Here is a 114247-nt window from a genome sequence, read left to right on the forward strand (position 1 = left end):
CGCGGGATCTGTTCGAGGGAACTCCTCGCGGCCACTGATGATGTTGCGGCGGGCCCAACCGCCCTTGATCGGCTCGGTATGAGCACCGTCGACCGGCGAAAACCGGGCCGTGTCATGCCAATTGAGGACACCGAGTGCGGTCGAGAGAATCCCGGCCTCGTTCGGTCCGAGTAGCTGGGCGCCCCGCCGGGGATCGTCCTTCGGACCGTCGATGACGTCGAACCGCATCGCCCACATGTCGTGACCTTCTTCGGGATGCAGTCCGAGGAACACCGCTTCCGGCGGCGGTTCGTCGCCGACGTCGAGCGCCATGATCCAGCCGAGACCGTCCTCCCCCACCGGATAGCGCCCCGAGGGGTCGATCTGCAGCAGAAGTGCCCGCGCCCACCCGTCCTTCAGTCGCTGATGGTCCTCGCGGATCTCGTCGGCGCGGTTGTATACCGCCCGCGACAACATCGGGGGCTGTTCGAACTCAAAGCGCCGCACTGGTTTCCCTTCTCGAATCCCACTGTTCGATCCTCACCGCGCCAACCAGGGTGACCAGCGACGCGGCGGACCGTTCGGCACCGGTCGCCGGTGAGGACCACCCCCACCCTAAGCCTGGATCCGGCTTCTTGAGTGGCACCACTGGCGAACGGCGACTGCGGTGCATATTCGATGACCGGCTGAACCCGCCGCGCCGACTCCTCGTCGCCGATGCCGGCACCGCCGACTGCCAGGAAGACTCCGGTTGTGAACCGACCCGTCCCGGTGTCCATCGTCACCGGCAGCGAGGTCCCGTCAGCGAGCAGCACGGCGCCGACCACCGGAAAGATCTGGCATCGGCACGCAGTGGATCAGGAGCTCAGCCGGTTTCCCCTGCGCCAGACGGCGCGGGTGTTGAGCGTGTCGCTGATGGTGATGGTGGGATCGCCGTCGACCAGCAACAGGTCGGCTCGCAGACCTTCGGCAATACGGCCACGGTCGGTGAGGCCAAATCGCTTGGCGGTGGTCGCGGTGGCGGCGGTGAGCGCCTGCGCCGGGGTGAGGCCGGCGCGCACCAGGTACTGGAGCTCGTGATGAACGCTGGCGCCATGCGCAAGTCCGCCCAGAAACGGCAGTGGGACAGACACATCCGTGCCGGCCAGGATATCGACGCCGGCATCGTGCAGTACTTTGACCGAGGTCAGGACATCGTCGATATTGCCTTGGGGGTAGGTGTTGAAACTCGATCGCAGCGTGGCGTCCCATGCTGCATCGAGACGCGAGCCCACCCGTGGGTCGTCGGCGAGTTCCTGTCCGGTGATACCGATCAGCGAGGCGTTCAGGACAACGCAGGGGACGACAAACGCGCCGCTGTCCTTGATCGCGCTGATGATCTCGTCGGTGTGGGGCCGGTCCATGAACAGATGCGCAAACCCGTCGATGCCGGCGTCGATGGCCATCCGGGTGGCGTCGATGGTGAGGGCGTGAGCGATGGTGAGCATGCCATGTTCGTGTGCCGCCGCGACACCGGCGTTCAGTGTTTCCTGATCGAGCATCGGGATGCCCGGGTGTCCTTCCACGGACCCGTCATCGACCATGAATTTGATGTAGTCCGAACCGTCGGCGATTAGTTCGGGGATGACCGCTCGCGCTTCCTCTGGGGTGCTGACGTTGGCCGGTACCGGCCGTGGACCGCTCGGCGCCGGCGCCCCGGGAGGCGGACCATGGTGGAAGTCCTCGGGGAACAGCTCGTCGGGGTGGCCGCCGGGAGGGGTGAGCGCAAATCCGGACGAGCGGACGTCGGCCACCGAGTCGTCGTCGGAGATCTCGGCGCGGCGAGCGGCGGTATTGGCGCCCTGCATCTCGAGTTCGGTGGTGACCCCGAATTGCAACGCCAACCCGAGCGCCTCCCTGCTGGTGTGTACGTGGGCGTCGATGAGGCCGGGTATCAGTGTCGCTCCGTCGCCGGGTACGACATCTGCTCCGGCCGGGACGTCGATGCCGATACCGATGGCCGTGATCAGGCCGTCTTCGATCAGCACTGTGCGGGCACCGAGTGTCTGTTCCCCATCGAAGATCTTCGCGTTGGTAATTGCCGTGACAGTCATGGTCTGGGTTCCTCGCGCTGGAAGTCGGGTGTTCGTCGGTTCCCCGGAAAGGCATCGACGAACATGTTCGTCAGCGACTGTAGCCGATCACGAACACGTTCGCTACGAATGCGTTCGTTCGTACCTGTCTGCTCGCAAGCGGGGCACGAACGTGTTCGTTACTGTTGTCTGTCATGAGCAACCCGCCCCGTAGTCGTAGGGAACGCCCCGCCAAGCCGCCGTTGTCCAAGGCGGCCATTGTCACCGCGACCATCGCGATCATTCGCGATGAGGGACTGGAGAAGGCGACGATGCGTCGGGTGGCGCAGGCCCTGGATACCGGACCGGCGTCGCTGTACGTCTATGTGGCCAACACGGCTGAATTGCGTTCGGTGGTGTTGGACGAACTCACCGGAACGCTGCCCGAGGATCAACCCGGTCGGTGGGATGAACGTCTGGAAGCGCTTTTGCAGGCATATGGCGAGGTGCTATTCAGCTATCCCGGCCTGGCACGTTCCGCGATGGTGTTGCGCCCGATGGGCAGCAACACCATCGCGTTGGTGGATCGGTTGTTGGGGCTGTTGCTCGAAGGTGGAATCGCTGTGGAACGGGCCGCCTGGGGAGTTGACCTGTTGATGCAACTGGTCACTGCCGCCGCTGCCGAACACACTCCACCCAGCGCTGATGACATCGATTCGCGCTCCAGCGCGGAGAAGCTGGTGGCGTTGGAATCCCGTCTGCGGGAGGCTGATCCGCGCGAGGCACCTCACGTCGCAGCGAATGTCGATGCCTTGATGTCGGGGACTCCGGCGGGCCGGATGGCCTGGGCGATCCGGGCTCTCGTCGCCGGTATCGCGGTGACTCCTACCACCGCGATGCCGTCCTGATGTCCGGCCCCCGGCGCCCCAGGTTGCCGACATAGCACTTTGGACGAGATGTTCTCGCCGGCGAGGACGTCGACGACCTATCGCGGGACCAGGAACTAGTCCGAATTACCCTGCCGGACATACAGCAATCTGTCGCCCGGTTCGATCGCATCGACCTTGCTGTCGTCGACGCGATGCAGTTTTCCGCCACGCACGACACCGAGCACGATCTGCGGCAGGTGTCGCGGTGAACCACCGTATTCGTCTGGTTCCACATCGCGCTCGGCGATGGCAAATCCCTGGTCGGGTGTGAGCAGATCTTCGATCACCTCCACGACGGTCGGGGTGATCGTCGCCAGCCCCAGCAGGCGGCCCGCGGTCTCCGAACTCACCACCACCGAATCGGCGCCCGACTGCTTCATCAGGTGGGTGTTCTCCGCTTCCCTGATGGAGGCGACGATCTTCGCCTTCGGGGCCAGTTCTCGTGCGGTCAACGTCGCCAGTACCGCGGTGTCATCGCGGTTCGTGGCGACAATGATCGCCGACGCATGCTGGGCGCCGGCCAGTCGGAGGACATCCGATCGGGTGGCATCACCGCGCACGGTGACCAGCCCCTTGGCCGCGGCGTTGTCGAGCACGGCCTGATCGCCATCGACAACGACGATCTCGGCGGGCTTCTGTCCGTCCGCGATCATCGCCTTCACAGCGGTCTTGCCCTTGGTTCCGTAGCCGATGACCACGGTATGGTTCCGCACCTTGTTCCTCCATCGCTGGATCTTGAGCGCCTGCCGCGACCGTTCGGTCAAGACCTCGAGGGTGGTACCGACCAACACGATCAGGAACATCACCCGCAGCGGCGTGATGACGAGCACGTTGATCAGCCTGGCCGACGGTGTGTACGGCGTGATGTCACCGTATCCCGTCGTGGACAGGGACACCGTCGCGTAATAGAGGCAGTCCAGGAACGACAGTGGGCTGTCCTGCACGTCCCGGTAGCCGTCCCGGTCGAGATACACGATGAACACCGCGGCAAACAACGCGGTCAGAGCAAAGACGACTCGGCGACTGATCGCCCGGCCCGGGCTCGACTGCATCTCCGGGATGCGGACCACACCGACCAGGGCGTGGTCGGGCATATCTGTCAGCTCATCGTCCTTGAACCTCCGGCGTAGCCGACCCGCAGCCATCTATCCGACCCCTGTCTCGCCGCGACCTACCGGTTGCAGAGTTTGCGTACGCACAAAGTGGGACTGTAGTCCTATCGGCCGCCGGGCAGTCACAGCGACGGACACGACGGGACATCATCGGGCCGTCGCCCTGCGACATCATGAGGCATGGTGGAGGGATGACAGCAACCAAACAGAGCTTGCCGCAGTTGGCGTTTCCGGACGAGCAGAAGCTGGCCACTCGCATGGGCCTCGGACTGCTGGGTATGGGGACTCTGCATTTCGTCGCCCCGAAGCCCTTCGACCAGCTGATTCCCGCCGAGTTGCCGGGCAGCGCACGCGCTTACACGTACGGCTCCGGGGTGGTCGAGCTCGCGGTGGGTGCGGCACTGCTCGCCCCCAAGACGCGCCGATACGGCGGCCTGGCAGCCGTGGCGCTGTTCGTCGGCGTGTATCCGGGCAACATCAACATGGTCCGCCTGTACAAGCACAAGCCGTTGCCGCAACGCGCCGTCGCGTGGGGCCGGTTGCCCCTTCAGCTTCCGATGATCTGGGCCGGGTGGCGGGTCTGGAAGTCCGCGCCGAAACGTTGAGCAGATCCGCGCGCGGCCTTCGCTCTGCGGAGCTGTCCGACTCAGGAGGCACCCTTCTCGCGACGGATCAGCGCGGCGAGGCGGGCCCGGTCCGGTAGGTCGCGCGGCCGCAGGGTGGAGTTCGACCGCACATAGTGGAACGCCGCCCGAACTTTTTCGAGGTCGGTGCCGGTGAGCTCTGCCCACGCCACCCGGTAGGCGGCAAGCTGCACAAAGACCGAGTGCTCTTGCGCCTGCGTCGGTTTCGCACCGGTCTTCCAGTCGACCACCGTGTACCCGCCGTCGGGTTCGGAAAAGACCGCATCGATACGTCCACGAATGATGGTGTCGGCGATGACGGTCTCGAACGGCACCTCGACCTCGATCGGGTTGCGGGCCGCCCAATCCGATCGCAGGAACGCCTCTCGCAAGACCTCGAGGTCGGCATCGGAGCCGCCTTCGGCGTCGGCTGCGCCCGGTAGCTCGTCGATGTCGAGGAGCCGGGTGGCACCGTATCGGCGTTCCACCCAGGCGTGGAATGCCGTACCCCGGCGCGCCAGCGGGTTCGGCTTGAACGGCAGCGGGCGGCGAAGGCGGCGGGCGAACGCATCTTCGTCCTTGTCGAGTTCGACCAATTGGCTCACCGAAAGGTGCTGCGGCATGATCACTTCGATGTCGGAGCCCAGGCCTTCCGATCGCTCGGTCAGGAGCACCGCCAGATCGTTGGCCCACTCCCGGATCTGCGGATCGCCGTCATCGACCTCTGACCCGGATTCGGCGTCGATCTCCTCCCCCAAGTCGAACAACGCAGGTTCACCGCGCGCACGCAACGCCGCCCGGACGAGGTCGGCGCCGCGCTCGGTTCCGGGTCGCCGCGACCCCAGCGGATCGGCAGGCCAAGACGCCCCGGCGGCCAGCATCGCCAGCGGATTCTCGGCCCCCTCTTCGGGTTCGGCGGCCCACTGCGCGATGGTCAACCCCGGTGCGCCGTCCGGCGAGGTCTCGATCAATTCCTGTGCGATCTCGTGGAGTTCGGTCAGGAACACCGACGGACCCTTGGGTTTGTCACCGGCGGCCGACCAATGGTGCCCACTGATGATCAGCGCACGTTTGGTTCTGGTCAGCGCCACGTACAGGAGCCGGCGGTCTTCTTCGAGCTTGCGTCCCCGCAGCGCTTCCTGGTGCGCTTCGATCGACTCTTCGAGCTCTTTGCGGTTCTCCAGGCCATCGAGCACCAATGGCGGAAAGCCTTCGCCTTCAGCCGAGTCCGCGAGGTCGCCGCGCAATTCCGCAGGCAATTCCCGGGCACTCTTGAGCCACGTGCCCTCGGCCTTGCCGCCAGGGAAGATGTTGGTGCACAGGTGCGCGATCACCACGACATCCCATTCGAGCCCCTTGGCCGCGTGCACCGTCAGGATCTGCACCCGGTCTTCGGCGATCTCGACCTTGCCGGGCTCGAGCCCCTTCTCGATGTCAGCGGCCGATGCGAGGAACGCCAGCAGCCCGGGCAGGGTGGCCGCGGAACGCTCCGCATAGTTCGCAACATATTCGGCGAAGGCGTCGAGATGTTCGCGCCCGGTGATGTTGCCGCGCAGTCCACGTGCCCGGATCTGAGCCTCGACATCAACCCCGGTGACACGCTCGACCTCGGCCACCAGTTCGGGCAGCGGCCCACCCATACGCGCCCGCAGCACCGACAGCTGGTGCCCGAGCAACTTGATCCGGCGGTAGCCGTCCGGCGAATACCGGGCTGCCGGACCGGGATCGGCGAGTGCATCGCCCAGCCCCGCCTGATCCACCGTCTCCGAGGGCACCGCCGAATCGAGTGCGCTGTCGAGTTCTTCGAGACTGGTCATGGTGCCCGAGACGGCGTTGGCACCTGCCGCCAGATCTCGCGCCCGCGCCCACAGCGCGGCGAGATCCCTGGCTCCGATCCGCCAGCGGGGGCCGGTGAGCAACCGGACCGCAGCGGTCCCGGCCATCGGGTCCGACATCAGCCGCAACATCGCGACGACGTCCTGGACCTCGGGCACGCCGAGCAACCCACCGATACCGACGACCTCGGCAGCGATCCCACGATCGGCGAGCTGCGCGGCCAGCGGCGCCGAATCCTGGTTGCGCCGCACCAGGATCGCCACGGTGGGCGGTTTGCCGTCGGCCTGGTTGTATTCACGCTCGATCTGATCGACGATCCACGTGCGTTCATCGGCCACCGTGTCGGTGAGCGCCATGTCGATGGTGCCGCGAGGGGCGTCGTCACGAGGTCGCAGGATGCTCACCGGAACACCCCGGCGGCGTAGTTCGTCGGAGGCGGCGTTGGCCATGTCGAGGGCATAGCGCGCGTTGCGCCAGCTGGTGAGCAGTTCGAGCCGTGGCGCCTGGGTGCCGTCGCTGCACCGGAAGTCGGAGGTGAACCGCGGCAGGTTCGCCGCCGATGCACCACGCCAACCGTAGATGGACTGGATCGGGTCACCGACGGCGGTGACCGCGATCCCGGCGCCCGCCAGGACACCGGGTGGCGTCCCGAACAGTTGTGAGAGCAACACCCGCTGCGAATGTCCGGTGTCCTGGTACTCGTCGAGAAGAACCGCGCCGATGGCGGCCCGTTCGGCCTGCGCCACTTCCGGGTGCGCGGTGACAAGCTTTGCCGCCAGCGACATCTGGCTGCCGAAATCGAGCACGTTCGCGTCCATCATCGCCTGACCGAGCGCCGCCACCAGCGGTACCAGCGCACGACGTTCATCGATCGCGGCCTGGATATCCCGCAGCTTCGCAGGCGGCGTCGGTTTCTGCCGCCCGACCGGGGGCAGTGTGTCGATCAGCCGGTAGATGTCGTCGCCTGCTGCGGCGAGTTGCTCGAGGCTCACCAGATGTTCGGCCAACTCTCCGTACAGCTTGAGAACCGATTCCGTCACGCCCCCTGGCGTTTTGGGGGTGTCGAGATCCTCGGACCAGCCGCCGACCACCGAGAACGCGAGCTGCCATAGTTCGGTTTCGCTGAGCAATCTCGCCGACGGTTCCACCGGCAGGAGCAATCCGTAGTCGGCGATCAACCGGCCCGCATAGGCGTGGTAGGTGCTGACCTGCGGATCTGCCGAGCGCAGCTTGACGCGCAGCTCGCCGTCGGGATCCCAGCGCGACATCGCCGACGAACCGGCCAGCATCGACAGTCGCCGCCGGATCCGCGCGGCCAATTCTTGTGCGGCTTTTCGGGTGAAGGTCAGACCGAGGACCGCGTCGGGTTCGACCAGTCGGTTGGCGACCAGCCAAACCACGCGGGAAGCCATCGTCTCGGTCTTGCCCGCACCGGCTCCCGCCACCACCAGCACCGGTTCCAACGGCGCCTCGATGACCTCGACCTGCTCATCGGTCGGCGGCGGCTGATCCAGCGCGCCGGCCAGCACCCGCGCGGAAATCCTTGTCTGAACCGCAGATTCAGCCATCGGTGACCATCCGTCCGTCGAGTTGGGCGGGGCAGCTAGATGTCAGCGGACAATGCCCACAGCCGTCGTTGATCGTCGCCTCGAACGTCGGCCCGATACTGCGGTAGGCCGCCGACCGGACCACGGCGAGCCACGTCTCGACCTGCTCTTCGGTGAGCGGATCCTGATTGCGTTGGGCCGCACCGGTCTTGCCGTTGGCGTTGTTGACGTACACCAGCGATCCGCCGCCCGGTTCGACGTTGCCGAGCTCCGGCACCCCACCCAGGGTCAGCGCCAGCTGATAGGTGGCGAGCTGGGCGTGGTCTTGTCCGGCGGCCACCGAGATCGTGGTCTTGCCGGTTTTGACGTCGACAACCACCGGCCGACCCTTGCTGTCGGATTCGAGCCGGTCGATGCGTCCGCGCAGCCGTACCTCGGGGATGTCGAGCACCTCGCCGTCGGCGTCGGTCATCTGCGCCGGTTCCACCCGGGCGTTGACATCTATCTCGACTGCGACCTCGGTCAATCCCTCGCGAGACATCTTGAGCCACTGCCGGAAGTTGGTCAGCATCTCCTCGGTGCGCTCGAGTTCACGGCGCGAGAACCAGGGTGCGCCGACATCGACCTGATCCCAGACCCGGCGAAGTGACGCCGTGACGTCCTCCGGCGGGATCTTGCCTGCAACGGCCTGCACAAGGGTGTGTACGAGCGTTCCGGCAACGGCCGGACGCGAGTCCCCGTCCCGGCCGCCGTAACGTTCCAGCATCCAGCGCAACGAGCAGGTGCCCAGCGATTCGACACTCGACGGCGACAAGGTCAACGGGCCCGACGCCTCGGACCAGAGCGGCTCGGTGGTGCTCGGCCCGGCCAGCCCGTACCACTCGTCGGGGTGCGCTCCGGGCACTCCGGCATCGGCCAGTTCGGCCAGCATGTCGGCGGCGGCCCGCGTCCGCGGATCGTCCTGACCGGTGCTGTCGGAGACCTGGGCCCGGAGTTCGGCAACCAGTGACGACAGCGAGAGCACCCGGCGCAGACCGGGTTCGACGGGCAACTCCAGTTCGGGTTCACCCTCCTCCTCGGCACCGGAAACCACTGCTGCCAGTTCACCGACGAACCGGGATGGCGCAGCGTCGCCACTGCCGTCGTCCACCGCGCTAATCATCAACCGCAGACGGGCCCGGCTGCAGGCGACCAGAAGCAGTCGCCGCTCTTCGGCGAGCGCGACCGCGGTCCGCGAGATCGTGTCGATGGCGTCGGCCGACACACCGTCGAGCAGGTCGACGAGCTGACCGGTACCGAGGATGCTGCCGCGACTGCGCAGACTGGGCCACAGCCCGTCCTGCACCCCGGCGACGGCGACCACATCCCATTCGCGACCTGCCGCGGCGTGCGCCGAGAGCACCGTCACCGAATCGGACGAGGTCTGGGCCATCCTCGATTCGGTGGGGATCTGCAGTGCACTGAGATAGTCGATGAATCCGCCAAGGGTGGCCGCGGGCAGGCTGTCGGCGAAGTTGGCTGCGGCGTCGAACAGCGCCACCATCGCGTCGAGGTCTCTATCGGCCTGCGCACCGCCCGGACCGTGGTCGCGGCGCATCACCTGATTGGACCATCGCGGCCCCAATCCGCTTGCCTGCCATGCCTCCCACAGGATCTCCTCGATACTGCGACGGCTCGCCGCGGCAGTGCGTGCCGCCCGGATGACCGTCAACACTCGAACCAGAGGCTGCTTTTCGGCGTCGGTCAGCCCGCTGAGGTAGTGCTCGACGTCGATGGCGGGCTCGCTGTCATCAGGTGCCTTACCTTCCGGCGCGGGCCTGGCACTGACCAGTTCGGCGATCACGGTGGCCGAATCGCGGTCGCGGGACGACTCGGTCTCGATCCGTCGCACGCCGCGCCGCAGGCGCCGCAACGCAGCCGGATCGGCGCCGCCGATCGGACCGGACAACAACTCCAGCGCCGAATCCGGATCCAGCGGCATCTCCACCGCACGCAACGCCAGCAACATCGCGGACACCGAACGCGCCAGCGCCAGCGGTATCTCGCTGGCCGGGGTCATGACCGGGACACCGGCCGACCGCAGAGCGCGGCGCAGCGGTGCCATTGCCCTGGGGACCGACCTGACGATCACCGCCATCTGCGACCACGGCACGTCGTCGTAGAGGTGGGCGCGACGCATCATGTCCGCGATCGCGGTGGCCTCTTTCGCGGACGAGCCGTAGATGCGGACCACCGGGGCCGGGGCGCCGGGATGATCGGCCCGCTCGGGCACCGGGGACAGCTTGTGCCGGCGACGGCCGGGTAGCCGGGCCGCGATGGAACCGCCGAGATTGCTGATCGGCACGGTTGACCGAAAGTTGTTGTCCAGCAGTATATCTTGCTCAGGATCGTCGAGTTCATCGAGGAACCGCGCACTGGCACCACGAAAACCGTAGATCGACTGATCGCCGTCACCGGCGACCACGGCCTGCCGCGTCCCGGCGCCCACGAGCTCGATCAGCGTGGCGGCCTGCGGATCGAGGTGCTGGGCGTCGTCGACCAACAGATACCGCACCCGGGCGCGCTCGCTGCGCAGCAGTTCCGGATCGGTGGCAAAAGCGGTCAGGGCCGAGCCGACCAGCTCGGCCGCATCCACCGCCGGGGCCGTGGCCTGCGGAGCCTCCAGCCCGACCGCGCCGCGCAGCAGGCCGCTCTGCTCGTACTGGCGGTAGGCCTTGCCCGCTGCCTGCCATTCCGGGCGACGATGGGTGCGGCCGAGCGCGATCAGGTCTTCGGGACCGACGCCGCGTTCGGCGGCGCGCATCATCATGTCGCGCAGGGCCTGGGCAAAACCGTTGGTACCCAGGGCCGGTCGCAGTCGCTCCGGCCAGTAGTCGGCACCGTCTTCGATGTCGCCTGCCAGTAGTTCACGCAGCACGGCATCCTGTTCGGCACCGGTGATAAGCCGTGGCGGCGGGTTGTCGTGGGCCGCGGCCTGCAGACGCAGGACCGCAAACGCGTAGGAATGCAGTGTCCGGACGATCGGCTCCCGCGTGGCCCGCGGCGTACGCGCCGGGCCAGCCCCCGTCGAGAGCAGACGGGAGGTGATCTGTTCACGCAGTTCGGTGGCTGCCCGACGACTCGAGGCGAGCACCAGGATCGATTCCGGGTCGGTGTCCGGATCGGACAGTCGCGCGACCGCGATGTCGACAACCAGGGAAGTCTTCCCGGTACCCGGTCCACCATGAACCCGGTAGGGGCGAAACCGCCCGGGCGCGGTGAAGTCACCGTCGATGAGTGCCTGTACGTGTGCAGGCCAGGTGCGTGGATGCGCTGCGGCGATCGGCGCGGATACCAATCGCGTGGTCAATGCGGGCACGCACAAGTCCTTTCTCTCGACTGGCTTTGATGGTGTCATGTGCATCCGACAGGCCCGGACCGGTGCACCCCCCGCCACCGAGTTCACACCCCACAACGTCGTAGTCCACCCCGAACCTCACTTCTACGCGGGCAGAACATCGGGGCGTCGGGCAAGATTGCGACCATGTCTGCACTGAACGTGGAACTGTTCGGACCCGTCGACGGTCCGCCGGTTCTGGCCCTGCACGGCCTGACCGGACACGGCAAGCGCTGGGCCGATCTCGCCGATGCCCTGCCCCATGCCCGGATCGTGGCACCCGACCTGTTGGGCCACGGTTTCTCACCGTGGACACCGCCGTGGTCGATCGAGGCACAGACCGCGGCGCTGCGCGAGGTCGCCGACGAGTACATCGACGGACCGATGGTGGTGGTCGCCCATTCCTACGGCGGAGCCCTGGCGCTGCATCTGTCGCAGTCGCTCGGTGAGCGCATCCGGTCACTGGTGTTGCTCGATCCGGCAATCGGGCTCGATCCGCAGTGGCTCGAGGAGGTGGCCGCAAGCTATATGTCGCACTACGACTACCCCGACGAGGCCGCGGCCCGCGAGGAAAAGCTCGGCGGATCGTGGTCCGAACTCGCACCCGAGATCCTGGACCGGGAGATCGGCGATCACCTGGTCCCGGTCGGCGGCCGGGTGAACTGGCGCATCAATCCTGCGATGGTCGTGACCACCTGGGGTGAGCTGAGTCTCCCATGGGTGCTCCCTCCCAGCGGTATACCCGTCGATCTGGTGCAGGCGATGCGCGTGCAGCCGCCCTATGTCACCGACGAATTCCGCTCCGCGCTCGGTGAGCAGCTGGGCGATCTGCTGACAGTGTTCGAAGAAGACTGCGATCACATGGTTCCGTTTGCCAGAGCCGAACTGACGGCCACCCTGGTCGCGAAAGCGCTGGCCCGCAACTGATATGGCGCCGGTGACGGAAGACCAGGTCGAACGGGTCCGCGAGATCGTCGCAGCGATACCGGCAGGCAAGGTGACCACATACGGCGATGTGGCCGCGGCGGCCGGATTGTCGAGCGCCCGGATCGTGGGCTGGATCATGCGCACCGATTCGGCCGACCTGCCGTGGCATCGCGTCATCGCGGTCAGCGGCAGGCCTGCGCCCCATCTACGGACCAGTCAGCTCGAACGCCTTCAGGCCGAAGGCGTCCCGGTCTTCGACGGCCGCGTCGACCTGAAAACCGCCCGCCTAACGCTCCCCTAGCCCGAAGATGTGCCCTTTTGGCGGACCTCACCTGGGCTTTTGCTCGCCAAAAGACCACATCATCGGGGGGCTAGGGGCGACAGGGACGCGGACCGAGCGCATCCGGCGGACCACCAGGTCGACGACGCGGGGGTCGGCGCCGAGCGGCGCGCTCACACCATCGGCCCCGGCCTCGAACAGTCGATCGTGAAAAAGACCATGTGCCAACAGATATGACGCGATGAAGACGCGGCGTCCGGTCTTGGCCCGGACGTGGGCGACAACTTCGGCGATCGGCGGCTGCGCAGTGGCGACGTAACCCACCGGTATCCGCTCACCGAGCATCGAACCGAGCAGGTTGGCCTCTCGACGCACCTGGCCCAGCGCATAGGCGTCCGACGATCCCGCGGCGGCGAGCACCACCGAATCCCCACGCTTCCAGCCACATTCGGTCAGTCGCTGGGCCAGCACCCGGGCGAGTTCGGGATCGGGACCCAATGCCCGCGAGACCGAGGTGGCCCGATGACCGCTGGCCACAATGTGTTCGGGAAGATCCTGACGAACGTGATAGCCCTGCGCAAGGAACGCCGGGACGACCACTGCCGGTCCGTCGACGCCGGACAGCACTTCCGATGGCGACGGTCCGAGGACATCGACAAATGCGACCCGTGTTCGTCCGATCAGCGCCGAGACCTTGTCGGCCAGATCCGCGATCATCGCCACACCATGTTCGGAACGTGTCCCATGGGCAACCAGGATGGGCTGCGCACCAAGATGATTGATCGTCATGCGTTCTCGCCCTCCTCGTACTCGAGATCGATCGACAGTCGGTATCCGCGTTTGACCACTGTCTGGATCATGCGCGAGTCGCCCAGGCCGGCCCGCAGCCTGGCCATCGCGGTCTCGACCGCATGCGTGTCCCCACCCCCGCCGGGCAACTGGGCCAGCAGCGACTGCCGCGACACCACGCGGCCCGGATTCTGCGCCAGCGCCTTGAGCAATGTCAGCCCGGCAGGCGATAGTGGCCGTAACTCACCGTCGACCATCACCGCACGACTGCGAATGCTCATGTCGTGCCCGGCGACCCGCATGGTCGGAACCCTGCGCGGCATTTCTTCGGCGATGTGGCGGGCCAACGCGCCCAACCGGAATCGACCCGGCCGTGACGTCGGAACCTTCAGTGCAGCAAGCGGTCCCGCCGTGACGGGTCCGACGCACATCACCGCGACATCGGTCCGAAACGCCTCGAGCAGCCCATCGAGACGGCCGGTGTCGTGTGCCCGGCCGAGCATCGAGGCGACCGCGGGCGCACTGGTGAACGAGACGGCATCGATGTCGAAGTTGATGATCTGCGAGATCATCTGGTCCAACTCCGTCGGGTCGTGCGGTGGCAGCCACCGATACACCGGAATCGGCAGCACCAGCGCCCCCGCCTCCCTGAGCACCTCGCAGAAGTCTGGCAACGGCTCCCACTCGGTCGTCGCGCCATGCAGTTGAACACCCACCCGGACTCCGTCGACACCTTCGGCGAGCAGGTGCTCGAGCACCTCGCTCGACGATTCACTCGGGGGCGACCATTCCTCGCGCAGGCCACCGGCCCGGATCGCGCCCTTGGCCTTCGGACCACGGGCCAGGACCCGAGACCGCCCCAATGCCTCGACCAGCGACTCGGCCATCCCCCAGTCCTCCGCGGCCTCCAACCAGCCACGAAACCCGATACCTGTTGTGGCAACGACGATCTCAGGTGGATCGGCGACGACATTCTCCGTCGCCCTCCGCAATTCCGCATCGTCGGCGAGTGGGATGATCTGAATGGCCGGTGCCCGCTCGGTCACCGCGCCACGCCGCTCCAGCAAAGCCGCGAACTCATCGGCCCGGCGTGCCGCCGTGATCCCGATGGTGAAGCCGGTCAACGGGCCTGATTCACCCTGCGTGCGACCACCCGAACTCACTACGCCTCCATGTGTCACGCTATCGCGGCCGAACCTGTACCAGGCCGGCTCGTTGCCGTACTTCGTAGACGGGCAACCATACATTCTCATCACTGAGGCAGCGTCCGTCCACCAGGGAAAACACCTGCTTGAGCAGGGGTGATGCGACGGTTGGTTCACCGTCGCGGTCACCGACCAGTCCGCGCGACATGACTGCCGCATTGCCGAACGGGTCGATGTTGCCCACGGCGTAGAGCGTGCCGTCGATCATCCGGAACAGTGCCACTTGCGCACCTCCCGAAAGGAGGACCGCGACCCCGAAACCCGGGACCAGCCGGTCAAAGGGGCAGGCTGCGGTCCAGGTCGCGTTGAGTGCTTCAACGCGGGTGTCATCGACGAGACTCATCGTGCGTTTCCTCCGTTCCCCGGCGCGCTGCACCGGGCTGCGGTGTCCCCAAGAGTACCGGCACCTTGCGTCCGCCACTCTCCGAGAAATCAATGGTGGGATCGGGTTGTTCGGGCGCATTCACAAAGGACACGAAGCGGGCGAGTTTGTCCTCGTCCTCGAGCACACCTGCCCATTCGTCCTTGTATCCGGCGACATGGGCGCTCATCGCCGTCTCCAGCTCGGCGGCGATGCCGAGACTGTCCTCACACACAACATCTTTCAGATGCTCGAGACCACCTTCGAGCGACGCGAGCCACGGCGCGGTTCGTTGCAGCCGGTCGGCGGTACGGATGTAGAACATCAGGTATCGATCGATGTACTTGACGAGCGTCTCGTCGTCGATGCCCGAGGCCAGCAACTGCGCATGCACCGGACTCTGCCCGCCGTTGCCGCCGACATAGAGGTTCCAGCCGTGCTCGGTGGCGATGATGCCGACGTCTTTACCGCGGGCTTCGGCGCACTCCCGGGCACAGCCGGAGACACCGAACTTCAGTTTGTGCGGCGATCGCAGTCCCCGATAACGATTTTCGAGGTCGACGGCCATCCCCACCGAATCCTGCACACCGTATCGGCACCAGCTGGTTCCGACACAACTCTTCACCGTCCGCAGGCTCTTCCCGTACGCATGCCCGGATTCCATGCCGGCATCGACCAGCCGCTTCCAGATGAGTGGCAGCTGCTCGACCCGGGCGCCGAACAAATCGATCCGCTGCCCGCCGGTTACCTTGGTGTAGAGATCGAAGTCCTTGGCGACCTGGCCGATCACGATCAGCTGATCGGCGGTCACCTCGCCGCCGGGCATCCGCGGGACCACCGAGTAGGTGCCGTTCTTCTGCATGTTCGCCAGGAACCGGTCGTTGGTATCCTGCAGTGCCACTTGCTGATCCGAGAGGATGTGATCACTCGAGGTCGATGCCAGAATCGATGCGACCGTGGGCTTGCAGATCTCACAACCCAGACCGGTTCCGTGCTTGGCGACGAGTTCGCTGAATGTGCGGATGCCGGTCGCCTGCACGATCTCGAAGAGTTCTGCACGGGAATGCGTGAAATGTGCGCACAGCGACTTCGAGATCGCGACGCCCGATTCGGCCAGCAATCGGGTGATCGACGGGACACAGCCACCACAGGTCGTGCCCGCCTTGGTGCAGGCCTTGACCGCTTCGACGTCTTGCGCCCCATGGGCGATCGCACCGCAGATGGTTCCCTTGTCGACACCGTTGCACGAGCAGATCTCGGCGCTGTCCGGCAAGGCGGACAGCCCCACACCTTCGCCGGCGGCCGGAGCGATCAGCGCCGCGGGATCGCCCGGAACCGGACCACCGACCATCGGTTTGAGCAAGGCGTACTGGGTTGCATCACCGACGAGCACACCACCTAGCAGGGTCTTCGCATCATCGCTGACAACAACTTTGGAGTAAGTTCCGGCCACCGGATCGTTGAAGACGACCTCGAGGCAACCCGGTGTGGCGCCCATCGCGTCACCGAAGCTGGCGACGTCGACCCCGAGCAGCTTGAGCTTTGTCGACAGGTCCGCACCGGCGAACTCCGACCGGCCACCGAGCAGCCGATCTGCGACCACCTCGGCCGTGCTGTAGCCCGGAGCCACGAGCCCGTAGCAGCGACCGTCCACCGCGGCGACCTCACCGATCGCGTAGATGTCCGGATCGTGGGTGCGGCAACTGCTGTCGACGAGGACACCGCCACGCTCCCCGACCGCGAGATCGGCGTCCCTGGCGAGCTGATCGCGCGGCCGCACTCCGGCGGAAAAGACAAGCAGCGCAGCATCATCGATCGTGCTCTCATCGGAGAGCGTGATGGTCAAGGAACCACTCTCGGCCTGTTCGATGGCGGAAGTCCCCACACCCGTGTGCACGGTGACCCCGAGTTCTTCGACCAGGTTCGCCAGCAACGCACCGCCACCGGCATCGACCTGCAACGGCATCAGCCGCGGCGCGAATTCGACGACATGCGGCTTGAGACCAAGAAGTTTGAGAGCGTTCGCCGCTTCCAGGCCGAGCAGCCCACCACCGACCACAACGGCCGTCGCACCGGCCGGGGCGGCCTCGGCGGCGTCCCGGATCTGATCGAGGTCGGTCAGCGTGCGGTAGACAAAACAGTTCTCCGAGTCCGAACCGGGCACCGGTGGCACAAACGGATACGAACCCGTGGCCAGGACCAACGCATCGAAGACAACGCTCGAATCGTCGTCCAGGACCGCGGTCCGCGCGACCCGATCAATCCGTTTCACCGACCGGCCCAGGAGCAGGGACACCAGCGGGTCACCCGGGTAGGTGTTCCCGTCCAGGGCCAACGCCTGCCGGTCCCACTTGTTCACATAGGACGACAATCCCACCCGATCGTAAGCCGCGGTCGGTTCTTCACACACGACCACGACCCGCCACTGATCTGTGACGTCGCGCTGACGCAGTTCTTGCACAAAACGATGGCCGACCATCCCATGACCAACCACCACAACGGTTTTAGCGGACACCTGGGCCCTCCCTCTCAAGTCTTCTGTCTCTGTCATGCGTCTGCCGTCTTGAGCCATTCACACAAGCCCTCGACAACGGATTCGCAACTGCCACAACCGGTTGTCGCCCGGGTGGCATCGGCCATCGCACCCCTACTCCGGGCACCTTTTCGCCAGGCGTCGGTCAGGTTCTTCTTCGACACGGTGTTGCACCGGCAGATGATCGCGTCGCCGGGCATCTGCGCCGGGCTCGCCGATTCGGTGGCGCCTGCGGTGAGGTGACCGAGCAGCAGCCGCATCCGGTCGCTCGGCACCGGGGCCCCCGAATCGAACAGCTGCGAGATGGTTCCGACCACCTCCGGGTTGCCCAAGAGAACCGCCCCGGCCACACGGTCCTTGCGCACGACCACCTTGGCGTATCGACCCCGATGGGGATCGGACAGTGTCAACACCTCCGCTTCGAGGTCGTTCGGGTCGGTGTCGACCTCACCCATGGACGCCAAATCGATGTCGTGGGCCTTGAGGCGCAGGATCTGCTGTGTGCCCTCATAGCCGACCGCGGTGTCGCCGATCAGGTTCTGGGCCACGGTCTCTGCCATCTCCCAGCCCGGCTGCACCAGTCCGTAGACGATGTCGCGGTGCTGGGCGCATTCGCCGATCGCGTACACCGACCGGTCGTTGGTGCGGAGTTCGTCATCGACCACGATCCCGCGATCCACCGACAGCCCGGCATCGGCGGCGACGTCGACGTTGGGGGCGATACCGGCGGTCACGATGACCAGGTCGGCGCCCAGGGTGGAGCCGTCGGTCAGGACCACTTCGCGGCCGGTCTGCGGATCGTCACGGATGGCGCTGACCCGTCCACCGAGCACCACGTCCATCCCGATCTCACGCAGGATCCGGGTCAGAACCGCCCCACCCGCGCTGTCGAGCTGCTTTTCCATCGGATGCGAGCGCGGGTGCACAACCGTCACGGAGGCACCCTGCAGGAGTGCACCGCGGGCGGCCTCGAGGCCGAGTAGACCGCCTCCGACCACCACCACCCGAATGTTGTTGCCGGATAACGATTCACCGAGCGCGGAGACGATCGCTTCACAGTCTCGCAGGTTGCGGAAGGTGACCACTCCGGGCAGCGTTTTGCCTTTGTCGTCGAGCGCACCGGCGATCGGGGGGATGAATGCGCGGCTACCGGTGGCGAATACGAGCTTGTCGTAGTGGTGGACGGTTCCGTCGCTGCAATGCACCGTCTGATCAGCACGGTCGACCCGTTCGACGCGCACACCGACGTGGGTCTGCAGATTCCGTTCGCTGTACCAGTTCGCGGCACGAATCATGGTGTCGGTGGAGCTGATCCGGCCGGCCACCACATTCGACATCAGGATCCGGTTGTACGCCGCGGTCGGCTCCTCGCCGATGACGACACTGGTGACATGCTCGCCACCGGGGTCGCGCCGGTGCAGTTCCTCCTGCAGGCGCGCACCGGCCATGCCGTTGCCGATGATCACCACACGCTTGGTCATGTGGACTCCGTCGGTTCCATCCGCACGGCGCAGATCTTGAATTCGGGCATCCGACTGGTGGGATCGAGGGCGGGGTTGGTCAGCAGATTGGCGCGTCCGTCGCCGGCATAGTGGAACGGCAGGAACACGGTGTCGGGCCGCAGCGAGTCGATGCACCGGGCCGCGGCAACCACGGAACCGCGGCGCGATGTCAGCCGCACCTGGTCCCCGTGCGCAATCCCCAGCCGCTCGGCGGTGTCCGAGTTGACCTCGACGAACATCGGACCGGCGGCATCGGCCAGCGCCTTCACATGGCGGGTCTGGGCTCCCGACTGGTAGTGGGCCAGAACCCGCCCGGTGGTGCAGATCAGCGGGTAGTCCGAACTCACCGGCTCGGTGGGGCCGTGATGGTCGACGGCCACGAACTTGGCCCGCCCATCGTCGGTGGCGAAGCGCTCCAGGAACATCCGCGGGGTCCCGGGGTGACCGAGTTCCGGGCAGGGCCAGTGGATCGCCTCATCGTTGTCGAGCCGCTCGTAGGTGACGCCCGTGTAGTCGGCCGGACCACCGGCGGAGGCCCGGCGCAGCTCGTCGAAGACCTCGCGTGCATCGGTTTTGAACCGTTCGGCGGGCTGGCCGAGGCGGATTGCCAACTCCGACAGCACTTCCAGTTCGCTACGCGGACCGTCGGGAACCGGGATCGCCCGGCGCCTGCGCAGCACCCGTCCTTCGAGGGAGGTCATCGTTCCCTCTTCTTCTGCCCACTGCAGCACGGGTAGAACAACATCGGCCATCGCCGCTGTCTCCGACATCAGGAAGTCGTTGACCACCAGCATGTCCAGCGACTGCAACCGTTCGACGACGTGGCCTGCCCGCGGCGCCGACACCGCCAGGTTGGCACCGTGAACCATCAGCATCTTCGGACCGTCGGGCCCACCCAGCGATTCGAGCAGCTCGTACGCACTGCGGCCGGGGCCGGGCAGGTCGTCGGGATCGATCCCCCACACTGCGGCGACGTGCGCGCGCGCTGCCGGGTCGGCGATCTTCCGATAGCCAGGAAGCTGGTCGGCCTTCTGGCCGTGCTCGCGACCACCCTGACCGTTTCCTTGACCCGTGATGCAGCCATAGCCACTGCCACGGCGCCCACACAGCCCGAGGACCAGGGACAACCCGATCACCGCACTGACGGTGTCGGTGCCGGTCGAATGCTGTTCGGCACCACGGGCGGTGAGCACGTACGCGCCGGTGCCGCGGTCGCGGGAGCTGGCCAGCAGCGCGACCGTACGCCGCATCGCGCTCACCGGAACGCCGCTGGTCCGCTCGGCGCGTTCGGGCCACCACTGTCCGGCAATTCGCCAGAACTCGTCGAATCCGCTGGTGCGGTCTGCGATGTAGTCCAGATCGGCGTACCCCTCAGTCACCGCGATATGAACCATGCCCAAGACCAGTGGGAGGTCTGTACCGGGTGAGAGCTGCAGGTGCACACCACCATCGGCCACCGCCCGTTCCACCGTCGCCGTCCGACGCGGGTCGGCGACAACCAGGCCGCCTGCGCGGGCGGCCGTCATGAGGTGGCTGACCATCGGGGGCATCGTCTCGGCCACGTTGCCGCCGAGCATCACGATGCACTGCGCAGAACCGATGTCGGCCAACGGGAACGGCAGTCCCCGATCGAGTCCGAACGACTTGATCCCGGCAGCGGCCGCCGAACTCATGCAGAACCGGCCGTTGTAGTCGATGTTCGAGGTCTGCAATGCCACCCGCGCGAACTTGCCGAGTTGGTATGCCTTTTCGTTCGTCAGACTGCCGCCACCGAAGATCCCCACCGCATCGGCACCGTGCTCACGCCGGGTCCGGGCAAAACCCTTGGCGACGATGTCCAGCGCGTTGTCCCACGTTGTCGGCATCAGCTCCCCGTCGACCCGGACGAGTGGCTCGGTGAGCCGGTTCGGGTTGCGCAGGACTTCGGCAGCGGTCCAGCCCTTTTGGCAAAGCCCGCCCTTGTTGGTCGGAAACTGCCGCGGGGCGATCTCGGCGTCGGAGGCGTCGGTACCGGTGATGGCCATCGCGCACTGCAGTCCGCAGTACGGGCAATGGGTCCGGGTTCCGACCGACCCGTCGGCGTTGCGGCGCAGCGGAATCGTCTGTGTGCTCACGGCTGCGCCACCGGCGCAACCGGCGCCGGTCCGGCCTGCGGTGCAGGCTCGGAAGGGGCGGCCACAGAGTCGGATTCGTCGACAACCGATCCGACGGCGACAGCTCCCGGGATCTCGATCGAACGCCGTACATAGAACCAATAAGTCATGATGCCTGCGATGATGTAGAACGCCAGGAAGATCACAAAGGCCTGCGTCGCGGACTGGTTGGACTTGTAACTGTCCCGCAAGACCAGGTTGATGGCCACACCACCGAGACCACCGAAGGCACCGGCGATACCGATCAGCGCACCCGACATCGACCGCGACCAGTTTGCCTTGCCCGCCTCGTTGAGTCCGGTGTTGATCTTGGATTTATGCTCCCAGATCGCCGGAATGATCTTGTAGACAGAACCATTCGCGATACCCGAGATGATGAACAGCAGCACGAATCCGATCACGAACGCCGTCAGGGTTCCACCGGTGATCTTCTTGTCGTTGGCGTCCGACAGCGCACTCGCGGCGACCAGGATCGACGCCGCGCCAACCATCGCGGCGAAGCAGTACATCGTGATCTTGCCGCCACCGATCTTGTCGGCGAGCTTTCCACCGTACGGCCTGCTGATCGAACCCAACAGCGGACCGATCCAGGCGATTTGGGCTGCGGCGAGCGCCGGCTTGGCAGCACCAGAGGAGGTGAACGAGATGTTGAGAACCTGACTGAAGGCGAACCCGAAGCCGATGAACGAGCCGAACGTGCCGACGTACAGGATCGAGATGATCCAGGTGTCACGGTATTTCAGGGTTTCCAGCATCGCCTTGCCGCTGGAGGTCTGGTGGTCGAGGTTGTCCATGTAGATCGCGGCACCGATACCGGCCAGCGCCAGCAGCACCAGGTAGATCGCACAGACGATCTCGGGTTGATCAGCGGCGAGCCAGATCACCAACAGGCCGACGAGCTGGATGGCAGGCACACCGATGTTGCCGCCGCCCGCGTTGAGTCCGAGGGCCCAGCCCTTGAGTCGTTGCGGGTAGAAGGCGTTGATGTTGGTCATGGAGGACGCGAAGTTACCGCCACCGAAACCGGTGAGTGCGGCCACGAAGAGGAACCAGCCGAATCCGAACTCACCGGGGTTCATCATCAACATCAATGTGAGGCCGGTGGGGATCATCAGGACGAACGCCGAGAAGATCGCCCAGTTACGACCGCCGAAGATGGCGGTTGCCTGGGTGTACGGAATGCGCAGGCACGAACCGACAAACGTGGCGGTGGCGCCGATGACGAACTTCTGGTCGAGGGAGATGCCGTATTCGGGGCCCATCAGCAGGGCGAGGGCGGAGAACATCGACCAGATCGAGAAGCCGACGTGTTCACAGATGATGGACCAGACAAGGTTCCGTTTGGCGATGGCGGCGTTGCCGTTGTCCCACGCCTGCACGTCCTCTGGATCCCAGTCGGTGATGTAGTGCTTTCGCTTGGTGGCCTTGGCAGTCACGTCGAGCCCCTCCTCGTATGTCCGGGTGAGTTACCGGATGACTTGAAGAGACCGTAGAAAATTGGTGTTGCCGCAGTTTTGCAACCAGTGACCGAACAGTCACAGTGTTCTCACAACTCACCCCACCAGAACGTGAGAAGTGTTCACCAACAGGACCGAAAAGCGCATTCAACTGCGCCAAAACGCCTGATCAGCGGTACTAAACGAGGAATCTGACGATGTCGGAGACCCGCTTCAGACCCGGCAGTGCGCCAGAAGTCGACCGTGGGTGCAGCGCGTGAACAGCCAGTCTGAACATGACCGCACGCAACATCATCTGCGGCCATTCGGGCGTATCCGCCCAGCGTTCGACGAGTCCGTCGTCGGCACCACCCCAGGCCAGGGCATCGACCACAACGACCGCCGAAGCCCATGCGGCCGGTCGCCAGTACGGGGTGATGTCGGTGATACCCGGTGCGGCGGCGCCTGCGAACAGGACTGTGCCGAACAGGTCGCCGTGCACGAGTTGCGACGGCGATTCCACATTCTTACGCAGCGTGGACAGGGTCTGGAGCATCGCGAGGCTGGTCACGCCGTCGGGTGAGGTCGGGTCCCCCATCCCGGCGGCCCGCGCCGATCGCATCGGGACGTCATCCCAGGCAGCCCGATCAGAGGCGGTGAACACGTCGACGTCGCTGAACGGCGGCGCGGGCGGCTGCATCAAGAAGCGGGGACGCTCCAGCTCTGCGGTGGCCTCATGGAGACGGTCGGCAAGCGAGACGACCTCATCGAAGCGGGGTTCGGGTGTTCCGGCGAGATAGGTATCGGCCCGCCACCCCGAGACGACATAGCGACCGTCGGACGAACGGACCGGCCGCGCTATCCGAACACCATCGACGTAGAGCGACTCCCGGACCTTCGCGGACCAGGCGGCCCGGGCGTGATCGGGCACCAGCGACAGGACCGTCTCACCGATCCGCCAGCCACCTTCCCAACCGTCGCCCAATGCCACCACGGGCTGCTGCGTCAACCCGAAGGTCTTGAGGACATGCTCGGGCGGCTCGACGGAGGTCAAGTCAGAGATCACGGGGCCAACGTTACCGGCGTGACCGCGAGAATCACCGCAGGACGTCCGGGTGTCGCCGCGCTCGAGCGCGGCGGCACCTCAGTGGACGGGCCGAGACGTCAGTAGACCGGCAGCGCGGGGTCAACTTGCTTGGCCCAGGCGGTGATCCCACCCTGCAGATGGGTGGCGTCGGAGAAACCGGCCTTCTTGACCGCGGCCAGCGCCTCGGCAGACCGGATCCCGGTTTTGCAGTACAGAACCGCGGGTCGATCCTGCGGCAGCTTGGACAGGCCCACGCCGGATTCGATGTCGCCCTTCGGGATCAGGGTGGCACCTTCGATTTTGACGATCTCCCACTCCACCGGCTCACGGACATCGATCAGGGCGATCTTCTCGCCGGAATCCAGACGCTGCTTGAGTTCGACTGCGGTCAGGGTCGAGCCCTTGGCCGCCGACACCCCGTCGTCCGAGACCACACCGCAGAACGCGTCGTAGTCGATCAGTTCGGTGATCTTCGGCGCCTCGGGATCTTTGCGCAGGTTGATGGTTCGATAGCGCATGTCGAGTGCGTCGTACACCATCAGCCGGCCGAGCAGCGTCTCGCCGATACCGGTGATCAGCTTGATTGCCTCGGTACCCATGATCGAACCGATCGAGGCACAGAGGATGCCCAGCACACCACCTTCGGCGCACGACGGCACCATCCCCGGCGGCGGTGGCTCCGGGTACAGGTCGCGATAGTTGAGGCCGAGCCCGTCCGGCGCATCCTCCCAGAACACCGAGGCCTGGCCTTCGAAGCGATAGATCGAACCCCAGACATACGGCTTGCCCGCCAGAACGGCGGCGTCGTTGACGAGGTAACGGGTGGCGAAGTTGTCGGTGCCGTCGACGATCAGGTCGTATTGCTCGAAGAGCTCCACGGCGTTGCTGTTGTCGAGCCGGAACTTGTGGGTGTGCACCGTCACGTTGGGGTTGATCTCGAGGATCGAGTCCTTCGCCGAATCAGCCTTGGGCCTGCCCACGTCGGACTGCCCGTGGATGACCTGACGCTGCAGGTTGGATTCGTCGACCTCATCGAACTCAACGATCCCGATGGTGCCGACTCCGGCGGCCGCCAGATACAGCAATGCTGGCGATCCCAGCCCACCGGCACCGATGACCAACACCTTCGCGTTCTTCAGGCGTTTCTGTCCGTCGACACCGATGTCGGGAATGATCAGGTGCCTGCTGTAGCGGGACACCTCTTCGCGGGTCAGCTCTGCGGCGGGCTCAACCAACGGCGGCAACTGTGACACGAGGTCTCCTCACGATCAACGCAACACGCGATGGCCTCGCAGCGGCCACCCGCCCTGTTGCTCTATCTAACAACGAGCGGACGGGGGCGAAGATTCCACGCGGTCAATTCACCGCGGATCTCCGCTCACCGCTCGGGGAAAGGCCAGGGGTTGGGCCGGCAGACGTAGCTCCGGTCGGCCTTCATGTCCGGGTCCAAGGCCATGATCTCGCTGTTGGCGGTTCCGAAGGTCTGTTGCATCATCACCGGGGCGAGTCCGCCGTTGACCTTGCACGGCTCGTGACCGACGAACCCGATCGAGTGGCCGATCTCATGATTGATCAGGTACTGCCGGTAACCGAGATCGTCGCCCTGATACGACAACGCGCCGCGAACCCAGCGGGCCTCGTTGAGGGTCACCCGGCCCTCCGGCGGGTAGTAGCAGGACGATTCGAGTTTGATCTCGTAGCCGCACAGCTCCCGGGTGGTCACCGGCGAGGTCAGGGTGACCCGGAAGTCCGGCGTGCCCTCGTCGATCCGCCGGAACGTGAACTGCCCGTCGCCGATCCAGCTCTTCGGATTGGCCAGGGTGGCGTCGACCAACTTGGCGTACGTCGGGTCGCCACCGTAGTCGCTGGAGTTGAGTCCGTTCTCCACCTCGATGGTGTACGTGTACTCCTGACCACCGGTACCGATCAGCGGCGTGGTCCCGCGGACGATTCGATAGGTGCGGTCGCCGCTTTCGGTGAAGGGGCCGCCTTCCGGAAGCGTGCCTGCGGGGAGCTGATCTGCCTGGACCTCGGCCGGTGGTGCACCGATCGCGGTGGTCACGCTTTTGACGTCGGTGTTGCGGGCCGCGTCGGGATCGGAATCGGCGGTGGTCGTGACGGGCGAATCGCCCTGCTCCGACTGCACGGTGAGCACGATCATCACGATTGTGAGCACCACCAGAACCGGGATCGCGTATGCACGCCAGCCATATGTGGTGACGAAACGTCCCACCGCGCTCTGCTTCTTACGATCTGTGTCACGTTCTGCGCGTTGCCTGCCGGGATCACCGGTCGGATCCCAGCGGGCCCGGAGCGGCTGATCCGGGGCGGGACGTCCCGATGACACCGGAGGATGGATGTCCGTGCGCTGATTCGCCAGTCGCGCGTCTGCCTCGGCCTCGGCGCGGGCAAGCCTGCGGGCCCTCTCGGCGGCGCGTCGGGCCTGGTCGGAATGTTCGTTTCCGTCCGCGACTGCTGTTCGACGGCCAGATGATCGACGACTCGCGGTCTCGTCACCCTGGCCGGAGCGGTCCGAGGTCACCCGCGGCGAACGTCGCGTCCCTCTGGTCCCCGAGCCTCCCGCATCAGTCACCGTTCAACCTTCTCACAGGCATCCCCGAATCAGCTGTAGGCAACCACCGGTGGCGGCCCGCCAGGACAGATATACCCTCGATCCATGGATGAATCGGTCGCAGCGGGCACTGGAGTGAAGGCGAGCTCCGCCAATGCTGGACGCCGGAGCGTCCGGATGCCACGCAGCGCACGCAGACTGCAGTTGATGGATGCCGCCAGCGAGATCTTTGTCGAACGCGGCTACCACTCGGCAGGTATGGACGAGATCGCAGTACACGCCGGGGTCAGCAAACCCGTTCTCTACCAACACTTCCCGAGCAAACTGGACCTCTATCTCGCGGTCCTGGATCTGCACGCCGAGTCAATGGTCAACCGGGTCACCGCAGCACTGCTGACCTCCACGAACAACCGGCACCGTGTCCGATCTGCAGTGGAGGCGTTTTTTGACTTCATCGATGAGGACAACCAGGGATATCGGCTGATCTTCCAGTCGGATGCTCTCGATCCGGCGGCTATCCGTCGCGTCGAAGGTGCGACCGAGGCTTGTGTCGACGCCGTATACGGACTGGTGATGCACGATTCGGGACTCGATCCGCACCGATCCCGGATGCTCGCGGCGGGACTGGTGGGTCTGAGTCAGGTCAATGCCCGCCACTGGCTCGATGCCAAGCGGCCGATGACCAAAGAAGAAGCCATCGACATCACCGTCACCATGTTGTGGGGCGGACTCGCCCGCGTGCCGATGCAGCACGCGAACGACTCCGAACTGGACCCCGAGGCCTGAAGCAGGCCCGACTAGATTGCGCCGAACCCGACCTTGCGGGATTCGGAGGTGCCGACCTCGATATAAGCGATCTTGGTGACCGGGATCAGGTACCGCGCACCCTTGTCGTCCTCCAGGCGCAGGAGCTGATCGCTTCCCGACAATGCGGCCTCGACCGCGGCATGGGCTTCGTCGCTGCTCTGGTCGATGTGCACAACCAGCTCTCGCGTGCTGTCGGTGATACCGATCTTCACATCAACGGCCACAGATATCCTCCATAGATCTTCGGCGGTGTATTTCCTACGGTTGTGAATCTATCCCGCAACCCGGCCGGACCGGCATTCAGGCCGACGACCGCGAGGCGAGCCATGTCCTGTCGAAACCAAGGGTCCTGGCGCGACCGGGTCTGATTCTCATGCCAGGCCCATGTCGGCCATCCGGCGCGCGTGACGCTCCTGGATCGAATCGAAGAAGCCGGCAATTCCGTTGAGGTCGGTCTCGACGGAGAAGAGCAGCTCTGTCAGATCCTCCTGCCCGGCGAGGACGTACTGGGTCTGGGTGATCGCTTCACCGAGCAGTCGGCGTCCCCACAACGTCAGCGGCGATTTCAGATTCGGGTCGGCGGCGACGGCGTCGCGGATTGCGTCCACGGCAAAGTCCGAATGCCCGGTCTCCGCCATCACCGCACGGACGACAGCCTCGGCATCCGACGGCAACGTACCGGCGATCTCGAGGTAGAAGTCGGCTGCCAGCCCGTCGCCGACATACACCTTGACCAGTGATTCCTCCCACGTACTCGGCACCGTCGAGGCGTGGTAGCGGTCGAGCACCTCCTCGTACGCGGCGATCAACCGATAGACATCGGCCCCGCGGCGCTGCAGTTCGTTCTGAAGCGTTTCGAAGTGCGACATCTCCGCCGCGGCCATGCTCGCCATGGCCACCCGGCCCCGGGCACCCGGAGCCATCAGGGCCTCGGACGTGAGGCGATAGAAAGCGGCCAATTCGCCGCACGCCAGCACACCGAAGAGCTCGGTGATTCCGGGATGATCGGCCGAAACCGAGGTCGAGACCGCGGCTGCCGGCGGTTCGGTTTGTGAACCAGAAGACATGCGTTCGAGTGTAGTGCGCCCGCCCACCGACGTTTTGCCGGAGCATTCCCCGAGAGCGTCGATTCTTCGAGACCGTCAAACGACACGTACACTGCCAGAGGTGAGTCATGCTCAACGCTGACTTGCACCGAATTTGTGCGCGCACCGACGGCGGCCCGATGTCGATCGGGCCCGATTTAGCCAGATACCGGTTGCCAGAGTCCTCGGTTGTTCGAGGCCGGAATGCTGACCTGTTTGGTTGAACCCTTGCAGTGCGCGCGGGAGCACATTGCGAAAGGCAATCAACTGAACATCGAAAATGACACCCAGAACCCCGTACTCGACGTCGCTGAAGAAGAGCACGTCATCGTCGCGGAGGACCACGTCTCCCCCACGTTCGCCGAACTCGGCGTCCGCAAGGAGATCGTCGACGCACTTGCCGCCGACGGAAAAGTAAACACGTTCGCGATCCAGGAACTGACCTTGCCGCTGGCAATGGCCGGCGACGACCTGATCGGCCAGGCCCGAACCGGCATGGGCAAGACCCTCGGCTTCGGCGTACCGCTGCTGCAGCGCGTCTCGCAGGCCAAGGCCGAGGCCGGCGAACCCGGGATCTGGAAGCTCGACGGCACCCCCCGGGCACTGATCATCGTGCCGACCCGCGAACTCTGCATCCAGGTCACCGATGACCTCGAAATCGCGGCCAAAGGTTTGCACGTCGACACCGTCGACGGTCAGAACCGGCCGATCCGCCTACTCTCGATCTTCGGTGGGCGCCCGTTCGAACATCAGATCAGCGAGCTGAAGATCGGCATCGACGTCGTTGTCGGCACCCCCGGCCGCCTGCTCGACCTCGCCCGCCAGGGCCATCTGATCCTGGGCAAGGTGCAGATACTCGTCCTCGACGAAGCCGACGAGATGCTCGACCTCGGCTTCCTGCCGGACATCGAACGCCTCATGAGTTCGCTGCCCGATGCCCGCCAGACCATGCTGTTCTCGGCAACCATGCCCGGACCGATCGTCACCCTGGCCCGCACGTTCCTCACGAAGCCGACCCACATCCGGGCCGAGCACGCGAACGACTCGGCCATCCATGATCGCACCGCCCAGTACGTCTACCGGGCCCACGCGATGGACAAGGCCGAACTCGTCGCCCGCATCCTGCAGGCCGAAGGTCGCGGCGCCACAATGATTTTCACGCGGACCAAGCGGACCGCACAGAAAGTCGCCGACGATCTCGCCGAGCGCGGATTCGCCGTCGGCGCCGTCCACGGTGACCTCGGCCAGGTGGCCCGCGAGAAGGCTCTGACCGCCTTCCGCGAGGGTCGTGTCGACGTGCTGGTCGCCACCGACGTCGCCGCCCGCGGCATCGACATCGATGACGTCACCCACGTGATCAACTACCAGTGCCCCGATGACGAGAAGACCTACGTGCACCGGATCGGACGTACCGGCCGCGCCGGACGCACCGGCATCGCGATCACACTGGTCGACTGGGACGAGCTCCATCGCTGGGAGATGATCAGCAAGGCGCTCGATCTCGGCATGGACGAGCCGGCCGAAACCTATTCCAGCTCACCGCATCTGCGCGAACAGCTGGGCATCCCGGAGTCGGCGACCGGACGTGTCGGTTCCGCCAAACCCGCCCGTGAAGAACGTGCGCCGCGTTCGGGTGGACGTTCATCTGACGACGAGAAGCGTGTGGTCGCAGGACGTCGGGACGCGACCAAGCGCCCGTCTCGCCAGCGTCGGCGCACCCGTGCCGGAGATGGCGACGGTGCGGGTGTCGACCCGGCCGTGACTGTTGCCGCAGAGGCCACCCCGGCGACCGACACCGCTGCGACCGACACCCCGGCGGCCACGCCTGCCGGTGGTGCAGAGACCAGCGATCGTCCCCGTCGTCGACGTCGTCGCCGGTCGAGCGCCGGCAGCAACACCGACGCCGGCGACACCGCGGGTAACGCTTCGGAGTAGCTGACGGTGCTCAGGCCGCAGCGGCGGACACCGCTCGACATCGTGGTGGTTGTTGTGCTGGTTCTGGTGGTCGCGGCTTCGGCCGTGGCCATCTGGGCAACCAGTTCGGCAAAGAACACCGAGTCGGATCCGGCAGTGGTGGCCGCACCTCCGGTCGCGGAGGCCACTGCGGTTCCGAGCGGGTTCACCGAGGCCTGGCGCGCCACGAGCTCGGCCACCACCACGCCGGTCGCGATCGGCGGGGTGGTGGTGACCGGAGACGACGGAGCCGTGGTCGGTCACGACCCTTCCACCGGCGCCGCGCTCTGGTCGTACACCCGCGACCTGCCGCTGTGCACGGTCACCGGGTGGGACGCCGCGGGCCGCAACTACGCCCTCGCGATCTATCGCAATGACCGCGGTTGCAGTGAGGTGACCGCACTCGATGCCGCCACCGGCAAACGCGCCTCGTCGCGGAGCAGCGACGCGGACAATTCCCTCGACGTCAGCATCGACCGTGATTATGTTGTCGCCCAAGGTGATACGCGCCTAGAGGTTTGGCGCACCGACCTTGTCCGCACGATTGAGTACGGCCGTGTCGACGCCCCGGTGAACCCCGAAACGCAACCCCGATCGGGTTGCGAGTTCGTCTCCAGCGGGATCGGCGCTTCACGCCTGGCGGTCATCGAACGCTGCGGCATCGAACCCGGTTATCGCCTGACCATTCTCGGCGCGACGCTCGACAGCGAAGAGAAGCTCGAAGAGTTCGCGTCGACGATCATCACGGGCGAACTGGGCACCCCGCCGAGAATTGTTGCCGTCAATCAGACCGGCGTGGCCATCTATCTGTCGTCACCGAATCCCATGCTCGAAACCTATGGAATCGACGGGACGATCAAGAACCGCACCACCGTCCTCGGCGAAGCGGTCGGCATCGAGAGCAAGCCCATCACCAGCGGTGACGTGATCACATTCTGGACGGGCAAGGCGACGGTGGTGATCGATCCCGACACCCTCGCCGCCCGGTTCCAGGTACCCGAAACACTGGGTCCCGGCGTTGTCATGGCCGGGTCGCTGCTGCTGCCGAGCGCCACCGGCATCAGCGAACACAACCTCACCGACGGCCAGCCGATCGGTTCGATTCCGGTGCAGCGCAACGGATACACCGGCGGGATCATCACACTTGCCGACAGCGGCGATCACCTGGTGCAGCAATGGGACTCCACCGTGTCCGTGCTGGCACCGACGGGCTGACCCCAGACGTCATCCCGGCATCGGTGTGGCGACGCCTGCGCTCAGATCGCTTCGAAGGTCTTCAGCTCTGCGTCTTCGGTCCAGTGGTTCCAGAGATTGTCGGCCAGATCTCGATATGCCTGCGCGCCCTTGCTCTTTCGGCCGGCAAGCAGACTGACGCCCGAAGCCGATGCCTCCGCGAAACGGACCGTGCGTGGTATCGGCGGTGCCAGAACGGGCAGATCGTAGCGGTCCGCGACGTCGGCGATGACGTCGCGACTGTGCGTGGTTCGGGCGTCGTAGAGGGTGGGCAGGGCGCCGAGCAACTTCAGGTCGGGGTTGGTGATCTGCTGCACCTCCGTGACCGTGCGCAGCAACTGCCCCACCCCCCGGTGGGCCAGCGTCTCGCACTGCAACGGCACGATCACCTCGTCAGCGGCGGTCAGCCCGTTGAGCGTGAGAACCCCGAGCGAGGGCGGGCAGTCGATGATGATGACGTCGTAGTCTTCTTCAACAGTCTTGAGAGCGCGTTTGAGCGCGTACTCGCGGCCCGGGCGCATGAGCAGCAACGCTTCGGCGCCCGCGAGGTCGATGGTGGCCGGAAGCAGTGTCACATTGTCATCGGTGTCGAGCAGGACTTCGGCGAGGGTCCCCTCCCCCAGCAGTACATCGTGTATCGAGATCGTCAGCTTGTCCGGGTCGTGACCCATCGAAAAGGTAAGGCAGCCTTGCGGATCGAGATCCACAACCAGAACCGACAACCCCTTGGCTGCCAACGCCGCGCCCAGCGAGACGACCGTCGTCGTCTTCGCGACGCCCCCCTTTTGATTGGCCACCGCAAGAACTTTGCTCATTGCTGACTCCCTCCAAGTCGAGCATGCCGAACGCTCTACCGCAGTTTGCTTTCCTTGACCCTATGCGCAGGCAGTGCAGAATGTCTGGGGTGAGCACCATGAACTCGGCAATCCACCGATTGATTCTCATCCGTCACGGCGAAACCGAGTGGTCGAAGGTGGGAAAACACACCGGAACCAGCGACATCCCGCTGACGCCTTTCGGTGAGAAGCAGGCGGCGAGCCTGCGCAAACCGCTCGACGACCTACTGCTGACCGACCCCCTGGTGCTGTCGTCGCCGCGAATACGGGCCATCCACACCGCCGAACTGGCCGGATTGCGCATCTCGCACACCGACGAGAAGTTCTCCGAATGGGACTACGGCATCTACGAGGGCCTGACCACACCGCAGATCCGGGAGACCGAGCCGGGCTGGACGGTGTGGTCCCGCGGCGGGCACGGCGGTGAATCACCCGAGCAGATGAGCGACCGGATGGATGCGGTGATCGCCGATCTCCTCGATGATCTGCTCACCCGATCGGTTGTCCTCATCGGGCACGGGCACCTGTCGAGGGCGTTGCTGGCCCGCTGGATCGGCGCACCCGTACATTTCGGCGCCCACTTTGCGATGTTGCCCGCCTCGATCGCCGTCCTCGGTTTCGACGGCGAGACCCGGCAGATCCAATCTCTGGGCGTCACCGGATATCGCAGCGCCGACTACGTCGACGCCGGCCGACCGGCACATGTACGCACGGGGCACTGATACCGGCGCCGACTCCGCGTCCTGGGTTACGAGATCGGCGCTGCGGCCGAAGCCAGGAGATCCTCGGCGACGACATCCCAATCGGTGTCGTGGCCAGATCTTCGGCGGCCCCGGTGCTTCAGCGACGCTTTTTCTTGCGCCGCTCGAAGGTCTTCGCAACGGGCCTGGGTTCGACGTCCGCTTCGTCTTCGTCACCCGGGTTGATCGCATAGGCCTGCGCAAACCACTTCATCGAACTCGGGCTGAACAGGAAGTACAGTGCGATCACAAGAATGACCAGCACCGGCGTACCGATGATCGGAAGCTCACTGTCCGTTATCAAGGCATATGCCACAGGCACGAGCAGCACCTGGGTCATCACCGCGATCGCCCGGCCCCAGCGGCGACCGGTCAGCAGAGCGATGCCGCCGGCCATGACACCACCGCCGAGGATCGCGAACCAGGCCGCGGTGCCGTAGCCGCTGATGTAGTCGCCGTCTTCATGACCCATCAACTCCCGGACAACCATGTAGATCGCGGCCGCGACGCCAAGCGCGCCTTCGAGTGCGACTATCGCGCCGGCTCGACGAACATTGATCGGTGGAGTGGATTCAGACACCTGGCCAGCCTAATGGTCGTTCCGCGCGAGGCGCTGCCAGGTCCTTCCCGGCACCGTGACCGGCTCGAAGGGCCAGATCGACCCTTCTGGCACTAGGCTCAGTTCTCGTGCGCGCGATGCTGATCGTCAATCCCTTTGCCACCTCGACCACCGAGGCCGGCCGGGACGCGCTGCTGCATACCCTCTCCGCATCGCTGCGCCGCCCGGGTGGAGACGGCCAAACAGTCGATGTCCGGGTCGAACACACCACTCACCGCGGTCACGCCGGGGAACTCGCCGCGCTGGCCCGCGCCGAGCGATACGACGTGGTGGTGGTTCACGGCGGTGACGGCAGCGTCAACGAAGTGGTCAACGGGCTGCTCGATCCCCCGTCCGCGCCCGAGAGTGGCAATCCCTCCCCGGCACTGGCGGTGGTCCCCGGCGGCAGCGCCAACGTATTCGCGCGCGCACTGGGTATCGACGCCGATCCGCTCAAGGCCACCGGACAGCTCGTCGAGCTTCTCTCGACCGGGCAGCGCCGCCGAGTCAGCTTGGGGCACACCGACAATAGGTGGTTCCTGTTCAACGCCGGACTCGGTGTCGATGCCCGGGTGGTGAAGTCCATCGAGGAGCAGCGCAGCGCTGGACGGCGTGCGACCTCCACCCGTTACCTGTGGACCGCGGTGCGGACGTTCATCGGTGCAGCACGGAGCAAGCCCACGTTGACCGTCACCATCCCCGACGCCACGCCCCTCGAGGGCGCCCATTTCGCCTTCATCTCGAACTCCAGCCCCTGGACATATCTCGGTACCCGGCCGATCGAAACCAATCCGGACACCAGTTTCGATGGCCGACTCGGCGTATTCGCCTCGACGTCGATGGCCCCGATCCGTAATCTGCCCTTGGTCCGTCAATTGCTGTCGGCGAAGGCAAGACCGCACGCCAAGCACCTATTGCGCGCCGACGATGTCGAATATGTCGAGATTCACAGCTCCGAACCCATCGACATGCAGATGGATGGCGAATACCTTGGCACCCGGACGGCGCTGAGGTTTGGCTGCCGTCCAGCGGTGCTAGAGGTTATATCTCCCAAATCGTGAAGTTACGATCCTACGAAGTAAGAGAGATCCAGGTCACATCTACATTCGTATGTGATTCTCAGGATAAGTTCGCCGCACAGTAGTACAACGGTGTAAGGGCATATAGAGGCACCCCCTACACAGTGATGTTGCCCACGTGTTAAGGGAACATCATTGACATCATCTGGATTCGTGAAAGTATTCACAAGCAACAGTGCGGAAACAAAACCTACGCACAAATGAACAGACGGTTACGAGCGGCGCATAGAAGCGCCTGAAGGAGCAGTGGGATGGACTGGCGTCACAACGCAATTTGTCGCGACGAGGATCCGGAGCTGTTTTTCCCGGTGGGAAACAGTGGACCGGCCATCGCGCAAATTGCTGATGCGAAGCTCGTCTGCAACCGCTGCCCGGTTACAGCAGATTGCCTCACGTGGGCTCTGGAGTCGGGACAGGATGCAGGCGTCTGGGGCGGAATGAGCGAAGACGAGCGGCGCGCACTGAAGCGGCGTAATGCCCGCAGCCGCACTCGCAGCTCGGTCTAGACCCCAGAAATCTGGGTGGTCGCGGCCAAGCGACCACCTCGACGACAAACCAACCCGGTGGCATCAAGCCACCGGGTTTGTGTTGTCTATGGGCACGGGGTGTCACAGGTCACGAATTCTGATGCGGTACAGGTCATTTCGACGAAGCATCCGAGGCTGACCCGTGTTCCGTCACAAACAGTTCGGCGCACCCACCACGCAGAATCCGTTCTCCCGCCGGATCTTTCAACCCAGGGGAACGGTGAGGATCGCGTCGGTGCCACCGGTGGCACCCGGGCGCAGTTCGAGTTCACCGGCCAGCTCGATCCGCACCAACGTGTGAACGATCTGCAGGCCCAGCCGATCGGATTGCCGCGGATCGAAGTCCGGGTCGATGCCGACTCCGTTGTCCTGCACGGTGATCACGAGTTCCCTTGTGCTCCTGAATGTGTCGATCAACACTCGACCTGATTGTTCTGGCGCAAAGCCGTGTTCGACGGCGTTCTGGATCAATTCGGTGAGCACCATCACCACCGGCATCGCCAGATCAGACTTGAGCACACCGATTTTGCCGATTCGTCGCACGGTGACCGCAGTGCCACCTGATGCCACGTCGGCCATCACGGGCACCAACTGGTCGATGACCACGTCGAGATCGACTTCCTCATCCACACTGCCCGAAAGCAGTTCGTGCACAAGGGCGATGGCTGCAACCCGCCTGACCGCCTCCCCCAAGGCCTGTCGGGCTTCATCATTGGTGGTGCGCCGCGCCTGCAGACGCAGCAGCGCGGACACACTCTGCAGATTGTTCTTGACGCGATGGTGGATCTCGCGGATCGTGGCGTCCTTGCTGATCAATGCGAGGTCGCGACGCTTCACCTCGGTGACGTCGCGCACCAGGATCACGGCTCCGACGAGTTCACCACGCGGTCGCAGGGGTACCGCCCGGATCAGGACGGTCGCGCGGCGGGCATCGGCCTCGATCCGCATCCCCGTTTCACCCTCGACCGCCGCCCGCAACATGGCGGCGGCTTCCTCGGACTCGAACGGATCGCTGAGCAGACTGACCGTCACCTCGGCGAGGTCGTTGCCGCTGAGCTCGGACGTCCAGCCCATGCGGTGATACGCCGACAGCGCGTTGGGGCTGGCGTATTGCACAACCCCACGCTCATCGACCCGGATGAAACCGTCGCCGGCCCGAGGTGTCGACAGTCCCCTCGGGTTGCCCTCGTTCTGAGGAAACGTCCCTTCGGACACCATCTGACACAGGTCGTACGCGCAGTCCTGGTAGGCGAGTTCCAGAGGGGACGGCATCCGCGGCTGGGTCAGATTGATCGCGCGAGCGAGGACCGCGACCACCGCACCCTCGAAACGAACGGGTACGGCTTCACGCCTGATCGCCACGGAACCGACCCACGTCGGATCTTCTTCGCGAAGGATTCGGCCATGCCCGAGGGATCCGAAGACCTGCGGGTTGTCTGCCTCTGAGATCAACGTGCCCACGCCATCGGCGGGGAAGACTGTAGGTGCGGTGTTGGGTCGACATTGGGCCACACAAACCATCTGGGGACCGGGAACGCCGGGCTCTCCATCAGCCGCATGCTGCGACAACACCCACATCTGGAAATCTGCGAACGACAGGTCGGCAAGCAATTGCCATTCGGCCACCACACGTTGCAGGTGTCCGCCTGCGGAGCCGGACAGTTCTGTGTGTTCCGCGAGCAACTCCGAAAGAGTCGACATCAGTGCCGAGCCCGTCTATCCGCCAAATGTCCCAGCGTCAGTTGTCGATGACCGCGATGAGGTCACCGGCCTGGATCACGTCTCCGACCTTGACCTTGACCACTGTGATCGTGCCTGCTTCTTCGGCCAGCACCGGGATCTCCATCTTCATGGACTCCAGCAAGACGAGCGTGTCACCGACTTCAACGGTCTGACCGGTACTGACAACCACCTCGAGAACGCTTGCAACGATTTCCGCCACAACTTCTTCTGCCATCGCCATCCTCCAGGTGTTCGGTTACGCCGGGTATCAACCTAGCGCAGCACCTTGCGCCCGGGCGATTCTGATCAACCGCCACACTCGTGTCACAATGGAGCGCTGTCGAAAGGAGACTGCCATGGGAAAGCGTGGACGCAAGAAGCGGGCTCGCAAGAAGAATGCGGCCAACCACGGCAAGCGCCCCAACGCCTGAGCGTTGAGGCCCTTACCGGGTTTGGATCCCTGGCAGATTCGTAAGTGAGGTTCTATCCCCGCGTTTCGCGGACGATGACCGTCTTTCGAATCTCCAGGGTCAACCGTTCCCGCAGTCCTTTGGGCGCCTGATCTCCGCCGCATTTGCGGCTCACCAGGGACTTCAATTGCTGCTCGATGCCGTAGTGCTCGAGGCACGGCGTGCAACCATCCAGATGTGACTGCAAGCGAGCTCGCGCATGCTGGTCACACTCGTTGTCAAGCAACAGCCAGACATCGGCGATAACCGCCGAGCAGTCGAGCTGCTGGGCCTCATCAAATTCTTGTTCGGCGTTCGACCCGCCGGCTACTTCTCCGGTACTCATCCGGCGACCTCCTGTTTGTGGCCGGATTGGCCATCGGCCGACCGGCCGGAAGTTCCTCTGTTGAATCCACGCTCGCGAGCCACGTCGCCGAGCAGTTCTCGCAGCTGTTTGCGGCCACGATGCAGTCGCGACATCACGGTCCCGATCGGGGTGTCCATGATCTGGGCGATTTCCTTGTACGGCAATCCCTCGACGTCCGCGTAGTAGACCGCCATCCGGAAATCTTCGGGGAGCGCCTGTAGCGCCGCCTTGATCTCGTCGTCGGGCAGTGCGTCGAGCGCCTCGATCTCCGCGGATCGCAGACCCTGCGACGTGTGCTCGGCCGTGGCGGCCAGCTGCCAGTCGGTGATCTCATCAGTCGGATACTGCGCAGGTTGACGCTGCTTCTTGCGGTACCCGTTGATGTAGGTGTTGGTCAGAATCCGGTAGAGCCACGCCTTGAGATTGGTCCCCTCCTTGAACGACTGGAAGGCCGAGAAAGCCTTCACATACGTCTCCTGGACGAGATCCTCGGCATCGGCTGGGTTCCGCGTCATCCGTAGTGCACCGCCATACAACTGATCGAGCAACGGCAATGCATCACGCTCGAACCGCGCATAACGTTCTTCCGATGTCTCTGGGTTGACTTCGGGTGTTTCGGCTTCGGTCACGACAATCCCTTCGAGACCTGCGGGAAAATCAGGTCTGTCGAGCAAGCCTACCGACCCGGGCTGCTGCGAGTTGCTGTACACACCACACCTCCTTCAGCTGAAGTCAACAACGACTCGGAGCGACTTGTTCCAGACCGCATCTCATTTTGCCCACCATGGGCCGATGCTTGCCATCGATCACCCCGGTCTGATCTGAGAGAATCGACAGCCATGGCAGCGACCGCGGCGATCAGCGCTCTCGAAAAGGCCGGGGTACGGCATCAGGTCCACAAATACGAGACCCGATCCGATGGCGACTGGGGTCCCGAAGCCGCCGAACACCTGCGGATATCGATCGGCGCCGAGCCCGAGCAGATCTTCAAGACGCTGGTGATCGACGTCGGTGGCACATTGGCGGTGGCGGTCATCCCGGTACCCGAGCGGCTCTCCCCCAAAGCCGCGGCGAGCGCGCTGGGACTGAGCGGAAAGGCCGTCATGGCCGACCCGGCGGCGGTGGTGCGGGTCACCGGTTATGTCCTCGGCGGGGTTTCTCCGGTCGGGCAGAAGAAACCGCTGCCGACGGTCATCGACGAAACCGTCGACCTGTGGGATTCGGTGTTCTGTAGCGGCGGCAAACGGGGACTGGAGATCGAACTCGCCCCGGCCGACCTGGTCGCCGTCACCGGCGCGGTGGTCGCGGACGTCCTCTCCTGAGGGCGGCGCCTTTAGGACTGCTCTTGCCTGCGACGGTCGTAGCCTTCGCGGGCTCCGAAGACCTCGTCCATGTGTGTCTCGGCCCAGTCCTTCACCCCACGCACCAGCTCTCGGAGCGAAAGACCCAGCGGTGTCAGCGAATAGTCAACTCGCACTGGAACACTCACCGTCACCTCCCGCGTGACGAGTCCATCGCGTTCAAGGACGATGTCGATGAACTGCACCACCACGGTGCCACCACCGTGGCGACCGCCGTCGCCGATCTGGCCGGCATGCGCTTCGATGCCGTCTTCGACCCGGCCGGGGTCGGTGCCCGGCCGCTGGCTGCTCCGGGCCTGATCCTCAGAGCCACGCCAGCTGACGCAGACGCACCCAGTCGATCGGGCGCTTGGGTGGCCTGACGCCGGGGCGGTTCCTTGGCACGCGAACCCGCAGGGCCTGCGGACTGATCGTGCACCGCACCGGGGTCGAGAGGATGAGCGCCTCCCCGTCGACCCCGACCGGGATCTGCGGCTGGTCGGCGTCGACGACCACTTCGGACCCGGTGTGCTGCGTCAGACCGTGTTGCCGCGTCCGGCGCAGCAGACCCACCGCCTGCAGGGTGCTGCTCACCGACACCACGACGATCCCGAGGGTGCCGGTGTCCAGGCGGGGCCTGCGGCCGAGGCCGGCCAGATCGTGAATCTCGTAGGCGCCGTTGCTGACCAGGACGGCCTGCGGCTCGGTGATGGTCACATCGTCCGTACGGACGAGCAGACGTGGACCGCGGGAGCCGGAGATCAGATCCGGGAGCATCGCCAGCATCGTGCCGGTCTTGTCATCGCGATATGCCGGGCTCTGCACCACCTCGGCATAAGCACCGAAGGACGCGTTGTTGACGAATGTTCTGCCGTTGACCGAGCCGAGGTCGACCCTGACCTCCACCCCATCGGTGAGCGCCTCGAGGCAGGTGGACGGATCGTCGCGGTCCAGGCCGAGGTCGAGCGCGAAGTGGTTGCGGGTTCCGGCGCTGATCACCAGGAACGGCAGGTCGTGTTCGGCCGCGATGCCGGCCACCAACGCCTGGGTGCCATCACCGCCTGCCACCCCGAGCAGGTCGGCGCCGCGCTCGACCGCCTGCCGGGTCAGTGCCGCGATGTCGACCATTTCGGGACCGTCGAGCATGGCCACCTCGACACCCAATGCCTGCGCACGCCTTTGCAATTCGAACTTCTCCACTTTTCCGCCACCCGACCGCGGATTCATCACCACAAACGGATGCTTCGGCGGCGGGACATCACGCTCGGGCATCTTCCAGTCGTCACGGTCGCGGACCAGCGCGGCGCGGGCACAGCCGCCGGCCAGCAGCGCGAGGGCCAGCACCACCAGCACCACCCACAGAAGATGTTCGCTGATGAGGAAGATCAGCAACACGATCGGGATCACGACCGAAATCGCAAGCGCCAGCCACCGGATCCGGCCGCGTACGGCGAGGAACCAGAAGACCGCGGCAAGGCCGATCACCAGCGCACCCACCGTCGCCATGAACACGATCAGGGTCTTGAAGCCGGCGAACACAACCAGCACGACCGCCGCGGCGACCACTGCCGCCAGGGCAGCCCGCGCCAGCCACTGCTCACGAAGGGTCTCGGCATCGACCTTCGGCTCCGGCTTCTCGTGTTCGTGTGCCATTGCGCCCCGTTCAGTTGGGTGTTCGTGGGTATTTCGCCTCGTACTCGCTTTTGGTGATCTCTTGTCGGGCACGACGTTTGCCCCCGATCAGATCTCCGTCGATGCCGTTGGTGGTCAGCAGGTGTCTGCGATAGATGCTCATCAACGCGATCTCGAAGTACACCAGCGGAATGAGCAACAGCGCAATCATTCCGAGGCGATACATCACCGGTCCTGGCACAAACGAGAAGGCGATGAAGATCGGCAGGAACGGCAAGACCCCGCGGATGATGTAGCGGCGCATACATCCCGGACCGGTGACGTCCCGGATCACCCAGTCCCGCATCGAGGCAGGCAGTGGTCGGCCGAGTAGGTACTTGATCACCTGGATTGGGTTGGGACGGACCTTGTCGCCGCTCACACCGGCTCGATGAGATCGGCGCGGTTGTTGCGAACGCTGTTGACATCGGTCGACACCCGATACGGCACCAGTACAGGCTCCGGAAGGGCTTCGAGCAGATCCTTTGCCACCGAGGGCTTTCCGCTCGTGCAGTCGAGCCAGTCGTCACGCAGATCCGGTGTGACGATCACCGGGGTGCGGTCGTGTATGTGGCCGAGCGCGTCGGTTGCCGGACGGGTGATCACCGTGGTGGTCCACAGCCAGCGATCCGGATCATCCTTCGCCTTGCCCGGGTCGGGCCACAGTTCGTAGAGGCCGGCGAATCCCAGAATCGGGGTGTCGGGATCGTGCAGAAAGTAGGGCAACTTCTTTCCTTCCGGGTCCTTCGTCCATTCGAAGAAACCGGCAGCAGGAAGGATGCACCGGCGCCGGGCCGCGGCCGCCTTGAAGGAAGGCTTCTCGGTCAGCGTCTCCGAGCGTGCGTTGATCATCCGGCTGCCGATCCCCGGATCTTTCGCCCAACTCGGAACGAGCCCCCATCGCAGCGCGCGCAACGCTCGGATGACCTCGGGCTCGGCGTCTTCTTGGCTGTCGGGATCGGGGCGCGATGGCCGTTCCAGGATCACCGGCACCGATTGGGTGGGTGCAACGTTGTAGGAAGCGCTCTCGAGTTTGCTTGCGTCGTCCTCCGCCAACGCGGCATCAAATGCCGCAACCAGATCCGAAGTACTCGCCGTTGTTGCATATCGCCCACACATGGCGGTCATTATCCACCCAACCGGCCAGGAGCCACATGAATCGAACCCGCCCCCGGTGGTCACCAGGGGCGGTACGCATCGTTCGAGCTTGTCGGGGTCGATGACTATTGCGCCGCAGCGTCTTGCACAACCGCGATCTGCTTGTTGAGCAAATCGACCAGGAATGCCTCGTCCGAGTTGTTCCAGCTCGCGGCATTCTCACCGGTGAGGGTGATCTGAACGCTCACCGTGGTGCCATCGACGTAAGCACCGGTGGAACGAATCGTGATCGGAACAGTCTGATCACCCACCGTTGCCGTACCCGTACTGATGATGGTTTTGGCCGGAACCGTCGAACCTTCGACGTCCTCCACCGAGTTCTCCATCTCGGCAACAAGCTCGGTGCCGTCGTCGAGCGGGCCCCGCATGGTCATGGCCGGGCAGGCATCGACCTGACTCGCGACGGTCTCGAGGTCGCTGGTCTCGCCCAGGATCACCTGGGTCTCGATGGAGGTGCCGTCTTCCATGTCGAAGTCGACCCGAGCGCGGTCGTAGTCGTCGGTGCCGTCTTCTTCCTCGACGATCGCGGCACAATTGGCCGGTGTGACCTCGGGGTCGCTCGACTTGTCCGCGTCGATGGCGGCCTTGTCGAGGACGACGTACTCGCCGGTGCCCGGGAAGTCCGATTCGGGCAGCATCAGATCTTCGACGCGGACGTCGAGCTGCGCCGCTGTGGCTTCCGCAGAGGTCGACTCCGCGGCACTCGTGGTGGAGTCGGCGCTGTCGTTCGAGTCATCCGAACAGGCCGACAATGTCAAAAGCGCTGCCGCGCAGAGCGCAACGACTGCTCCGCTGCGTGAAAGTCTCATGTTCATGGATCGAACATAGCGACCAAAAAGGCCCCCCGACACCTGTTGTCCGTTAATTGACCGACCGCAGGATCGGCCTGGATCCAGTCCAGGTGAACAGGGGAAACAGCGGGTCGCGAGCAACATGAAAGACTGTCTGGGTGACTGCATGGAACGCACCGTTCGCGCCCGACCCGTTACAGGCGACGGTGACGCTGCCCGGGAGCAAGTCGATCACCAACCGCGCACTGGTCCTCGCAGCCCAGGCCGACGGGCCGTCCACCCTGTCCGGAACGCTCCGCAGCCGCGACACCGACCTGATGCTCGAGGCACTTTCCGCCCTCGGGGTCGCTGTCGAGGCCGCCTCGGACGACCCGACAACGGTGACCATCACACCGGCACCGATGCATTCGGCGACCATCGACTGCGGTCTGGCCGGAACTGTCATGCGCTTCGTGCCGCCGATGGCCGCATCAGCCAGTGGGCCAGTACATTTCGACGGTGATGAGCAGGCCCGGTCGCGGCCGCTTCACACCATTCTCGATGCGCTGCGCGACCTCGGCGTCCGGGTCGACGGCAACGCGCTGCCGTTCACCGTCGAAGCCACCGGATCAGTACGCGGCGGAGCCGTCACCATCGATGCGTCGGCTTCCTCACAATTCGTCTCCGGGCTCCTCCTGGCCGGTGCCGGCTTCACCGAAGGCATCACGATCACCCATTCGGGCAAACCCGTCCCGTCGATGCCCCACATCGAGATGACCATCGAGATGCTCGCGGCAGCCGGCGTTGTCGTGGACACCTCGGTCCCCGACCGCTGGCACATCGATCCGGCACCGGTTCACGCGGTGGACTGGCAGATCGAACCCGACCTGTCGAACGCGGCGGCTTTCCTCGCCGCCGCTGCGGTGACCGGCGGAAGCGTCAGCGTCCCACGGTGGCCGAGCGTCACCACGCAGCCAGGAGCCGCGATCGTCGGCATTCTCGAGGCGATGGGCGCTCGCGCCGACCTGACCAACGGGCTGCTCACCGTCACCGGACCCCAAGCGCTGCAAGGTATCACCTGGGATATGAGCGCCATCGGAGAGTTGACCCCGACGGTTGCCGCGATGTGCGCACTGGCCGAGGGCACCTCGACACTGTCCGGTGTGGCACACCTTCGCGGACACGAAACCGACCGTCTTCATGCGCTGCGCACCGAGATCAATCGCCTCGGCGGGGCCTGCCGGGAAACCGACGACGGGCTGATCATCGAGCCGGCACCATTGCACGGCGGCCTCTGGCAGTCGTACGCAGATCACCGGATGGCAACCGCGGGAGCGTTGATCGGGCTGGTCACCAAGGATGTCGATGTCGACGACATCGAGACCACGGCCAAAACCCTGCCCGACTTTCCGGCTATGTGGGCAAGGATGATCAGCGCTTGAGCAAACGGGAGTACGACGAAACCGATGTCCGGGTGCGCCCGGGCCGGAGCAGTCGACCACGCACCAAAACCCGGCCCACCCACGACGACGCGGCCACCGCGATGGTGGTCTCCGTCGACCGGGGCCGTTGGGGTTGTGTACTCCAGGACAACCAGGACATCCGCGTTGTCTGCATGCGGGCCCGTGAACTCGGCCGGACCCCGATCGTCGTCGGCGACGATGTGTCGGTCGTCGGTGACCTGTCGGGTAAACCGGACACCCTGGCCCGGATCGTTCGGGTCGCGCCCCGGCGAACCGTGTTGCGGCGCACTGCAGATGACACCGACCCGTACGAACGGATCGTGGTGGCCAACGCCGATCAACTGCTGATCGTCACAGCCCTGGCCGATCCGCCGCCGCGCACCGGATTTGTCGAACGCGCCTTGGCCGCAGCCTATGTCGGCGGACTGCAACCGGTCCTATGTCTGACGAAGAGCGACCTGGCCGACCCGGAATCATTCCGCTCATCGTTTGCCGACCTGGATCTACCGGTACTCCTCGCCGGTCGTGACGACCCCCTGGAGCCGGCGCAAAAACTCCTCGCGGGCAAGGTCACCGCACTCATCGGCCACAGCGGCGTCGGCAAGTCGACCTTGGTGAATCGTCTTGTGCCCGACGCCTATCGGGCCACGGCAGTGGTGTCCGGTGTCGGCAAGGGACGGCACACGTCCACCCAGTCGGTGGTCCTGCCACTACCCGGTGGCGGGTGGGTGGTGGACACCCCCGGCATCAGATCGTTCGGCCTGGCGCACATCGGTCCCGAAGACGTGATCAAGGCGTTCGACGATCTCAGCGAGACCATCAAGGACTGTCCACGCGGTTGCACCCACCTCGGACCGCCTGCCGATCCCGAGTGCGCCCTCGACTCCCTGACCGGCCAGCACCATCGACGGGCCATGGCCGTACGCGAACTCATCGCCGCGCTCAGCGTCGCCAATCACTGGGACTAACCGGCAACCCGGAATCACCTGGTGCGCAAGGTCTTTCGACGCGCTTTGACCTCGGCGATCGCGGTCTTCAAGCCCTCACGCTTGCCTTCGCCCGCCGCCACGATCCGCTTTCCGCGGTCGGCCGCGGCCGCCCGCAGACCGGCGAACTTCTTTTCCGAGGCCGTTTCCGGTGCGTCATCGGCAGTGGCGGTCAGGTACTTGTCCGGCAACGACAGCTTCGCGATCGTCCGGAATGTCTGCCAGTACTGCACCAGGATCGGACCCGTGGTGTACGGCAGGTCGTACTTCTCGCACAACTGCCGAACCCGGACCGAGATGTCGGCGTACCGGTTGGACGGCAGGTCGGGAAAGAGGTGGTGCTCGATCTGGTAGCAGAGGTTGCCACTCATGAACGCCATCGGACGCCCGGCGTTGAAATTCGCTGATCCGAGCATCTGACGCAGGTACCACTGCCCCTGCGTCTCATCGGCAATCGACTCCTCGGTGAACTTCTCTGCACCATCGGGGAAATGGCCGCAGAAGATCACCAGGTAGGCCCAGACGTTGCGGACCAGATTGGCGGTCAGGTTGGCGGTCAGCGTCTTTCGCGCCGCCTTGCCCGACAGCAACGGGAAGATCACAAAATCCTTGGCCATCTGCCGGATGATCTTCTTACCGAAGTCCTTGATCTGGGGAACCGCGATCTCCGCCGGCTTCTTACCCTCCAGATAGTCCTTCAGCTCGATATCATGCAGCCCGATCCCCCACTCGAAGGTCGCGGCCAAGAACAGGTTCGCCACAACCTGATAGGAGTGCTTCGGCTGCCATTCCTCGTCGCGGGTGACCCGCAGCAGTTGGTAGCCGATGTCGTGATCCATGTCCATCACGTTGGTGTACTTGTGATGAATGTAGTTGTGGGAGTGCTTCCAGTGGCCCGAATAACACACCATGTCCCATTCCCAGGACGTGGAGTGGACCTCGGGATCATTCATCCAATCCCACTGGCCATGCATGATGTTGTGGCCGAGTTCCATGTTCTCGATGATCTTTGCCGCCGAGAGAAGCGCCGTGCCCGACCACCAGAAGAACCGGTTGCGGCTGCCCAGCAACGCAATCCGGCCACTGACCTCGAGGACACGCTGAGCCAGGATGGTGCGTCGAAGATAGGTGGCATCGCGTAGTCCGCGGTCGGATTCGATCTCTCGGCGCAGCGCATCGAGCTCAGCGCCCAGTGCTTCCACATCCGACTCGGTCAGATGCGTGTATTCGTTGATATCAGTGATTGCCATCGCGCCTGGTAACTCCTTGGTGGCGTTGATCCTCGGGCCGGGTGAGCGCTGAGCTCACGGCCAACCGCCATTGTTGTCCTTCTCCAGAGTACGGTGTTCGGGCGTCGGAAGCCGATCAGGCAGCCCGTGCCCGCGCATCTTTCGACTGGCGCTGACCGCCGAGTGTTGCCACAGATGAACGCCGCCGACGAAGTTTGCCGATCGCGGTGCGCAGACCTTTCCGACGACCGGTGGCCGGATCAACCGTCGTGGCAAGCCGCTGCTCGGGATCGGACTTGAAGCGTCGCTCCGATGCCGTCTCGGGGGCGTCGTCGACGGTTCCCTTCAGGTACTTGTTCGGCAGCGACAACTTCGCGATTGTCCGCCAGGACTTCGCGTACTGCAGGAGGAACGGCCCGGTGGTGTACGGCAGGTCGTATTTGTCGCACAGGGCGCGGACGCGGACGGCGATCTCTGCGTACCGATTGGATGGCAGGTCGGGAAACAGGTGGTGCTCGATCTGGTAGCTGAGGTTGCCGCTCATGAACGCCAGCGGCTTGCCGCAGTTGAAGTTCGCGCTGCCCAGCATCTGCCGCAGGTACCAGTGGGCCTGTGACTCGTCTTCGAGATCCTGCTTCGTGAACTTTTCGGCCCCATCGGGGAAATGTCCACAGAAGATGACCGCGTTGGTCCAGATGTTGCGAATCGTGTTGGCTGCAAACGTCGCGGTGATCGCCCGGGCCCAGCTCGTGCGCGAACGCGTCACCGCACCGACGAGCGCCGGGTACACCACATAATCCTTGCCGACCTGCCTGCCGACCTTGATACCGACGTCGCGCAGATCCTTCTTGAAGGCGTCCTTGTTCGGATGCTTACCCGCGGCCGCACGTCCGAGCTCCAGGTGCTGCACCGCAACGCCGTACTGGAAGAACAGCATCAGCAGGGTGTTGTAGGCGATGTTGCCGAGATTGAAGGGCTTCCAGCGCTGATCGCGCGTCACCCGGATCAGGCCGTAGCCCACGTCGTCATCCATACCGAGCACGTTGGTGTACTTGTGATGGATGTAGTTGTGGGTGTGCTTCCAGTGCGCGGATGGACCGGTGTTGTCCCATTCCCATCCGGTGGAGTGCACCTCGGGATCGTTCATCCAATCCCACTGTCCGTGCATCACATTGTGGCCGAGCTCCATGTTCTCGACGATCTTGGAGACACCGAGCACTCCGGCACCGAGCGCCCAGACCTTTCGGTTGGCGGCGCCGAACAGCAGCGCACGCCCCGAAAGCTCCAGCCCGCGCTGGAATCGGATGGCGTTGCGAATGTATGTGGCGTCACGTTCACCGCGCTCGTTCTCGATGTCGCGACGGATGGTGTCGAGTTCGCGGCCAAGCGCCTCGACGTCGGCGTCGGTCAGGTGTGCGTACTCCGGGATATCGGTAATTGCCACCGCTTCGAACCTCTCGTCGGGGGTAATAATCCGAGGTCAGTGCTAACGACAACCAACCTACGGACACGTAACTTACGCAATCGTAGGTTACGTCCCGGGAGGTGTCCAGAGGTGGGTGAGACTGATCTCACCTGGCTTCGGATGGGCGGAAAACGGGTCGCCCGGGCTATGCTGATTGGGTACTTCGCGCAAGATGCGCGGAACCGTCGTGGAACTGCTTCCTCGTGACGTGGCCCCCAGGGAAACCCGGACCACACTCATTGCGAGTTGATCAACCCCACTGAGCTATTCACACGGCGATCGTTACTGCCCACCGGCCTGCGGTGTCCGACTTCCGTCGGCCAGCAGATCAGGGCAGTCGCGCCACCCAGCGGTGAATCGTGCTCGAGACGCCGCGTAAATCAGAAACGTGATTCTTTGAATTCTGTATCTAGTCCTGCCACAACAACTTTTGCTGATCTCGGCGTACCCCCGAGCCTGGTCAAGTCGCTGACGGCCGGTGGCATCACCTCCCCCTTCCCCATCCAGGCAGACACCCTGCCTGACAGCCTTGCGGGCCGGGACGTACTCGGCCGCGGAAAGACCGGCAGCGGCAAGACGCTGGCCTTCGCCATCCCGCTCGTCGCTCGCCTCGCAGCCGGCTCGTCTGCCGGCGCAGGCCGCCCCCGCGGCCTGATCCTGGCTCCGACCCGTGAGCTGGCCACCCAGATCACCGCCGTGGTGCAGCCGATGGCCCAGGCCCTCGGCCTGACCGTGACCACCATCTTCGGTGGCGTCCCCCAGGGTCGCCAGGCTTCGGCACTGCGCGCCGGTGTCGACATCGTCGTGGCCTGCCCCGGCCGCCTCGAAGACCTCATGCGCCAGCGTCTCGTGCGTCTGGACCGGGTCGAGATCTCCATCCTCGACGAGGCCGATCACATGGCCGACCTGGGCTTTTTGCCCGGCGTGACCCGCATCCTGACCGCCACCCCTGAGGGCGGCCAGCGACTGCTGTTCTCGGCAACCCTCGACAACGGTGTCGACAAGCTGGTCAAGCGCTTCCTGAACCAGCCGGTCATGCACTCGGTAGACGAGGCCACCTCGCACGTCTCCGCGATGACCCACCACATCTATGAGGTCGCAGGCGCCGACGCCAAGAAGGGCGTCGTCTTCGCACTCGCCTCGGGCAAGGGCCGCCGGATCCTGTTCATGCGGACCAAGCACCAGGCCCGCAAGCTGGCCAAGCAGCTGACCGACGCCGGTATCCCCAGCGTCGACCTGCACGGCAACCTCTCGCAGGGTGCCCGCGACCGCAACCTTCTCGCGTTCTCCAGCGGAAAGGCGCGCGTCCTGGTCGCCACCGACGTCGCCGCCCGCGGTGTGCACGTCGATGACGTCGAACTCGTCGTCCACGTCGACCCGCCTGCCGAGCACAAGGCTTACCTGCACCGTTCGGGCCGTACCGCGCGCGCAGGCAGCGCCGGTGACGTCGTCACCCTGACACTGCCGGAGCAGCGCCGCGACATGTCGCAGCTGCTGCGCAAGGCCGCCATCAAGGCGACCCCGGTCAAGGTGACCGCAGACTCCGAGCTGCTCAAGACACTGGTCGGCGAGACCGCAGAACTGGTGACGCCGCCCGCAATCAGCTCGGTTCCCAACCGGTCGGCCAACGCTCCGGGCAGCCGGTCGGGCAATGGTCGCTCCTCGAACGCACCTCGCCGCGCACGCCCGACTGCGGACGGATCAGCTCCGTACGAGGGCCGCGGTCGCGGACAGAGCGCACGGTCACAGGCCGGACGAGCGGCAGCCGGCCATTCTGAAGGCGGCCGCAGTCGCGGATATGCCGGCTCCAGTGCCGGCGGATCGTCGCAGGGTGGACGTCGCAGCCCGTCTCGCTAGTCTTTAACCCAAAAAGGGGCACCAACCAGAAATGGTTGGTGCCCCTTTTTTGGTGGCCGGGAGAGTTAGACCTCCAACGTGCAGTCTCCTGCAGCGACACTGATGCAGGTCTGAATACGTTCGCCCGCAACATGTTCGGCGCCGCTGCGCAAATCCCGGACAACGCCCTTGTCGAGCATCACAACACAGCTCTGGCAGATACCCATCCGGCAACCGAATGGCATCTGCACGCCGGCATCCTCACCGGCGGTCATCAACGTGGTCGCACCGTCGACGGTGGCGGTGCGCCCGGTCTTCGAGAATGTGACCGTGCCACCTTCGGCACCGACCTCACCACGCTCGAGGGCAAATCGCTCGATGTGCAGATGATCGCGCAACCCGGCCTGCGTCCACATCTGGGTCAGCGAATCCAGCAGCGCAGCCGGACCACATGCCCACGTCTGCCGCTGACCCCAATCGGGACACAGTGCGTCGAGCGCCTCCGGGTCGATCTTGCCCTCGACGCGCGTGCGCTGGATGTGCACTCGCAAGAGACCGTCGGCCTCGAACTGCTTGAGTTCGTCGGCGAACATCAGGTCCTTGTCGGTGGGCACCGAATGGATCAGCTGGACGTCGGTGTGCTGTTTGCGCGACGACATCGTCCGCAGCATCGACATGATCGGCGTGATGCCGCTGCCCGCGGTGACGAACAACAGTTTCTCGGGCAGTTCCGCCGGAAGGACGAACTCCCCCTGGGGCGCTGCCAGCCGCACCACCGTGCCGGGCGCGAGACCATTGACCAGGTGTCCGGACAGGAAACCCTCGGCCATCGCCTTCACCGTGATCGACACGACCTTGCCATGGGTGTCGGACGTGGTCTGCGGCACCGATGTCAGCGAATACGACCGCCAGGTCCAGCGGCCTTCGACCAGAATGCCGATGCCCATGTACTGCCCGGGGTGGTAGTCGAACGAGAATCCCCAGCCCGGCTTGATGACAAGTGTTGCCGAGTCGGCGGTTTCGGGCCGGACCTCGACGATCTTGCCGCGCAGTTCCCGCGCCGACCACAGCGGATTCGCCAGGTGCAGGTAATCGTCGGGGAGCAACGGTGTGGTGACACGCGCCGCCGCGGCACGGACCAAGTTGACCGCCCGGCTACGGCTCGCGATATCGCGAACCGGCTCCTCGAATCGTTCACGCCAACCCATCAGGTGCCTCCATTCGACAAGCTACGGTCGAGCTCCGCCTTCGGCTTCGCATCGACTCATGGTCGAGCTCCGCCTTCGGCTTCGTCTCAGCTCAGATGCTGCTAACTTACGCTACCGTAGGTTAAGGTCCGGACACAGCGCGAGAGGCCGGGGTCACTGCGCAGGCAACCGCTCAGAGAAGTTCCAGCAGGAACGGGAGCTCCTGGGTGGCGTACCAGCCCAGGTCGAAGTCTTCGACGTCGCCGATGGCCAGTTCTGCATCCTCGTCGCCCAGATCCGCGGCATCGACGACCTCCATGGCCCGCAGGACCTTCTCCTCGGCGTCGCTGCCGTCGACCAACAGGGATGCGACCGCCGAAAGCGGCACCACCCGGAAGGTTTTCACTACCGCGACATCGATATCGGGACGAAGCTTCACCTCGTCGACGTCGGCGGCGATCACCACTCGCCGGGGCGGAAGCGGCGTCGTCTCAACTGCCTCATCGTCCTTGTCGACGGAGCCGTCTTCGTCTTGCTCGGCGGAGCCGTCTTCGTCTTGCTCGGCGGCGAGCAGCCGGAGCGAGGCGCGCGCGGCCTCCCGGATCGCGGCCTCGGCAAGCTCCTCGTCGTCGCCGTCGAGATACGACTCGCGTAGCGCAGGTGTCAGTGCAAACGCCGTTCCTCCGACGGGCACGAACTCACCGGTGGTGTTCAGATCTGTCAGCATCGACAGGGTGGCGGGCAGATAGATTCTCATCGGGCCTTTCCAGGGTGTGAACTCGGTGGGGATGTCACCGTTGTGGGAGCAATTCTTCGAACGAGTCGGTGAGGTACTCGGCCATGGCACCGAGATCCCACATCACCCGGCGATCGGCGTTGAAACCGAAGCAGATTCGGCCGTTGTACGACGTGAGCCCGATCGCGAGGGCACGTTTGCGGACCAAGACCGGAACCGGATAAATGGCAAGGACCTCGTTGCCACCGAGGTATTGCGCCGAGCGTGGTCCGCGCGCAATGGTGACCGGCACGTTGAACGACCGGCGCGACAACGACGCCGCCGCCCGCGCACTCATCGCATGGAATGTCGCAGGCCCGATTTCCGGAATCCACGGTTCGACCGCAGCCGACCAGTTCCGGTTCGAATGCGAGTGCCGCTCCGCCAGCTGCGCGACCTGCGACAGTCGCACGGCCGGATTCGGTTCTCCCACTGGAAGGTCGGTGACAAATCCTTGTAGCCCGCCGACCATCCACGACGCCGACGACGACTCCCCCTGCGCATCGAGGTCCGAGTCGAACTCGGGTTCGTCCTCCCCTGCCGGGTAGGCCGACAGCGGCACCATGACACGCACGGTCTCCACCTGATCAACGGCCAGTGACCGCGAGAGCAGCCAGCGCCGGATCGCACCTGCGATGGCCGCCAGGAGAACATCATTGGGGGTACAACCGTGGCGCTCGGCGATGTCCACACAGTCCTCGGCCGAACAGGATGCCACGGTGAAACGACGGGTCGGGGCAGTGGCGCCGTTGAGTGGACTCGACGGCGCCGAGGTGGTGGCCATCTTCATCACCGATTCGACCCGGCGAAATGTACCGGACAGGGCCTGGCCGACAGACGCCAGCTGATTGGACGCCGCCCGCACCTGGTCGACCATCTCCCACGGCCGGGTCAGGACATCGGTGATCGCACCCACCACCAATTCGCCACTGCCCGGCTCCCGGTCGGGCAGCCACAGATCCTCGGGCATCGACGGCGACTCGCGGGTGTCGTCGACGATGATCTGATTGATCTCGAAGGCCTCGGACCCGTCGACCAGCGCGCGATGGGTCTTGGTCAGGATCGCCATCCGGCCATCGGACAGACCCTCGACCAGGTACATCTCCCACAGTGGCCGAGTGCGCTCGAGTGGACGCGACATCAGCCTGGCGACAAGGTCGTGGAGCTGATCGTCGGCGCCCGGACTCGGCAACGCAGAGCGGCGGACGTGATAGGTGATGTCGAACTCGTGGTCATCGACCCACACCGGACGGGCCAGACCGAGCGTGACCTCACGGATCTTCTTGCGGTACCGCGGAACCAGCTGCAACCGGCTCTCGACGGTACGCAGCAGCCCCTGGTAGTCCAGGCCCCCGGCGCGGCGCTCGAGGATAAGCAGCGAACCCACCTGGGTTGTCGAACCGCGGTCATCGAGGTAGTAGTACATCGAATCCTGAGGCGACAGCCGGTTCACAGGGCCAATCGTAACCGCCGCGTCCTCGCCCGGTCGCCGCGAACCACCCGCACAGTGCCGCCTACGCACTCGTCGCCAACCGACCCCCGTCGCCGGGCATCATCCGACACTGACCGATACCAGGACACACCGTCGTGCCTTGCGCCGAGCGCCGCCGGGGGTGGTGGGGCGGACGGGCATCAGCCGGCGCTCCACGCGAGCACCCATCGCCTGAACGCGCTCACCTCTGCGGTAGACGACGGTGATCTCGGCAACGTCGGGGCTCGTGTGCTGAGTGTGCAAGCGCAGCAATGTGCAGGCCGGTCCCCTCGACTGATCGGCGGCGAGCAACACCCGGAATTGATCGGCGATCTTCGGCACCGCCACCTCCGCCAGTTGTGCAAACGGCCGCCGGCCGCCCATGACCTCGAGCAGCACCGTGGTCGCGTTGATGGCAAACCGGCGCAGCTCGACGTCGACGGGCTCGGTCTGCGGAACCGGAGTGCGGTGGGCCGCATGGACTTCGATCCCGGTACCCGATACCGGCGCAGCTGCACTCGACCCCGGGCCCAGCGGTGGTGTCTCGCTGAAGGGCACCCGGCTGATCCGCAGGCCAGCGCGGCCACCACCACCGACCCCGAGGGCACTTGCCCCAACCGCGCCCGGGCCGGACTCGGCGATATCCGTTGTTGTCATGGCGCCCCCGGCTGTGTCCGCCCATGACCGGCGACGGCCGGCCCGATAGCCGGAAACCCGGATACCAGCAGTACGACGTGCACTGCCCGTTCCTGGTTCCTTCGGAACCGGAGACGGTGGTATCCGGGTTGTCGAGCGTTCGAGCCTTCAGAGCTGGTTGTTCAGCACCGCTTTGGCAGGGTCAGTGCTTCTTGCGAGTCTTGGGCGGCTTCGCATCACCCTTCGATCCCGACCGCGCAGCTGCGCGGCGTTCCTTGCGGCTGCCTGCCTGTCCATCAGTGGATCCGCCTGCGGACGCACTCGACCGCCGCACCGTGGTGCCACCGGTTTCGGATGGTCCGCTGAACGTCAGTCCGGCATTGGCCGAGCCGTCGTCGATTCCCTTGGCCCGCAATGCTGCCGGAGCCGCCGGTGCTGCCGGACGAGCAGGAGCGACCTGTTCGGTGGGCAGCGGGGCCGGAGCCGCCGGAGCTTTTGTCATCGATGCCGGAGCCGCTGCTGCTGCGGCGGCCGGCTGGGCCGGGGTTGCCTCGACACTGACGTTGAACAGGAATCCGACAGACTCCTCTTTCAGTCCGTCGAGCATGCCGATGAACATGTCGTAGCCTTCGCGCTGGTACTCGACGACCGGATCGCGCTGCGCCATCGACCGCAGGTGGATGCCTTCACGCAGGTAGTCCATCTCGTAGAGGTGGTCGCGCCACTTCCGGTCGAGAACGCTGAGCAGGATGGTGCGTTCGAGCTGACGCATCGCCGTGGGACCGGCGATCGACTCGATCTCCCCCTCACGCTTTTTGTACGCCTTGAGAGCATCGGCCACCAGGAGCTCGCGCAGTTCCTCGGAGGTGATGTCCTTCCGCTCGCCGAACTCGTTCTCCTCGAGAAGGTCCTTGTAGTCGAGCTCGATCGGGTACAGCGTCCTCATGGCGGTCCAGAGCTGATCCAGATCCCAGTCCTCGGTGTAGCCCTCGGACGTGGCGCCCTCGACGTAGGCACCGACAACGTCTTCGATCATCCGCTTGACCTGTTCGCTGTGATCCTCACCCTCGAGGATCGTGCGACGCTCGGCGTAGATGACCTTGCGCTGCTGGTTCATCACCTCGTCGTACTTGAGGACGTTCTTGCGGACCTCGAAGTTCTGCTGCTCGACCTGCGTCTGCGCGCTGCGGATGGCCTTGGTGACCATCTTCGCCTCGATCGGGACGTCGTCGGGCAGATTAACCCGGTTCATGATCGATTCGAGTGCGGCGCCGTTGAAGCGGCGCATCAGCTCGTCGCCGAGAGACAGATAGAACCGGGACTCTCCCGAATCACCTTGACGGCCGGAGCGACCACGGAGCTGGTCGTCGATGCGCCGTGATTCGTGCCGTTCGGTTCCCAGAACGTACAGACCGCCGGATTCCCTGACCTTCTCCGCGTCCTCGGCAACCTGGGCCTTGACCGTTGCGAGCGCCTCGTCCCAGGCGGCTTCGTAGTCTTCCGGAGTCTCCACCGGATCCAGGCCGGCCTTGCGCAGACGGATGTCGGCGAGGATGTCGGGGTTACCACCGAGCACGACGTCGGTACCACGGCCTGCCATGTTGGTGGCGACGGTGACCGCACCACTGCGACCGGCCTCGGCGATGATCTGGGCTTCTTGTTCGTGGAACTTCGCGTTGAGCACGTTGTGCGGGATGCCACGCTTCTTGAGCTGCCTGGCGAGATACTCCGACCGTTCGACGCTGGTGGTACCGATCAGAACGGGCTGACCCTTTTCATGGCGCTCGGTGATGTCGTCGACCACCGCATCGAACTTTGCCTCTTCGGTCTTGTAGATCAGGTCTGTCTGATCCACGCGCACCATCGGCTTGTTCGTCGGGATCGGGAGCACACCCAACTTGTAGATCTGGTCGAGCTCTGCGGCCTCGGTCTGTGCCGTGCCGGTCATGCCCGACAACTTCTCGTACATACGGAAGTAGTTCTGCAGGGTGATCGTGGCCAGGGTCTGGTTCTCGGCCTTGATCTCGACCCGTTCCTTGGCCTCGATGGCCTGGTGCAGACCCTCGTTGAAGCGTCGGCCGTCGAGCACACGGCCGGTGAACTCGTCGACAATCAGCACCTCACCGTTGCGGACGATGTAGTCCTTGTCGCGCTCGAAGAGCTCTTTGACCTTGATCGCGTTGTTCAGGTAGCCCACCAGCGGCGAGTTGGCGGCCTCGTACAGGTTGTCGATGCCCAGCTGGTCCTCGACAAACTCCACCCCCGCTTCGTGCACACCGATCGTGCGCTTGCGGATATCCACCTCGTAGTGGACGTCCTTCTTCAAAAGCGGTGCGATGCGGGCGAATTCGGCGTACCACTTGCTCGACGAATCGGTGGGCCCCGAGATGATCAGCGGGGTCCGGGCCTCGTCGATCAGGATCGAGTCGACCTCGTCGACCACCGCGAAGGGATGGCCACGCTGGACCAGGTCACCGAGCGAATGGGCCATGTTGTCGCGCAGGTAGTCGAACCCGAACTCGTTGTTGGTGCCGTAGGTGATGTCGGCGGCATAGGCCTCACGACGTGCGGCCGGGGGCATCCCGGTGAGGATCACCGCGGTCTCGAGGCCCAGGAATCGGTGGACGCGACCCATCCACTCGGAGTCACGCTTGGCCAGGTAGTCGTTGACGGTGACCACGTGGACGCCCTCACCCGCCAGCGCATTGAGGTAGGCGGGCAGAACACAGGTCAGGGTTTTGCCCTCACCGGTCTTCATCTCGGCGATGTTGCCGAAGTGCAGCGCGGCACCGCCCATGATCTGGACGTGGAAGTGCTTCTGCGACAGCACCCGCCAAGCAGCTTCACGGGCTACGGCAAAGGCCTCGGGCAGCAGATCGTCGAGGGTCTCACCGGCGGCGAGCCGTTCCTTGAACTCATCGGTCTTTGCCCGGAGTTCGGCGTCTGACAAGGCCTCGGTCGCTTTGTCGAGCGTCTCCACATGCGTAGCGATTGCATCCAGGCGTTTGACCATCCGGCCTTCGCCGACGCGCAGCAGCTTGTTGAGCACTGGTAATTCCCTCGATCCGGTCGAATACACACGAAATCCGACCTGCAGATTCCCGCAGGTCGGACTCCATGGTAGCGAGCGCCCCGGCCACCTGACTCACGCGAGGCGAATCAAGGCTTTCGGCCGCGCCTTCAGAGCGGGCAATTCGAGCTGCCCGCCGCTCTTTGAGTGGGGCCGATCAAGAGCGTCAGGCGAGCCGGATCAAGCCATAGTCGAACGCATGCCTGCGGTATACGACGGTTGGTTTGTCCGTTTCCTTGTCATGAAAGAGGAAGAAGTCGTGCCCGACCAGTTCCATCTCGTAGAGTGCGTCGTCGACCGTCATCGGCACAGCGGGGTGCTCTTTGACGCGGACGATGTGTCCTGGACCGGTTGACTCGGGATTCTCCGCGGCCCAGCGGTCTTCGTCGCTCTGGCGATCCGGGGCCTGGCCGTTCAGCGTCGGATCGGACGCGGCCGTGGCCTCGGCGACGGATATGGGCGTTCTCAGTCCGTGGTGGACCTTGCGACGATCTTTGGTCCGGCGGAGCCGCGACTGGAGTTTTGCCAGGGCGGCGTCGAGTGCGGCGTAGAAGTTGTCTGCGCAGGCCTCTCCTCGAACCACCGGGCCTTTGCCAACCGCGGTGATCTCGAGTCGCTGGCAGATCTTGGACTGACGTCGATTTCGCTCGTGGTGAAGTTCGACATCAAATCGGAAGATCGTCGGGTCGAACCGTTCCACGCGGGACAGTTTGTCCATCACGTGTATGCGGAAGTGGTTGGGGATTTCAACGTTACGGCCACTGACCTGCACTTCGGCGTCAGGGCGGGAGAGTTCATCGGACGAATCGGTTCGGACGTAGATGCCCGGATCAAACGGATCGGTTCGGGTGATGGTGTCGGGACTCGTGCTGGAATCTGTGCTTTCTTCAGATTCGGAAACGGCTACTTTGCCGACGCTTGTCGTCACTTGCGATACCTCCTGGATCGGTGAACTAGAGATCCCGGCCACCGCAGCGCACACGCTCAGGCAACCGGTCTATGAGTTGGGCTCTCACCTCCCCCCGGCCACCACTTGCTTCGGCAACCTTTGTGCGGCTAACTGACGCACCTTTGACCGTAGTCCTCCGGCCAACTGTTCGCCACATATTCGCCTCCGGCCGTTCATCGGCGCTTTGACCGGATAATCCAATACGCCGACTTTCGGAATATCTGAATGACTTTGGCCACCAAATCGTTTCGGCGGAAGTGCCGGGCGTGGGAAATGTCGGGCCTGGACCCGCCGACGATTCACGCTGCGGCAACGACGAGAACGAGGTGCACCTCGACTCCGGCACGGGCGAGAACCGTCACGGACTCGGCCGCGGTTGCGCCCGTCGTCAAGACATCATCGAGTAGGACCACCGCGGCGTCGCGAGTGTGAGCTGCCGCGGCGCCCGTACCGACACTTCGGCGGAGCCTGATCGCGCCGTGCAGGTTGTCGCTCCGCTGCCCGGCCGACAGTCGTGCCGAATCACGCGCCCACATCGAGGTGGCGAGCATCGGCGTCACCGTCACCGCGCCACCTGATGCCCCACCACCCAACGACCGGGCCGCGGCAACGGCGATCGCCGTCACCGGATCGCCGCCGCGACGACGCGCCGACATCGGCCGGGTAGGCGCCGGGATCAACACCAGCCGGTCCGCGTTGGGCAGTTCGGACCACCGATCGAGGGCGAGCAAGCCGGTGGCGACGGCCCGGCCCAACGGAACGGCCAGGTCACTGCGGCCACGCTCCTTGAGCTCGAGGATCGCCTGCCTGCGAACGCCGGTGTACCGCCCCAATGCGTATGCCGGGATCGATAGGCCCACCCGGGTCCGCACCTCGATCGGGGCATCGGCGATCTGGGCAGCACACGCCCGGCACCACCGGGTCCCGGGTCTGGCACATCCACCGCAGTGCAACGGGACCACCAGATCCACCAGTGCCGGCCACACCCGCTCGACCATGGTCGGAAATGATGCCGTGAACGCCGGAACCGGCGCCGACCCGCGGGCCTCGGGCAGCAGGATCATGCACAGTTCGCCACGCAGTCCACAGGTATCGCGGATCTGGTCCGCCAGAACCCGATGCGGCCGAATCTAATGCGGCAGAACAGGTATCGCCAACAAACCCATCGTCGGAGGAACTTCGCTCCAGTACTGGTCCGGTTCGTCGCTGGTACCACCGAGGCGCAGGACGCCGCGGCTGTCGGCGGCAAAGATGGTCGACGGACTCGCCACCACCGCCGTCACGGGCGGGGTGAGGTTGCCGCTGGGCAGCGCACCAGGTGGCATTCCGTCGATCCGCAGTTGCACAACCGGCCCTTCGGCAGAGCTGCGGCCGACCACCAACACTTCGCTGCTCAGCCAGTCCAGCGACACCGCGCCGACGATGTTCAGGGCCCCGGCCCCGAGCGGGTTGGCCAGCAGCAGTCTGCCGTCGGCCCGGTCCTCGATGATCGCGAGCACCACCTGTCCACCGACGATCAGCGCGGCGCGGGCACCGTCCTGTGAAACCTGCAATTCGGTGATCGGGCCCTGTGCGACCGCACGGATCGCCGACGAGTCCACTTCCCGCTCGGTGACCTGACTGTTGCCCGACATCTGCGTGACCTGGGTGACCCGGGTGTTGTCGACCACCGCCCACACCGTTTGAGAATCACCGGCAAACGAGGGCCGTGTGATCGTGCCGCCCTCGATGACCGGGGTCACGCCTGCACCGTAATCACCGATCGAGAGCGCCAGTGCAGGCGCCGGACCCGGTGCCGGGTTCTGCGACACCACCGCCACCCGCCCACCGTCTGCCGAGAGATCCGCGGAGACCAGATTCCGGGATTCCCCCAACGTGCCGGGAACCGGGGTCAGGGCGTCGTCCACGACCATCTGGAACGAACCACCTTCCACGACGTGCAGGCCGACGGGACTGGCGGGCGGATTCGGATTGAGCGACTCCACATCGTTCGTCTGCCAGCCGTTTGCGTGACGTTCGTTCAGCGGCGCACCATCGGCGTCGATCACATACGGACCACTGATGTCGGCGTCACTGAGCGTCCAGATGATCTGCGCCGCCAGGCGGTTACGTTCGGCACCGCCCAAGCCATTGAGACCGACCAGATCGATCCGGATACCGCCCCCACTGAGCGACTCGATCGAGCCGCGCAACGAAGACCGGGCCGGGAACTCGTTGATGACCGCACCGCGCAGATCGTCGACGGGTCCGGCGATCAGCAGCCCGATCAGCTGGTCCGCCAACTGGTCTCCGCCGGTGTAGAACCAGCGGGGATCGGCGACCAGGTGCTGGTCGTCGTAACTCGGGTAGTAGAGCACGTGCGGCCGGTACGATATCTCGAACTGCTCGCGGTCCATCAGGACACCGGCAGGCAATGGCCCGTTGATCCGCCATTCCCCGTCGACCCGCATCAACGACAACTGGATCTCGATGCGCCCCGAACTCGGGATCAGTTGTCCGCTCGGTTGGAGTTCACCGGTGTCTTCCCCGTTGACGCGGACGGTGATCGTGTCGTCTGTACGTTTGTCGCTCAGGACGTTGATCTGGTCGAGCAACAGGGCACCGCCCTGGTCGTCCCACGAGTCCGACGCGTCCTGGGTCAGGAACTGTCGCGCTGCGAGGTGACCGGAACCCGGCTGCGCCGACGCTTTGAGGAAGCTACGGACCAGCGACTCCGGGTCCATCCCGGGGCTCGGTGTCGGGATGTTGGTGCTCGGCGGTTGGCGCTCGAGCGAACCGAGTGGTTGCGGACTGGAGTTGTTCGGGATCGAGACACAGGCCGACAACAGCGACACCAGGATCACCATCACCCCGGCATACAGTCTGCGTCGACCGGCGCGACGATGTCTCACACCACTCATCGACACCTGCACACGCCTTGCTCGTCCTGCTGCCATATGTCGCTGAACCTCACTGCGCTGGACCTCACTCATCGGTGGGCCCCGGATCACGGGGTGCGCGGCGTGAACCAGGTGGTTTGAGTGGCAGAGGGCTCCCCAGCACCTTGTGGCCGCGAACCAGCGGCAGGGTCAACCGGAAGCATGCACCCTTGCCCGGTTCGCCCCACGCCTCGAGACGGCCCTGGTGCAGTCGCGCGTCCTCGACGCTGATGGCCAGCCCCAGGCCCGTGCCGCCGGACCTGCGGAATCGAGATGGATCAGAACGCCAGAACCGATTGAACACCAACTTCTCCTCCCCTGGCCGCAGACCGATGCCCCCATCACGCACCGTGATCGCCACCGCGTCGCCATCGGTTCGCATGGTCAGTGTCACCGGCTTCTGGTCGCCGTGATCGATGGCGTTGGCCAGCAGGTTCCGCAGGATTCGCTCGACCCGGCGCGGGTCGACCTCGGCGATGACCGGTTCGTCCGGCAGATCGAGGATCAGTTCGGTGTTGGTCTCTTCGGCGAGATGCCGGACAGTCTTCACCGCGGCGTCGATCGGGATGGTCATGTTCAGCTTGTCGGCCGACAACTCGGCAACACCGGCGTCATGGCGTGAGATCTCCAGCAGTTCGCCGAGCAGGGTCTCGAACCGTTCGAGCTCCATGTCGAGCAATTCGACGGATCGCTTCAGAACCGGTTCGAGCTCTTCTCGACTCTCGAACAGGACATCGGCTGCCATCCGGACCGTCGTCAACGGCGTTCGGAGTTCGTGGGAGACATCGGAGGTGAACTGCCGTTGCAACCCACCGAACTCTTCGAGGTGGGAAATCTGTTTCGAGAGACTTTCCGCCATGTCGTTGAACGACATCGCCAATCGGGCCATGTCGTCCTCGCCGCGGACCGGCATTCGTTCCTTGAGCCGGCCGTCGGCGAAGCGAACCGCGATCCGCGACGCGGAACGGACCGGGATCACCACCTGGCGGGACACCAGGATTGCGATCGCGGCCAACAGACCGAGCAGCACCAGGAAACCGGTGAAGATCGTGCCGCGGACCAGGGCGACGGTGCTCGCTTCGTTGGTCAGCGGAAAAACCAGATAGAGCTCGAGGCCGGGGATGTCGGTGTTGGTCGGAGTGCCGATGATCAGCGCCGGGTTCTGCTGTCCGTTCGACCCGGTGACCGACGAATACCGGTACGCCATCTGGCCGCCCTGAACCATCTGGCGAAGGTTTTCGGGTATCTCACCGATCGGCCCGACACCGGTCGGACCGGTCGGGCCCGAACTCGGCACCAGCAACACCGTGTCGAACGTACCGACCACACCTGAACTGTCGCCGGAATCGATGCCCCGGTCGGTCAGGATGGATCGCGTCTGGCGCAGCCGGTTGAGCAACGACGCATCCGAGTCGGCCCCGGACAGATCACGCTCGACGGCCAGACGGGTGCGCTCGAGTTCTTCGGTGGCGGCCTGGAGCTTGAGGTCGAGCAAACGGTCCGTGATCTGACTGGTCAGCACAAACGCCAGGATCAACACCACGACAAACGACAGCACAAGGGTCGACACGACCACTCGTAGCTGCAGCGATCGACGCCACACCTGGCCGACGTACTTGCCGACCGAGCCCACCCGACGCATCGCCGGTCCGAAGGTCCCGTTGATGCGACGCCGCGGGCGTCCGATCACGGCGGTCCGGCCTTGTAGCCGACCCCCCTCACGGTCAGGACGACCTCAGGGTTCTCCGGATCTGTTTCAACTTTGGCCCGCAGGCGCTGCACGTGCACGTTGACCAGCCTAGTGTCGGCCGGATGCCGGTAACCCCATACCTGCTCGAGCAGCACGTCACGGGTGAAAACCTGCCGTGGTTTACGCGCCAACGCCACCAATAGGTCGAACTCGAGCGGTGTCAGAGAGATCGGCCCGCCTTCGCGGGTGACCTTGTGCGCCGGGACGTCGATCTCGATGGGACCGATGGCCAGCAGTTCGGCGGGTTCATCCTCCGTGCGCCGCAACCGCGCGCGCACCCGGGCGACGAGTTCCTTGGGCTTGAACGGCTTGATCATGTAGTCGTCGGCACCGGACTCGAGCCCGAGGACCACGTCCACGGTGTCCGACTTCGCCGTCAGCATCACGATCGGCACACCGGAATCCGCACGCAACACCCGGCACACGTCGATGCCGTTCATGCCGGGCAACATCAGGTCGAGCAAAACCAGATCGGGCCGAATCTCCCGGACCGCCGTCAGGGCCTGGGTGCCGTCGCCGACAACAAAGGGCTCGAACCCCTCTCCGCGTAACACGATGGTCAGCATCTCCGCCAATGCCGCATCATCGTCCACAACCAGAATCCTGGGTTTCATTGCAACATCGTGTCACCGAATCGTTGCAATGTGTGGTTGACGCGCCGACTTCGCCACGGCCCGGCTGCAACGCCAGCAGTCCCCCGACGGTTACGCTCGTTGGTGTGGGCGTATTGATAGCAGTAGAAGGCTTGGACGGCGCCGGTAAACACACTTTGGTCACGGGTCTCGTAAACCGTTGGGCCACAGAGGGCTATCGCGTTGCAACCATGACCTTCCCAAGGTATTCAGAATCAGTGACCGCCGACATCGCCGCGGAGGCATTGCACGGCGAACACGGTGATCTGCGGTCCAGCGTGAACGCAATGGCGTTGCTATTTGCGCTCGATCGCCGCGATGCCGACGCCGAGCTGCGGAAGTTGTTGTCCGCCAACGACGCCGTGATCCTCGACCGGTATGTCGCCTCGAACGCCGCCTATAGCGCGGCCCGACTCGGCGAGGCTGCCGACGGCGACGTGGTCGAGTGGGTGACGACCCTCGAGTTCGGGCGGTTCGGTCTGGCCGTGCCCGACCACCACCTACTGCTCGACGTCCCAACCGAGCTCGCGATCGGCCGGGCGAAGTCACGTGCCGAGGCCGACATCACGCGCAGCCGGGACCACTACGAACGCGATCACGATCTACAGGAACGCACCGCGCTGGTGTACCGCGGCCTGGCCGAGCGCGGCTGGATGTCACCGTGGTCACGACTTGGTTCCGAACCCGACCCAACCCTGGCCGATCGGCTCATCTCCATCTGAAACCGGCCGGGTTTGGTCACAACCCCATCAAGAGACCGTAACGCTGACCGTGACGTTCACGGATCGACGACGCCAGATCACTAACGTCAGGTGTAGTCGCACTGATGGGAGGTTTGATGATTCATCTCCCGATCCATGTCGGCCACGGCGGATCCCACTCCATCCCGCCGATACCCGTCCGCCCCACCGTCGCGATCGCGGCAGGTGTGCTGGTGGTCAACATCGCGCTCCTCTGGCTGGCTTTCGGTCTTCGCACCGGCCCGACGAGTGATGCCGAGCAGATCGAAGAACTCGTGCATCAGCAGATCACCGCCCTCAACAACCGCGACGCGGCCGCCCTGCAACTCACCTACTGCGCCGAGAGTGGACCGATCGGCGCGCAGATTGTCGAGGGTCTGGGTCCCGCAGACGTCGGCAGCACCATCGCTGTAGCCCAGATAACCGACATTCGGTTCATCGGTTCACCACCGGCAGATCTGGCGACCGCAAGCATCACGCTGACCGTCATCGGCGCCGAAAACCCGGCGTTGTCGACACAGCCCCAGGCCGTCTCGTACTTCAAGCGCGAGGAAACCGGCTGGAAGATGTGCCAACAGAACGATCCGCAACAGACCACGCGATATCTTTGATCGCCCGATTCGCCTCTGAAACAGATGATCGACGACCGGGTGATCCGATCGACGGAGGGCATCGTCGAAGGTGTTCGGCACGGGCCTCCCGACGTAGTGTTCGCAGTCAGCAATCCCACCGGTTCAACCACGCCCTGTACTGATCCGGCCTGCCCTGATTCTGCCTGCCCTGATCCCACCCGGAGGCCCTGATGACGCAACCACCCAACGGTCCATACGGATCCGGCGACAACCAGGACGACAAGGGTTGGGGCCAGGGCCCGGGCAGCGGACCGAATCAACCGGGTCAGGGCGATCAGCCGCCGCCCGAACCCACCTGGGGTGGTGCGGCCGGGCCCGAACCCACTTGGGGCGGGGCGCCGGGCGCCGGGGCCGATTGGGGCCAGAACCAGCAACCCCGGTACGAGCCGACCACCGAGTACCGACCTGATCAGTACGGCGCCGGCGCGACGCCTCCACCTGCAGGACCGGCCGGACCGATTGGGGCCGGACCGGCCGGGTACGGCCCCCCACCCCAAGGACCGAAACCACCGAGCAAAACACCGTGGATCGCCGGGATCGCCGCCGCTGCAGTGCTTGTGGTGGTACTCGCGGTCGTCCTGTTCGTGACCCTCGGCGGCGACGAGGACGCCAACCCGATCGTCGACTCCGGACCACTGACCACAACGTCATCACAATCGTCGACGGCACAGGCCGAAGAACAGATCGAGGACACGATCCGGACGTACACGATCGCGTTCAGCGACGCCGACTGGGAGACCGCGCTGTCGGTCACCTGCGGCGCCGAGCAGGACATCATCCGCGACCTCCAATCAGACACCGGTGTCCAGTTGAACGGGATGAAACTGAATTCGATCACCGGGATCGAGGTCGACGGCAACACCGCTCAGGCAACGGTTTCTCTGACATACGTCGACCCGGCCGACCAGAGCCCGGTCGAGACAAGCCGCTTCACGTTCACCATGGAGAATCGACTGGATACCTGGAAGATCTGTGACACCCGCGAGATCTGACACCAGGATCTGACAACACGGTCAACCCTCAGGGGAGGAATTCTTGAGTTATCCGCCGACGGGCCCATCGGGATGGGGGAACCCCGATCCTCGTCACAATCCGCAACACCTACAACCGCAACACCTACAACCGCAGTACCCGCCACCACAACCAGGATCATGGGCTCCGGGTCACGGCGCACCGCAGTGGGGGCAATCGGGCCCTTCCGGCTCATGGGGTACTCCGCCACCGCGTCCGCCGAGAAACTCGACCGGGCTGATCATCGGGGCGGTCGTCGCGGTTGTTGTGGTCGTTGTCGGCGTGGTGATCACCGCGGCCGTGCTGGCAGGCCCTGACAACACCGACGAGGGTGTGGTGGCCGATCCATCCACCGCCACGTCGACCGCAAGCAGTTCCGTTGCCTCGGCCGATGAGGGTGACCTCGAGGCCGCGGCCGAGAAGCGCGTCGAGCTGATCAACACCCAGGACGCGGTGGGTCTGCACCGGATGGCCTGTGAGGCCGATTCACGCACAGAATCCACCGCCGGATATCAGGATCTGTTCGACGAGAACGGACCGATTTCGGCGTCCATCGACGTTGAGGATGTGGTTGTGGACGGCTCCCTCGGCACGGTCGAGGGTGTGATGTCGATTGATCGGGACACCGGCGACGTCACCTGGCCGTTCAAGAAAGAAGACGGCGAGTGGCGGTTCTGTCCGAGCCTGTCCCAGAGCCCGACGTCGGATACCAGCGGCGACGACGACATCATCACCGGCTGAAACGGCTGAAACGAAAATGGTGGGTACGGGCGTTCGCCCGTACCCACCATTTCAGGTGTTCAGAAGTACCTTGCGGTCCGAAGACTCAGTAGCGGTAGTGCTCGGGCTTGTACGGACCCTCGACATCGACGCCGATGTACTCCGCCTGCTCCTTGGTGAGCTTGGTCAGAGTGCCACCGAGCGCCTCGACGTGGATCTTGGCGACCTTCTCATCGAGTGCCTTCGGCAGCCGGTAGACCTCGTTGTCGTACTCGTGGCTCTTGGTCCACAGCTCGATCTGGGCGATCACCTGGTTGGAGAAGCTGTTGCTCATCACAAACGACGGGTGTCCGGTGGCGTTGCCCAGGTTCAGCAGACGACCTTCCGACAGCACGATGATCGAGTTGCCTTCAGGGAAGATCCACTGATCGACCTGCGGCTTGATGTTGATCCGCGTGACCTCTTTCGACGACTCGAGGCCGGCCATGTCGATCTCGTTGTCGAAGTGACCGATGTTGCCCAGGATCGCCTGGTGCTTCATCTGCTTCATGTGATCGAAGGTGATGATGTCCTTGTTGCCGGTGGACGTGATGACGATGTCGGCGTTGCCGATCGCCTCTTCGACGGTGACCACGTCATAGCCGTCCATCAGCGCCTGCAGTGCGTTGATCGGATCGATCTCGGTGACCTGCACGCGTCCACCCTGGCCGGCCAGTGATTCGGCACAACCCTTGCCGACATCGCCGTAGCCGCAGATCAGGATCTTCTTGCCACCGATCAGGACGTCGGTGCCACGGTTGATTCCGTCGATCAGCGAGTGGCGGGTGCCGTACTTGTTGTCGAACTTGCTCTTGGTGACGGAGTCGTTGACGTTGATCGCCGGGAACACCAATTCGCCTGCCGCGGCGAACTGGTACAGCCGCAGCACACCGGTGGTGGTCTCCTCGGTGACGCCCTGGACCGACTCGGCGATCGTCGACCACTTGGTCTTGTCCGTTTCGAAACGCTCACGCAGCAGCGACAGGAACACCTTGTATTCGGCCGAATCGTTCTCTTCGACCGGAGGCACAACGCCCGCCTTCTCGAACTGCGCGCCGCGCAGAACCAGCATGGTCGCGTCGCCGCCGTCGTCGAGGATCATGTTGGCCGGTTCACCGGGCCAGGTGAGCATCTGCTCGGCAGCCCACCAGTACTCCTCGAGGCTCTCGCCCTTCCACGCGAAGACCGGCACACCCTTGGGCTCGTCGACGGTGCCGTAAGGCCCGACGACGATGGCCGCGGCAGCCTCGTCCTGGGTGGAGAAGATGTTGCACGACGCCCAGCGCACCTCGGCACCGAGTGCCACCAGGGTCTCGATCAGCACTGCGGTCTGCACCGTCATGTGCAGAGAGCCCGAGACGCGAGCACCCTTGAGCGGCAATACATCCGCATATTCCCGACGCAACGACATCAAACCCGGCATCTCGTGCTCCGCGAGGCCGATCTCTTTGCGTCCGTATTCGGCCAGCGAAAGATCCGCCACCTTGAAGTCGATGCCGTTGCGGCTGTCCGCGGTGAGCGTGCCGTTCTGGACCGATGTCATATACCACTCCTCAAAGTCCCACTGGATATTGCCTACCAGGCTAACCCGTGGCCGAAGGAGCGCCACCCCCGGCTGCGGCATCGACAACCGGCTCGAAGATCTCGGCCAGGTCGTCTGCGACATCACGGTCGGCTTCCGGTGGCATCGACACATAGCTCAGTGCCATCCGGACCATCGCGCGAGCGATCCGCACAGCCGCGGTCTCGTCGGCTCCGACCCAGCTGTGCTGCAGAAGTTCGCTGATCCTGCTGCTGGCCTGGTCGATCAGCGGCCCGGCATCGGTGGTGATCAGCCGCAACAGATCCGGTTTCGCCTGCCCTGTCAACAACGACTGGATCAGCGGGTCCGTGGCAACAGAGGCAAAGAAACCCGAAAAGCCCTCTGCCAACGCTATTTTGGTCTGCCCCTCGTGGACCAGAACCGCATCGGAGATCAAGTCGACCAACTCGTCGGCCAGGCGGAGCGCATACGCGGTCGCCAGACCCTGCCTGGACCCGAACTCGTTGTAGACGGTCTGCCTGCTGACCCCGGCCGCGGCCGCGACATCGGCCATCGTGACCGCCGACCAGTCCTTCGACCGCAACAACTCTCGCATTCCGTCGAGCAGACTGCCGCGCAGCAATCGTTTGGTGGCCTGCGCGAACGGAATTGGCACAGCCGAGCCCACTGTGGCCGATGCGGGTTCCGGAACCTCTGACATGTCGGCCAGGGTATCGGTCGCGTCGGCCACGGGGTTCACGTGCGGGTGACTTCCTCCATGTAGAAGTCCGCTTTGGCGGCCCCACAATCCGGGCAACTCCAGTCGTCGGGGATGTCCTCCCAACGGGTTCCCGGGACGATCCCGTCCTCGGGCCAGCCCTTCGCCTCGTCGTATTCGAATCCACACTGCATACAGACGTACAACTTGAAGTTCATTTACGCCACCGTCTCCTCGAAATCGATCTTCTCCCGGACGCCGCAGTCGGGGCAGGGCCAGTCGTCGGGGACGTCGGACCATCGGGTCCCGGCTGGGAAACCTTCGCGTGGCGCGCCGGTCGCCTCGTCGTAGATGAAGTCGCAGACCGGGCAGCGATATGCGCTCATTTCACGGTTCCGTTCGCTTCACCGAGCATCGACAGCCGGTGCGCAGCGAGTATCTTCTCTCGCCGGCGGGGCACGATGTTCGCCAGCGACAGGTCGCCCTCATAGTGCTCGATCACCCTGTGATCCATCACTTTTCGCCACAGCGGCGGGAAATACGCGAGCGTGATCATGCTGGCGTAGCCGCTCGGCAGACCCGGTGCGTCCTCAAAACTGCGCAGCACCTGGTACCGGCGGGTCGGATTGGCGTGGTGATCGCTGTGGCGCTGCAGGTGGTACAGGAAGATGTTGGTGCAGATGTGATCCGAGTTCCAGCTGTGCTCCGGACGGGCGCGCTCATAGCGACCACTGGCGGTTTTCTGCCGCTGCAATCCGTAGTGCTCGAGGTAGTTCACCGTCTCCAGCAACCCGAACCCGTACACGGCCTGGATGACCATGAACGGCAGGATCTGCCAGCCGAAGATCGCAGTCAGGACGCCCCACCCGATCACCGACATCAACCAGGCGTTGAGGACATCATTGCGGATGTTCCAGACCGGACGTTCCAGCCGTTGCATGCGGGTGCGTTCGAGATGCCAGGCCGACTTCAGACTCCCCCACACACTCCGCGGGAGGAACGCCCAAAAGGTCTCGCCGTATTTGGCGCTGGCCGGATCCTCCGGGGTGGCCACCCGCACGTGATGGCCACGGTTGTGCTCGATGTAGAAGTGCCCGTAAAAGGTCTGCGCGAGGGTGACTTTCGAGAGCCACCGTTCGAGCGAATCCTTCTTGTGTCCGAGTTCGTGGGCGGTGTTGATCCCGATGCCACCCATGACACCGACGGTCAGGGCGATGCCCAGTTTCGAAGCGAGCCCGAGGCCACCATCGATCCCCAGCCAGCTCAGGTCGCTCGCGGTCCACAGGTAGCAGGCGAAGACCACACTCACGAGCTGGAAAGGAATGTACGCGTAGGTGCAATAGCGGTAGTACTTGTCGTTCTCCAGCTCTTCCATCAGTTCCTCGGGCGGGTTCTGCCCGTCGGGCCCGAAGAACAGATCCATGATCGGCAGCAGACCGTAGACGAGCAGCGGACCGATCCACCACCAGACGGGCGCAACAACGTCTGCGCCCAGCCAATTGAACCCGGCCACCAGTGCGGTCGCGAGAAAGAGACCCGTCGGGGGGATGAGCCCCAGCAGCCACAGGTGACGCTTTTTGTCCCGCCATTGCGCCGCCGACTGCTCGACGGTCGACGATTCTGCAGTGCTCATCATCACCCTCCTGGCTTCCGAACTAGAACCTGTTGTGGACACTACCGATGTTGAAGTCGCCTGTCTATACATCTAGAAAGATTTGTAAAGCGGGCAACTCACAAAAAACCCCGATCCGGGGATCGAAACCCGGATCGGGGTCTTTTTCAGATATCAGGTCCGGTGTCGGCCACCTCAGGGCTACTCGGGCGCAATCCCGCCCTTGCCCGCACCTGCGCGGATATCGTCGCCGACCTGATCGGGGATCTCACCACGAGCCCGTCTTCCGACCATCGAATGGCGTTGGCTGTACAGGAAGTAGAAGGCGACACCGATCACCATCCAGACCAGGAATCGCAACCAGGTCAGCGCCGACAGGTTCAGCATCAACCACACGCAGGCGATGATCGCCAGGATCGGGATCACCGGCATCCAGGGAACCGTGAATCCACGTGGCAGATCCGGGCGGGTCTTCCGCAGCACCATCACACCGGCCGCAACAACCACGAACGCGAACAGAGTGCCCACGTTGACCATTTCTTCCAGCTTGGTGATCGGGAAGAACGCAGCCACCACCGCGACGACCAAGCCAACCAGAATCTGGATCCGGGCCGGGGTCCCGAACCGACTGGTCTTCGCAAATGACCGAGGCAGCAGACCGTCTCGCGACATCGCGAACAAGACACGCGACTGACCGAGCATCAGCACCATGACAACCGTGGTCAGACCTGCCAGAGCACCGATCGAAATCACCTTCTCGGCCCAGGTGACCCCGTTCAGGCCGAATGCGTAGGCAAGGTTCTTGGGCTCCCCGTCGCCTGCGGACGTGGCCAGATCCTTGTAGCTGACCATGCCGGTGACAACGATCGTGACCAGGATGTACAGCACTGTGACGATGGCCAGCGAGCCGAGAATCCCGCGCGGCACATCCTTCTTCGGATTCTTGGTCTCCTCGGCGGTGGTTGCCACCACGTCGAAGCCGATGAACGCGAAGAAGACGATCGAGGCCGCGGCCAGGATGCCGTACCAGCCGTAGCTGGAATCACCGCCGCCGGTCATGAGCGAGAACAGGGTCGACTCGACGGACCTGCCGCCGGACTCAGAGGGCTCTGATTTCGGCACAAACGGCTTGAAGTTGTCGGTGTCGATGTAGAAGAACCCGACGACGATCACCAACAGGACAACCGTCACCTTGATGGCGGTGACCACAGCACTGAACCGGGAGGACAACTTCGTGCCGATGACCAGTAGGACCGTGATCGCCCCGACCACCACCAGTGCACCCCAGTCGACGTCGACACCGGCGATTTCGGTTGTGCCACCGGAGAATCCGAAGACGGTACCCAGATAGCTCGACCACCCCTTGGAGACCACGGCCGCACCGACCGCGAACTCGAGGATGAGATCCCAGCCCAGAATCCAGGCCAGGAACTCACCGAATGTGGCATATCCGAACGTGTAGGCAGATCCGGCGACCGGAACGGTCGAAGCGAACTCGGCGTAGCAGAGTGCAGCCAACGCGCAGGCAACCGCTGCCATCACAAAGGACAGCGAAATCGCTGGTCCCGCTTTATCTCCGGCCGTCGACGCGGTGATGGTGAAGATACCGGCACCGATGACCACCGAGACACCGAAAACGGTGAGATCCCACCAGGTCAAACTCTTCTTCAGCTGAGAACCGGGTTCTTCGGTGTCAGCCATCGATTGCTCCACGGATTTTGTCCGTGTCAGCGGATTGCTCATCACAACTCCTCTGGTGACTTGCGTGCATTGCGGTGGAATGCAGCCTGCCTGAGAAACTATCCGACCAACCCTGCCAACATTGGTTAATCCCCCCGGGATGGCGCGATCATTTTTCGCCCCCGGCGAACGACGCAGGCAATCAAGTCAAGAGACGGATCCTCGACCGATATCGGGTTCGAGGTAACTCATCCGCGCAACCCCGGTGATCGTCCAGCCGATGATTCCGGCCGGACGACACCCCCTGCGACCGTTCTGAACGGCCGAACCCGCCGGCACATTCTTCCGGCGGGTTCGGGGTCGAGCGATCGCGGTTGGGCGATCTAGGTGAAGTAGCCTGCAGTGCGCTTGTCGGCGCCCTGCATCGTCGATCCCGCTTCACGCACCTTCGTCGACAGGTTGTTCAACAGCAGACGGGAGTCCGAAAAGCTTGTATCCCAGCGCTGCTGCGCGACAGCGTAAGCCTCGGCGCCCTGCGGTGATTCCCAGTTCGAGTGCAGTCGGCCAACTTCAGACTTGAGCGTCCCGGCCAGCTCCTCGAGCTGTTTGAAATCGGAATCGAGCTGAGCCGACAGCTCCTCGATCGCGGCAAAGTTGTACTTGATCATGGTGTTGTTCCCTTTCTGGACGTTGATTGGAGGGGCCGAGAATCACAGGCTCAGACCGGATCCCCCACCCATGACGGAGCCGATGGTTCCTGCGAGGTCCTGGTCTTCGTTGTCGTAACCGTTGAATCCGCTCTCCAACGACGCCTTCAGACCGTCGAGAGCAGTCTTGAGCTGAGCCCCCTCGGCCTGCCACGCAGCTGCCGCATCTTGAAATGCCTTGCTGGCGGTGCCCTGCCACATCGCCTGCGCGTCTTCGGCATTCTTGTTCAGGCGTTGCAGTACAACACCCATGTCCTCGATGAGCTGCCCCACCGATTTGGTCGTGATCAACGCGTCTGGGACGTCGAGTTTCAACCCGCTGTTACCGCCGTCGGAAGTCATGGTGATTCCCCTTCTGTGATTGCCGCGACATCGGTTGATATCCGCGGATTCTGTAATCTGCTCCGGTACCACGCCGGCTTCTCACCGGGTGGGCCCCCTCCGGTTGGCCGAATCACGGCAACCACCTCCGGGCCGGCAACGTCTCCATCAGGAGCGTGACAGCCTGGGAGATCCGATGACCGGTTCCCGTCGACAATGTCGACCAGATCTGGCCATCGGGAGACATACTGGGGCCGGCCACAATCCGGCCCTTGGCTGTGTCGTAGACCGCCACCGCACCTTCCGAGCGGCGTATCCGCCCCGGCGCGCATTCGATGGCAACGATTTCCGCGTGTGCACAGCAGGTATCAAACGCCACCGCATAGGTCGCCGCGTCGCCGGCCGCAACACCCATCGCATGGAGGGCATCGGCGTAATCGGCTGCGGACTGCGCTTTATCGAGCCGATTCTGCAATTCACCGGCGGGCAGGCTGACCGACGGAACGCTCATCGGAAGAACCTGCCTGTCCTCGGCCGGTTCGAGCAAACGTGCAACGAGCTGACCCACCTCCAGGTCACTGCCGATCGCAATGTCGCGAAGCACCAGGCCCGATTCGGTCTTGGTCGCCAGCACGTGGTGATCACCGCGCCGCGCAAGGCAGATCCGGCGAGTCGAAGTGTCTTGGTGGCAACGGATCTCGAGTAATACGTCGGGGCCCGACAGTATCGTCAGCGCCTCGGCAAGGGCGTCGGTGACACCCACCCCGACAGCTGGGTCCGGATCGGCGGTCAGCCATCCGGCAGCGCTCAACTCCGTCGCCGCGGCAACGCGCGCCTTCTCACGCTCGTCCACGTACTCGTGACGAGGCCCGACCGCGAGCACCGACGGCCACGTCTGGAGATCGAGAATGCCTGACAGATAATCGATCTGGTCCTGCGAGAGGCGGAATTCGCATACCACCGGTGTAGCCCACATGTCGCTCACCGTCCTTGTTCCGTGGCGCCGAGAACCGCAGGCACCGACGTGACAGGAGGCAGGTCGAGAGTTCCGTTGCGGTACCGCGGATCCGGATGATCGCCGAGGTTGACTGCGGCAGCAATCGGCGCATCGTGGGAGCTCTCGTCGCCCACCCCCGATTCGGCCGCTGGATCGATGCCGGCTCCGGCGTGTGCGGGGGCTCTGCGCACGACGGAATCCGCACCATGACCGGGAGCACCCATCATGGGTGCCATCGGCGCCGCGGGCACCGACGGTCGAGCGCCTGCCGATGTCGACGCCGGTTGCACGATTGCAGGCGACGCCGACGACCCCGCCAGAATGGTTGTGGCATAACGCGTCTGCTGACGAGGAATGGAAACCGGCGCGTATCCACCGATACCACCGGGCATTGCCCCGGCCGCCGACGCAGGGCGTGCCGGCACCGCCCGGGTTGCCTCGCGAACCGCCTGTTCGGCAGCCAGCGCATCGGGCGAGACGATCTCGGCCGGGCGCGGTACCGACCACCCACGCGACACGGGTTCGGTGGCCGCCTCGTAGCTTTCCATGACCCGTGCGGCACGTTGCTTCTGATCGGCAGCGGCACGCTCGGCATCGGCTGCCACACCGCCGATGGGCGCGCCCGTCGCGGCACCGACAGTCACGGCCGCCGTGTGGATGTCCTCGGTGATCTGCAGTTCTGGTAATCCCGGCATGCTGATCCGGGCCACCGTGGTCGCGGCCGCCTGTGCGCCCGCACGCGCTGCACTGTCTGCGGCGGCAGCGGCCGCATCGGAGAACCAACCGGCGAACGAGGCCAACTTCCCGAAAGCCTCATCACTGGAGGCCGATTCCCAGGAGACGCCGAGCTTGGCCAGGATCCGAACGTAGTCGAGACCGGCGTCTGCGAGCAGCGTTGAGACCTGTGCCCAGCCGTGCGCGGCAGCGATCAGTGGGCCGTCACCGGCACCGGCACCAAGATCGGTTGCCAACTGCTTGGTGGGCCTTGCCTCCCACACGACATTCGTGAATCCGGTCATCATCGTGTCCCCGGCCTCAGAGCCGGAAGGTCTCCTCGATGTCGGCCTCGACCGTGCCGAAATCACGCGCCTGGGCGCGCAGTACCGCAGCGATCTTCCGGAGTTCGTGCACACCGGCCGCCGCAGTATCGGTGAACGTCTCCGCGACGGAGCCGAATGTGGCGGCAGCAGTGGTCGACACCTCGTCGCGACCTGCCGCCTGCACAACGAGTGCCGGACGGTGAACGGCCACACCCTGTTCGAGCTCATTTGCCAGCCGATCGAGATCAACCGCAGCTCGCAACAATTCATCCGAGTCGACGTTCAACTCACCTGTGGACATCGTTTCCCCCATGTTCGTGTCAGGCTTCCTGGTTGTGGTCAGGCTGGTTGCGGTCCGGCGGACCCAACCGCAGACGTACGTCCGGGGTCGGAGTCGCCTCCGGTGCCTGGGTTTCGCCAAGGACCGCAGGAGCAACAGCCGGCATCTCGCCGATGATCCGGGTGCCGTTGAGTTCGGTGACGAGGTAGTCCGCGGCCTCGTGCTGATCATCAGACGCACCGGCGCCGCGGCCGGCTCCCATCCCGCCGCCGCCCATCGGTGCCATCGGCCCGGTCATGCCTGCCGGAACCACCGCGTTCTGATTCCTGTTGACCGGTCCACCACCTGATTCCGGTGCCGATCCGCCGAGCAGTCCCGGCGTTGTCCGCGCACTCAGCGGGCTGGGGCCGCTACCGCCACCCCCACCTCCACCGCCTCCGCCGCCACCACGGCCGGCGGACATCGCGCCACCGAGACCCGTCGGAACAGTCTTGGCTTCATCGATCTCTTTGCTGTCGTACGCGGTTTGCAGTTGAGCCTGGTGCGATTTCATGAGCTCGGTCGCGGCCTTTGACGACATCGTGCCGAGTTGCCCCACACCGGTCATCATCGGTTTGCCAACAGAGTCGAGCACTGTGCCGGCAATCGAGAACGGCGATGTTCCCGCTGCGGGAGCACCGGTCACGGGCACCGGTTGCCCGGTTGCAACCATGTGCGTTGTCGGCGCCAGCAACTGCGCTCGGGTGGCGGCAACCACCGCGGTCGCCTCGGCCAGGCCATCAGCGGCCGCTGCCAACGCAACGGCCTGGCCGGGCGGTGTCACCAGAAACGGCGCCGAGGCGGTGATGATGGCAACCGTTTTCGCGACGATTCCCTGGACGAGGCCGAGGCCGACGCCCACGATCGCCGCGGCTCCCTGGGTGTCGGCCGACATCGTGGTGCCCTGCGTGGACAAGGCCGCGGTATCGGCGCCTGCCTGCATCCCCTTGGCGGTCGCCGCCGTTGCGGATTGCCCGCTCCACACCTGATCGAGAACCTTCAATGCGCCCGAACCCATCGACATCGACGTGTCCAGGATCTGCGACAGCGCCTCGAAGATCATCGTGGGGTCGAAGTCGCCCCCACCGAGGTTGCCCGAGCCGAAGCCGCCCACCAGATCGGTCAACGGTTTGAGCAGGACGTCGAGGTCGAGGGGCGGCAATGGTGGCAGATCTGGCAACGGCGGCATGCCCGACAGCACCGGAAGCCCTGGCAGGCCAAGGTCTTTCAAGACCTGGCTGACCGGGGTGTCGAGAATCGGCCCGAGTGGACTCGATTCGACCAATTGGCGAATGGTTGGATCAAGCGGCGGTGTTGCCGGTGCCGGTGGCGTCGTCGGAAAACTCACGTGACCCGATCCGGTCTACAGCGCGGCCTGCACGGCGGCGAAACCCCGGCCGCTGCCGTCGTCCGCCTCGGCGATCTGCGCGGCCGTGGCAAACGCGGCTGCCGCGCTGCCTGCGTGGACCGCAGCGAGCTGCCCGACCCCGAACAGATGACTCGCCTGCGCCTGCGCGAATGCCAGCAGGAACTCCTGCCCGATCAACCCGAATACGGGCACCATCTGAGCGATGTTCGCGGCGGCGTTGATCGAACCCGCACTGGCAACCGCTGCCGACATCAATGCAGCCGTGTCCCCATACGCTTCGATTGCTGCCGGTACCGCTGTGACCTCAGACATTTGTCCCCCCGTTTCTTCGAAAACATGTGTACTGCCCCAACCCTCGGATTGCCCGACCCTCGCAACCCGTCACTCCCACAGTCCGGCGGTAAGACGCCCACCGAGCCGAGACGGTTCCCTCCCGTGTCGGCGGACCGGTCATGTCGGCCGGCTGTTCACCAGATCCGCAAACGATTCGTTGAACTCCTCGAGGATCTCGCCGCGGCGGGCGAACGCACGGCCGGCCGCGACACCGGCCGTCGAGACGATCAGCTCTGAAAGTGGGCCGGTCCCGAGCTGCGGAGCCGTTGACGCAAACCACAACCCGGTCAGCTCGCCGATACCGTTGACCTCTGCGGTGACATGATCTCCGGGCGAGGTCTCACGCGCGGAGATGGCGGCCAAACGTTCATTGACCTCGTGCAACCGATCGAGCTGTGCCCGGGCCCTGGCCTCGAGTTCATCCATTGCAGAGCTCATACCGACCTCATCCAGCTGCCGGGTGCGCCTGCGGTGGCGTCGTCCTCGTACTCGGCCCTGGCGAGATCATCGGGCCGAGGCAGATTCATCTGTTCGATGATGTCGGCGCCGACGCCCGCAGCACGCAACTCTTCGCGGCGCGCGACGCCGGCGTGCATCGCCGCCTGCCGGCACAGCCGGAGCACCTCAGCGGCGAGTATCGCCGGATCCTTGTGCAATTCGGCAGGTTCGATCCGTACCGACATCGGCAGGCCCTGTTCTGTCGTGACGACAGACAGGCCTCCGGTGCGTGAAGTTGCAGCAGCCATGGTTCCCCCTCAAGAACTCCCCTTGGCGACAGATAGTACCCACAACTTGTGACACTGCGGAGATACCGCAGGCATGGACATCCGCGCTACCGGACCGCCGGAGATCGTGGTGGTCTATCATCGCCGTTATCCAGGGGTGGCGGGGTGGATTCGATATATGTAACGCCTGGGGTTTCACCACTGACAAGACGAATTGCAACTGGTTAGACGAAGTGCAACAACGGGGGGCTGTTTCTGTGAGCTACAACAATGCCGACGTGCCTGCGGCACCACCATGGCTTCAGACCGCGGCGGACATCGATGTCGCATCGTTCGAGCGCGCCGATCAATCACCAACGGCGCCTGCGACTCCGGAAGTACCGGCAGCGCCATCGGCATCGGCATCGGCATCAGTACCCGGACCACCCGATGCAGCGCCATCACCGCAGGGCCCACCCGGACCCGATGCACCACCGGCAACGGTGCACTCGGGCCGCCATGGCCAGGCGTCCGATGCCCTCGGCCCGGAACCGTCGCAACCCGCTCCCCCGCCACAGCCTCCGCTCGAGCAACAGTTCTGGCCGCAGGCAGCGGGCGGTTTCGCGCCTCCTGCACCGCACCAACCACCGGCCGGGCCGGCCTACCCGACGGGATCGGGCCCCTACGGCGGCACCAACCCGTACGGCGAATCATCACCGCCCCAAGGCTTTCCGCCGGCAGGAATCCCGCCGCAGGGTAATCCCGCAGCACCGCCCGGGTACTTTCCGGGACAGCAGCCGATGCCCCCGCACCAGCAGTACGCCCCCGGGCAACCGCCCGCACCGACAAGCCTCGACGAGGTGGCGCTGCTCCGAAAGGCCCGTCGGGCACCGGCCAGCGGATGGCGGCGGACCGTACACAAGCTGTCGGCGGGCACCATCAATCCTGGCGAGTCCCCCGACGACCTCGTCTACAAACAATTACTCGAACGCGTGAATCAGCCCGTCCGCGGCGACTATCGGATCGCGGTTCTCTCGCTCAAGGGCGGCGTCGGAAAGACCACGACCACAGTCGGTCTGGGCTCGATATTCGCATCCCTGCGCGGCGATCGGGTGATCGCCGTGGACGCCAATCCCGACCTGGGCACTCTCGCGCAACGCATTCCGCAGCAGACCCGCTCGACGGTGCGCGATCTGCTCGCCGACGAATCGATCTACCGATACTCTGACGTCCGCGCCCACACCTCCCAGGCGCCGAGCCGTCTGGAAATCCTTGCATCCGAACGTGATCCGGCCAAGGCCGAGGCGTTCAGTGAAGCGGACTACCGCGGCGTGATGACGGTGCTGCAGCGCTTCTACAACATCATCATCACCGACTGCGGTACCGGACTGAGCCATTCGGCGATGAACGGGGTGCTCGACATGGCCAACTCCCTGATCCTGGTGACCTCGCCCGCCATCGACGGGGCACGCAGCGCCGGAGCGACACTCGACTGGCTGCAGGCCCACGGGTTCGGGCATCTGGTGTCGGGAGCGGTGGTTGTGCTCAGCTCGTCACGACCCGGCGCATCGACCATCGACACCGATCAGCTCAGCGCCCACTTCTTGACCAGATGCCGTGCGGTACAACAGATCCCGTTCGACGACCACCTCGCCGAAGGTGCCGAGGTCGACCTCGATCTCCTCGGCAAGGACACCCGTCGCGCACTCGTTGAGATGGCTGCGACCGTGGCAGACGACTTCCCTTCCACCACGATGCGGCGAGGCGACCCGTACTACACATCCTGACCCGATGATGTCCCCTTTTGGCGAGCAAACCCGCAGGTCGCGCCCGCCAAAACGGCACATCATCGGGGGTGGGTCAGCCTCCGCAGCAGCCGGATGGTTCGATCGCGGCCCGGGTCTCGCGGGTGACCGCATTGCGTTGTGCCAGCGCACCATCGGCCGGGTAGTCGACACCGATCAGGCTCAATCCACACGCGGGCGCCACCGGGACCTCACTCGCGCGCGCCCGTTGTTGCAGCAATCCGGCGCACCATTCCACTGAGCGACGCCCTTCACCGACCGTCGCAACGGCCCCGACCAGTGAGCGGACCATCGACCAACAGAACGCATCCGCGCTCACCTGTGCGACGAGAACGCCGAAGTCGTCGCGTATCCACGTGAACTGCTGAAGATCCCGGACTGTCGTGGCGCCATCGCGCCGCTTGCAGAATGCCGCGAAATCGTTGAGTCCGAGCAAAGTTGAGGCCGCCTCTTCGAGGAGGTCGGCGTTGAGCGGCCGACTCCAGGCAGCGGTGGTGCGGGCGACAACCGGTTCAGCCCCCCAGGGGTCGTCGGTCAATCGGTATTCGTAGTGGCGGCGTAGGGCAGAGAAGCGCGCATCGAACTCCGCTGGCGCCTCTTCGATGTCCTTGACCCGCACATCGGTGGGCAGCATCTTGGCAAGCCGCCGAACGAGTTTGGTCGGATCCCCGTCGATCGACCGGGTCTGCAAGGCCGACTCTGGCACATCAAAATGTGCCACCTGGCCGGTGGCGTGCACGCCGGCGTCGGTGCGGCCTGCAACCGTGAGCGTCACCGGTTCCCGCAGAACCGTGCCGAGGGTCTCCTCAAGCACGCCACACACTGTTCGTTGGCCGGGCTGTCTGGCCCAACCCGCGAAGTCGGTTCCGTCGTAACCGATCTGCATCCGCAGCCGGACGAGTGGTCCCTCGAAATGACGAGACCCGCCACCGGAAATTCCGGTGGCGGGCTCGTGGGTCACTGACTCGTTCAGTCGACTACTTCTCGTCGGCCTTGGCGTCAACAGCGGTGGCAGCGGTCGACTCTTCGTCGACAGCCTCGGCCACAGCTTCAGCGTTCTCGACCTCGGCGTCGGTGGCGTCGGCTTCAACAGCCTCGACCACGTTCTCCTCGGTAGCGGCTTCTTCAGACTTCTTCTTCGAGGCCGCTGCGCGGGTGGCGCGATCGGCTTCCGATGAAGCGGTCTTGTCCCGAACCAGCTCGATCACTGCCATGGGGGCGTTGTCGCCCTTGCGCGGCAGAGTCTTGACGATGCGGGTGTAGCCGCCGTCGCGGTCCGCGTAGAACGGGCCGATCTCGGCGAACAGGGCATGCACGATGTCCTTGTTGCGGATGACCTTCAGCACCTCACGGCGATGAGCCAGGTTACCGGCCTTCGCGTGGGTGATCAGCTTTTCCGCGTACGGGCGGAGACGCTTTGCCTTGGTCTCGGTGGTGGTGATCCGGCCGTGCTCGAAGAGCGAGGTGGCGAGGTTCGCCAGCATCGCTTTCTGGTGCGAAGCCGACCCGCCGAGGCGGGTACCCTTTGTGGGCTTGGGCATTTCGAACTCCTAGGGTTCGCTCTCGACCTCTCGGCCGTGAGCTGGGGGTCTTGTTAGAGCTGTTCGGTTTCTGCGAAATCCTCGCCGGCATCGGCGTCGGAGAAGGAAGTGTCATCGGTCCAGGTACCGGTCGCGACGTCGTATCCGGCCACCTGGGACGGATCGAAGCTCGCGGGGCTGTCCTTGAGTGCCAGGCCGAGTGCGTGCAGCTTGACCTTGACCTCGTCGATGGACTTCTGACCGAAGTTGCGGATGTCCAGCAGGTCCGATTCGGTCCGGGCCACCAGCTCGCCGACGGTGTGCACTCCCTCGCGCTTGAGGCAGTTGTACGACCGAACGGTGAGTTCGAGGTCTTCGATCGGAAGGCTGAACGACGCGATGTGATCGGCCTCGGCGGGCGAGGGTCCGATCTCCACACCTTCTGCTTCGATGTTGAGTTCACGGGCCAGACCGAACAGCTCAACGAGGGTCTTACCGGCCGAGGCCAGTGCGTCCCGCGCGGAGATCGAGTTCTTGGTTTCCACATCGAGAACGAGCCGATCGAAGTCGGTGCGCTGCTCGACGCGGGTGGCCTCCACCTTGTACGTGACCTTGAGAACCGGCGAGTAGATCGAGTCGACCGGGATACGGCCGATCTCGGCGCCGGACGCCTTGTTCTGGACGGCGGGGACATAGCCGCGACCGCGCTCGACGACGAGCTCGATCTCCAACTTGCCCTTGTCGTTCAGGGTGGCGATGTGCAGGTCCGGGTTGTGCACGGTGACACCGGCCGGGGGCACGATGTCGGCACCGGTGACAGCACCGGGGCCCTGCTTACGCACGTACATGGTGACCGGCTCGTCCTCTTCGGAGCTCACGACGAGGCCCTTGAGGTTCAGGATGATGTCGGTGACATCTTCCTTGACTCCGGGGACGGTGGTGAACTCGTGCAGGACTCCGTCGATCCGGATGCTGGTGACAGCGGCTCCGGGAATCGACGACAGCAGGGTACGGCGCAGCGAGTTGCCGAGCGTGTACCCGAAACCTGGCTCGAGCGGCTCGATGACGAACTTCGAGCGATCTCCCGAGATGATCTCTTCGGACAGTGTGGGTCGCTGTGAAATCAGCATTGAATCTTCTTCTCCTCTTGGACGCCCGCTATATGACGGCCGATTAGGTGCCGAATGTGCTGCCGGACATATGGATCCGACAACCGGCGATTACTTCGAGTAGAACTCGACGATGAGCTGCTCGGAGAGCGGCACATCGATCTGTGCGCGCTCGGGCAACGAGTGCACCAGGATGCGCAGCGTGCCGGGCACGACCTGCAGCCAACCCGGAGCCTTGCGATCGCCCTGGATCTCCTTGGCGATCTGGAACGGAACAGTCTGCAGCGACTTCGGGCGGACATCGATGATGTCGTAGCGAGAGACGCGGTAGCTGGGCACGTCGACCTTCACACCATTGACGGTGAGGTGGCCATGGCTGACCATCTGACGCGCCTGGCGGCGGGTACGAGCGAGTCCGGCGCGGTAGACGACGTTGTCAAGACGGGTCTCGAGCAGACGCAGCAGCTCGTCACCGGTCTTGCCGTTACGACGGTTGGCCTCTGCGTAGTAGAGACGGAACTGCTTTTCCATGACGCCGTAGGTGAAGCGAGCCTTCTGCTTCTCCTGCAGCTGGAGCAGGTATTCGCTCTCCTTGATCCGCGCGCGACCATGCTGGCCGGGCGGGTAGGGGCGACGCTCAAACGCCTGGTCTCCGCCGACGAGGTCGACGCGCAGACGACGAGATTTGCGGGTTGCGGGTCCGGTATAACGAGCCATTTTTTAAAGTCCTCTTCTTTCCGATTAAACCCGGCGCCGCTTGGGCGGGCGGCAGCCGTTGTGCGGCTGCGGGGTGACATCGGAAATGGTGCCGACCTCGAGGCCAGCGGCCTGAAGTGATCGGATAGCAGTCTCACGACCCGAACCCGGGCCCTTCACGAAGACGTCGACCTTCTTGACGCCGTGTTCCTGTGCCTTGCGGGCAGCGTTCTCGGCAGCAAGCTGTGCCGCGAACGGGGTGCTCTTACGCGAGCCCTTGAAGCCGACATGTCCGGACGAAGCCCAGGCGATGACGTTTCCGGCAGGATCAGAGATCGAGACGATGGTGTTGTTGAACGTGCTCTTGATGTGCGCGCTGCCGTGCGGGACGTTCTTCTTCTCGCGACGACGAGTGCCCTTCTTGGGGCCGGCGCTACGTGACTTAGGAGGCATGGATTACTTCTTCTTCCCGGCGATGGTCTTCTTCGGGCCCTTGCGGGTCCGAGCGTTGGTCTTGGTGCGCTGTCCGCGAACGGGCAGGCCACGACGGTGACGCAGACCCTGGTAGCAGCCGATTTCGATCTTGCGACGAATGTCGGCCTGCACCTCGCGGCGCAGGTCACCTTCGACCTTGACCGAGGATTCGAGGTATTCACGAAGCTTCAGGACGTCTTCGTCAGTGAGGTCCTTGGCGCGCAGGTCGGCACTGAGGCCGGTGGCAGCAAGGATCTCCTTGGAGGTGGTACGACCAACTCCATAGATGTACGTGAGTGCGATCTCCAGGCGCTTTTCGCGCGGAAGATCAACACCAGCAACACGTGCCATGTGGCGTTTCCTTTGGTTCTCGGAGGTCTGCTCCCAATCCGTCCCCGACTCTTGCAGGGCCCCGGCCTCCGTGCCGGGGGTAGGCGGACTCCTGTGTGAGTCCGCTGGTGTTGAGAGGTCTTCTTTTGTTGCCTGTATGAAGTTGTGTCGCTCTTACAAGCGATCGGGTCGAAGTGCTGATCAGCCCTGACGCTGCTTGTGACGCAGGTTCTCGCAGATCACCATGACGCGGCCGTTACGCCGAATCACCTTGCACTTCTCGCAGATCGGCTTGACGCTCGGTTTAACCTTCACGTCACTCTCTCCTTTGCCTGTGCTGAGACCGACCTTGGTCGCTCAGCACGGATCTACTTCAAAGCACAGGGCACAGCCTTATAGCCGCACCCCAGCTGGTTGTCCTACCCGGAGGGGTCCGGGAAGTCTGTTGGGTCTTACTTGTATCGGTAAACGATCCGGCCGCGAGTCAGGTCGTAGGGCGAAAGCTCCACGACCACGCGGTCTTCCGGCAGGATGCGGATGTAGTGCTGCCGCATCTTGCCGCTGATGTGGGCGAGTACTTTGTGGCCGTTCTCCAGCTCAATGCGGAACATCGCATTGGGCAGGGGTTCGACAACGCGGCCCTCCACCTCGATGGCGCCTTCTTTGGCCATAGCCTCCACGATTCTGGTGTGTTGACCACACCTGAACAGTTGTCTTCGATTACCGTCATGACACGCACGTGACCGGGTTCTTTTCAGCGGCAGTCGGCAGGCGATTCGAGCAAGCTCTGCAAATCTGGGCACAAAAACAATCCGGCGCGCGTACGCACCGTTGATCAACATTACGCTGCCGCGCAGCTCAGGACAAATAAGCGCATTCTCCGGTGGACCCGCGTGCCCCCGAAGCTCCCCCGATCGGCCGGAATCTGGCCTTGACGCGATCCTTCAGTTCAGTTTACGGTGACCGCACTCACGGATTGAAACGTTTCAAACTATCGATTGGCGACGGGCCCATGCAGCACGAACAACCGGAAACGGTTACCGAGACATCAGCCGACACTCCACGTCAGCGGGTGTGTTTCACCATGAACCTGCGGCCCGACCGCATCGATGATTACCTCGCTGCCCACGAGGATGTCTGGCCGGAGATGCTCGACGCATTGCGCGAGACCGGCTGGTCCAACTACTCGCTGTTCCTGCAGCCCGGCACCGGACTGGTGGTCGGGTACGTGGAAACCGAGGACTTCGACCGGGCGCGCGAACTGATGGCCCAGACCGCGGTGAACACCCGGTGGCAGGCCACCATGGCGCAGTATTTCGCCGATCCCACGGCCGGACCCGACACCACGATGACCGAGCTCGACCACTACTTCCACCTCGCCTGATCGGTTCTTCATCCGGATCGGATCTATCGGCGGTGTCACATTCGGCACCCACCCGAACGAGTCGCCCGAGCCGGACCAATTACCCTGCGCCCACACCCCATGAGGAGAAACCATGAAACTCGGGGCCAAGAAAACCACCGGTTGGAAGGCAACGATCTCTGTTGCCATGTCCAACTACATCGAGGCCGGATCGATCATCGCGATCGCCACCAGCCTCGGTTTCTGGCAAGACGAGTTCGGCATCAGCAACTTTGCTGTCGGCTTGCTCGCCGCACTCAGCGCCAACGCCTTCGGCGCTGCCGTCGGCGCGGCCATCGGCGGTCCGCTGTGTGATCGCTACGGACGTAAGGCGATCTACACATACGACCTGATGGTCTACATGGTCGGCGTGCTGATCGCGGCCTTTGCCCTCAACTTCGGCATGCTGATGATCGCGTTTGTGATCACCGGTCTGGCGGTCGGCGCAGGCGTTCCGGCGTCGTGGACCTACATCGCCGAGCAGGCTCCCTCGGGTGCCCGGGCCAAACACGTCGGTACCGCCCAGCTCGCCTGGTCGGTCGGCCCTCTGGTCGGCTTCGCCCTGGCCGCCGCGCTCGCGCCGCTCGGGTTGCTCGGTTCACGGCTGATATTCCTGCACCTGTTCGTGGTTGCCGCGGTGGTCTGGTGGATTCGCCAGGGCCTGGCCGAGTCGAAGCTCTGGACCGAGGACAATCTGGAGAACACGGACGCGAACACGGGCTCGACGCCTGCCCCGGTCGCCACCTCGGGTGGCGCAGGTCTGCGCGGCCTGTTCTCGAAGAAGGTCAACATCACCGCGCTGCTGGTGCTCATCGGCATCTACGGCTTCTGGAACACCGTCGCCGGTCAGGCAGGCATCTTCATGCCGCGCGTCTACGAGACCGCAGGCCTCCACAGCGAAGTCCAGCAGAACCTGCTCCAGGTCCTGGTCTGGGGCATGACCGTGCTGTCGACCTACTTCGTCTTCATGCGCCTGGCCGACCACATGTCGCAGCGACTGCTGTTCGCCCTCGGCGCCATCCCCGGCATCTTCGCCTGGGGCGTGCTGGTCATGTTCACGGACGGCGGCATGACAACCATGCTCATCTTCGCGATCTGCTGGGGCATCTCCAGCGGTGTCGGAGCGCAGGCCTTCTACAGCCTGTGGGCCAGCGAGTTGTTCGCAACCCCGTACCGCGCCAGCGCGCAGGGCGTCATGTTCTTCGCCGTCCGCACGGCCACCGGTGCGCTGAGCTACTTCTTCCCCACCCTGCTGGCGGCAGTCGGGCTCGCCTGGGTCGGACTCCTGCTGATCACCTGCCTGACCATCGCGCTGATCATCGGAGTCATCTGGGCCCCGGACACCCGCGGCAAGGAACTCAAGGACATCGAGATCGAGCGGTACGGGCGGCCCATCAGCCCCGAGCTCGTCGGAACAACCACCACCGCAACAACCACCACCGCACAAACGACCGGCAATGCTGGGAGCAACTGACATGAAAAACTTTGACGCCGCCAAGATTGAAACGTTTCAGAACCTAGCTATCGAGCTCCCTTCCTGGGCATTCGGCAACTCCGGCACCCGATTCAAGGTGTTCGGAACCCCCGGAACCCCGCGCACGGTGCAGGAAAAGATCGCCGACGCCGCCACCGTCAACCGCTTCACCGGCCTCGCTCCGACCGTGGCGCTGCACATCCCGTGGGATCTGGTCGACGACTTCGCTGCATTGCGCCGCTACGCCGAAGATCAGGGTGTGGGCCTGGGAACGATCAACTCCAACACCTTCCAGGACGACGACTACAAGTTCGGCAGCCTGACCCACACCGACAAGAGCATCCGACAGAAGGCCATCGATCATCACCTCGCCTGCATCGAGGTCATGAACGCGACCGGCTCGCGCGACCTGAAGATCTGGCTCGCCGACGGCACCAACTACCCCGGCCAGGGTGACATCCGCGGCCGCCAGGACCGGCTCGCCGAATCGCTGTCCACGATCTATCAGCACATCGGCGACGAGCAGCGGATGGTGCTCGAGTACAAGTTCTTCGAGCCGGCCGTCTACATGACCGACGTTCCGGACTGGGGCACGTCGTACGCCCAGGTCAGCGCACTCGGTGAGCGGGCGCTGGTCTGCCTCGACACCGGCCACCACGCGCCAGGGACCAACATCGAGTTCATCGTCGCCCAGCTGTTGCGTCTGGGAAAGCTCGGTTCGTTCGACTTCAACTCCCGGTTCTACGCCGACGACGACCTGATCGTCGGGGCCGCCGACCCGTTCCAGCTGTTCCGCATCATGTTCGAGGTGATCCGCGGCGGTGGCCTGGCCACCGGTTCGCCCGTCGCGCTGATGCTCGACCAGTGTCACAACGTCGAGGAGAAGATCCCCGGTCAGCTCCGTTCGGTGCTCAACGTCCAGGAGATGACGGCCCGCGCATTGCTGGTCGACACCGAGGCGCTGGCCGCCGCGCAAGATGCCGGAGATGTGCTGGGCGCCAACGGGATCTTCATGGACGCGTTCTACACCGATGTCCGGCCCGAGCTCGCACGCTGGCGTGCCGAGCGCGGACTACCCGCCGATCCGATGGCCGCATACGCCGAGTCGGGCTACCGGGAGAAGATCGTGGCCGAGCGCGTCGGTGGAACCCAATCGTCCTGGGGCGCTTGAGTTTTAGCCTGAGATTTTTCAGTTTTCAATTTCTGTCTTGTCGATATCTGTAAGGAATGCAATGACCAACCCGACCGTCAAACAACTCATCGAACGCTCCAACCGCCTCGGCGCCGATCCCAAGAACACGAACTACGCGGGCGGTAACACCTCCGCCAAGGGCGTCGACCGTGATCCCGTCACCGGCCAGGACGTCGATCTGATGTGGGTGAAGGGGTCGGGCGGAGATCTCGGAACCCTCACCGAGGGCGGACTCGCGGTGCTGCGCCTCGATCGTCTGCGGGCGCTGGTCGACGTCTACCCGGGTCTCGATCGCGAAGACGAGATGGTCGCCGCATTCGACTACACCCTTCATGGCCGCGGTGGCGCCGCGCCGTCGATCGACACCGCCATGCACGGACTGGTCGACGCCGCGCACGTCGATCACCTGCATCCCGATTCGGGTATCGCCCTGGCGACGGCATCCGACGGCGAGGCGATCACCAAGAAGATCTTCGGCGATCGGGTCATCTGGGTGCCGTGGCGTCGCCCCGGCTTCCAGCTCGGCCTCGACATCTCCGAGGTCAAGAAGCAGAATCCGCAGGCCATCGGCTGCATCCTCGGTGGACACGGCATCACCGCGTGGGGCGAGACGTCCGAAGAGGCCGAGGCCAATTCGCTCGAGATCATCTCCGCCGCCGAGGATTACCTCGCCGTCAACGGCAAGTCGGCGCCTTTCGGTCCCCCGCTCCGCGGTTTCGGCCCACTGAGTCCGGCCGAGCGGGCTGCCAAAGCCGCTGCCCTCGCGCCAACGCTGCGTGGACTGGCATCGACCGACAACGCCCAGGTCGGGCACTTCAACGACTCCGATCCGGTGCTCGAGTTCCTCACCGCCGCCGAGCATCCCCGGCTCTGTTCGCTCGGCACGTCTTGCCCGGATCACTTCCTGCGCACCAAGGTCAAGCCGATGGTGCTCGATCTGCCTGCGGATGCCTCGGTCGAGGACTGCATCACCCGCCTGAAGGAACTGCACGAGTCCTACCGGGCCGACTACACCGCGTACTACAACCGCCATGCCACCGAGGACTCCCCCGCGATGCGCGGTGCCGATCCGGCGATCATCCTCATCCCGGGTGTCGGAATGTTCAGCTACGGCAAGAACAAGCAGACCGCACGGGTGGCGGGCGAGTTCTACCTCAACGCGATCAACGTGATGCGCGGCGCCGAGTCCGTCTCGACGTACCTGCCCATCGACGAGGTCGAGAAGTTCAACATCGAGTACTGGGCCCTGGAAGAGGCCAAGCTCGCCCGGATGCCCAAGCCCAAGCCGCTTGCCACCCGTATCGCCCTGGTGACCGGCGCGGCCTCGGGCATCGGCAAGGCCATCGCGAACCGCCTGGCCGCCGAAGGCGCCTGCGTGGTCATCGCCGACCTCGACGAGGAGAAGGCCAAGGCCGCCGCCGCCGAGATCGGATCGTCCGACGTCGCGATCGGCGTGCGCGCCGATGTCACCGACGAAGCCCAGGTCCAGGCCGCGGTCGATGCCTGCGTGCTCGCCTTCGGTGGTATCGACCTCGTCGTCAACAACGCCGGTCTGTCGCTGTCGAAGTCGCTGCTGGAAACCAGTGCAGCCGACTGGGATCTGCAGCACAACGTGATGGCCCGCGGCTCGTTCCTGGTGTCGAAGGCGGCCGCGAAGGCCCTCATCGATCAGCAGATGGGCGGCGACATCCTCTACATCTCGTCGAAGAACTCGGTGTTCGCCGGACCCAACAACATCGCCTACTCCGCAACGAAGGCCGACCAGGCGCATCAGGTCCGCTTGCTGGCCGCCGAGCTCGGTGAGCACGGGATCAAGGTCAACGGCATCAACCCCGACGGCGTCGTCCGCGGCTCGGGCATCTTCGCAGGCGGCTGGGGTGCCAAGCGCGCCGCGGTCTACGGCGTGCCGGAAGAGGAGCTGGGCGAGTTCTACGCGCAGCGCACCCTCCTCAAGCGGGAAGTGCTGCCGGAGAACATCGCCAACGCCGCGTTTGTGCTCTGCAGCTCCGACATGTCCCACACCACCGGACTGCACGTGCCGGTCGACGCCGGTGTCGCCGCGGCATTCCTGCGATGAGTTCCGGAACTCGGACCCGGAAGCTGGCGGCCGTCGATCTCGGCGCCACCAGCGGCCGGGTGATGTTGGCCGAGGTCGGCCCGGATCACTTGCAGATCCGGGAGGTGACCCGGTTCGCCAACGGTCCGCTCCCGATCTGGGACGGTCACCGGACCGCGCTGCACTGGGATGTCCCCGGGCTCTTCGCGCACATCCGCGGCGGGCTCGCGGCGGCCGGCCGCGAGGCCGACGACCTGGCCGGGATCGGCGTCGATTCCTGGGCGGTCGACTACGGACTGCTACGCGGCGGGCGCCTACTGGGACTGCCGTACCACTACCGCGACGACCGCAACAACGGTGGCGTCTCGGCGGTACACAGCTCCATCGACCCGGCAGATCTCTACGCCCGCAACGGTTTGCAGTTCCTGCCCTTCAACACCGTCTATCAGCTGATGGCCGAGAAGCAGGCCGGAACCCTCGAACTGGCCGATCGGGCACTGCTGGTCCCCGACCTGATCGGGTACTGGCTGACCGGCGAGATGGCCACCGAGCGCACCAACGCCTCGACCACCGGATTGCTCGGTGCCGACGGACAGTGGGACGACGAACTCAACCGCATCCTCGGACTGCCGACGGACCTGTTCCCCGGTTTGATCGAACCCGGATCGCAACTGGGCCGGCTGCTGCCGGACGTCGCATCCGGGCTGGGTCTGTCGTCGTCGGTGTCCGTCAATGCCGTCGCATCCCACGACACCGCGTCCGCAGTGGTCGCCGTGCCGATGCGGCCGGAGTCGTCGGCGTACATCTCGTGTGGCACGTGGGGCCTGGTCGGGGTCGAGTTGACCTCGCGGGTCACCGAACCGGCTGCCCGGGTCGCGAACTTCACCAACGAGGTCGGGGCCGACGGCCGGATCCGGTTCCTGCGGAACGTGATGGGTCTGTGGCTGCTCAGCGAATCGGTGCGGCAATGGGAACGCTCCGGCGCCACCATCGATCTGGCCGAACTGCTCGATCAGGCCGCCGCCGCGAAACCACCGGCAGAACTCTTCGACACCGACGACCCCGAGTTCCTCTCCCCCGGTGACATGCCGGCCCGGATCGCGCGGTGGTACACCGCCCGCGGCCTGCCTGCACCGATCGAACCGGCGCAGATGGTGCGGGCCATCCTCGAGAGCCTCGCCGGCGCTTTTGCCCGGCGGGTGCAGGAGGCGGCGTCGCTGTCCGGCACCGCGGTCGACACCGTCCACCTGGTGGGCGGCGGAGCCCGTAACCGGCTGTTGTGCCAACTCACCGCGGACCGACTCGGCATGCCGGTCCTCGCCGGACCCGTCGAGGCGACGGCGATCGGTAATGTCCTGATCACCGCCCGGGCCCAGCAATTGATCGCCGACGACCTCGAGAGCGCACGCGCGATGGTCGCCGCAACATTCCCACCAGAGCGATACGAGCCACGTACGACCGGCCGGCATCGCAACGATTTTGTAGGGGTATCACGATGAAACGGCAGTTCCCCAAGGTCCACGACCTGGCGCCATTGATGAAGTTCAAAAAACCCGAGATCAATGCCAAGAAGCGGCGACTCGACTCGGCACTGACCATCGAGGACCTGCGCAAGATCGCCAAGCGGCGGACCCCGCGCCCGGCCTTCGATTACACCGACGGGTCGGCGGAAGCGGAGATCTCGATCAGCCGCGCCCGCGAGGCATTCAACGACATCCAGTTCAACCCGGCGATCCTGCGCGACGTCTCCAAGGTGAACACCGGCTGGGACGTCTTCGGCGCCCCGGTGGCAAAGCCGTTCGGTATCGCACCCACCGGCTTCACCCGGATGATGCAGACCGAAGGCGAGATCGCAGGCGCCCGCGCGGCGGCCAGGGCCGGGATCCCGTTCTCGCTGTCGACGATGGGCACCGCGTCCATCGAAGATGTGAAGGCGGCCAACCCCAATGGCCGCAACTGGTTCCAGCTCTACATGTGGAAAGAGCGCGAGCGCTCGATGGCATTGGTCGAGCGTGCGGCCGCCGCGGGCTACGACACCCTGCTGGTCACCGTCGACGTGCCGGTCGCGGGCGCACGTCTGCGTGACAAGCGCAACGGCATGTCCATCCCGCCTGCACTGACACCGGGCACCGTCATCAACGCACTGCCCAGGCCGCAGTGGTGGATCGACTTCCTCACCACCGAACCGCTGGCATTCGCCTCGCTCGATCGCTGGTCGGGCACGGTGGCCGAACTCCTCGACACGATGTTCGATCCGACCGTCACGTTCGAGGATCTCGCGTGGATCCGCGATCAGTGGCCGGGCAAGGTCGTGGTCAAGGGCATCCAGACCGTCGCCGACGCCAAAGCAGTTGTCGATCTCGGTGTCGACGGCATCGTGCTTTCCAATCACGGTGGCCGCCAACTCGATCGGGCACCGATCCCGTTCCATCTGCTGCCGCAGGTCGCCCGCGAGGTCGGCAAGGACACCGAGATCGTGCTCGACACCGGCATCATGTCCGGCGCCGACATCGTCGCGTCGATCGCACTCGGAGCCCGCTTCACGCTGATCGGCCGGGCCTACCTCTACGGCCTGATGGCCGGCGGCGAGGCAGGCGTGGATCGCGCCATCGAGATCCTCTCCGAGCAGGTCGAGCGCACCATGCGACTGCTGGGTGTGAACGCCCTCGAAGAGCTGACACCCGCACACGTCACGCAGCTGACACGCCTGGCGCCCCGCGCGATGAACACCGAACGCGACTGAACCCGCGTTAGCCTGACCCCCTGGACCCATTGATCCGTGGACCCCTTCACCTCTTGACTGTCCGTCACCTGGTGACTGCGGGTCCACGGTGTCAGGGTTGGAGAGAGAAAGAAGGCGACCAATGGTGGTGAGTATGCGCGACGTGGCGGCGAGCGCCGCCGTGTCCATCGGCACCGTCTCGAATGTGCTGAACTCCCCCGACAAGGTCGCCCCGGCAACTGTCGAGCGGGTACACAAGGCGATCGCCGAACTCGGCTTCGTCCGCAACGACGCCGCCCGCCAACTCAAGGCCGGAAGGTCGCGGTGTGTGGGGCTGATCGTCCTGGATGTGGGTAACCCCTTCTTCACCGATCTGGCCCGGGCGGCCGAACGACAGGCCACCGACAACAACCTCACGTTGCTGCTCGGCACTTCGGACGACGACGTCAGCCGCGAGCACACGTACCTCGAAACCTTCGACGAGCAAAGGGTTTTCGGCGTACTGGTCTCACCGGTCGGGGATGACCTGAGCCGGCTCGAAGCGCTGCAATTGCGCGGCACGCCCGTGGTCCTGGTCGACCGCAACGGCGAAAAGACACCCTTTCCCTCCGTATCGGTCGACGACGTCGCAGGCGGCGCCCTGGCCTGTGGCCACCTGTGCGACACCGGACGTCGGCGCATCGCCTTCGTCGGCGGCCCGCGGGCCATCCGTCAGGTCGCCGACCGTCTGCAAGGCGCACGCGAGGCCATCGAACGGGTACCCGGCGCCACCCTCGAGGTCATCGAGACCCGCTCGCTCAGCGTCCTGGCCGGACGAGCCGCAGGCGAACAGATCCGCAGACGGCCCGCCGCCGAGCGCCCCGACGCCATCTTCTGCGCCAACGACCTACTCGCCATGGGCGTCCTCCAGGCCCTGACGATGCTCGCCGATGTCTCGGTGCCCGGCGACATCGCCCTGATCGGATACGACGACATCGACTTCGCCAAGGCAGCGGTGGTGCCGTTGTCCTCGATCAGCCAGCCGAGCAGGCAACTCGGTTCCAGCGCCATCGATCTCCTTGTCGGCGAGGCCACCCGGAGCCCGCACAACCCACCCCGGCACATTCGCTTCCAACCGCGGTTGGTCGTCCGCGCGTCCACTGCCCCGGCCTGAGCACCCCCCATTCCCGACCACTGCCAACTCCCTGCATCGAACGACCGAGACGTGCAACACTCGTGGCCAGATGCCAAAGCCGGTCACCAGGGAGATGTCTCATGGCGCAGGAAAAGACCACCTACTGCCGGATCTGTGAACCACTGTGCGGGATGATCGCGACCGTCGAAGACGGCAAGCTGCTCTCGCTGCGACCGGATCCGCACAACCCGCTGTCGAAGGGGTTCGCCTGCCCCAAGGGCATTGCGTTCAGTGAGATCGTCAACGACCCCGACCGCGTACTGCATCCCCTCCGGAAGAACTCTCGCGGCGAGTTCGAGCAGGTCTCCTGGGAGACCGCGATGGGTGAGATCACCGGCAAACTGTCCGCGATCCACCGCCGCGACGGCGCATCGTCGATCGGCTGGTATTTCGGTAATCCGGCGACCTTCTGCGCCGGACACGTCACGTGGGCGGGCATGTTCCTCAATCTCCTCGGGACACCCCACATCTATTCGGCCGGCTCGCAGGACGTCAACAATCGGTTCAGCGCCAGTCACTTCCTGTACGGCAACCCGCTCACCGCACCCATCCCCGACATCAACCGGGTGCAGTTCCTTGTCATCATCGGCGCCAATCCCGTTGTCTCCCATGGCAGCGTGATGAGCTCTCCGCGCATCCGGGAGGGTTTGACCGCCATCACCAAACGCGGCGGTCGGGTACTGGTCATCGACCCCCGCCGCACCGAAACGGCCCGCGAGTTCGAGTGGCAGCCCATCGTGCCCGACACCGATGCACTCCTGCTGCTCTCACTCCTTCACGTGATGTTCGATGAACACCTCGCCGACGATCACCGCCTGGAGGGCCGCAGCACCGGCCTGGCGACGATCAAGGATGTGGCACAGGCCTATTCACCCGAGACAACGGCCGAACACACCGGCATCGACGCCGAGACGGTCCGCGGGCTCGCCCGGGACCTGGTGTCGACCAACAGGGCCGCGGTGTACGGCCGGGTCGGAACGTCGCTCGGTCGCACCGGAACCCTGACCACAGCGCTGCTCGACATGGTGAACCTGGTGGCGGGCAACCTCGACGAGGTCGGCGGGTCGATGTTCGGCGACCTCGGCATCCCCGGTCAACGCCTGGGTGTCGCAGCGCTGCAGCGTGTTCCGCGGTTCGCCTGGGCCGGTCGGCGGAGCCGGGTCGGCGACCTACCACAGATACTCGGGACCGCTCCGGCATCGGTGATGGCGAAGGAGATGACCACTCCGGGACCGGGCCAACTCAAGGCGATGTTCATCAGTGCAGGCAACCCGGTGCTCTCGGTACCCAACGGCGATGAATTGAGTGCGGCGCTCGATGAGGTGGAGTTGTTTGTCTCACTGGATATCTACCAGAACGAGACCAACGCACACGCCGACTACATCCTGCCGACGACCACGATGTATGAGCGGTCGGACTTCCTGCTGCCATTCCAGGCGCTGTTCACCACGCCGTTCAAGCAGGCAACCGACGCTGTGATCGCACCACGCGGGCAGGCCCGCGAGGAATGGGTGATCATCAACGAACTCGTTGCCGCACTGGCAACCCGGGTCCCACTGCTCGGTGCACTGCACCTGTGGAACCGGCTCGCCGACCGCATCGGCAAACCCTTGACTCCGGATCGGTTGTCAGATCTGCTGATCCGGATCGGCACCGGCGGAGATCGATTCGGACTGCGCAGGCCGGGTCTGAACCTACACAAGCTGGTCACGAACTTTCCACACGGCAAGATCGTCGCCGATCACCTCGAACCCGGACAACTTCGCGGGATCATCACCCACCGAAGTCGCAAGATCCGTTTGGACGCACCCGAATTGATCGCCGAGATCGATCGCCTCGACCATGCATCCGACCCGTCGTTTCCGCTGCGCCTCATCGGTATGCGGGAGATCCGTTCGGAGAACAGCTGGCAGCACAACGCTCCCCTGCTACTACGCGGCGGACGCACCCATGCGGCTCGGATGCACCCGGTCGATGCCCAGGCCCGCGACATCGCCGAGGGTGAACTCGTCACCGTCCGCTCGCGTCACGGACAGATAGCGCTGCCCGTCATGCTCACCGAAGACATCAAGCCCGGAGTCGTTGCGATACCGCATGGTTGGGGTCACAACGGCAGCGGCGGCTGGACCCAGGCGAACACCGCGTCCGCCAATGACCTGGGAACCGGAGGCGCGAACGTCAACGCGTTGATCTCGTCTGATCCCGACGACCTCGAACGGCTGGCCGGTATGGCGAACATGACCGGTGTGCCGATCGAGGTCCGCGCGCTCGATACGTCGATTCGCGCCCGGTTGGCCGGGCAGACCGCACAGCCGGCCGCACTCAGATCAACTGACTGAGAACCTCCACGATGTCGACGTCGCCGAGGACCTGGATGGCCACGTGGTCGGCGCCCTGTCCGAGGTGGGCGTCGATCTTCTCGCGGACGACCTCGGCGGTGCCGTGCGCCACGAGTTCATCGATCAGCGCATCTGTGCCGCCGTCGGCGAAGTCGGCGTCGGTGTAGCCGAAGCGCTTGAGGTTGTTGGTGTAATTCTGCAGGTGAAGGTACGGCTGGTCGACGTACGGGCGGCCGACAGAACGTGCCAACTGCGCGTCCTCGGTCAGTACCACTTTGTGTTCGGGAGCGAGGAACTTCTCCGGGCCGAGGATCATTCGGGCGTATTCGGTGTGCGCAGGCGGAACCAGATAGGGGTGAGATCCGAATGCACGTTCCGCGGCCAGCCGCAGCATGCGCGGGCCGAGTGCGGCGATCACCCGACGATCAACCGGAACACCGCCCTTGTCGAGCCCGTCGAGGTAAGCACACAGCGCGTCGTAGGGACTTTTGTACTCATCGACGGCCTCCGGGTGACTGACGCCGACGCCGAGCAGGAAGCGACCCGGGAAATCGTCCTCCAAGGCGCTGAACTGATCCGCGATATCGGCCGGGTCGGTGTTCCAGATACTGGTGATCCCGGTGGCCACGCGAATCGAATCGGTGGCCTCCAGCAACGTCCGGGCCGGGCTCAGCGAAGGAGGCGAACCCCCCAGCCAGATGGTGCCGTAGCCCAGCTTCTCGATCTGCTGTGCCTGCTCCTGCGACAGTGCCGACGCACCCGCCCACACCCCATGCGTTCCAAAACTGGTCATACGACAGTCCAACCCGACGCACCCACCACAACATTCCATTGGAGGGTCATTCAAAAGCCGTCAATGATCTCGCCGGGCTTCAAACAGGCAGTCGACGAACGTAGTGTCGCACTCATGCGGACTGCCGTGGCCCTGATCGCAATCTCGATTGCGCTGCTCTGTGGTTGCACCACGCAGAATCCCGGTCCCGAACGCTCCACGAAGTCGACCACACCCGTGGCCGCCACCGAGGTCCGCACGATCAACCCGTTCGGACCCGACCGCGACGGCATGCTTGTGGACGGTTACAGCACCCACGACGTCGCAACCCTGGCTCCGCTGAAGTGCTTCACGGACATCAGCGGTGGTTACCGCTGTTCGGAGACCCCGCAAGGACTCAGGTTCTGTTGGCAGGCCGCCGAGAACACCGCCGCCTGTCTCGCCGACCCACGCGATCGGGAGTTGGGCACGATGGGTGCCACGTTCGTGATGATGTCCGACGTCAGTCCCTATATCCCGGCCGGACTCGACCTGGTCGACGGATCCCGGTGCACCCTCGGACGAAACCCGATGGCGATGGCGACCGGCGACATGCAGTATGTGCATGTCTACGGCTGCACGGGCGGTCCGACAAAGGGCGTGTACACCGAGCCCCTCCCCGGGATCGGCAATCCGGTCCGGGATGTCATCGACACGTCAACCGCGCTGTGGACCGTGCAGGGCGGGGACGAGAGCGCACCCACCGGACCGGTCGAGGTCCTCGTCGCCCACCAACTCGCCACTGGTTGAATTGACCGGGTGAAGGCACTCTTGCAACGCGTCACCTCGGCCTCGGTCAGCATCGATGGAGAAACGGTCGGCGCGCTACCACTGAGCGACGGCGCACAGGGACTGGTGGCACTGATCGGCGTCACCCACGACGACACCGACGCCCAGGCCGCCACCCTCGCCGAAAAGATATGGCGCCTGCGCATTTTGGACGGTGAACGCTCCGCCGCAGATCTCGATGCCCCGATTCTGGCGATCAGTCAGTTCACGTTGTACGCCAACACGGCCAAGGGCCGACGGCCGTCGTGGAATGCGGCCGCACCCGGACCCGTCGCGGAACCACTTGTCGAGAAGGTCATCTCCGCTCTACGTGCGCTGGGCGCCCACGTCGAAACCGGACGCTTCGGGGCCCATATGCAGGTGGCACTGGTCAACGACGGTCCGGTCACCGTCGCGCTCGAGGTGTAGGAGCGTTACGGCCGGGTGGTGAGAATCCGCGGTCCGTCGCCGGTGACCACAACGGTGTGTTCCCAGTGGGAGGCGCGGCTGCCGTCGTTCGTGACAACGGTCCAATCATCTTCGAGCACAGTGGTATCCACCGTACCGAGCGACAACATCGGCTCGATGGCCAGCGTCGATCCGATCACCAGAACCGGGCCCCGCCCGGGTTTGCCCTCATTGGCCAGGAACGGATCGAGGTGCATCTCGCGCCCGATACCGTGACCACCGTAGCCGTCCACGATTCCGAACTCGCGCCCGAAGGTTTTCTCCGCGGCCCGCGTCGCGGTCTCGATCGCATGGGAGATGTCGGTCAGACGCCCGCCATCGACCATCGCCGCGATACCGGCGTCGAGAGCCAGGCGGGTGGCGTCGTTGAGATCGGAGTCGGCCTGCGACAACTCACCGATACCGAAGGTCCACGCCGAATCACCGTGCCAGCCGTCGAGTATCGCACCGCAGTCGATCGAGACGAGGTCGTGCTCGGCCAGCACCACGTCTTTCGACGGGATGCCGTGCACCACGACCTCGTTCACCGAACTGCAGATCGAACCGGTGAACCCGTGGTACCCGAGGAACGACGGGACCGCCCCGGCGTCACGGATGACGGCTTCGGCGATCGCATCGAGTTCGAGCGTGCTCACCCCGGGCTTGGCGCCCTCGCGGACCGCCACCAGTGCACGGCCGACGATCGCGCCGGCGGCCGCCATGGCGTCCACCTCACCGGGACTACGGAATGGGACCGGTTTCGGTTTACGAAACCCCATGATCACCTACTGATTCGAAGTTGAGGTGCGCTCAGGCGCCGAGTGCGCGCAGCACTCGCTGATGCACTTCGTTGACGTCGCCCATGGCGTCGATCGACTTCACCGCATCGCCGTAGTAATCACGCAGCGGTGACGTCTCTTTTTCGTAGACGTGCATGCGGTTGCGGATGACCTCTTCGGTGTCATCGGCGCGGCCACGGGCCAGCATCCGCTTGACAACGACGTCCTCGTCCACGCTGAACGACAGCACGGCGTCGAGCTTGGTGTCGAGATCCGCGAGGATCTCGGTCAGCGCGTCGGCCTGCTCGGTCGAACGCGGGAACCCGTCGAGGATGAAACCCTTCGCCGCATCCGGCTCGGCAACGCGGGCGCGCACCATGTCGACGGTGATCTGCGACGGCACCAGGTTGCCGGCATCGAGATACTTCTTGGCCTCGAGCCCGATCGGGGTTCCCTGCGAAATGTTCGCGCGGAACAGATCGCCGGTCGAGATGTGCGGGATACCAATGCTCTCCGAGAGCAGTTCGGCCTGTGTACCCTTGCCTGCTCCGGGTGGGCCGAGAAACACCAGTCTCACTTGAGAAACCCTTCATACTTGCGCTGCATGAGCTGCGAATTGATTTGTTTGACCGTGTCCAGACCGACGCCGACCATGATCAGCACCGCGGTACCACCAAACGGAATGTTCTGGACGCCACCTGAATTGCCGATCTCCAGGAAAAGGTTCGGCAGCACGGCGATGGTGCCCAGGTAAATCGATCCGGGCAGGGTGATCCGGCTCAACACGTAGCCGAGGTAATCGGCCGTGGGCTGACCCGGCCGGATGCCCGGGATGAAGCCACCGTACTTCTTCATCTCATCTGCACGTTCCATGGGATTGAACGTCACAGCCACATAGAAATACGTGAAGAAGATGATCATCAAGAAGTACATGAGGATGTAGGCCGGATTGCTCGGGTCCACCAGGTATGTCTGGATCGCGCGCTGCCACCACGAGGGTTCCTCGGTCTGGCTCTGTGTCAGCTGCAGGATCAGGTTGGGCAGGTACAGCAGCGACGACGCGAAGATCACGGGGATGACGCCGGCCTGGTTGACCTTCAACGGCAGGTACGTCGACGAGCCGCCGTACATCTTCCGGCCGACCATGCGTTTGGCATATTGCACCGGAATCCGGCGCTGGCCCTGCTCGATGAAGACGACGCCGGCGACAATCGCCAGCGCGGCCAGGATCACCAGGAAGAACACCAGGCCACCGCGGGTGTCGAGGATGGTCTTGCCCTCGGACGGGATACGTGCGGCGATACCGGCGAAGATCATCAGCGACATACCGTTGCCGATGCCGCGCTCGGTGATCAGCTCACCGAACCACATCACCACACAGGCGCCGGCTGTCATGACCAGCACGATGATGAGCAGCCCGAAGATGGACTGGTCGTTCAGGATCTGATCACTGTTCGAACAGTCGGGCAGCAGATTGCCCCTGGCCGCCAGTGCAACGATGCCCGTGGACTGCAGGAGCGCCAACGCCACCGTGAGGTAGCGCGTGTACTGCGTCATCTTGGCCTGACCGGACTGACCTTCCTTGCGCAACTGCTCAAAGCGCGGGATGACCACGGTCAACAGCTGCACGATGATGCTCGCGGTGATGTACGGCATGATGCCGATCGCGAACACGGACAGCTGGAGCAGAGCTCCACCGGAGAACATGTTGATCAGCGAATAGATGCCCGCGGAATCTCCACGCGAGACATCGTCAAGACACTGCTGAATTTCTTGATAGTCGACGCCGGGCGACGGAATGGTCGCACCGAGACGATAAAGGATGATGATTCCCAGAACGAAGAGAATCTTCCGCCTCAGGTCGGGTGTCCTGAAGGCCGATATGACGGCGGAACGCACTAACTCCTCCTGGGCAAAGTCGCTCCGGCAGCAGCGTTGCACCGGGCTACGAACAACTCTTGAACTCTAACAGTCACCGGTTCGGGGGACCGAGCGGTGACCACTGAAGTGACGAACGGCGCGGCAATGATGTCCGCGCCGTCCGCCACTGTAGCGAGTCCGGGTGGTCGATGGACTGCGGCTGCCTTACAGGACAGTCGTCGTACCGCCGGCAGCAGCGATCTTCTCGCTGGCCGACGACGAGAACTTGTTGGCGCTGACCTGCACGGCCACCGACAATTCGCCCTCGCCGAGCACCTTGACCAGTTCGTTCTTACGAACCGCGCCCTTGGCGATCAATTCTTCGACACCAATGGTGCCCCCCTCGGGGAACAACCGGGCGATGTCGCCGAGATTGACAACCTGGTACTCGACCCGGTTGCGGTTCTTGAAGCCCTTGAGCTTCGGCAGCCGCATGTGGATGGGCATTTGCCCACCCTCAAAGCCGGCAGGCACGTTCTTGCGTGCCTTGGTGCCCTTGGTGCCGCGACCCGCGGTCTTACCCTTGGAACCTTCACCACGACCCACGCGGGTCTTTTCTGTCTTCGACCCGGGGGCGGGGCGAAGATGATGCAATTTGATTGTCATTGTGACTAAACCTCTTCGACGGTCACGAGGTGCCGAACCGCTTTGATCAAGCCGCGGTTCTGGGCGTTGTCCTCGCGGGTGACGGTCTGGCGGATTTTTCGGAGTCCGAGAGTCCGCAGGCTGTCACGCTGATTGCTCTTCTGCCCGATGGTGCTTTTCACCTGGGTGATCTTCAACTCGGCCATATCAAGCTCCCTGTCCTGCACGGGCGCGCAACATACCGGCCGGAGCGACATCCTCGATCGGCAGACCGCGACGTGCGGCAACCTCTTCGGGGCGCTGCAGCATCTTGAGCGCTGCAACGGTCGCGTGGACCACGTTGATGGCGTTGTCCGAGCCGAGGCTCTTGCCGAGGATGTCGTGGACACCCGCGCACTCGAGCACGGCACGCACCGCGCCACCGGCGATCACACCGGTACCGGGGCTGGCCGGACGCAGCATCACAACACCGGCAGCGGCTTCGCCCTGCACGGGGTGAGTGATGGTCGCGCCGATCATCGGGACGCGGAAGAAACTCTTACGAGCCTCCTCGACACCCTTCTGGATCGCGGCCGGAACCTCTTTGGCCTTGCCGTAGCCGACACCGACCAGTCCGTTGCCGTCACCGACGACCACGAGAGCGGTGAAGGAGAACCGACGTCCACCCTTGACCACCTTCGAGACGCGGTTGATGGCAACAACACGCTCTAGCTGATTCTTGTCTTCCCGACCGCCACCGCGCTGGTTGTCGCGCCGATCGCGGTTACCGCCACCGCCGCCGCGGCGGTCGCCGCCTGCGTTGGCTGCGTTCGGGTCATTGCTGTTGCTTCCGGCGGGTCCGCTTCCGGTACCGCCATCACGCCGCTGACGTCCCGGCATCAGATGGTCCTTCCATTGCAAATCGTTGTGGTCGACATCAGAACTCGAGCCCTCCCTCACGGGCGGCATCCGCCAATGCGGCGATACGGCCGTGGTAGCCGTGGCCACCATGGTCGAACACCACAGCCTGCACACCGGCAGCCTTGGCGCGGGCGGCGATCAGTTCGCCGACCTTCTTGCTCTGTGCCGACTTGTCGCCACCGGTTGCGCGGACATCGGCCTCGATGGTCGAGGCTGCGGCCACGGTGTTACCGGCGAGATCATCGATGAGCTGCACGTGGATGTGACGCGAGCTCCGCTTGACCACCAGGCGAGGACGCTCGGGGGTGCCGCTGATCTTCTTACGCAGCCGGAAGTGACGGCGTGCGTTGGAGACGCGACGACGGGTCGATGCGTCCTTGCCGAGGGGAATGCGCTTTGGCTTTCCCGCAGTTTTAGTCACTGTTGCTTCACTCATGTCACTTACCCGTCTTTCCGACCTTGCGACGGATCTGCTCACCCTCGAAGCGAACGCCCTTGCCCTTGTACGGGTCCGGGCGGCGCAGGCGGCGGATGTTCGCCGAGATCTGTCCGACTTGTTGCTTGTCGATTCCCGAAACCGAGAATTTGGTGGGCGATTCCACCGTGAAAGTGATGCCGGCAGGCGCCTTGATCGGCACCGGGTGGCTGTATCCGAGCGCGAACTCGAGGTCGCTGCCCTTCAGTGCCACACGGTAACCGACACCGAAGATCTCCATCTTGCGGACATATCCCTCGGTGACACCGGTGACCAGGTTGGCCACCAGGGTACGGCTCAGGCCGTGCAGTGCACGGTTGCGGCGCTCGTCGTTGGGACGGGTGACAACAACGGTCCCCTCCTCAACGGCGACAGCGATCGGCTCCGAGAGCGTCACAGACAACTGCCCCTTGGGGCCCTTGACGTTGACGGTCTGGCCGTCGATCTTCACGTCTACTCCGGCCGGAATGGCGACCGGGTTCTTTCCAATACGCGACATAGTATTTGCCCCTTACCAGACGTACGCGAGGACTTCGCCGCCCACGCCCGCGCTGGCGGCTTGGCGATCGGTCAGCAGACCCGAGGACGTGGAGATGATCGCCACGCCGAGGCCACCGAGCACCTTTGGCATATTTGTGGACTTTGCGTAGACCCGCAGGCCCGGCTTGGAGACGCGGCGCAGGCCGGCGATGCTCCGCTCGCGGGTGGGGCCGTACTTGAGCGAGACGACGAGGCTCTTGCCGACTGCAGCATCTTCTGTGCGGTAGTCGGTGATGTAGCCCTCGCGCTTGAGGATCTCGGCGATATTCGCCTTGATCTTCGACGCGGGCAGGGTCACCTCATCGTGATACGCCGAATTGGCGTTACGCAGACGTGTCAAGAAGTCTGCGATCGGATCAGTCATGGTCATAACAGACCGTCAACCTTTCTCGCAGCGGTTCCCATGCAGCATGCGCGCACCGGTTCCTTCGAATGCCAAGGCATTCTTCGGGCCTGTTACGTCACATCGTGGGCCTACAACGAAGTGAGTACTGTCCTGACCGACCGTTGCCGGTCAGGGGTGGTGCTCCCCCGAATGCACAGGTGCACTCAGGAGTTTTCAAAGCTCAAAGGCCAAGAAAATTCTCAGCTACCTGGGCATTTCAAACCGACCGAAGGCACGGCTCTGCCGAGGCAACTGTCCCAGTGTAGGGAACACAGCTGCTCAGGCCAAATTGCCGCCATACCAGCTGCCGGTTCCCACCCCGAACCAGCCGGCCTGGAACAATGGACAAGGCCATGAGAGAACTTGCTCCAGGAGAAAATACTCCACTGCCCTCGCAGCTGATCAGTGTCTCCGTCACCTGTGTGTCCCCGGTGAACACATCGGCGGTGTTGCTGGCGTCGAACGGCCGGGTCCGCTCGGATGACGATCTGATCTTCTACAACCAATCCTTCGGTCCGGGTGTCGTCTACAGCAGTGACGCCCGCAGCGACATCATCACGATCGACACGACCAGGGTCCCCGGCGACATCGAGACGATCGCGATCACCGCCAGCCTCGACGGCACCGGTCCGACCACCTTCGCCACGGCAGGCACGCTGCGTGCCGAACTGCGTGACGGTTCAGGCCACCCGACCGTGTCGTTCACCCCGGCGCGACTGACCTCGGAGTCCGGCGTTGTCTGCATGGAGGTCTACCGGCGGGGCGACGCCTGGAAGGTACGCGCGGTCGGACAGGGCTACGACGACGGGTTGGCCGGTCTGGCAACAGCTTTCGGCATCCAGGTCGACGACGATCCGGTGCCGGCGCCATCGACGCCGGACCCCTTGCCGTGGCCACCGGCCGGCCAGGGCGCGCCACCGCCACCACCGGCCGCCCAGACGTACTCACAGACCCCACCCCCAGCACAGCATCAGGGAGTTCCCGCCATGAACAGTGACCTTTTCGCACCGGCCCACGCCGAGGTGTCCGGCAGCGGCATCCAGAAGCAGGGCAGCAAGATGTGTCGCGTCGGCATGAACGGCGAGATCATGGCCCGCTCCGGATCGATGGTCGCCTACCAGGGCAATCTCACCTTCGAGGCCCAGGGCTCCGGCGGCATCGGCCGCGCCATCCGGAACACTCTGAGCGGAGAAGGTGTGCCTCTGATGAAGGTCACCGGCCAGGGCGATCTGTTCCTGGCGGACGCGGCCGCCGACGTCCACCTCATCGACCTCGACGGTTCCGACGGTCTGACCATCAACGGCGCCAACGTGCTGGCTTTCGACTCGACACTGACCTACGACGTCAAGCGGGTCCAGGGCGCAGCCTCTCAGAGCAACGCCGGTCTGTTCAACTGCGTGTTCACCGGCCGCGGCCGGATCGCGATCACCACCGACGGAAACCCGGTGGTCCTGACCGTCGATCAGCAGACGTTCGCTGATCCGAATGCCGCGGTCGCGTGGTCGTCGAGCCTGCAGACCAGCATCAAGCGCAATGATTCGTTCAACCTCGGAACCCTGATGGGTCGCAGCACCGGCGAACGGTTCACCCTCGCCTTCAGCGGCCAGGGTTTTGTGGTTGTGCAGCCCTCCGAGCTCCCGCCGGGTGGTTTCATCGGCGGCACCGGTGGCGGTAGCCAGGCCGGCTCTTCCGGCGGCCTCGGCGGCCTGCTCGGCCGGTAACTCCCCCTCCCAGCAGAAGCACTCGTTCCAGTCAAAATCACCTGTTACAACAGGTGATTTTGACTGGAACGAGTGCTTCTTTCGTGTCCCAAAACGGTTGTCAGACAACGCTGCTCCAATGGTTCAACTCGAACAAAGGAGCGAATCATGTCCGACTACGCATCCGCCATCGCAGGACTACCCCGCAGGCATCGTGACCCACTGGTGAACGCGACCATCGGAAGGATCCGAGCACACGGATGGGCAGTCACCGCCGTCACCGCCGTCACCGCCGTCACCGATGAGTGTGAGTGCGACTCGCCGGACTGCGTACCACCCGACTGTGCGTTCGCGTACACGACCGGCCTTGGGCTGCACTCGATCCCAGAGCTGGCGGTCTATGGCCTCGACCCGGGCACGAGCAACCGAGTCCTCAACGAGCTCGGCGATCTGCTGCACCGCTATGAGTGGGTGGACATCGTCGACCACGGTCTCGGACTGACGCTGCGATCCATCGACACCCGGGTCCGACTGATCGAGTTGATCGACAAGAATGACCTGCTGATCACCAACGCGTTGTTCCCCAATGCACCTGCGCTACAAGTGGTGTGGCCTGACCAATACGGAAAGTACCCGTGGATGGATGGTTATTCGCTGCTGCCCGACCACCAGCAACTCAAGGGATTGGTTCCGTCGGCGCAGAACAGGCCGCGAAGTCGGCAAGTCATGACTCCGTCCTCGGGCCTGAACCGGGCCCAGCGACGTCAGGCGCAACGCCGCAAGAACAGACCCTGAACCAGCAAACGCTCCACAAACACAAAGACGCTCCACCTATAGGTGGAGCGTCTTTGTAGAAGTGGAGCGTTTAGCCGAGGGCTAAAAGATCACCAGCTGCTCTTCTGCACGCCGGGCAGCTCGCCCGCGTGTGCCATCTCGCGCAAGCAGATACGGCACAGGCCGAACTTGCGGAATACCGAGTGCGGGCGTCCGCAACGGTTGCAGCGGGTGTAGCCACGCACAGCGAACTTGGGCTTCTTGTTGGCCTTGTTGACCAGCGCCTTCTTTGCCATGTCAGTTGTCCTTCACGCTTGAGTCTTTGAACGGGAAGCCGAGCTGACGCAGCAGTGCCCGACCTTCGTCATCGTTGGTCGCGGTGGTGACAATGGTGATGTCCATACCGCGGGGCCGGTCGATGCTGTCGATGTTGATCTCATGGAACATCGACTGCTCATTGAGACCGAAGGTGTAGTTGCCGTTGCCGTCGAACTGGCGATCGCTCAGGCCACGGAAGTCCCTGATACGCGGCAGTGCGATCGAGACGAGGCGGTCGAGGAACTCCCACATGCGGTCGCCACGAAGGGTGACGCGCGCGCCGATGGGCATGCCTTCACGCAGCTTGAACTGCGCGATCGACTTGCGAGCCTTGCGGATCTCGGGCTTCTGGCCGGTGATCAGGGCGAGGTCTTTGACCGCACCGTTGATCAGCTTCGCGTCACGGGCGGCGTCGCCGACACCCATGTTCACGACAACCTTGACGACGCCGGGGATCTGCATGACGTTGTCGTAGTCGAACTGCTCGTTCAGAGCGTCTTTGATCTCCGCGCGGTAGCGGAGCTTCAGCCGAGGCTGGATCTTCTCAGTGGTGCTCATGTCAGATGTCCTTCCCGTTCTTGCGGGAAATGCGCACGCGCTTGCCGTTGTCGTCGGTGCGGTAACCGATGCGCGTGGGGTTGCCGTCAGAGTCAACGACCATCACGTTCGAGACGTGGATGGCGGCTTCCTGGGTGACAATGCCGCCCGAGGATGCGCCACGCTCGTTCTGCGAGGCGGAGGTGTGCTTCTTGATCCGGTTGACGCCTTCGACCAGGATCCGGTTGCGCTGCGGGTAGGACTCGATGACCTTGCCCTTTGCGCCCTTGTCCTTGCCGGCAACGACGATCACGGTATCGCCCTTGTGAACCTTCATATCAGAGCACCTCCGGAGCCAGCGAGACGATCTTCATGAACTTCTTCTCACGCAGCTCGCGGCCGACCGGGCCGAAGATGCGGGTTCCGCGCGGATCGCTCTCGTTCTTGATGATGACGGCAGCGTTCTCGTCGAACTTGATGTACGAACCATCCGGACGACGGCGCTCCTTGGTGGTGCGCACGATGACCGCCCTGACAACCTCTCCCCGCTTGACGTTTCCGCCGGGGATGGCGTCTTTGACAGTGGCGACGATGACGTCACCAATGCCGGCGTAACGCCGTGACGAGCCTCCGAGCACGCGGATGCACAAGATTTCCTTGGCACCGGTGTTGTCGGCGACCCGCAGGCGTGATTCCTGCTGGATCACTTTTTCTCCTTGACCTGGCTGGTAAATATGTGTGGCGGATTTCCGTCCCGACACACGCGGTCCGTTGCCATCGGTGGCGCGCCTGCCTGCAGTTATCCACCACAGGGGGTTCGCTGCTCGATGTGCGGACACAAAAGTGCCGCGGGCAACCGGTCAAGCATAGGTGAAAGACCAGGTCGGATACAAATCACCCCTGGTCGCGACCATCACCAATCGTCGAGAGAGGTGAACCCGTCCTGGATCGCGCGGGCGAGTAGCTGCGATTTGGTCCGCGCCGGCCTGCCCACGAGAGCGTATTTGGATCGAATCCTGGTGATGTGGGTATTGACGGTCGCCTGCGAAATGTACAGCTTCGCCGCGGCCTTCCCTTTGGAATCGAAGGCAAACCAGGCCAACAGGACTTCGACCTCACGGGGCGACAAGACCGGGATCCGAGCTGCAGTGGGCGCAATGGAGATGTCAACAGTCATGGGACGACCCTTTTCGTCTGGTCTGTTCAAGTCATGGCACAAGCCGCCCGACGTCATCAAAGCGTAGAAAGCCCAGGCCAGATCGGTAAGTCCTAGTTCTAGGGGGACAAGGCGGGCGCTGGAGGCCGGGCCCCGGCACGCTCTGGATCGGCCCAGTAACTTAGGTTAGTGTTAGCTAACAAATTGGTCTCCGAGGAGAAAATATGAACATTCGCAAGAGCGTGGCCGGCGCGGCCCTGATCGGCTTGGCCGTGTTCGGTGTGGCCGCATGCAGTGATGACAGCGATTCCGACTCATCGACAAGCACCGCCTCAACCGCCGCCGAGACTTCAGCCGCGACCTCGGGCAGCGCAACCAGCACCGACGCCGCGGCCGACGCCGCGCTCGAGGTCGGCGCCGCGCAGGAGATCATCGTCGCGGTCCTGTCCCCCGACACCGACCCGGCGACGTACACCGACCTGGTCGACTCGGACGAGCCGGCCGTCGCCGGACAGCTCGCCGGACTCGCCAAGGGTTTCTCGGCCGCCGGATACACCCCCGACAAGTTCACTGTGACGGAAGTGACCGCTGACGGCGACAACGCGGCCACCGCGACCGTCGAGGTCGCGACCCCTCATGCCCCGGAGCCGGTCGCCATGCCGATGGCCTTTGTCTATGCGGACGGCATGTGGAAGCTCGCGCCTGCGGCCATCACCGATCTCACGTCGATGGGTAGTGGTCACTGACCGTCTGTACAACACAAAATTGCCCGGCCGCATCAGCGGCCGGGCATCTTTGTATTCGGACTCGGCCCTGGAGCATCCGGTCACCAATCGCACCATTGCTCGAACGTGCTACAAGTCATACGGTCGACCACTTCGTCTCCCTTAAGGTGGAATCAACTCTTCCAAGAGAGGCGAACCATGACCGACAACAAGGACTTTGCCGATCGCGACCAGTTCGACCTGACCAAAGACGTCAACAGCCGAGATAGCAACGGCCCGAACAGCAACGCGACCCACGACACAGCGCCGCTGAGCCCGTACCCCACGTCGTATCCGACGGCGCCGACCCTGCCGTCGGTCGGTGCGGAATATTGGCAGCCGTACGAACCCGGGGCCGGTCCCCTGGCAGGCCTCGACCCGGCCTATCCGCATTACCCCGTCGCGTACCCGCCGAGTCCATATCCGGCCATGTATTACCCCAACCCCTATCTGATGGCCCCGAAACGAACCAATTCGATGGCCACCGGCGCATTGATCTGCTCGATAGTCGCGATACCTGCGATGTTCTTCTGCTTCGTCGGCGTCTTGGTCGCACCTGTCGGTGTCATCCTCGGGATCATCGGCCTCAATCAGATCAAAGAGCGTCCGTATGAAACCGGCGAAGGGCAGGCCTGGGCCGGGATCATCGTCGGCGGTCTTCTCACCGCACTGTGTGTTCTTCTCGCCACGCTCTGGATCACGTTCATCGTGGGCAACTGAGATGCCGATTGTCGGCGGACCTATCTTCCAGGTCGCGTGGGTGGTCGATGACATCGCTGCCGCCGAAGAGGAGTTCACCAACCGTTACGGAGTCGAATCCTGGCTGCGCATACCGGATGTCATATTCACACCGGACGCATGCAGCTACCGCGGCGTACCGGCGGACTACACGATCCATGTATCACTCGCATACGCCGGCGGCCAGCAACTCGAGTTGATCCAGCCCGTGACGGGGACGAATCTGTATTCCGAAGCACTCGCAGCCCACGGCCCCGGGCTGCATCACGTCGCCTGGATTCCGGACGACTTCGATGCCACTCTGGCGCAGTTACGCAGCAACGGAGTGGCGATTCTTCAGGACGGCCAAATATCCGGCATAGGAATGGAATTCGCGTACATCGACGGAGGGCCGATCGGTTCGTATGTCGAACTCATGAAGCTCTCCGACGAGATGCGCGCATTGTTCGACGGGCTGGTGCCCGAGGGATCGGTCAATCCCTGGAATCGCTGAGGGGCCGAATACCGATTCAATCGGCCGAGCGGCCCTTGTCGGCGGCGTAGACGGCGCCGTGGACTGCGCTGGCTTCATCACTGGCGAGGAATGCGATCAACTTGGCCACCTCTGCAGGCTCCGACATACCCCGCGGTGACGCGGTCCGCATTATCAGTTCGAAGTCTGCCCCGTCGGGTACGACAAAATCGCTGACCTGCGGGGTGAGCATGCCCCCTGGGCATACCGCGTTGACCCGAACCGCAGTGTGCGCAAACTCCACTGCAAGAGCCCTGGTCAGTCCCACCAATCCGTGCTTGGCTGCACAGTAGCCGGCCGAATAGGCCTGGCCCTGGGTCCCCGCCGTCGAGGCGACGTTGACGATGTTGCCTCCGGACTCGAGGAGATGCGGCAGCGCCGCGCGACAAAGGTAGAAGGGCCCGCTCAGGTTGATCGCGAGGTCCTGCTGCCACTCTTCGTCGGTCACCGAGGGCGTGTGTCGCATGGTGTGTGCGCCGGCCACATTCACCAGCGCATCGATCCGGCCGAACACGTCGATGCAGCCGTCCACTGCATCGCGGCAGGCGTCCGGGTCGGCGATATCGGTAATGCGGAATCGGCCGTCCGTCACCGCGGTGAACACTTCCGACAAACGTCGTTCGTCACGCGCCAGCCCGAACACCCTGGCCCCGCGCTCGGCCAGGATTCGAGCCACTGCCGCTCCGAGTCCCGATGAGGCGCCGGTGACAACAACGACCTTCCCGCCGAAACCCGACGTATTCGTGTCCCCTCGTGACTCCGCCATACGACCATTTAAGCACGCACGCTTAACGGGGCGTCGATATTACGGTCGCCGAACTACGCGGGGTGTCTCCGAGCGCCGGTATGGATCACCGGTTTCACCTGTCCGGTCCACAACCTGTTCAACGTCCCTGGGCTATAGGATCTTTATCGATGACAGACACCGGTCCGGACCGAGGCAAGCGCGAACTGCTCGATGCAGCCGAACAGCTCATCGCAACCCGCGGATACGAAGTCCCCCTGCGCGACATCGCGGTCGCCGCCGGGCACCGCAACAACTCGGCTGTGCAATATCACTACGGCAACCGCCAGGGCTTGATCGCAGCGATCGTTGCCCGGCGCCTGGGCCCTATGGAGCGCGAACGCGCGCGCATGCTGGAAATCTTTGCCGCACAAGGTAAGCAGCCCACGGTGCGAGATCTCATCAGTGTGCTGGTGCTACCGATCCTGGAGATGAAGGGCACCCACTATGCCCGGTTCCTCGAGGTGACCCGCCCGTCGTGGCCCGATGAATCCATACCCACCGGGTACACCGAGTGGCCCAAAGTTCTTGAACAGCTGAACAAATCACTCGTTGGGGATACCGCCACCCGCCATCGCCGGGTGGCCGCGGTGGCCACTGCGATGTTCGCGCTGATCGCCGACTTCGAACGTCGAACCGAACCCGGCGATCAGTCGGAATCCGAACCGGACGAGATCATCGACATGCTCACATCGATGATGACCACACCCCTTCGATCCCCGACAAACTAGACAGACTGTTCGGTCCGCTACACAACGAGGTCACCGGCCCCGGGCGATCCGCGGGCCAGAGTGAGCCTGCCGCCGCGAGCAGTTGGCTGTAGGTTCTGGCCATGGATTGGTCGGCGGCACCAGCATCGGGGATCACAGCGTTGACCGGCCTCGGCCCGACAGACCTGGCGATCGCCTTGGACGCCCTCCCCGACGACGCACCCGCGGTCCTACTGATACGACTCGACAAGGTCATCGATATCTCACAGGTGCTGGGCGATCTTGTTGCCGACCTCGAGACAACAACCTTCCACCTGTATCCGGCGTGGCTGCCCGGCGCCGAAATATCACCTGGGCGCGCCACCATCGACCGCGTCGCTGCCCGAGCGCTCGCTTCGGAACTGGCTGCACGATCAGACCACTACCGTCCGTTTCTGATGGATCTGACCGCCAATGCCATCGCCGCGCAAACCCAGACCGAGCAGCTCGTCCTGGCGGAGAAATACTCCGACACCACCCGGATGTCCGGACTGATCCGGGTGATCAAGGCCAGCTTCGCCCGCGATCAAGTGGTCCTCGCCTTGTACTCCCCGAGTCCGCTGCCGCGAGATCAGCAGAGTTACGTTGCGGCGGTGTGCGATTGGCTGAGCAGCTATGTCGGCATCTGGCTTCTGGACGGCATCACGGCGGATATCGACCGCTTCCCGACGGCGCCCATGCGCTCCGGTGGTTTCACCTCGGCCAGCGGCGTCGACGAATCCCTGTGGGTTCTGCCCGCCGTGACCTTCCCACCGATATCGGGCCGGCCACATCCTGCAAGCGCAGCCGAACAACGACTCGAATCGCACCTGGCCCGCCTCCCCTGGGCCGCGGATCGCAGATGGAATCAGCTGGTACCCACCGAAAAACTTCAACCGTTCGTACGAGCCGATCTGCTGTGGCCGGATGCGAGACTGGTTGTCGAGATCGACGGCGCCGATCATCGAACCGCAAACAAGTATTCAGACGATCGGCGACGGGATGTCGCCCTGCAACTCGCCGGTTATATGGTGGCGCGCTTCACAAATGAACAGGTACTGAGCGACAGCACGCAGGTTGTGGACATAATCCACAGATTGCGTGCTCGCCGCTTGGCTGAAAAGGAGCTTCCGTGACCGCGTCGGACCTGACTGGTACCGAAATGATCGTCTTGTTGGTCTTGATGGCCGAGTCCCGTGGCCTCACAAACGGAGAAATCCAAGAGCGTGGACCGAAGCTCGAAGCCCCCAGCCGTCGCAAACTCAACGCATTGGGTCTGGTCGACAGCGACACGTCGAAAGTGCCCCACCACCATTCACTGTCTGACCGCGGCTGGGCCAAGTGCAACGAACTCCTCGGCAGCAAACCTCCGGCAGGCACCACCCCGCAGGGCAAGGCACTCTTCACCGTCCTCGCAGGTTTGGGCCGCCATTTCCAACGATCGGACCTGCGACTGGCGGATGTCTTTCTGCCATCGGAAGATTCGGTCAGCAAAGAACCATCTGAACAGACGACGCCGGACATCGAAACCCGCGTCATCGACACCTACCGAACACTCGCGAGCAAACCCGGTGCGTGGGTCGGGTTGGCCGAACTTCGGGCAGACCTGCGCAGTGTCGCACGGCCCGACCTGGACGCAGTGCTCCAGTCGCTGTACAGCCGGTCAGGGTTCCGGCTGATTCCGGAAGAGAACCGTAAGGCGCTGACGCCGGAGGCGCGTGCCGCCGCCGTATCGATCGGCAATCAGGACAAACACCTCATCAGCATGGAGCCGACGTGACATCGGTATCGCAACTCGACGCGCTCGCCAAGGCGCGAACCGGATTCTCCAACTCCGCCCATACCCGCGACGATGTGTGGCTCTCGCACAACGACATCCACGTCGACGGACTTCACGCCAACGCCTGGCGCGCCATCGAGCGCGCCGTCGCCGATGCACAAGAAAGCACCGGTCCGAGCCCGCTCGGTGTGGTGTTGCAGGGGCCGGCCGGGTCAGGCAAGACACACCTACTCGGACAGGTCCGCGAGTACGTACAGGCTCAGCGGGGTTACTTCGTGATGCTGGACCTGCTCGACCCCAGCGACTTCTGGCGCACGTTGCTCAGTTCGTTGCTCGATTCTCTGAACCGCCAGATCACGCCACCGGTGGACAAGACCCAACTCCACGACGTGATGCAGCGCCTTGCCGACCTCGCGGGAACCTCCAGAGTCGCGCGGCGGGCCATCTCGGGCGAAACCCTCGTCACACCCGCGATTCTCGATGAGTTCGTCAACAGCCTTCGCAAACCACTGCCTGCCCTCATCCGCAGTCACCATGCCACCCTGCGAGCACTTGTGCTGTCCGCAGCGCCGAGATCGCGGCTCAACGATCTCGGTATCGCCTATCTCGAGAACAACATCGATGAGATCGATCCGGCCGAGCGAAGCGAATGGCAACTGCCACCCCGGGCGCTTCCCTACGAGGGAACCGTGCGGGCGATCTCGGAGTACATGGCGGCTACCGGTCCCACTGTCCTTGCCGTCGACCAGATCGATACGCTGCTGGCCCAGTCGCGTTCCGGCACCGACGCCACCACCTCGGCTGACTCATATGCCGACGCCGTGGTCGACCAAGTGGCCCACGGATTGATGTCAGTGCGTGAAGTGCTGTTGCGCACCGTGACTGTCGTGTCGTGTCTTCCGTCCGTCTGGACCATCATCGAACTCCAGGCAACGGCCTCGGTACCGGATCGATTCCGCGCCAACTTCATCCTCGAAGGGCTCCCCGATGGGGCCTTCGCCCGGACACTCGTCGAGCGTCGGCTGTCCAAATCATTTGCGGTGCTCGGCTTCACACCGCCCTACCCGACGTGGCCGATCCAAGAACCTGC

At 64.4% G+C, this 114247-nt stretch carries 118 protein-coding genes (2 of these 118 cut by a window edge); 39 read left to right on the plus strand and 79 right to left on the minus strand.

Translation table 11 applies throughout. The features are described from left to right. On the minus strand, positions 1–486 hold the 5' portion of the coding sequence (gene nudC, locus AC1TQG_RS02215; protein ID WP_482135316.1) for an NAD(+) diphosphatase. 459 nt of this gene lie to the left of the window's left edge; the window shows 486 of its 945 coding nt (coding positions 1–486); its start codon is at positions 484–486; its stop codon lies beyond the left edge, outside the window. A 350-nt stretch (positions 487–836) separates the two neighbouring features. Further along, complete coding sequence (locus AC1TQG_RS02220) at positions 837–2072, minus strand: amidohydrolase family protein (protein WP_482135317.1); 1236 nt, start codon at positions 2070–2072, stop codon at positions 837–839. 173 nt (positions 2073–2245) lie between these two features. On the opposite strand from AC1TQG_RS02220, the gene AC1TQG_RS02225 reads away from it, so the two are divergent. After that, the gene (locus AC1TQG_RS02225; RefSeq protein ID WP_482135318.1) at positions 2246–2938 is read left to right on the plus strand and encodes a TetR/AcrR family transcriptional regulator; all 693 of its coding nucleotides are present in this window, start codon (positions 2246–2248) and stop codon (positions 2936–2938) included. Between the two features lie 95 nt (positions 2939–3033). Here the strand turns inward: AC1TQG_RS02225 and AC1TQG_RS02230 are convergent, their stop codons facing one another. Then, positions 3034–4104 (minus strand): potassium channel family protein, encoded by a 1071-nt coding sequence (locus AC1TQG_RS02230; protein ID WP_482135319.1) that lies wholly within the window; start codon positions 4102–4104, stop codon positions 3034–3036. Positions 4105–4262: 158 nt separating this feature from the next. Between AC1TQG_RS02230 and AC1TQG_RS02235 the strand changes: the two genes are divergently transcribed. Beyond that, positions 4263–4676: a DoxX family protein gene (locus AC1TQG_RS02235; RefSeq protein WP_482135320.1), complete on the plus strand. Its 414-nt coding sequence runs from the start codon at positions 4263–4265 to the stop codon at positions 4674–4676. A 41-nt stretch (positions 4677–4717) separates the two neighbouring features. On the opposite strand, the gene AC1TQG_RS02240 is transcribed toward AC1TQG_RS02235, so the two are convergent. Continuing rightward, the gene (locus tag AC1TQG_RS02240) at positions 4718–8098 is read right to left on the minus strand and encodes an ATP-dependent helicase (protein ID WP_482135321.1); all 3381 of its coding nucleotides are present in this window, start codon (positions 8096–8098) and stop codon (positions 4718–4720) included. Then, positions 8091–11480, minus strand: coding sequence for an ATP-dependent helicase (locus AC1TQG_RS02245; RefSeq protein ID WP_482137232.1), 3390 nt, complete (start codon positions 11478–11480; stop codon positions 8091–8093). Before AC1TQG_RS02245 ends, AC1TQG_RS02240 begins: the two co-directional genes overlap by 8 nt. Positions 11481–11600: 120 nt before the next feature. Here AC1TQG_RS02245 and AC1TQG_RS02250 point away from each other — a divergent pair, with 120 nt between their 5' ends. Then, positions 11601–12380, plus strand: a complete 780-nt coding sequence (locus tag AC1TQG_RS02250) for an alpha/beta hydrolase (RefSeq protein WP_482135322.1) — start codon at positions 11601–11603, stop codon at positions 12378–12380. Position 12381: 1 nt separating this feature from the next. Continuing rightward, a complete protein-coding gene (locus AC1TQG_RS02255) occupies positions 12382–12681 on the plus strand; it encodes an MGMT family protein (protein ID WP_482135323.1) in 300 nt (99 codons plus the stop codon). Between the two features lie 27 nt (positions 12682–12708). On the opposite strand, the gene AC1TQG_RS02260 is transcribed toward AC1TQG_RS02255, so the two are convergent. The 10 genes from AC1TQG_RS02260 to AC1TQG_RS02305 all read right to left on the minus strand — a co-directional run bounded on the left by AC1TQG_RS02260 (position 12709) and on the right by AC1TQG_RS02305 (position 26106). Beyond that, a complete protein-coding gene (locus AC1TQG_RS02260; protein ID WP_482135324.1) occupies positions 12709–13449 on the minus strand; it encodes a sirohydrochlorin chelatase in 741 nt (246 codons plus the stop codon). Continuing rightward, a complete protein-coding gene (locus AC1TQG_RS02265) occupies positions 13446–14612 on the minus strand; it encodes a uroporphyrinogen-III synthase (RefSeq protein ID WP_482135325.1) in 1167 nt (388 codons plus the stop codon). Before AC1TQG_RS02265 ends, AC1TQG_RS02260 begins: the two co-directional genes overlap by 4 nt. Positions 14613–14631: 19 nt before the next feature. Then, positions 14632–14997, minus strand: a complete 366-nt coding sequence (nirD, locus tag AC1TQG_RS02270; protein WP_482135326.1) for a nitrite reductase small subunit NirD — start codon at positions 14995–14997, stop codon at positions 14632–14634. Beyond that, positions 14981–17566, minus strand: a complete 2586-nt coding sequence (gene nirB, locus AC1TQG_RS02275; protein ID WP_482135327.1) for a nitrite reductase large subunit NirB — start codon at positions 17564–17566, stop codon at positions 14981–14983. Before nirB ends, nirD begins: the two co-directional genes overlap by 17 nt. After that, a complete protein-coding gene (locus AC1TQG_RS02280; RefSeq protein WP_482135328.1) occupies positions 17563–19029 on the minus strand; it encodes an FAD-dependent oxidoreductase in 1467 nt (488 codons plus the stop codon). Before AC1TQG_RS02280 ends, nirB begins: the two co-directional genes overlap by 4 nt. Beyond that, positions 19026–21164: a molybdopterin oxidoreductase family protein gene (locus AC1TQG_RS02285; RefSeq protein ID WP_482135329.1), complete on the minus strand. Its 2139-nt coding sequence runs from the start codon at positions 21162–21164 to the stop codon at positions 19026–19028. Before AC1TQG_RS02285 ends, AC1TQG_RS02280 begins: the two co-directional genes overlap by 4 nt. After that, positions 21161–22639 (minus strand): nitrate/nitrite transporter, encoded by a 1479-nt coding sequence (locus AC1TQG_RS02290; protein ID WP_482135330.1) that lies wholly within the window; start codon positions 22637–22639, stop codon positions 21161–21163. Before AC1TQG_RS02290 ends, AC1TQG_RS02285 begins: the two co-directional genes overlap by 4 nt. A gap of 199 nt (positions 22640–22838) precedes the next feature. Next, positions 22839–23693 (minus strand): TIGR02569 family protein, encoded by an 855-nt coding sequence (locus AC1TQG_RS02295; protein ID WP_482137233.1) that lies wholly within the window; start codon positions 23691–23693, stop codon positions 22839–22841. A 110-nt stretch (positions 23694–23803) separates the two neighbouring features. After that, complete coding sequence (gene moeZ, locus AC1TQG_RS02300; protein ID WP_482135331.1) at positions 23804–24979, minus strand: adenylyltransferase/sulfurtransferase MoeZ; 1176 nt, start codon at positions 24977–24979, stop codon at positions 23804–23806. 125 nt (positions 24980–25104) lie between these two features. Next, positions 25105–26106: a DUF3152 domain-containing protein gene (locus AC1TQG_RS02305; RefSeq protein ID WP_482137234.1), complete on the minus strand. Its 1002-nt coding sequence runs from the start codon at positions 26104–26106 to the stop codon at positions 25105–25107. A 297-nt stretch (positions 26107–26403) separates the two neighbouring features. On the opposite strand from AC1TQG_RS02305, the gene fasR reads away from it, so the two are divergent. After that, positions 26404–27084 carry an HTH-type transcriptional activator FasR gene (gene fasR, locus AC1TQG_RS02310; RefSeq protein ID WP_482135332.1) on the plus strand — a complete coding sequence of 227 codons (681 nt, stop codon included), beginning with the start codon at positions 26404–26406 and terminating at the stop codon, positions 27082–27084. A gap of 11 nt (positions 27085–27095) precedes the next feature. Here fasR and AC1TQG_RS02315 read toward each other — a convergent pair whose 3' ends face one another. Beyond that, entirely contained in the window at positions 27096–27329 is a 234-nt protein-coding gene (locus tag AC1TQG_RS02315) for a DUF3107 domain-containing protein (RefSeq protein ID WP_482135333.1), read from the minus strand. A 147-nt stretch (positions 27330–27476) separates the two neighbouring features. After that, a complete protein-coding gene (locus AC1TQG_RS02320; protein ID WP_482135334.1) occupies positions 27477–28172 on the minus strand; it encodes a ferritin-like fold-containing protein in 696 nt (231 codons plus the stop codon). A 222-nt stretch (positions 28173–28394) separates the two neighbouring features. Here AC1TQG_RS02320 and AC1TQG_RS02325 point away from each other — a divergent pair, with 222 nt between their 5' ends. Beyond that, on the plus strand, positions 28395–30125 hold the full coding sequence (locus tag AC1TQG_RS02325; protein WP_482137235.1) for a DEAD/DEAH box helicase: 1731 nt from the start codon (positions 28395–28397) through the stop codon (positions 30123–30125). Between the two features lie 6 nt (positions 30126–30131). Next, entirely contained in the window at positions 30132–31358 is a 1227-nt protein-coding gene (locus AC1TQG_RS02330) for an Rv3212 family protein (protein WP_482135335.1), read from the plus strand. 41 nt (positions 31359–31399) lie between these two features. Here the strand turns inward: AC1TQG_RS02330 and AC1TQG_RS02335 are convergent, their stop codons facing one another. Then, positions 31400–32191, minus strand: coding sequence for a ParA family protein (locus tag AC1TQG_RS02335; protein ID WP_482135336.1), 792 nt, complete (start codon positions 32189–32191; stop codon positions 31400–31402). Between the two features lie 98 nt (positions 32192–32289). On the opposite strand from AC1TQG_RS02335, the gene AC1TQG_RS02340 reads away from it, so the two are divergent. Then, the gene (locus AC1TQG_RS02340) at positions 32290–32934 is read left to right on the plus strand and encodes an acid phosphatase (protein ID WP_482137236.1); all 645 of its coding nucleotides are present in this window, start codon (positions 32290–32292) and stop codon (positions 32932–32934) included. 118 nt (positions 32935–33052) lie between these two features. Here the strand turns inward: AC1TQG_RS02340 and AC1TQG_RS02345 are convergent, their stop codons facing one another. Then, positions 33053–33532 carry a hypothetical protein gene (locus tag AC1TQG_RS02345; protein ID WP_482135337.1) on the minus strand — a complete coding sequence of 160 codons (480 nt, stop codon included), beginning with the start codon at positions 33530–33532 and terminating at the stop codon, positions 33053–33055. A 116-nt stretch (positions 33533–33648) separates the two neighbouring features. Here AC1TQG_RS02345 and AC1TQG_RS02350 point away from each other — a divergent pair, with 116 nt between their 5' ends. Beyond that, positions 33649–34611 carry a diacylglycerol/lipid kinase family protein gene (locus AC1TQG_RS02350; RefSeq protein WP_482137237.1) on the plus strand — a complete coding sequence of 321 codons (963 nt, stop codon included), beginning with the start codon at positions 33649–33651 and terminating at the stop codon, positions 34609–34611. A gap of 269 nt (positions 34612–34880) precedes the next feature. Then, positions 34881–35135 carry a WhiB family transcriptional regulator gene (locus tag AC1TQG_RS02355; protein ID WP_023955875.1) on the plus strand — a complete coding sequence of 85 codons (255 nt, stop codon included), beginning with the start codon at positions 34881–34883 and terminating at the stop codon, positions 35133–35135. Positions 35136–35360: 225 nt separating this feature from the next. Here the strand turns inward: AC1TQG_RS02355 and AC1TQG_RS02360 are convergent, their stop codons facing one another. Together AC1TQG_RS02360 and AC1TQG_RS02365 are read right to left on the minus strand one after the other, a co-directional pair. Continuing rightward, the gene (locus tag AC1TQG_RS02360) at positions 35361–36857 is read right to left on the minus strand and encodes a sensor histidine kinase (protein ID WP_482135338.1); all 1497 of its coding nucleotides are present in this window, start codon (positions 36855–36857) and stop codon (positions 35361–35363) included. Positions 36858–36894: 37 nt separating this feature from the next. Then, positions 36895–37113 carry a biotin/lipoyl-binding carrier protein gene (locus AC1TQG_RS02365; protein WP_482135339.1) on the minus strand — a complete coding sequence of 73 codons (219 nt, stop codon included), beginning with the start codon at positions 37111–37113 and terminating at the stop codon, positions 36895–36897. A 121-nt stretch (positions 37114–37234) separates the two neighbouring features. Here AC1TQG_RS02365 and AC1TQG_RS02370 point away from each other — a divergent pair, with 121 nt between their 5' ends. Further along, on the plus strand, positions 37235–37309 hold the full coding sequence (locus tag AC1TQG_RS02370; protein ID WP_369758845.1) for a 50S ribosomal protein bL37: 75 nt from the start codon (positions 37235–37237) through the stop codon (positions 37307–37309). 52 nt (positions 37310–37361) lie between these two features. Here the strand turns inward: AC1TQG_RS02370 and rsrA are convergent, their stop codons facing one another. Together rsrA and AC1TQG_RS02380 are read right to left on the minus strand one after the other, a co-directional pair. Then, positions 37362–37673, minus strand: a complete 312-nt coding sequence (rsrA, locus tag AC1TQG_RS02375) for a mycothiol system anti-sigma-R factor (RefSeq protein WP_482135340.1) — start codon at positions 37671–37673, stop codon at positions 37362–37364. Further along, positions 37670–38404, minus strand: coding sequence for a sigma-70 family RNA polymerase sigma factor (locus AC1TQG_RS02380; RefSeq protein ID WP_482135341.1), 735 nt, complete (start codon positions 38402–38404; stop codon positions 37670–37672). Before AC1TQG_RS02380 ends, rsrA begins: the two co-directional genes overlap by 4 nt. A 129-nt stretch (positions 38405–38533) precedes the next feature. On the opposite strand from AC1TQG_RS02380, the gene AC1TQG_RS02385 reads away from it, so the two are divergent. After that, positions 38534–39016: an aminoacyl-tRNA deacylase gene (locus tag AC1TQG_RS02385; RefSeq protein WP_482135342.1), complete on the plus strand. Its 483-nt coding sequence runs from the start codon at positions 38534–38536 to the stop codon at positions 39014–39016. 11 nt (positions 39017–39027) lie between these two features. Here the strand turns inward: AC1TQG_RS02385 and AC1TQG_RS02390 are convergent, their stop codons facing one another. From AC1TQG_RS02390 to AC1TQG_RS02410, 5 genes are all read right to left on the minus strand, one after another. Then, a complete protein-coding gene (locus tag AC1TQG_RS02390; protein ID WP_482135343.1) occupies positions 39028–39246 on the minus strand; it encodes a winged helix-turn-helix transcriptional regulator in 219 nt (72 codons plus the stop codon). A 112-nt stretch (positions 39247–39358) separates the two neighbouring features. Continuing rightward, positions 39359–40687, minus strand: coding sequence for a diacylglycerol/lipid kinase family protein (locus AC1TQG_RS02395; RefSeq protein ID WP_482135344.1), 1329 nt, complete (start codon positions 40685–40687; stop codon positions 39359–39361). Positions 40688–40697: 10 nt separating this feature from the next. Beyond that, positions 40698–41087: a DUF5313 family protein gene (locus tag AC1TQG_RS02400; RefSeq protein ID WP_482135345.1), complete on the minus strand. Its 390-nt coding sequence runs from the start codon at positions 41085–41087 to the stop codon at positions 40698–40700. After that, positions 41084–41824: an SOS response-associated peptidase gene (locus AC1TQG_RS02405; RefSeq protein WP_482135346.1), complete on the minus strand. Its 741-nt coding sequence runs from the start codon at positions 41822–41824 to the stop codon at positions 41084–41086. The genes AC1TQG_RS02400 and AC1TQG_RS02405 overlap by 4 nt, the downstream gene beginning before the upstream one ends. A gap of 104 nt (positions 41825–41928) precedes the next feature. Then, complete coding sequence (locus AC1TQG_RS02410) at positions 41929–42678, minus strand: hypothetical protein (protein WP_482135347.1); 750 nt, start codon at positions 42676–42678, stop codon at positions 41929–41931. A 134-nt stretch (positions 42679–42812) separates the two neighbouring features. Between AC1TQG_RS02410 and aroA the strand changes: the two genes are divergently transcribed. Both aroA and rsgA read left to right on the plus strand, forming a co-directional pair. Beyond that, on the plus strand, positions 42813–44075 hold the full coding sequence (aroA, locus tag AC1TQG_RS02415) for a 3-phosphoshikimate 1-carboxyvinyltransferase (RefSeq protein ID WP_482135348.1): 1263 nt from the start codon (positions 42813–42815) through the stop codon (positions 44073–44075). After that, positions 44072–45064 (plus strand): ribosome small subunit-dependent GTPase A, encoded by a 993-nt coding sequence (rsgA, locus tag AC1TQG_RS02420; RefSeq protein WP_482135349.1) that lies wholly within the window; start codon positions 44072–44074, stop codon positions 45062–45064. Before aroA ends, rsgA begins: the two co-directional genes overlap by 4 nt. A 14-nt stretch (positions 45065–45078) precedes the next feature. On the opposite strand, the gene AC1TQG_RS02425 is transcribed toward rsgA, so the two are convergent. Further along, positions 45079–46332: a fatty acid desaturase family protein gene (locus AC1TQG_RS02425; RefSeq protein ID WP_482135350.1), complete on the minus strand. Its 1254-nt coding sequence runs from the start codon at positions 46330–46332 to the stop codon at positions 45079–45081. Between the two features lie 115 nt (positions 46333–46447). Beyond that, positions 46448–47755 (minus strand): fatty acid desaturase family protein, encoded by a 1308-nt coding sequence (locus AC1TQG_RS02430; RefSeq protein ID WP_482135351.1) that lies wholly within the window; start codon positions 47753–47755, stop codon positions 46448–46450. A 417-nt stretch (positions 47756–48172) separates the two neighbouring features. On the opposite strand from AC1TQG_RS02430, the gene AC1TQG_RS02435 reads away from it, so the two are divergent. Further along, a complete protein-coding gene (locus AC1TQG_RS02435; protein WP_482135352.1) occupies positions 48173–49633 on the plus strand; it encodes a DEAD/DEAH box helicase in 1461 nt (486 codons plus the stop codon). Between the two features lie 65 nt (positions 49634–49698). On the opposite strand, the gene AC1TQG_RS02440 is transcribed toward AC1TQG_RS02435, so the two are convergent. From AC1TQG_RS02440 to mtrA, 10 genes are all read right to left on the minus strand, one after another. Beyond that, positions 49699–50820: a ferredoxin reductase gene (locus AC1TQG_RS02440; RefSeq protein ID WP_482135353.1), complete on the minus strand. Its 1122-nt coding sequence runs from the start codon at positions 50818–50820 to the stop codon at positions 49699–49701. Positions 50821–50992: 172 nt separating this feature from the next. Further along, positions 50993–51556, minus strand: a complete 564-nt coding sequence (locus tag AC1TQG_RS02445) for a DUF6912 family protein (protein ID WP_482135354.1) — start codon at positions 51554–51556, stop codon at positions 50993–50995. A 34-nt stretch (positions 51557–51590) separates the two neighbouring features. After that, a complete protein-coding gene (locus AC1TQG_RS02450) occupies positions 51591–53027 on the minus strand; it encodes a wax ester/triacylglycerol synthase family O-acyltransferase (RefSeq protein WP_482135355.1) in 1437 nt (478 codons plus the stop codon). Positions 53028–53126: 99 nt separating this feature from the next. Continuing rightward, positions 53127–53702, minus strand: a complete 576-nt coding sequence (locus tag AC1TQG_RS02455; protein WP_482135356.1) for an Rv3235 family protein — start codon at positions 53700–53702, stop codon at positions 53127–53129. 181 nt (positions 53703–53883) lie between these two features. Continuing rightward, complete coding sequence (secA, locus tag AC1TQG_RS02460; RefSeq protein ID WP_482135357.1) at positions 53884–56730, minus strand: preprotein translocase subunit SecA; 2847 nt, start codon at positions 56728–56730, stop codon at positions 53884–53886. 187 nt (positions 56731–56917) lie between these two features. Next, complete coding sequence (gene hpf, locus AC1TQG_RS02465) at positions 56918–57604, minus strand: ribosome hibernation-promoting factor, HPF/YfiA family (protein ID WP_482137238.1); 687 nt, start codon at positions 57602–57604, stop codon at positions 56918–56920. Between the two features lie 395 nt (positions 57605–57999). Next, a complete protein-coding gene (locus AC1TQG_RS02470; RefSeq protein ID WP_482137239.1) occupies positions 58000–58698 on the minus strand; it encodes a ComF family protein in 699 nt (232 codons plus the stop codon). A 132-nt stretch (positions 58699–58830) separates the two neighbouring features. Continuing rightward, positions 58831–60600 (minus strand): MtrAB system accessory lipoprotein LpqB, encoded by a 1770-nt coding sequence (gene lpqB / locus AC1TQG_RS02475; RefSeq protein ID WP_482135358.1) that lies wholly within the window; start codon positions 60598–60600, stop codon positions 58831–58833. Positions 60601–60664: 64 nt separating this feature from the next. Continuing rightward, positions 60665–62308: an MtrAB system histidine kinase MtrB gene (gene mtrB / locus AC1TQG_RS02480; protein WP_482135359.1), complete on the minus strand. Its 1644-nt coding sequence runs from the start codon at positions 62306–62308 to the stop codon at positions 60665–60667. After that, a complete protein-coding gene (gene mtrA / locus AC1TQG_RS02485; RefSeq protein WP_482135360.1) occupies positions 62305–62982 on the minus strand; it encodes an MtrAB system response regulator MtrA in 678 nt (225 codons plus the stop codon). The genes mtrB and mtrA overlap by 4 nt, the downstream gene beginning before the upstream one ends. 104 nt (positions 62983–63086) lie before the next feature. Here mtrA and AC1TQG_RS02490 point away from each other — a divergent pair, with 104 nt between their 5' ends. The 4 genes from AC1TQG_RS02490 to AC1TQG_RS02505 all read left to right on the plus strand — a co-directional run bounded on the left by AC1TQG_RS02490 (position 63087) and on the right by AC1TQG_RS02505 (position 66124). Next, on the plus strand, positions 63087–63722 hold the full coding sequence (locus AC1TQG_RS02490) for a dTMP kinase (protein WP_482135362.1): 636 nt from the start codon (positions 63087–63089) through the stop codon (positions 63720–63722). 116 nt (positions 63723–63838) lie between these two features. Next, entirely contained in the window at positions 63839–64351 is a 513-nt protein-coding gene (locus tag AC1TQG_RS02495) for a nuclear transport factor 2 family protein (RefSeq protein ID WP_482135363.1), read from the plus strand. A 191-nt stretch (positions 64352–64542) separates the two neighbouring features. Further along, positions 64543–65364, plus strand: a complete 822-nt coding sequence (locus AC1TQG_RS02500; RefSeq protein ID WP_482135364.1) for an Rv0361 family membrane protein — start codon at positions 64543–64545, stop codon at positions 65362–65364. A 43-nt stretch (positions 65365–65407) separates the two neighbouring features. Continuing rightward, positions 65408–66124 carry a hypothetical protein gene (locus AC1TQG_RS02505; protein ID WP_482135365.1) on the plus strand — a complete coding sequence of 239 codons (717 nt, stop codon included), beginning with the start codon at positions 65408–65410 and terminating at the stop codon, positions 66122–66124. Positions 66125–66209: 85 nt separating this feature from the next. Here the strand turns inward: AC1TQG_RS02505 and ahcY are convergent, their stop codons facing one another. From ahcY to AC1TQG_RS02580, 15 genes are all read right to left on the minus strand, one after another. After that, positions 66210–67685, minus strand: coding sequence for an adenosylhomocysteinase (gene ahcY / locus AC1TQG_RS02510; protein WP_482135366.1), 1476 nt, complete (start codon positions 67683–67685; stop codon positions 66210–66212). A gap of 40 nt (positions 67686–67725) precedes the next feature. Continuing rightward, the gene (locus tag AC1TQG_RS02515; protein ID WP_482135367.1) at positions 67726–68385 is read right to left on the minus strand and encodes a TetR/AcrR family transcriptional regulator; all 660 of its coding nucleotides are present in this window, start codon (positions 68383–68385) and stop codon (positions 67726–67728) included. 35 nt (positions 68386–68420) lie between these two features. Continuing rightward, on the minus strand, positions 68421–68600 hold the full coding sequence (locus AC1TQG_RS02520; RefSeq protein WP_482135368.1) for a rubredoxin: 180 nt from the start codon (positions 68598–68600) through the stop codon (positions 68421–68423). After that, the gene (locus AC1TQG_RS02525) at positions 68601–68768 is read right to left on the minus strand and encodes a rubredoxin (RefSeq protein ID WP_482135369.1); all 168 of its coding nucleotides are present in this window, start codon (positions 68766–68768) and stop codon (positions 68601–68603) included. Beyond that, the gene (locus AC1TQG_RS02530; protein ID WP_482135370.1) at positions 68765–70015 is read right to left on the minus strand and encodes an alkane 1-monooxygenase; all 1251 of its coding nucleotides are present in this window, start codon (positions 70013–70015) and stop codon (positions 68765–68767) included. The genes AC1TQG_RS02525 and AC1TQG_RS02530 overlap by 4 nt, the downstream gene beginning before the upstream one ends. Before the next feature lie 180 nt (positions 70016–70195). Beyond that, on the minus strand, positions 70196–71737 hold the full coding sequence (locus AC1TQG_RS02535) for an APC family permease (RefSeq protein ID WP_482135371.1): 1542 nt from the start codon (positions 71735–71737) through the stop codon (positions 70196–70198). A 320-nt stretch (positions 71738–72057) separates the two neighbouring features. Continuing rightward, complete coding sequence (locus tag AC1TQG_RS02540) at positions 72058–72342, minus strand: WXG100 family type VII secretion target (RefSeq protein WP_482135372.1); 285 nt, start codon at positions 72340–72342, stop codon at positions 72058–72060. Between the two features lie 42 nt (positions 72343–72384). Further along, entirely contained in the window at positions 72385–72723 is a 339-nt protein-coding gene (locus AC1TQG_RS02545) for a WXG100 family type VII secretion target (RefSeq protein WP_482135373.1), read from the minus strand. 112 nt (positions 72724–72835) lie between these two features. Beyond that, on the minus strand, positions 72836–73678 hold the full coding sequence (locus AC1TQG_RS02550; RefSeq protein ID WP_482137240.1) for an ESX secretion-associated protein EspG: 843 nt from the start codon (positions 73676–73678) through the stop codon (positions 72836–72838). 5 nt (positions 73679–73683) lie between these two features. Beyond that, the gene (locus AC1TQG_RS02555) at positions 73684–74718 is read right to left on the minus strand and encodes a PPE domain-containing protein (protein WP_482135374.1); all 1035 of its coding nucleotides are present in this window, start codon (positions 74716–74718) and stop codon (positions 73684–73686) included. 16 nt (positions 74719–74734) lie between these two features. Continuing rightward, the gene (locus AC1TQG_RS02560; RefSeq protein WP_482135375.1) at positions 74735–75040 is read right to left on the minus strand and encodes a PE family protein; all 306 of its coding nucleotides are present in this window, start codon (positions 75038–75040) and stop codon (positions 74735–74737) included. 19 nt (positions 75041–75059) lie between these two features. Beyond that, entirely contained in the window at positions 75060–76406 is a 1347-nt protein-coding gene (locus tag AC1TQG_RS02565; RefSeq protein ID WP_482135376.1) for a hypothetical protein, read from the minus strand. Between the two features lie 15 nt (positions 76407–76421). Beyond that, the gene (locus tag AC1TQG_RS02570; RefSeq protein WP_482135377.1) at positions 76422–76739 is read right to left on the minus strand and encodes a hypothetical protein; all 318 of its coding nucleotides are present in this window, start codon (positions 76737–76739) and stop codon (positions 76422–76424) included. 138 nt (positions 76740–76877) lie between these two features. Continuing rightward, complete coding sequence (locus AC1TQG_RS02575; RefSeq protein WP_482135378.1) at positions 76878–77198, minus strand: YbaB/EbfC family DNA-binding protein; 321 nt, start codon at positions 77196–77198, stop codon at positions 76878–76880. After that, positions 77195–77506 (minus strand): hypothetical protein, encoded by a 312-nt coding sequence (locus AC1TQG_RS02580; protein WP_482135379.1) that lies wholly within the window; start codon positions 77504–77506, stop codon positions 77195–77197. The genes AC1TQG_RS02575 and AC1TQG_RS02580 overlap by 4 nt, the downstream gene beginning before the upstream one ends. A gap of 236 nt (positions 77507–77742) precedes the next feature. Here AC1TQG_RS02580 and AC1TQG_RS02585 point away from each other — a divergent pair, with 236 nt between their 5' ends. Then, the gene (locus tag AC1TQG_RS02585; RefSeq protein ID WP_482135380.1) at positions 77743–79251 is read left to right on the plus strand and encodes a MinD/ParA family ATP-binding protein; all 1509 of its coding nucleotides are present in this window, start codon (positions 77743–77745) and stop codon (positions 79249–79251) included. Positions 79252–79324: 73 nt separating this feature from the next. Here AC1TQG_RS02585 and truA read toward each other — a convergent pair whose 3' ends face one another. The 8 genes from truA to infA form a co-directional block, all read right to left on the minus strand. After that, positions 79325–80230 carry a tRNA pseudouridine(38-40) synthase TruA gene (gene truA / locus AC1TQG_RS02590; protein ID WP_482135381.1) on the minus strand — a complete coding sequence of 302 codons (906 nt, stop codon included), beginning with the start codon at positions 80228–80230 and terminating at the stop codon, positions 79325–79327. 16 nt (positions 80231–80246) lie between these two features. Beyond that, positions 80247–80810, minus strand: a complete 564-nt coding sequence (gene rplQ, locus AC1TQG_RS02595) for a 50S ribosomal protein L17 (RefSeq protein WP_482135382.1) — start codon at positions 80808–80810, stop codon at positions 80247–80249. A gap of 53 nt (positions 80811–80863) precedes the next feature. Beyond that, the gene (locus AC1TQG_RS02600) at positions 80864–81919 is read right to left on the minus strand and encodes a DNA-directed RNA polymerase subunit alpha (RefSeq protein ID WP_020109366.1); all 1056 of its coding nucleotides are present in this window, start codon (positions 81917–81919) and stop codon (positions 80864–80866) included. Between the two features lie 90 nt (positions 81920–82009). Next, on the minus strand, positions 82010–82615 hold the full coding sequence (gene rpsD, locus AC1TQG_RS02605) for a 30S ribosomal protein S4 (RefSeq protein WP_482135383.1): 606 nt from the start codon (positions 82613–82615) through the stop codon (positions 82010–82012). A gap of 24 nt (positions 82616–82639) precedes the next feature. After that, positions 82640–83047: a 30S ribosomal protein S11 gene (rpsK, locus tag AC1TQG_RS02610; protein WP_020109368.1), complete on the minus strand. Its 408-nt coding sequence runs from the start codon at positions 83045–83047 to the stop codon at positions 82640–82642. A gap of 3 nt (positions 83048–83050) precedes the next feature. Continuing rightward, positions 83051–83419 carry a 30S ribosomal protein S13 gene (gene rpsM / locus AC1TQG_RS02615; protein ID WP_482135384.1) on the minus strand — a complete coding sequence of 123 codons (369 nt, stop codon included), beginning with the start codon at positions 83417–83419 and terminating at the stop codon, positions 83051–83053. A gap of 180 nt (positions 83420–83599) precedes the next feature. Continuing rightward, on the minus strand, positions 83600–83713 hold the full coding sequence (rpmJ, locus tag AC1TQG_RS02620; protein WP_026917227.1) for a 50S ribosomal protein L36: 114 nt from the start codon (positions 83711–83713) through the stop codon (positions 83600–83602). 137 nt (positions 83714–83850) lie between these two features. Then, positions 83851–84069: a translation initiation factor IF-1 gene (gene infA / locus AC1TQG_RS02625; protein WP_020109371.1), complete on the minus strand. Its 219-nt coding sequence runs from the start codon at positions 84067–84069 to the stop codon at positions 83851–83853. Between the two features lie 341 nt (positions 84070–84410). On the opposite strand from infA, the gene AC1TQG_RS02630 reads away from it, so the two are divergent. The 8 genes from AC1TQG_RS02630 (at position 84411) to AC1TQG_RS02665 (ending at position 95757) form a co-directional block, all read left to right on the plus strand. Further along, on the plus strand, positions 84411–84782 hold the full coding sequence (locus AC1TQG_RS02630; protein WP_482135385.1) for an L-rhamnose mutarotase: 372 nt from the start codon (positions 84411–84413) through the stop codon (positions 84780–84782). A 112-nt stretch (positions 84783–84894) separates the two neighbouring features. After that, a complete protein-coding gene (locus AC1TQG_RS02635) occupies positions 84895–86274 on the plus strand; it encodes an MFS transporter (RefSeq protein ID WP_482135386.1) in 1380 nt (459 codons plus the stop codon). 1 nt (position 86275) lies between these two features. After that, positions 86276–87445 (plus strand): L-rhamnose isomerase, encoded by a 1170-nt coding sequence (gene rhaI / locus AC1TQG_RS02640; RefSeq protein WP_482135387.1) that lies wholly within the window; start codon positions 86276–86278, stop codon positions 87443–87445. Positions 87446–87506: 61 nt separating this feature from the next. Beyond that, positions 87507–89543 carry a bifunctional aldolase/short-chain dehydrogenase gene (locus AC1TQG_RS02645; protein ID WP_482135388.1) on the plus strand — a complete coding sequence of 679 codons (2037 nt, stop codon included), beginning with the start codon at positions 87507–87509 and terminating at the stop codon, positions 89541–89543. Beyond that, a complete protein-coding gene (locus AC1TQG_RS02650; RefSeq protein ID WP_482135389.1) occupies positions 89540–91021 on the plus strand; it encodes a rhamnulokinase in 1482 nt (493 codons plus the stop codon). Before AC1TQG_RS02645 ends, AC1TQG_RS02650 begins: the two co-directional genes overlap by 4 nt. Further along, positions 91018–92265 carry an alpha-hydroxy acid oxidase gene (locus AC1TQG_RS02655; RefSeq protein WP_482135390.1) on the plus strand — a complete coding sequence of 416 codons (1248 nt, stop codon included), beginning with the start codon at positions 91018–91020 and terminating at the stop codon, positions 92263–92265. Before AC1TQG_RS02650 ends, AC1TQG_RS02655 begins: the two co-directional genes overlap by 4 nt. Before the next feature lie 121 nt (positions 92266–92386). Then, on the plus strand, positions 92387–93397 hold the full coding sequence (locus tag AC1TQG_RS02660; RefSeq protein ID WP_482135391.1) for a LacI family DNA-binding transcriptional regulator: 1011 nt from the start codon (positions 92387–92389) through the stop codon (positions 93395–93397). Between the two features lie 101 nt (positions 93398–93498). After that, positions 93499–95757: a molybdopterin-containing oxidoreductase family protein gene (locus AC1TQG_RS02665; protein ID WP_482135392.1), complete on the plus strand. Its 2259-nt coding sequence runs from the start codon at positions 93499–93501 to the stop codon at positions 95755–95757. On the opposite strand, the gene AC1TQG_RS02670 is transcribed toward AC1TQG_RS02665, so the two are convergent. Continuing rightward, a complete protein-coding gene (locus AC1TQG_RS02670; RefSeq protein ID WP_482135393.1) occupies positions 95741–96550 on the minus strand; it encodes an LLM class F420-dependent oxidoreductase in 810 nt (269 codons plus the stop codon). The two genes, AC1TQG_RS02665 and AC1TQG_RS02670, sit on opposite strands and share 17 nt — an antisense overlap. A gap of 114 nt (positions 96551–96664) precedes the next feature. On the opposite strand from AC1TQG_RS02670, the gene AC1TQG_RS02675 reads away from it, so the two are divergent. Both AC1TQG_RS02675 and dtd read left to right on the plus strand, forming a co-directional pair. Then, entirely contained in the window at positions 96665–97318 is a 654-nt protein-coding gene (locus AC1TQG_RS02675; RefSeq protein ID WP_482135394.1) for a hypothetical protein, read from the plus strand. Between the two features lie 9 nt (positions 97319–97327). Continuing rightward, positions 97328–97765, plus strand: coding sequence for a D-aminoacyl-tRNA deacylase (gene dtd, locus AC1TQG_RS02680; protein WP_482135395.1), 438 nt, complete (start codon positions 97328–97330; stop codon positions 97763–97765). A gap of 5 nt (positions 97766–97770) precedes the next feature. Here the strand turns inward: dtd and map are convergent, their stop codons facing one another. The 9 genes from map to rpsH form a co-directional block, all read right to left on the minus strand. Further along, positions 97771–98562 (minus strand): type I methionyl aminopeptidase, encoded by a 792-nt coding sequence (gene map / locus AC1TQG_RS02685; RefSeq protein WP_482135396.1) that lies wholly within the window; start codon positions 98560–98562, stop codon positions 97771–97773. A 31-nt stretch (positions 98563–98593) separates the two neighbouring features. After that, positions 98594–99139, minus strand: a complete 546-nt coding sequence (locus AC1TQG_RS02690) for an adenylate kinase (RefSeq protein ID WP_482135397.1) — start codon at positions 99137–99139, stop codon at positions 98594–98596. Then, positions 99136–100461 (minus strand): preprotein translocase subunit SecY, encoded by a 1326-nt coding sequence (gene secY, locus AC1TQG_RS02695; protein WP_482135398.1) that lies wholly within the window; start codon positions 100459–100461, stop codon positions 99136–99138. Before secY ends, AC1TQG_RS02690 begins: the two co-directional genes overlap by 4 nt. A 186-nt stretch (positions 100462–100647) precedes the next feature. Continuing rightward, positions 100648–101088, minus strand: coding sequence for a 50S ribosomal protein L15 (gene rplO / locus AC1TQG_RS02700; protein WP_482135399.1), 441 nt, complete (start codon positions 101086–101088; stop codon positions 100648–100650). 5 nt (positions 101089–101093) lie between these two features. After that, the gene (gene rpmD / locus AC1TQG_RS02705; RefSeq protein WP_084835423.1) at positions 101094–101273 is read right to left on the minus strand and encodes a 50S ribosomal protein L30; all 180 of its coding nucleotides are present in this window, start codon (positions 101271–101273) and stop codon (positions 101094–101096) included. Between the two features lies 1 nt (position 101274). Continuing rightward, positions 101275–101946 (minus strand): 30S ribosomal protein S5, encoded by a 672-nt coding sequence (gene rpsE, locus AC1TQG_RS02710; protein WP_482135400.1) that lies wholly within the window; start codon positions 101944–101946, stop codon positions 101275–101277. Between the two features lie 37 nt (positions 101947–101983). Continuing rightward, positions 101984–102403, minus strand: a complete 420-nt coding sequence (rplR, locus tag AC1TQG_RS02715; protein ID WP_482135401.1) for a 50S ribosomal protein L18 — start codon at positions 102401–102403, stop codon at positions 101984–101986. Position 102404: 1 nt separating this feature from the next. Next, positions 102405–102941 carry a 50S ribosomal protein L6 gene (gene rplF, locus AC1TQG_RS02720; protein WP_482135402.1) on the minus strand — a complete coding sequence of 179 codons (537 nt, stop codon included), beginning with the start codon at positions 102939–102941 and terminating at the stop codon, positions 102405–102407. 12 nt (positions 102942–102953) lie between these two features. Continuing rightward, a complete protein-coding gene (rpsH, locus tag AC1TQG_RS02725) occupies positions 102954–103352 on the minus strand; it encodes a 30S ribosomal protein S8 (protein ID WP_482135403.1) in 399 nt (132 codons plus the stop codon). Between the two features lie 368 nt (positions 103353–103720). Between rpsH and AC1TQG_RS02730 the strand changes: the two genes are divergently transcribed. Continuing rightward, the gene (locus AC1TQG_RS02730) at positions 103721–105088 is read left to right on the plus strand and encodes an AIM24 family protein (protein WP_482135404.1); all 1368 of its coding nucleotides are present in this window, start codon (positions 103721–103723) and stop codon (positions 105086–105088) included. A gap of 147 nt (positions 105089–105235) precedes the next feature. Next, entirely contained in the window at positions 105236–105862 is a 627-nt protein-coding gene (locus tag AC1TQG_RS02735) for a DUF4262 domain-containing protein (RefSeq protein ID WP_482135405.1), read from the plus strand. Positions 105863–105951: 89 nt separating this feature from the next. On the opposite strand, the gene AC1TQG_RS02740 is transcribed toward AC1TQG_RS02735, so the two are convergent. The 5 genes from AC1TQG_RS02740 to AC1TQG_RS02760 all read right to left on the minus strand — a co-directional run bounded on the left by AC1TQG_RS02740 (position 105952) and on the right by AC1TQG_RS02760 (position 107873). Next, positions 105952–106137 (minus strand): type Z 30S ribosomal protein S14, encoded by a 186-nt coding sequence (locus AC1TQG_RS02740; RefSeq protein WP_023955966.1) that lies wholly within the window; start codon positions 106135–106137, stop codon positions 105952–105954. A 1-nt stretch (position 106138) separates the two neighbouring features. Beyond that, a complete protein-coding gene (gene rplE, locus AC1TQG_RS02745; RefSeq protein ID WP_482135406.1) occupies positions 106139–106717 on the minus strand; it encodes a 50S ribosomal protein L5 in 579 nt (192 codons plus the stop codon). Position 106718: 1 nt separating this feature from the next. Then, entirely contained in the window at positions 106719–107033 is a 315-nt protein-coding gene (gene rplX / locus AC1TQG_RS02750) for a 50S ribosomal protein L24 (protein ID WP_020109915.1), read from the minus strand. 1 nt (position 107034) lies between these two features. Beyond that, entirely contained in the window at positions 107035–107403 is a 369-nt protein-coding gene (gene rplN, locus AC1TQG_RS02755) for a 50S ribosomal protein L14 (protein ID WP_482135407.1), read from the minus strand. Positions 107404–107609: 206 nt separating this feature from the next. Continuing rightward, entirely contained in the window at positions 107610–107873 is a 264-nt protein-coding gene (locus AC1TQG_RS02760; protein ID WP_482135408.1) for a LuxR C-terminal-related transcriptional regulator, read from the minus strand. A gap of 203 nt (positions 107874–108076) precedes the next feature. Between AC1TQG_RS02760 and AC1TQG_RS02765 the strand changes: the two genes are divergently transcribed. From AC1TQG_RS02765 to AC1TQG_RS02775, 3 genes are all read left to right on the plus strand, one after another. Next, positions 108077–108598: an MTB12 C-terminal domain-containing protein gene (locus AC1TQG_RS02765; protein ID WP_482135409.1), complete on the plus strand. Its 522-nt coding sequence runs from the start codon at positions 108077–108079 to the stop codon at positions 108596–108598. A gap of 177 nt (positions 108599–108775) precedes the next feature. Then, positions 108776–109336 (plus strand): DUF4190 domain-containing protein, encoded by a 561-nt coding sequence (locus AC1TQG_RS02770; RefSeq protein ID WP_482135410.1) that lies wholly within the window; start codon positions 108776–108778, stop codon positions 109334–109336. A 1-nt stretch (position 109337) separates the two neighbouring features. Continuing rightward, complete coding sequence (locus tag AC1TQG_RS02775) at positions 109338–109847, plus strand: VOC family protein (RefSeq protein WP_482135411.1); 510 nt, start codon at positions 109338–109340, stop codon at positions 109845–109847. A gap of 16 nt (positions 109848–109863) precedes the next feature. On the opposite strand, the gene AC1TQG_RS02780 is transcribed toward AC1TQG_RS02775, so the two are convergent. After that, positions 109864–110631, minus strand: coding sequence for an SDR family NAD(P)-dependent oxidoreductase (locus tag AC1TQG_RS02780; protein ID WP_482135412.1), 768 nt, complete (start codon positions 110629–110631; stop codon positions 109864–109866). A 149-nt stretch (positions 110632–110780) separates the two neighbouring features. Between AC1TQG_RS02780 and AC1TQG_RS02785 the strand changes: the two genes are divergently transcribed. From AC1TQG_RS02785 to AC1TQG_RS02800, 4 genes are all read left to right on the plus strand, one after another. Continuing rightward, a complete protein-coding gene (locus tag AC1TQG_RS02785) occupies positions 110781–111380 on the plus strand; it encodes a TetR/AcrR family transcriptional regulator (protein WP_482135413.1) in 600 nt (199 codons plus the stop codon). Positions 111381–111481: 101 nt separating this feature from the next. After that, positions 111482–112513 carry an endonuclease domain-containing protein gene (locus AC1TQG_RS02790; RefSeq protein ID WP_482135414.1) on the plus strand — a complete coding sequence of 344 codons (1032 nt, stop codon included), beginning with the start codon at positions 111482–111484 and terminating at the stop codon, positions 112511–112513. Further along, positions 112510–113157, plus strand: a complete 648-nt coding sequence (locus tag AC1TQG_RS02795) for a hypothetical protein (RefSeq protein ID WP_482135415.1) — start codon at positions 112510–112512, stop codon at positions 113155–113157. Before AC1TQG_RS02790 ends, AC1TQG_RS02795 begins: the two co-directional genes overlap by 4 nt. Continuing rightward, a protein-coding gene (locus AC1TQG_RS02800; RefSeq protein WP_482135416.1) for a helicase HerA domain-containing protein crosses the window boundary here: on the plus strand, positions 113154–114247 show its start. Its footprint extends 2179 nt past the window's final position; only the first 1094 of its 3273 coding nucleotides appear in the window; it begins with the start codon at positions 113154–113156; its stop codon lies off the right edge, out of view. Before AC1TQG_RS02795 ends, AC1TQG_RS02800 begins: the two co-directional genes overlap by 4 nt.

The organism is Williamsia sp. Y844, from assembly GCF_056786475.1.

Coding starts and splice junctions, on each gene's coding strand:
- AC1TQG_RS02220 (WP_482135317.1), bottom strand. CDS start 2,072: ATGACTGTCACGGCAATTACCAACGCGAAGATCTTCGATGGGGAACAG.
- AC1TQG_RS02225 (WP_482135318.1), top strand. CDS start 2,246: ATGAGCAACCCGCCCCGTAGTCGTAGGGAACGCCCCGCCAAGCCGCCG.
- AC1TQG_RS02230 (WP_482135319.1), bottom strand. CDS start 4,104: ATGGCTGCGGGTCGGCTACGCCGGAGGTTCAAGGACGATGAGCTGACA.
- AC1TQG_RS02235 (WP_482135320.1), top strand. CDS start 4,263: ATGACAGCAACCAAACAGAGCTTGCCGCAGTTGGCGTTTCCGGACGAG.
- AC1TQG_RS02240 (WP_482135321.1), bottom strand. CDS start 8,098: ATGGCTGAATCTGCGGTTCAGACAAGGATTTCCGCGCGGGTGCTGGCC.
- AC1TQG_RS02245 (WP_482137232.1), bottom strand. CDS start 11,480: ATGCACATGACACCATCAAAGCCAGTCGAGAGAAAGGACTTGTGCGTG.
- AC1TQG_RS02250 (WP_482135322.1), top strand. CDS start 11,601: ATGTCTGCACTGAACGTGGAACTGTTCGGACCCGTCGACGGTCCGCCG.
- AC1TQG_RS02255 (WP_482135323.1), top strand. CDS start 12,382: ATGGCGCCGGTGACGGAAGACCAGGTCGAACGGGTCCGCGAGATCGTC.
- AC1TQG_RS02260 (WP_482135324.1), bottom strand. CDS start 13,449: ATGACGATCAATCATCTTGGTGCGCAGCCCATCCTGGTTGCCCATGGG.
- nirD (WP_482135326.1), bottom strand. CDS start 14,997: ATGAGTCTCGTCGATGACACCCGCGTTGAAGCACTCAACGCGACCTGG.
- nirB (WP_482135327.1), bottom strand. CDS start 17,566: ATGACAGAGACAGAAGACTTGAGAGGGAGGGCCCAGGTGTCCGCTAAA.
- AC1TQG_RS02280 (WP_482135328.1), bottom strand. CDS start 19,029: ATGACCAAGCGTGTGGTGATCATCGGCAACGGCATGGCCGGTGCGCGC.
- fasR (WP_482135332.1), top strand. CDS start 26,404: ATGGATGAATCGGTCGCAGCGGGCACTGGAGTGAAGGCGAGCTCCGCC.
- AC1TQG_RS02320 (WP_482135334.1), bottom strand. CDS start 28,172: ATGTCTTCTGGTTCACAAACCGAACCGCCGGCAGCCGCGGTCTCGACC.
- AC1TQG_RS02325 (WP_482137235.1), top strand. CDS start 28,395: ATGCTGACCTGTTTGGTTGAACCCTTGCAGTGCGCGCGGGAGCACATT.
- AC1TQG_RS02335 (WP_482135336.1), bottom strand. CDS start 32,191: ATGAGCAAAGTTCTTGCGGTGGCCAATCAAAAGGGGGGCGTCGCGAAG.
- AC1TQG_RS02340 (WP_482137236.1), top strand. CDS start 32,290: ATGAACTCGGCAATCCACCGATTGATTCTCATCCGTCACGGCGAAACC.
- AC1TQG_RS02350 (WP_482137237.1), top strand. CDS start 33,649: ATGCTGATCGTCAATCCCTTTGCCACCTCGACCACCGAGGCCGGCCGG.
- AC1TQG_RS02355 (WP_023955875.1), top strand. CDS start 34,881: ATGGACTGGCGTCACAACGCAATTTGTCGCGACGAGGATCCGGAGCTG.
- AC1TQG_RS02360 (WP_482135338.1), bottom strand. CDS start 36,857: ATGTCGACTCTTTCGGAGTTGCTCGCGGAACACACAGAACTGTCCGGC.
- AC1TQG_RS02365 (WP_482135339.1), bottom strand. CDS start 37,113: ATGGCAGAAGAAGTTGTGGCGGAAATCGTTGCAAGCGTTCTCGAGGTG.
- rsrA (WP_482135340.1), bottom strand. CDS start 37,673: ATGAGTACCGGAGAAGTAGCCGGCGGGTCGAACGCCGAACAAGAATTT.
- AC1TQG_RS02385 (WP_482135342.1), top strand. CDS start 38,534: ATGGCAGCGACCGCGGCGATCAGCGCTCTCGAAAAGGCCGGGGTACGG.
- AC1TQG_RS02395 (WP_482135344.1), bottom strand. CDS start 40,687: ATGGCACACGAACACGAGAAGCCGGAGCCGAAGGTCGATGCCGAGACC.
- AC1TQG_RS02405 (WP_482135346.1), bottom strand. CDS start 41,824: ATGTGTGGGCGATATGCAACAACGGCGAGTACTTCGGATCTGGTTGCG.
- AC1TQG_RS02410 (WP_482135347.1), bottom strand. CDS start 42,678: ATGAACATGAGACTTTCACGCAGCGGAGCAGTCGTTGCGCTCTGCGCG.
- AC1TQG_RS02425 (WP_482135350.1), bottom strand. CDS start 46,332: ATGGCAATCACTGATATCAACGAATACACGCATCTGACCGAGTCGGAT.
- AC1TQG_RS02440 (WP_482135353.1), bottom strand. CDS start 50,820: ATGGGTTGGCGTGAACGATTCGAGGAGCCGGTTCGCGATATCGCGAGC.
- AC1TQG_RS02445 (WP_482135354.1), bottom strand. CDS start 51,556: ATGAGAATCTATCTGCCCGCCACCCTGTCGATGCTGACAGATCTGAAC.
- AC1TQG_RS02455 (WP_482135356.1), bottom strand. CDS start 53,702: ATGACAACAACGGATATCGCCGAGTCCGGCCCGGGCGCGGTTGGGGCA.
- AC1TQG_RS02470 (WP_482137239.1), bottom strand. CDS start 58,698: ATGGTCGAGCGGGTGTGGCCGGCACTGGTGGATCTGGTGGTCCCGTTG.
- lpqB (WP_482135358.1), bottom strand. CDS start 60,600: ATGAGTGGTGTGAGACATCGTCGCGCCGGTCGACGCAGACTGTATGCC.
- mtrA (WP_482135360.1), bottom strand. CDS start 62,982: ATGAAACCCAGGATTCTGGTTGTGGACGATGATGCGGCATTGGCGGAG.
- AC1TQG_RS02495 (WP_482135363.1), top strand. CDS start 63,839: ATGATTCATCTCCCGATCCATGTCGGCCACGGCGGATCCCACTCCATC.
- AC1TQG_RS02500 (WP_482135364.1), top strand. CDS start 64,543: ATGACGCAACCACCCAACGGTCCATACGGATCCGGCGACAACCAGGAC.
- ahcY (WP_482135366.1), bottom strand. CDS start 67,685: ATGACATCGGTCCAGAACGGCACGCTCACCGCGGACAGCCGCAACGGC.
- AC1TQG_RS02515 (WP_482135367.1), bottom strand. CDS start 68,385: ATGTCAGAGGTTCCGGAACCCGCATCGGCCACAGTGGGCTCGGCTGTG.
- AC1TQG_RS02520 (WP_482135368.1), bottom strand. CDS start 68,600: ATGAACTTCAAGTTGTACGTCTGTATGCAGTGTGGATTCGAATACGAC.
- AC1TQG_RS02525 (WP_482135369.1), bottom strand. CDS start 68,768: ATGAGCGCATATCGCTGCCCGGTCTGCGACTTCATCTACGACGAGGCG.
- AC1TQG_RS02530 (WP_482135370.1), bottom strand. CDS start 70,015: ATGAGCACTGCAGAATCGTCGACCGTCGAGCAGTCGGCGGCGCAATGG.
- AC1TQG_RS02535 (WP_482135371.1), bottom strand. CDS start 71,737: ATGAGCAATCCGCTGACACGGACAAAATCCGTGGAGCAATCGATGGCT.
- AC1TQG_RS02540 (WP_482135372.1), bottom strand. CDS start 72,342: ATGATCAAGTACAACTTTGCCGCGATCGAGGAGCTGTCGGCTCAGCTC.
- AC1TQG_RS02545 (WP_482135373.1), bottom strand. CDS start 72,723: ATGACTTCCGACGGCGGTAACAGCGGGTTGAAACTCGACGTCCCAGAC.
- AC1TQG_RS02550 (WP_482137240.1), bottom strand. CDS start 73,678: ATGTGGGCTACACCGGTGGTATGCGAATTCCGCCTCTCGCAGGACCAG.
- AC1TQG_RS02555 (WP_482135374.1), bottom strand. CDS start 74,718: ATGACCGGATTCACGAATGTCGTGTGGGAGGCAAGGCCCACCAAGCAG.
- AC1TQG_RS02560 (WP_482135375.1), bottom strand. CDS start 75,040: ATGTCCACAGGTGAGTTGAACGTCGACTCGGATGAATTGTTGCGAGCT.
- AC1TQG_RS02570 (WP_482135377.1), bottom strand. CDS start 76,739: ATGTCTGAGGTCACAGCGGTACCGGCAGCAATCGAAGCGTATGGGGAC.
- AC1TQG_RS02575 (WP_482135378.1), bottom strand. CDS start 77,198: ATGAGCTCTGCAATGGATGAACTCGAGGCCAGGGCCCGGGCACAGCTC.
- AC1TQG_RS02580 (WP_482135379.1), bottom strand. CDS start 77,506: ATGGCTGCTGCAACTTCACGCACCGGAGGCCTGTCTGTCGTCACGACA.
- rplQ (WP_482135382.1), bottom strand. CDS start 80,810: ATGCCCAAGCCCACAAAGGGTACCCGCCTCGGCGGGTCGGCTTCGCAC.
- AC1TQG_RS02600 (WP_020109366.1), bottom strand. CDS start 81,919: ATGCTGATTTCACAGCGACCCACACTGTCCGAAGAGATCATCTCGGGA.
- rpsD (WP_482135383.1), bottom strand. CDS start 82,615: ATGGCTCGTTATACCGGACCCGCAACCCGCAAATCTCGTCGTCTGCGC.
- rpsK (WP_020109368.1), bottom strand. CDS start 83,047: ATGCCTCCTAAGTCACGTAGCGCCGGCCCCAAGAAGGGCACTCGTCGT.
- rpsM (WP_482135384.1), bottom strand. CDS start 83,419: ATGGCACGTGTTGCTGGTGTTGATCTTCCGCGCGAAAAGCGCCTGGAG.
- infA (WP_020109371.1), bottom strand. CDS start 84,069: ATGGCCAAAGAAGGCGCCATCGAGGTGGAGGGCCGCGTTGTCGAACCC.
- AC1TQG_RS02630 (WP_482135385.1), top strand. CDS start 84,411: ATGCAGCACGAACAACCGGAAACGGTTACCGAGACATCAGCCGACACT.
- AC1TQG_RS02635 (WP_482135386.1), top strand. CDS start 84,895: ATGAAACTCGGGGCCAAGAAAACCACCGGTTGGAAGGCAACGATCTCT.
- rhaI (WP_482135387.1), top strand. CDS start 86,276: ATGAAAAACTTTGACGCCGCCAAGATTGAAACGTTTCAGAACCTAGCT.
- AC1TQG_RS02645 (WP_482135388.1), top strand. CDS start 87,507: ATGACCAACCCGACCGTCAAACAACTCATCGAACGCTCCAACCGCCTC.
- AC1TQG_RS02650 (WP_482135389.1), top strand. CDS start 89,540: ATGAGTTCCGGAACTCGGACCCGGAAGCTGGCGGCCGTCGATCTCGGC.
- AC1TQG_RS02655 (WP_482135390.1), top strand. CDS start 91,018: ATGAAACGGCAGTTCCCCAAGGTCCACGACCTGGCGCCATTGATGAAG.
- AC1TQG_RS02660 (WP_482135391.1), top strand. CDS start 92,387: ATGGTGGTGAGTATGCGCGACGTGGCGGCGAGCGCCGCCGTGTCCATC.
- AC1TQG_RS02665 (WP_482135392.1), top strand. CDS start 93,499: ATGGCGCAGGAAAAGACCACCTACTGCCGGATCTGTGAACCACTGTGC.
- AC1TQG_RS02670 (WP_482135393.1), bottom strand. CDS start 96,550: ATGACCAGTTTTGGAACGCATGGGGTGTGGGCGGGTGCGTCGGCACTG.
- AC1TQG_RS02675 (WP_482135394.1), top strand. CDS start 96,665: ATGCGGACTGCCGTGGCCCTGATCGCAATCTCGATTGCGCTGCTCTGT.
- map (WP_482135396.1), bottom strand. CDS start 98,562: ATGGGGTTTCGTAAACCGAAACCGGTCCCATTCCGTAGTCCCGGTGAG.
- rplO (WP_482135399.1), bottom strand. CDS start 101,088: ATGACAATCAAATTGCATCATCTTCGCCCCGCCCCCGGGTCGAAGACA.
- rpmD (WP_084835423.1), bottom strand. CDS start 101,273: ATGGCCGAGTTGAAGATCACCCAGGTGAAAAGCACCATCGGGCAGAAG.
- rpsE (WP_482135400.1), bottom strand. CDS start 101,946: ATGCCGGGACGTCAGCGGCGTGATGGCGGTACCGGAAGCGGACCCGCC.
- rplR (WP_482135401.1), bottom strand. CDS start 102,403: ATGAGTGAAGCAACAGTGACTAAAACTGCGGGAAAGCCAAAGCGCATT.
- rplF (WP_482135402.1), bottom strand. CDS start 102,941: ATGTCGCGTATTGGAAAGAACCCGGTCGCCATTCCGGCCGGAGTAGAC.
- rpsH (WP_482135403.1), bottom strand. CDS start 103,352: ATGACCATGACTGATCCGATCGCAGACTTCTTGACACGTCTGCGTAAC.
- AC1TQG_RS02730 (WP_482135404.1), top strand. CDS start 103,721: ATGAGAGAACTTGCTCCAGGAGAAAATACTCCACTGCCCTCGCAGCTG.
- AC1TQG_RS02735 (WP_482135405.1), top strand. CDS start 105,236: ATGTCCGACTACGCATCCGCCATCGCAGGACTACCCCGCAGGCATCGT.
- AC1TQG_RS02740 (WP_023955966.1), bottom strand. CDS start 106,137: ATGGCAAAGAAGGCGCTGGTCAACAAGGCCAACAAGAAGCCCAAGTTC.
- rplE (WP_482135406.1), bottom strand. CDS start 106,717: ATGAGCACCACTGAGAAGATCCAGCCTCGGCTGAAGCTCCGCTACCGC.
- rplX (WP_020109915.1), bottom strand. CDS start 107,033: ATGAAGGTTCACAAGGGCGATACCGTGATCGTCGTTGCCGGCAAGGAC.
- AC1TQG_RS02760 (WP_482135408.1), bottom strand. CDS start 107,873: ATGACTGTTGACATCTCCATTGCGCCCACTGCAGCTCGGATCCCGGTC.
- AC1TQG_RS02765 (WP_482135409.1), top strand. CDS start 108,077: ATGAACATTCGCAAGAGCGTGGCCGGCGCGGCCCTGATCGGCTTGGCC.
- AC1TQG_RS02770 (WP_482135410.1), top strand. CDS start 108,776: ATGACCGACAACAAGGACTTTGCCGATCGCGACCAGTTCGACCTGACC.
- AC1TQG_RS02775 (WP_482135411.1), top strand. CDS start 109,338: ATGCCGATTGTCGGCGGACCTATCTTCCAGGTCGCGTGGGTGGTCGAT.
- AC1TQG_RS02780 (WP_482135412.1), bottom strand. CDS start 110,631: ATGGCGGAGTCACGAGGGGACACGAATACGTCGGGTTTCGGCGGGAAG.
- AC1TQG_RS02785 (WP_482135413.1), top strand. CDS start 110,781: ATGACAGACACCGGTCCGGACCGAGGCAAGCGCGAACTGCTCGATGCA.
- AC1TQG_RS02790 (WP_482135414.1), top strand. CDS start 111,482: ATGGATTGGTCGGCGGCACCAGCATCGGGGATCACAGCGTTGACCGGC.